The sequence below is a fragment of the Aeromonas sp. MdU4 genome (assembly GCF_041929505.1).
GTDB lineage: Bacteria > Pseudomonadota > Gammaproteobacteria > Enterobacterales > Aeromonadaceae > Aeromonas.
On sequence record NZ_JBHFMW010000030.1, the window covers coordinates 1 to 104,353 of the forward strand.

The window sequence follows — 104,353 nt, forward strand, 5'->3', positions numbered from 1 at the left end:
GTTGACAAGTTGAATCTACAACTGCTCTCTTGATGGTGGACGAGTTCACACGTACGCGCTGATAGACCGATTAAGGGAGCAAGCCCCCATCACCCTGGTCTGCTGCGCTTTCGATGTTCCAACATCCTGTTTTTACGACTATCTGGCTCGTAAGCGGACGATTAACCGTGAGCGGATACAGCAACGCAGCGAGTTGCGCCGGTTGTTCAAAGAGAGCAAGAACTCGGCAGGCAGCCGCGCCTTGATGTCGATGATGCGGGAGTTGGGGTATCAAATTGGCCGGTTCAAAATACGTAACCTGATGAAGGAAGCCGGGCTGGCATCCAAACAGCCGGGCGCACACCGTTATAAGGTGGCACAGTCTGAACAACCGGACATTCCCAATCTGCTGGCCCGCGAATTTGATGTCCAGCAACCCAATCAGGTGTGGTGTGGCGATATCACCTACGTCTGGGCAGGTGGCCGTTGGCATTACCTGGCAGCGGTTCTTGACCTGCATACCCGGCGGGTTGTGGGGTGGGCGATGTCAGATAAACCAGATGCCAAGCTGGCCATCAAAGCACTTGAGATGGCGCATCAGCAACGAGGTTGTCCGTCAGGCGTGCTGTTTCACTCTGACCAGGGCTGCCAATATGACAGCCTGGCATTTCGGCAACGACTGTGGCGCTATCGCATGACCCAGAGCATGAGTCGTCGTGGTAACTGCTGGGATAACGCCCCGATGGAGCGACTGTTCAGGAGCTTGAAATCAGAGTGGCTCCCGGTAACGGGATATATGAGCCTGCGGGAAGCAAAGCGAGATATCAGTTGTTACCTGATGGATCACTACAACTGGCGGCGTCCACATCAATACAATGACGGGATACCGCCAGCAAAAGCCGAGGCTCGGCCTAACCCAGTGTCCGGATTTAGTTGACCACTACACTCAGTGCTTAGTCAGAGTTGCTGCAAGCGCTAGAATCGACTCTCTTTAGCTCGGAGAAGACCCACTTATTGCCATCTTCATCGACCCACTGCGTCCCACCGTCGCTATAGACCGTCTCTTGGCTGTTCCAATACAAGTCTGTCGAGCCTTCATAAACTGGCGTACCGTCTTCGCTGATCTCAGTGACCACCGCAACGCCATAAACGCGCTCGTAGGTGCCGACAATAGGGGAGTTGTTGGGGGATACATAACCGGACATATGGACTCCTTGATTCAGGCAGGGAAAACCCCGTGTGATCCGGGCTATCGGCCACTCTCTGAACAGACTTTAGTGAATCTGTATACTTTTACATCTATCAACAACAGAAGCCGCTATCCGTGTGAGCAAGATCGCTATTCCATGCTACTGACCATAGCAACAACAAAGCAGCAGGCCGCCCGAAGGCGGCCTGTCACTTACCCCTGATATGCACCGGCGGAGTAGGTCAGCTCATAGCTGTGGCTGTAGATCTCGATAATATTGCCGAAGGGATCTTCCATGTAGACCATGCGGTAGGGCTTCTCACCCGGATAGTACTCGCGCACCGGCATCCGCTGCTTGCCACCCGCCGCGACGATGCGCGCCGCCAGCCCCTCGACATCCGGATCCTGCACGCTGAAGTGGAACACCCCGCTCTTCCAGAATTCGAAGTTGTTTTCGCGCTGCTCGCTGTTGGGAAACTCGAACAGCTCGATGCCGATCTTGTCGCCAGTGGAGAGGTGGGCGATGCGGAAGGAGCCCCAGCCCGGGCCAAACACGTCGTTGCACATCACGCCGATGGCGGAATCATCCTCGCTGATGGTGGTCGCCGGCATGATGAGATACCAGCCCATCACCTTGGTATAGAACTCGACCGCCTTGTCGAGGTCCGTCACCGTGATACCGATGTGGGAGAAGTTGCGCGGGTAAGTCATAAATCACCTGGAAATTGTGTGTGGGAAACAGGTGACATGATAGGAAGGGCCGCCATAATGAAAAATAAGGTCAAACTGATAGAAGGCATAAATTAAATTTATGATTAACCCACTTTGGCTCCATACCCTGATACAGGTACATGAAACCGGCAGTTTTACCCGTGCCGCCGATCGGCTGGATCTCACTCAGGCGGCCGTCAGTCAGCATATCTCGCGCCTCGAGGCCGAATTCGGCCCCCTGCTGCTGCGCAAGCCCCGTCTACTGGAACTCACCCCACGCGGACTGCTGCTACTGGACTTCGCCCGTCAACAACAGCAGGCCGACGAACAGCTGCGGGCCCGTCTCTCTGATGACGATCCTCACCGCGGCGCCATCACCCTGACCACGCCCGGCAGCATCGGCCTGCTGCTCTATCCCCTGCTGCTCGACCAGCAACAGGAGCACCCCGGACTCACCATCCAGCACCGCTTCGCTCCCACCCCCGACATAGTGCAGGCGGTACTGGCTGGGCGCAGCGATCTGGGGCTGGTGGATCAACCGCCGGAGCACCCCAGCATCGCCGCCGAGCCGTTCGCTCGCGAACCCCTCTGTCTGGTGGTGCCCAATGATGGCGAGGAGCAGAGCTGGCAGCACCTCTGCCAACTCGGCTTTATCGATCACCCGGATGGCCGCAGCATGGCGCAGCGCCTGCTGGGACGGCGCTACCCCGGCCAGCGCTTTGACGAGATCCCGCTGCGCGGCTTTACCAACCAGATCGGCCTGATCCTGGAGCCGGTCGCCCGCGGCCTTGGCTTTACCGTGCTGCCCCGCTTCGCCGTCACCGCCTTTGCCCAACAGGAGAAGATCCGGGTACTCCAGAGCAGAATCGAGGTGATCGACACCCTCTGGCTGATCTACCGCGCCGAGTGGCCTCTGCCCGCCCGTTACCAACGGTTGATCGAAACCCTTAAGAGCAGAGTGGAAAAAGAGTAGATAGAGACGAAGGCCTGCACGTAAAGGACAGCAAACAGCGCGCAGAAACAGGGGAATAACAGGGGGATAGGGAGGAAAATCGAAACGTCAGAAATGCGAAAGGCCAGCTCAATGAGCTGGCCTTTCTGAAAATGGCAGGGGCGGCAGGACTCGAACCCGCAACCATCGGTTTTGGAGACCGCTGTTCTACCAATTGGAACTACGCCCCTGCAACAAACGAGGCGTAGTATACAAAGTGGAGATCAAAGGTAAAGGCTTTTTTTACTCTTTCGGTGCGATTGCACAAATCCCGAACAAGTCGCGGTTATTTGTGCAGCGAAGCGGGATAACTTGCTGTATTTGCAGCCCTGCCGGGGTAGGAATGGGACATAAATGGGGGTAGGGTAAAATCAGCTACCGGGAGGCCACTTATGCTCAATTACCGACTGCTCCAACAACTGGCGCCCCTCAACTTCAGGGATGAACGCAAAACAGAGTCCCTGCCCGCCTATCTTGAACGGGTCGCACCACTGGTGCCTTTTATTCCTGAAAATGTGCTCTCCCAGTGGATTTACCGCCATTGGCGCGGTTTTGAGTCCAACTGGAGCTTTATCGATCTCGCCAGCCATCAGTTCGCCTGCGAAAGCTGGCCCACCGTGCAACTACTGGATCAGATCGGCTCCCGCCATATGGAAGTGATCGAGCGCTGGGGTGAGATGCTGCGCAGCAACCGCTATGTGCGCCGCTCCTGGCTCGGCGAGAGGATGCTGAGCGAAGGGAGCTGGCCAGAACCCATCATAGTGCTGGCGCCGGCCGAGGGGAGCAGTTACCCGAACGGGCAGCCGCTGCCGCAACCCTACTGCCTGCTGGAAGGACACCATCGGCTCGGTTATTTACGCGCCATGGCCCGCGATGGGGAATCGCTGCAGGAGAGACATCAAGTGTGGATTTGCCGCCCTGTTCGCAACACTTAAACGTTTTTCATGCTGTAATTGGCATTGGAAATAAAATTTTGACAATAAAAAAACCAGCCCTATAATCTGTCCGGTTTTGAAAAAGGTCGGGACGAAACGATGCAGTTTTTGATTCAGAAAACAGCCTTGCAGACGGGTGGAGCGCACCAGAGCGGCCCCGTTGTTTCCGGTTCCCATCCCAAAGACCCCCAGTTATTTTTAAAAAAAGCCCCTGTTTCAGGGGCTTTTTTTTGTGCCCGAAAAACCTCCAATGATGTCAAAGGGAATGCAGACGATGACCAATCCACTCTATAAGAAACATGTCATCTCCATTTCGGACCTGACCCGGTCAGAAATGGAACTGGTAGTCTCAACCGCACAACGGTTGAAGGCTGAACCTGACACCAGCCTGTTGAAAGACAAGCTGGTTGCCAGCTGCTTCTTCGAAGCCTCCACCCGCACCCGCCTCTCGTTCGAGACCGCGGTACAGCGCCTCGGCGGCAACATCATCGGCTTCGCCGACGGTGGCAACACCAGCGCCAAGAAGGGCGAAACGCTGGCTGACTCCATCAAGATCATCGGCTCCTACTCGGATGCGGTAGTGATGCGTCACCCGAAAGAGGGGGCAGCCCGTCTGGCTGCCGAGTTCTCCCGCGTGCCGGTCATCAACGGCGGCGACGGCTCCAACCAGCATCCGAGCCAGACCCTGCTCGACCTGTTCACCATCCATGAGACCCAGGGTCGTCTGGACAACCTCAACGTCGCCTTCGTCGGTGACCTGAAATATGGCCGCACCGTCCACTCGCTGGCCCAGGCCCTCAGTCTGTTCAACTGCCGCTTCTTCTTCATCTCCCCGGAAGCACTGGCAATGCCGGACTACATCTGCGAAGAGCTGGAAGAGAAAGGCATCCAGTTCAGCGTCCACCAGACCATGGAAGAGGTGATGCCGGAGCTGGACATCCTCTACATGACCCGGGTCCAGAAAGAGCGCTTCGACGAGACCGAATACAAGCACATGGCTGCCAAGTTCATTCTGGAGCTGGCAACCCTGGAAGGGGCCAAGCCCACCATGAAGATCCTGCATCCCCTGCCCCGCGTCGACGAGATCGATGTCGCGGTCGACAAGACCCCCCACGCTTGCTACTTCCAGCAAGCGGAGAACGGGGTCTATGCACGCCAGGCGCTGCTGGCACTGGTACTGAACGAAACTGTCTGAGCTTAGGGGAATATCATGTCTGACAAGAACCAACTGCAAGTCGAAGCCATCCGTCACGGCTCCGTCATCGATCACATCCCCGCTGGCCAGGGCATCAAGATCCTCAAGCTGTTCCAGCTGGTTGAAACCCAGGAGCGGATCACCGTCGGCTTCAACCTGAAATCCGGCGCGCTGGGCAAGAAGGATCTCATCAAGATCGAGAACACCCGCCTGACCGAGCAACAGGCCAACCAGCTGGCACTGTTCGCTCCGAAAGCAACCGTCAACATCATTGAAGACTTCAATGTGGTGAAGAAGCATCAGCTGGAGCTGCCGGAGTTCATCACCGGCGTGTTCCACTGCCCCAACTCCAACTGCATCTCCCACAACGAGCCGGTAGACAGCTACTTCCGGGTACGCGAGGTGAAAGGCGTGGTGCGGATGAAGTGCAAATATTGCGAGAAATCCTTCACTCAGGACATCGTCAGCGAACGTTACTGATAGATGTATGGGCCCTGCGGGGCCCATTTTTGAACCCTGTCACATCACCGAATTGCCAGTCAGCTATAATTTGCCATCCCAAGATGGTAATGCCCGTTCATTCCCTGCATATAGATTGATTATCAGTGTTTTTTGCTGATAAATCGTAGGTATGGCAGATATCACGCGCTTACCTCCGGTCATCGTCAAAGGAATTCGCCGTGGTCAAAACCCTCAGTCGTCCCGTTGCCCAAGAGCCCGATCTGGCCCAGCTGGATGCCTGTCGCCAGATCATCGGTCAGCACCGCTATAGCACTCAGGAAGAGATCCGCCGTGAACTGTCAGAGCGCGGCTTTGCCGACATCAGTCAGTCCACCATCTCCCGCCTGCTGCGCCGCCTCGGTGTGGTCAAAGCACAAAATGCCAACGGCAAGAAGGTCTACACCCTGGTCGATGAGCAATTGGAGCCAGCTGGCAGTACCCGCTCCATCCACGACATGGTGCGCGAAGTGGTGCACAACCAGCAGATGGTGCTGATCCACACCACCCCGGGGGCCGCCACCGTGGTGGCCCGCCTGCTGGATCGCAACGCCAATCCCGAGATCATGGGCGCCGTGGCGGGCAACGACGTAGTGCTGGTCGCGCCGCGCCACATCAGCCGTACCCGTCAGGCTCATGCCGCTGTGGTGCGCACCCTGGCGCAAGCCCGCTAAGCCCTCTCCCACGAATAGATCGAGGCGACCCGTGGGTCGCCTTTTTGTTGCCGCTGATCTTCGCCAAGGCGGCTCATCCTCATCCGTTCTCCCCTCCCCACGGCTTGAATCGCCATGCACCAGCCATAAAAAACGGGAGCCACCGGCTCCCGTTTTCAGCTTTCTCTTCGTTGTGGATCAGAGCACTGCACCCAGGCTCAGGCAGACCACGATCAGCACGGTCAGCAAGCCAAGCAGCGGGGCCACCCACTTCAACCAGCGCACATAGGGCACCTTGGCAATCGCCAGGCCACCCATGACCACGGCAGAGGTCGGGGTCACCAGATTCACCAGACCAGAAGCTGACTGATAAGCGGTGACCACCAGCTCGCGACCCACGTTGGCGAAGTCGGCCAGCGGCGCCATAATCGGCATGGTCAGCACGGCCAGACCGGAGGAGGATGGCACCAAGAAGGAGAGCACCACTTCCAGCACGAACATCACGTTGATAAAGACGATGGTGGAAAGCCCAGTCACGATCCCTTCTGCGCTGTGCAGGATGGTGTGAGTGATCATGCCGTTGTCCATTACCACCACGATACCGCGAGCGATACCGATGATCAGCGCCACACCCAGCAGGTCGCGGGCACCATCGATAAAGTTGGAGGTCAGCTCCTCTTCGCTCATGCGGGAGATGAGACCAACGATGATGGCGGCAGCCAGGAATACACCGGAGATCTGCGCCATCCACCAGCCCAACACAGCCACACCGTAGATCATCACAGCAAAAGCTGCGACGAAGATACCCAGCACGATTTTACGGGTCAGGGTGAACTCCAGCATCTGGTCGCTCTTGTTGCCGAGGAAATGGGCACGGTTCTCTTCCCACTTGTCAGCCACCAGCGATTTGCTCGGATCGCTGCGCACCATTTTGGCGTAACGCATGACGTAAGCGACACAGAGCAGCCAACCGGCGACCAGCATGGCGACACGCAACCAGATACCGTCGGTGAAGGAGATACCGGCCGCGTTGGCGGCTATCACGGTGGCGAACGGGTTGATGGTAGAGCCCAAGGTACCGATACCGGCCCCCAGCAATACGGTTGCGGCAGCCACTACCGGGTCAAAGCGAGCGGCCATCATCACCGGCACCAGCAGGGTGTAGAACGGCAGCGACTCTTCGGCCATGCCGTAGATGGTACCGCCCGCGGCGAACAACGCCATCAGGATCGGGATCATCCACTCTTCACGGCCACGCAGGCGATCGGTTACACGCTCAATACCGGCATCGATGGCACCGGTCTTGGTCACAATGCCAAGAAAACCACCGATGATCAGGATGAACAGGGAGACGTCGATGGCGCCCGCCTGATAGGTGTCATGGTTATAAAGACCATCGATTGGCGCCAGCAGCACGTCGACGATCCCTTGGGGATTGCCCTCTACCAGCTTGTAGGTACCCGCCACCGGCACTTCTTTGCCGAGGGCTTCGTTCATGGTCATTTCATATTTGCCGGCTGGCACTATCCAGCTCAGGGCGGCCACCAGGGCGATCAGCACAAACAGTATCGTGTAGGCTGACGGGAACTTGAATTTGGTCATGGTCCAGCTTCCTTCTGTGGGTGTGGTATCCATGCAGGCTGCGGGTCGTAGGGTTAGAGGTATTATGCCGCTGTCACATGGTCGAAAAGCCGGGGGTCGCCCCCCGGCACCACTACTGCGACCTTAGTCGCCCAGCGTAGCAACCATCACTGCCTTGATGGTGTGCATCCGGTTTTCGGCCTCGTCGAACACGATGCTGTGCTCGGATTCGAACACGTCCTCGGTCACTTCCAGGCCTTTCATGCCATATTTGTCAGCCACTTCCTTGCCCATGGTGGTCTCGTCGTTGTGGAACGCCGGTAGGCAGTGCATGAACTTCACATCAGGATTCTTGGTGGCGTTGATGACATCCATGTTGACCTGATACGGGGTCATCAGTTTGACGCGCTGATCCCAGGCTTCTTTCGCTTCACCCATGGAAACCCAGACGTCGGTGTAGAGGAAGTCGGTACCCAGCACACCCTCTTTCACATCTTCGGTCAGGGTGATGCGTGCGCCGGTCTCTTCGGCGATCAGGCGGCACTTGGCAACCAGTTCTTCTTCCGGCCAGAAGGCTTTCGGCGCAACCAGGCGGATGTCCATGCCCATTTTGGCGGCGCCGACCATCAGGGAGTTACCCATGTTGTTACGGGCATCACCCAGGTAGGCGAACTTGATTTGATCCAGACGCTTGCCCTTGCCGTGCTCCAGCATGGTCATGAAGTCGGCCAGGATCTGGGTCGGGTGGAATTCGTTGGTCAGGCCGTTCCAGACCGGGACACCGGCGTAGGCGCCCAGCTCTTCCACGATCTCCTGACCATAGCCGCGGTATTCGATACCGTCATACATGCGGCCCAGTACACGGGCGGTGTCCTTCATGGACTCCTTATGACCGATCTGGGAACCGCTTGGGCCAAGGTAGGAGACTTGCGCGCCCTGGTCGAAGGCCGCCACTTCAAACGCACAACGGGTACGAGTGGAGGTCTTCTCGAAAATCAGGGCGATGTTCTTGCCGACCAGATGCTTGCGCTCGTAGCCACCGTATTTGGCTTTCTTCAGGTCGATGGCCAGATCGATCATGTATTGGATTTCGCGCGGGGTGAAGTCCAGCAGTTTCAGGAAGTTACGGTTACGCAGATTAAAAGCCATGATGAGTTCTCTCTATATTTGTTCAGACCAATTTAGGCAGTAGTGTTGACTACGCATTCTTCAGTACAGATTTGTAACTACGCATTCACGGTACGGGTGGCGACGATATTGGTACCGGCTTCACCCTTGAGAATGGCGAGGCCATCTTCCAGCGAACCGATGCCAACCATGCCGCCAGTCGCTTTGACAAATTCACAGGAGGCTTCGACTTTCGGTCCCATGGAACCTGCGTCGAACTTGACCCCGGCCAGCTCGTCCGGGCTGGTGACTCGCAGCGGACGCTGGGTCGGTTTGCCCCAATCCAGGTAGACGGCATCGGCGTCGGTCAGGATCAGCAGGGCGTCGGCCTTGATCTGCTTGGCCAAGTAGGCGGCAGACATATCCTTGTCGATGACGGCTTCGATGCCGGTCAGGCTCTGGCCATCCCAGGTCACCGGGATACCACCACCACCGGTACAGATGATCAGGTGGCCTTGGGCGATCAGGGTTTCGATGGCGTCGCCTTCGACGATGCGCTGGGGCAGCGGGGACGGCACCACACGGCGGAAGAACTTGCCGTCAGCCTTAACCACCCAGTGCTTCTCTTCTGCCAGGGTGCGGGCTTCAGCCTCTTCGTAGACGGGGCCGATAAATTTGGTCGGGTTGGCGAATGCCGGATCCTTGGGATCAACCTGCACCTGAGTCAGCAGCGCGGTGACGTTGCGACTCGGCATCAGGTTTTTCAGCTCCTGAATCAGCATGTAGCCGATCATGCCCTGGGACTCGGCACCCAGCACATCCAGCGGATAGGGGGAGACCTTGGTGTAGGCACTGTTTTGCAGGGCCAGCAAGCCGACTTGCGGGCCGTTGCCATGCACCAGCACCACGTTGTACTCCTGAGCGATCAGGGCGATGGTTTTGGCGGCAGTTGCGATGTTCTTGCGCTGGATATCCGCTTCAAGGGGCTCACCACGACGGAGCAGAGCATTGCCACCCAGAGCGACGACGACAGTTGGTTTTTTCATAGTGGTTAATCTCGAGTTTGGTTCTGTGTGGCGCCAGCTTCTGCCGGCGCCACGCCGTCTCATCAGATGCTGTCGCGTTCCATCGGGCAGCTCATGCAGCGGGCACCGCCGCGGCCACGGCCCAGTTCATCACCCGGGATGGAGAGAACTGTGATACCGGCCTTGTCGTATTTCTCGTTGGTGTAGGTATTGCGCTCGTAACCCACCACCACGCCGGGGCGTACGGTCAGCACGTTGTTGGCGTCGTTCCACTGCTCGCGTTCGGCTTCGAAGCTGTCACCGCCAGTGGTGATGATCTTCAGCTGATCCACACCCAGCGCTTTCTCGATTGCGGTGACGAAGTAACCCTCTTCCTTGATGTTCATGCCGGTGGCGCCGCCCGGAGTCAGGCTCCAGCACTGCACGTCCTTGCGGATGACTTCCGGATAGACAGAGAAGGTGTCGACGTCCATGTGGGTCATGACGGTATCCAGGTGCATGCAACTGCGGTGTTTCGGCAGCTCCATGGCGATGACCTGCTTGGCCTGACCATGTTTGAACAGGCTGCGAGCCAAGTGCTCGACCCCTTGTGGCGTGGTGCGCTCGGACATGCCGATCAGCACAGCGCCGCGGCCGATAACCAGTACGTCGCCACCCTCGATGGTGGAGTTGTCGTAGTCGCGCTCCTCGTCACCGAAGTACTTGATGAAGTCCTGACCGGCAAACATCGGGTGCCAGCGGTAGATGGCCTTCACATGGTTGGTTTCACGGCGACGGGCCTGTTTAGCCATCGGGTTGATGGAGACGCCACCGTAAACCCAGCAGGATGTGTCACGGGTAAAGAGATGGTTGGGCAGCGGCTCGATGATGAAATCGGTCGGTGCGTGCATGCCTACTACCATGTTGACGCCGCTGTAGGGCATCTCGGAGTAGGTCAGGCCGCCGGAGAGAATGCGGGCCAGTTCGCGATGCGGCATGTCAGCCAGGAAGCAGCGCACGTCGTTGGCAAAAGAAGAACCGAGGCGGTAGTCGGAGACCTGATGTTGCAGCAGCCAGGTTTTGGCTTCCGGCACGTCCAGGGTCTCAGCCAGCAGATTGGTCAGCAGGAAGACTTCGACATTCTGATCGCGCAGCACCTGAGCGAATTTGTCATGCTCCTGACCGGCACGTTCAACAGACAGGACATCATCGAACAGCAAATCCTGGCAGTTGGAAGGAGTCAGACGCTTCAGACTGAGGTTGGGGCGGTGCAACATGACACGGCGCAATTGGCCAACTTCAGAACCTACATAAAATTTGCTCATGATTATATTCCGTCTAGCAGTGGTCCCTGCGAGTGATTGAATAGATTCCTTCTATTCATGCTCGTGGCTAAGGCGGGATATTCTTTATGTAGGGTAATCAGCTTGTGTTCTATCCTGCCCTTGCCTTTCGAGACCGAGGTTAGACCTGCCAATCGCTGCAAACTTAGACATTGATCACATTCACTCAGAACTGAATATATTCACCACTCAATCTATGACCCCAGTAGCAAATTGCGCATTTTCCACACAACACATACTGAATAACCACGCAACATAACCCTGTTATATTTCAAGTTGATTCGTTTTTTATTCATGCCACGTCACTGTGACAATTAACCAATAAAAACAAAAATACCTTTAAAACAACAAGTTAAGCGCACTTCAGAATATTCACTGAATATTGCTATATGTGTATTGAATACATCCGCGTGACAAGCGGAACGAAGGAGAAATAAATACTCACATTGACCATGTTCACTGCATAAATCTTTTCTTGTCCCAGATCATGGCATTGATGCCAACCCTATTCGGCCATGCCTTCTGCGCAAACCCCCTCCTACCCAATTCAACTTAATATGCACACAGTCCGCATCGAGAAGGTCAACTCTCCCCACGACTCACCACAACGCCTTTTGATACTTTTTTCATTAACTGAATTTATTCACCTCTCCTTGCACTGGAGCCAACCTCGACTTAACTCAGAAAGTGATCCAGATCACACAGAAATGGCACGACCAAGGAGTTGTTATGAAGATGAAACCCATGCTGTTGCTCACGACTTTGCTGCTATCTGCGCTCCCCACCCTCAGTCAGGCTGAAGGAGCCCCAGCCATGCCGATGGTGGTATGCCATGTCGACAAGGCACCCCAAATGCTGGTGCCTGCTTATGTCTGTCGCTGGCATGGAGGAAGCGTTCATTACTAGTAGAAACAACGGGAGGAGCATCACTCCTCTCGCCTTGTGATGAGGCAAGCCCCTCCTATACTGAAATCAGCAGTTTTCTCATGGATAGGGGAACGTCATGATCTTGTTGGTCGGTGGAGAAAAGGGGGGGAGTGGCAAGAGCTGCCTGGCACAGAATCTGGCGGTCTACCTCAGATCCCAATTTCAGGGAGAGGTGTTACTGGTTGATTGCGACCCGCAACGTACCACCTCGGACTGGATTCAGGAGCGCAATGACAACCCGGATTTGCCACAGATCAACTGCGTTCAGCTCTACGGCAATATTCGCAACGATCTACTCAGCCTGAAAAACCGCTACGACTACGTCATCGTCGACTGTGGCGGGCAAGATAACCGGGCCCTGCGCTCCACCATGGCTGTCGCCACCCACGCCCTGATCCCGCTGCGCCCCAAGCGCCGCGACCTCAAGACCCTGCCGCATATGGAAGATCTCATCACCACCTGCAAGATGGTAAATCCAACTCTCAATGCTGCCGTGGTACTGACTCAGTGTCCCTCTCTGCCCAACCAGGTGAAACGCATTCTGGAGGCGAAAGAGGTCTGCTCATCGTTTGGTGTCGACGTACTCAACGCCATCACCTATGGCCGTAATGTTTACGATGACAGTGAAGAGAAGGGGCTGTCGGTAATGGAGATCGAACCGGATGGCAAATCCGCTGAAGAGATCCGTGCCATCGCCAAAGAGTTCCTGCAAGTGGGGGTGTGAGATGGGTCTGGCCGATCTGAAGAAAAAGCACCAGCTGCACCACCAGAAGAGCTTCACTGTCGACGAGTTTATCGAAGATGCTGAGTTCTATGCCAAGGGCAAACCAAAGGTCGTTAGCCTGGAGCTGAGCTTGCACAGAGATGAGGCTCTGTCAGCACTGGCCTTTATCGAGAGTGGCGAGCACCTGAAACCTAGCTATAAGAAAGCTACTTTCTCCATGAGTACAATGGCCATCGATGAGTTGGGTAATCTGACCCAGCAGGACGGCATGAACAAATCCCTGCTGCTGCGCCTCTTTACCCACTACTTCTCTTCGCTCACTCCGGAAGAGCGTCAGACCATCTATGAGCGGCTCAACCAGCGCTTATAATTTCACTATTCTATGTCCTGTTTATATACCTTTCCTGTCAGCCCTCATTGATCTTCAGCTGGGAGCAAAACTTGTTTCCAAAGTAACCAAAATGGCGCGTGAGAGATCAGCCATTCACCATGTAAGCAAACAACCTGAAAAATCCTCAAAATAATCGGAAGATGCCATCTTATAATCTGAATCTAAAACTCATAACCAAATGATTAAACTCAAATAATTCGAAATTAAATGCTTTCGGAACCTCTAAGCGTAAAAACGTTTTCCACCCTGCTGTTGTACACCATCGGAAAATCCTTATAGTTACTCATGCAGGGACGCAATGAAGTCGGTCAGGAAGACTGGCTGCCAGGGTTGGGCAAATGGACTAACCACAGGATGTGGTAAAGGACACCTCCCAGGACGGAGAAAGTGCGACGGGACAGGATGACTCGTCAGGCCAAGATGGCTAAAGGACACCCCAAAGGATTGGGAAGGGGAAACCTAAAGGAAGAGGTAAAAAGTCAGGGATTGCAGGGAGCAACTTCGTTCAGGGATATGAGCGATACGACTACCGGGGGCGACGCAAGTCGCCCCCATCTTTTTATCTGCATTTTACCGCCCCACTGCTTGCCTGATTGCAGCTCCTTCTTACTAAATCTTTCCATGTCAGTTGGTTAGACAAGCACATATACATATGAGAAGGGCGCCACCATGGCGCCCTTCTCTAATCGGCAGACAATATTCATATCACCCGAGAAAACTGCTGCTGACGCGCCTTGTTGCGCAAATACCCGTCGAAGCACATGCAGATATTGCGGATCAGCAGGTGCCCCGTAGAAGAGACTTCCAGACCATCCTCCGTCATGCGCACCAGTCCATCGTTGATAAAGGTCTGTAACAGCTTGAGATCATCGGCAAAATACTCTCTGAAATTGAGCCCGTGAGCCTGCTCGACAGCAGCAAAGTTCAGGCGAAAATCACAGATAAGCCGCTTGATCACCTCTCGGCGGATCAGATCGTCCTGATTGAGCGAGCAACCTTTCCATTGGGCATGGCCCTGCTCTTCCACCTGTGCGTAATAAGCCTTGAGCTCTTTCTGATTCTGGGAATAGGCATCACCGATCATGCTGATGGAGGAGACCCCCAGTCCCAACAGATCACAATCACCCTGGGTGGTATAGCCCTGAAAGTTGCGGTGCAGCTTGCCCTCACGCTGTGCCACCGCCAGCTCGTCATCGGGTTTGGCAAAATGATCCATACCAATAAATTGGTAACCCTGACCAGTGAGAAAGGCGATGGTATCCTGCAACATGGCCAGCTTCTCCTGCGGGGCTGGCATATCAACCTCTTTCAACTTGCGCTGGGCGGCAAAGCGACTCGGCAGATGGGCATAGTTGAAGATGGAAAGCCGCGCCGGATCCGTCTTGAGCACCTCTTCCAGCGTATGGTGAAAGCTGGCACGATCCTGATGCGGCAGGCCATAGATAAGGTCGAGGTTGGTCGAGCGGAAACCAAGTTCACGGGCCCGCTCCAGCATGGCTTTAATAAAGTCATTGTCCTGCTCACGGTTGACCGCAACCTGCACATCCTTGTTGAAGTCCTGCACCCCAAGGCTGATGCGGTTGAAACCGACCTCTCGCAGCACATCCAGCATGGTGATGGCGATCTCGCGCGGATCGACCTCAATGCTGAACTCCCCTTCCTCAGCGAAATGGAAGTGCTCGCGCAGCATAGTCATCAGACGGCGCGTCTGCGCTTCATCCAGATAGGTCGGCGTACCACCGCCCCAGTGCAGCTGGGTGACCAGACGGTGTTGGAAGAGAGGAGCCTGCGCCTTGATCTCCTGCTCTAGGTAGTCGAGATACTCGTCAGCCTTGTGCTGATGGCGGGTAATGACCTTGTTGCAGCCGCAGTAGTAGCAGAGCTTGTGACAGAAAGGGATATGCACGTAGAGCGACAGATTGCGCTCGGGATACTGGCTGGCAGCGTGGACAAAATCCGGATAACCGAAGCTCTCATTGAATTCCAGCGCGGTGGGGTAGGAGGTGTATCGCGGGCCACTGTAGTTATATTTTTCGATCAGGCCCTGATCCCACACAATCTGTTCTGCTTGCACGCTCGCTTCCTCTGTTTTTGTTATTGTTGGCTCATCGACCTAACTGAAAGTCCTTCAGTTGGGCCACATCCTTGAGGATCTGCGCCTCCAGCTCGGCCTCGTAGCCGCTGCGTTCGAGATCCATCTTCATCACTTCATTGCGCTTGAGGGCACGTCTGGCATCATGAGTCGGCATATCTTTCACCTTCTCATACAGTCCGTACAGACCCGGGAACTCGGCGGCGAAGGCGCGTCCACCCTTGATCTGCAGCGCATCCAGCAGGTTGGTCAGCCGAATGGCACCTTCGGAGTAGTCGCACTGCCCCTCTTGCACCGCATGGGCAATGACCCGCACGCTATCCAGAATTCGCTCATTGCGGGCTGCTATCGCCTGCCATTGCATCGTTTGTTGTCGTCTCAGCTTGGCCAGCAACATGCCTGCGTAGATGGCCAACCCGGACAAAATCAGGCCGCCCAACAGGGCGGCCAGCATCCATCCACTCATCACTTCTTCTTCGGCTCTGGCTTGGGTTCAGGCTTGAAATCGACCTGATTGAAACGATCCCACAACTCCTCTTCGGAAGCCGGTTTTTGCTCGTCGAACTCGGCGTCGTTGCCATCATCAAACGGCATCTCGTCATCGTCATCTTCTTCATCTTCGTTGTCGATGATGCCCAGCTCATCCATCAGCTCCTGATAACGGTCGACACGCTGATCAACCCAGGCCTGTTCGGCCGCTTCCAGGGTTTCACCGGCATCGAGACGATCCAGCAGATCATTCAAACGGTCATCGTTTTCGATGGAGGCCAGCTCCTGCTCGGGAGTCATTACCAGCTTCTTCTCTTTCACTGCCTTGGGAGCAGTCGGCTTTTTCTGCTGATCATCCACTACCAGTACCACTGGCTTGCGGGAACCGATACGGGGATCTTTGGACTGGCCATTGCCAGACTTGTTCTTCTGTTGTTCGACTTGCTGACGAGAACCAGCCTTCAGGCCCTTGCGCTTGGCAGCCCGTTTACGCTCACGACCTTCCTGAGCACTGACGTCAGATTCTTTGCGCTTGCCAGTAGGCTTGCGAGTAGGTTGTTTGGCAGACATGAATGGCTAACTCCGAAAAATAACTGGATTGACCCGTACCCGGGATGATCTCACCCGGTGGGATACTATGCGAGGAACAGTAAGGCTGGAACAAGAGCAGGATCCCGCACCAATCAGACCCAATAAGGCCACTGAACACCGCAGGATCGGTATCCTCTGGGCATATTGCTGGTATTTTGACACAGAATGGCTAACCGGGTTAATGACCCAAAAGAAAAAAGGCAGCCGAAGCTGCCTTGATATGTGCATGCAAGTGCCATCATGCAGAGTAAAACAAGCTGTTTCATTCTCTACGTGACAACTTCTCATCGCGCCATATCGGGGTATGGTCATCCTGACCTTGTATTGGTCGTTCCTGAGTATGCGTGTGCCTGTTTGACCCGTCTCGACTGCATCCAGCCATCGCGCCGGGGAGTCTGCATCCCGCAACCCCATCCCATTCCGGAGATGGTCACCATCCTGATCCTTCAATCCCTTGCCAGCTCATATGAGCCCATAGCATCCCGCCATGCCTGCCATCCTTTGCCCACAACACGCTGTCTGTTGTGAAACCGCCACCCAATCCGTGGATGCATCCCTTGAACCTACTGTATCAACTCCATAAAGCGGCTCAATCTACTCAAAATTTTCTCAATATGCCTAAAAACATCAAATAGACAGTAAGATGCTGATAAATAATGAATATTTAATATTAAATGTAATTTTATGAGCTCTGACCTGCCTCGCGAATGGAAGATCTCTTACAGAATGGAGGGATTAAACCGAGAATTATCTAAAAACTACAAAAACAATGGGGAGCCGAAGCTCCCCATGACAAACAAATCCAACCGTATCGACTATATCAGTGCAACCCTGCCACATATTTGGACAGAACATCGATATCCTGATCAGTCAGTTTCTTGGCAACATCACGCATCATGCCATTCGGATCATTGTCACGCGTCGCTGCACGGAAGCTGGTTAACTGAGCCTTGATATACGCAGGATGCTGGCCAGAAAGGCTTGGATACTTAGCCTGTTCGACCCCGGAACCTCGCGGCCCATGACACGCCGTGCAGGCTGGCAAACCACGACTCATATCGCCACCCATATACAGCGCCTTACCAGCAGCGATCACATCGTCAGGCACCGAGACAGGAGTCACCTTCTGGCTAGAAAAGTGCGCTGCCAGGTCATCCATGTCCTGTTCCGACAAAGGTAACGCCATCGGCCCCATCACTGGCGCAACCCGGCCAATTTGGCCAGAAGCGGCAGCCTTGAGTTCCACCAACTGCTTTTTGATATATGATGCGTGCTGACCAGCAATTTTGGGGTACATATCAATCAGGCTGTTTCCGTCCGGTCCATGACACGCCGCACAAACGGCAGCCTTGGTTTGTCCCGCAGCGGCATCGCCCTTAGCTTGTGCCATCCCCGTTACGCCAACCATCAGAGCAAGAGTAATGACTAGGTTCTTCATGGCGTTCCAACTTTTCGTTATTAGGCTTCCAGATCCCATGCCGCTGAAGGCATGTTAAAATAAACGCGTTTAAGCGACGCTATTTTACACCATTTTACAAAAAAGTAACTCTATAACCCTCTATCTCCATGGGGAATTTACGTTGGATACACAAACTCTGAATTTCAATAAGGTGCATTTTGTGACCAGCGCACCCGACATCCGTCACCTGCCAAATGATGGGGGTGTCGAGATCGCGTTCGCCGGCCGTTCCAACGCCGGTAAGTCATCTGCATTGAACACCTTAACTAAACACAAGAACCTGGCTCGCACCAGTAAAACACCCGGTCGCACCCAGCTGATCAACCTGTTTGAGCTGGAGCCAGGCAAACGTCTGGTCGACCTGCCGGGTTATGGTTATGCGCAAGTGCCGCTGGAAATGAAACTCAAGTGGCAAAAGTCACTGGCAGAGTACCTGCAGCGCCGTGAATCATTGAAAGGTCTGGTGATCCTGATGGATATTCGCCATCCGCTCAAAGATACCGATATGAACATGCTGGAGTGGAGTTCGCACCGCCAGTTGCCAGTCATGCTGCTGCTGACCAAAGCCGATAAACTGAGCCCTGGCCCGCGCAACAATCAGGTCATCAAGGTACGCCAGGCCGTAGCCAATCTGGGTTCTCAGATCCAGGTAGAAGCATTCTCCTCCCTCACCAATATCGGTGTGGAGAAGCTGGCACAAACCCTGACCGAATGGTACGTCAGTGGTGACGATACCGATCTGCTGGGCGCTGACGAACAGCAACCTGTCGAGGAGTAATCCACTCCTCGCTTTCCTTGCAATTGGCGGAGCACTCCTCCGCTGATTGAAAGGGTTTCAGATTTCTGCTTTCATCTCCATTGCCACCCACTTCCGATTACCAAAACCCACCCATCAATAAATTATTGGTTACAGTTCATGTAGATAGCCAATTAATTCTCCATGAGAATTAACTTTTCATGGCTCTGATAGCGTTTTCATTTTTGTCTTTCCAAGATCTGAAAAAATCACAAAAATCGACAGGAATGAAATTTAATTACGAAAACTGGCAGGAGGGGATAAAAATGAGGCCGGACGACAGTTCTGCCATCCAGCCTGAAAACAATAAGTTCAAAAAATTGGGAAGAAGCTGAATCTTGAGCACCAGACGACAGGTGTACCTCAAGAAACCCCCTCATTCTATCAAATGCATCGCCAAATTAAAGCATTTACTCTAAATCGCACACATAAAAAAACACCCCGACGAGAATCTCATCGGGGCCGCTATTCAGCCACATTCAATTACGTGAAATAAAAGGTCTGAAAGATAGAACATCTTACCTCTGTACCCTACGCAGACAACTGTACAGCAAAGCAGCAGAAAGTGAAAGTAATTTATGTAATTTAGTTTCACGATCAATGACTAAAGAAAAAATCTTTTATTTTCATAAAGATAAAAAAATCCCCAGTACAAGTACCGGGGAGTTATAAAGGTGACTAGCTAGCACTTCCTCAACTATCTAGTTAGTCAGCAGCATTTCCAAGTAGTTCCGCTACAAAACAAAAAAACTTTAAAAAATCAGAGATAGATAGCACCATCCTCGGCAAACGCTTGTTCTTCAATGAGTTTTTCAGCCAACTCTTCAATATCAAAACGTACGCTTTCGAAGGCTCTGACGATGTCATCCTCCCTCGTCAGCACCAGGCCGGTCATTCTCTCCAGTCGCCGTTGGCTGATGTAACAATCTATCAGCGCCCCCATTTGCTGGGCGGGAAAGCGAACCCGCTGTTCACCAGCCTGCCACTCCATCAGATCGGGAAACAGAATACCCTGATTCATATCACCCCCAAGTTACGCTTCAACTCTCTCAATACCTGTTTAGTCCCGGGACGAATTCCGCGCCACACGGTAAAGGCTTCAGCGGCCTGCTCCACCAGCATGCCGAGCCCATCCATGGTTTGACGGGCCCCCTGCTGCTTGGCCCAACCGATAAACGCCGTATCCGAGGCACCATACATCATGTCGTAGATGGCAATATCGGCGTGGATCAGGGCAGGCGCCAACGGCGGCAGCTCCCCTTGCAGGCTGGCAGAGGTGGAGTTGATGATGAGATCAAACCGCCCTGCCAGCTGCTCATAGGTCTGTGCGGTCACTGGCCCCAGATCGTGGAATTCGACAGCCAACTGCTGCGCTTTTGCATGTGTGCGATTGGCGATCACCAGCTCGCTCGGCAGTTCGGCCAGCAGCGGCGCCAATGCGCCACGAGCCGCCCCGCCTGCGCCCAGCAGCAAGATCCGGCTATCCGCCAGCGTCACACCGTGGGACTTGAGGTCGGCAACCAACCCGGCGCCATCGGTGTTGTCTCCCAGCAGCACGCCATCATCGGTCAGCTTGATGGTATTGACCGCGCCCGCCCGCTTGGCCCTCGGGCTCAATTGATCGACCAGGGTAAATGCCTGCTCCTTGAAGGGGACGGTGACATTGCACCCCTTACCCCCTTGGGCAAAAAAGGCTCGCAGGGTCTGGGCAAACGCGTCGACAGCGGGCTCAGCCAACCCATACTCCAGCTCTTGCTGGGTTTGTCTGGCAAACAGGGTGTGAATGAAGGGGGACTTGCTGTGGCGCACCGGGTGGCCAAAAACCAGATAACGATCCATCAAAGAGTTCCATCAGAGGGCAATATTCCGATTTAACGGGTTTTCGCACTCAGGAACAAGCCGAATATCGGCCAGCAAAAAGGGGCCATCATGGCCCCTCTGGTCACAGCCACTCTCGCGGCGTGAGGTAATCAGTATAGAGCAATGCTTCTGGGCTGCCCGCTTCCGGCTGCCAGTCATACTCCCAGCGGGCCAATGGTGGCATCGACATCAGGATCGACTCGGTACGTCCGCCGCTCTGCAACCCGAACAGGGTGCCCCGGTCATACACCAGATTGAACTCCACATAACGCCCGCGACGATAGAGCTGGAACTCCCGCTCTCGCTCGCCATAGAGCTGCGCCTTGCGTCGCTCGATGATCGGCAGGTAGGCATCGAGATAACCCCGACCTACCGCCTGCATAAAGGCGAAGCAGTCAGCAAAAGGCCAGCGATTCAGATCGTCGAAGAAGAGGCCGCCCACCCCCCGTGTCTCATTGCGGTGTTTGAGGAAGAAATAGCGATCACACCAGGATTTGAACTCGGGGTAGATCTCATCACCAAAGGGCTGGCAGAGATCACGGGAGACCTGATGCCAGTGCTGCACATCCTCGGCAAACGGGTAGAAGGGCGTCAAATCGAAGCCACCGCCAAACCACCAGATCGGCTCTTCGCCTTCCTTCTCGGCGATGAAGAAACGGACGTTGGCATGGCTGGTCGGCACATAGGGGTTGTGCGGATGGATCACCAGCGACACGCCCATGGCCTCAAACTTGCGACCGGCCAGTTCGGGCCGATGGGCCGTCGCAGAGGCAGGCATGGCATCGCCATAGACATGAGAGAAGTTGACCCCGCCCTGCTCGATCACTGCGCCGTGGCGCAACACGCGGGTGCGACCGCCGCCACCGCCTTCACGGCTCCAGGCATCTTCCACAAAGTGTCCACTACCGTCGGCCTGCTCCAGACCACGACAGATCTCGTCCTGCAACTGCAACAGGAAGGCCTTGACCTGGGCCACATCCGGTTTGCTCATCTTGTCTCCAGTCAGGCAGGGTCGTGAACGCCCTGTCCATTTTTATAGTTAAATCAATCTGGAGAGCTCACCGCTCAGCGGATTGATGGCAAATCATAGCGTATCCGCCCGCTCAGGAGGGGCGAATAATGGTGCCGGTACGGGCGTCCTTGATCTCGGATGGGTTGGCTTGACCACCCACTTCACCGGGCAGGATATAGGCCAGCTTGCTTGCCAGCCGCTCACCGATATCGGCCACCCGACGGGCAGGCTCCTCACCGGTCAGGTTGGCGCTGGTAGAGACCAGCGGCTTGCCAAAGGTGCGGCACAAAGCCTGCACCTGAGGATGGGCCGTCACGCGTACCGCCAGGGTCTCGAACTGCCCGGTCAGCCAGACTGGCGTCGTCGCGCGGGCAGGCATGATCCAGGTAAAGGGGCCGGGCCAGCTGTCTTCAACCCGAGCCAGTTGCTCACCACTAAGCTGACTCAGATCGATGTAATCCTGCAATTGCGCCATGTCGGCAGCAATCAGGATCAACCCCTTCTCCACCGGGCGCTGCTTGATGGCCAGCAGTCGCTGTACCGCAACTTCAGAGTCGGGATCACAACCCAGACCAAACACGGCCTCGGTCGCATAAGCAATCACCCCTTCCTGCTGGAGGGCAGCAACCGCTTGTTCAAATTCATTTGGCATAGGGAAATGCGGCAGCCACGCTGCCGCCTCGTCACGTGGAAGCAAGTTGAACCCGTATGGCGGCGATCATGGCGAAGCGACGTTTTTGCTGTAGCACAGGAAAAATACGACACTTCCGGATCGACACCCGTTCACTTACTTGAGTTGAGCCTGCAGGGCGGCATCCTTGGCCATCACCTCTTCGGCATTCTTCTGGCGTTCGGCCCGAACCTTGGCCGCCAGTTCATCATCGGCTACTGCCAGCATCTGGGCTGCCAGATAACCTGCATTCTTGGCACCAGCTTTGCCGATCGCCACGGTCGCCACCGGTACGCCACCCGGCATCTGCACGGTAGAGAGCAGTGCATCCAGCCCCTTGAGCGGGCCACCATCAATAGGCACCCCGATCACGGGACGAGTCGTGATGCCAGCTACGGCACCCGCTAGATGCGCCGCCAGACCGGCAGCACAGATAAAGACCTTGCAGCCACGGGCCTCGGCATCGGTCACATACTGATGGGTCGCAGCCGGCGTGCGGTGCGCGGAGGTGACTTTGACTTCCACAGCGATATCGAATGACTTGAGCACCTCAAGGGTGGTTTGCATCACGGGGAAATCAGAATCAGAGCCCATCAATACGGCAACAAAGGGTTTATTCATGGTGGGAATTTCCTTACTCCAAGTGGGGGGTTGAAGTTCGCCGAAAACGTTTCAATCGGGTTGCGGCGGCGGGATTATACCTGCTCACTTTGGTGGCCGCATTTCTTTTGCGGACAGACCCAACGCAGAGTTCCCCTCACTTTTTTCTCGACCATGATGCCCCAGCCACACTCGGGACAAGGCATGGGGATCGGCTTGTCGTTCACCACATATTTGCAATGGGGATAGCCATCACAGGAGTAAAACTGCTTGCCGTAGCGGGAGGTCCGGCTCACCAGATGACCCTTGCCGCACTCTGGGCAGAGGATCTGGGTATCGTCGCGCTCCTGCAGGGATTCGATGTGCTGGCAGGCCGGATACTGGGTACAGCCGACAAACAGACCGTAACGCCCCTTCTTGATCGCCAGCGGTTGTCCGCAATTGGGACAGGCAGAGCCTTCGAGCACCTTTTCGATGTCGCGACCGGATGGTGTCAGGGAGCGGATGTAATCACAGGCAGGATAGGCAGAACAGCCGAGAAAGGGGCCATGTTTGCCCTGGCGGATCACCAGCTCGGCCCCGCACTGCGGGCACGGCTCGCGCTCGAAGGCATGTTCGTGGGCTGAAAAGAGGTGATGATCGATTTTTGACATGGGCCGCGCCTTGAAATCCAGATGGTCTGAATTCTACCAGCGCGGCACCGGACTGTCAGTGAATGACGCCGTCTGACTCATCAAACACCAGCTCTTCCATCTGCTGGTAGGCATTTTCACTGCCCGGTACGTTAAACAGCACCATCATGACGACCCACTTCAGGTCATCCAGCTCGATATCCGGCTTGTCCAGCTCGAGCAGGCGCTCGATACAGATCTCGCGGGTTTCGGCGTTCAGCACCTGGGCCTGTTCCAGAAAGAGCAGGAAGCCGCGGCACTCGGTGCTGAGACGAGCCAGCTCTTGTGGGGCATAGATACGCATCGAGCCTTGCGCGCTGGCGGAGACATAGATCTCCCGCTCGCTATCGTGCAGATTGGCCAGCCGCTCCAGCCAGTCGAGTGCCTTGTCGATTTCGGCTTTATCGAAACCGGCCCGGCTCAACTCGTCGGTGAGCTCATCCTGCTCGACCATCACATCTGCATCGCTGTGGATGTAGGTCTCGAAAAGGTACATCAATACATCAAACATGATTCGCCCTCCTCGCTCTGACGTATCCACCGGCTACCGCCATCACTGCACCGGCCAGCTCCAGCTCTACCAACCTGCCCAATACCACTTCGACAGGAAGCTGGGTCCGCTCGGCAACGGTATCCACGCTCGTGGTCTCATAATCTACGTTATCCAACAAATCGGCATAAGGCAATTCGCTATTATGCGGTTGCTCAGATGGTGTGACCGACGGATGTGGCCGTGCGACCCACTCTGGCAGCTCTTCCACTATATCGGCCGCACTCAGCACAAGTTTGGCCCCCTGCTGAATTAATCTGTTGCACCCTATCGCCTGGGCATTTTGCGGGGCGCCAGGAACCGCGAACACTTCACGCCCCTGCTCCAGCGCATAGCGGGCGGTGATCAGCGAACCGCTCTGCTCGGTCGCCTCCACCACCAGAGTTCCCAGCGACAGACCACTGATAATACGGTTGCGACGAGGAAAATGTTCAGCCAGTGGCCCTTTATCCGGCGCCAACTCGGAGATGAGTAAACCACCCTTTTCCAGAATCTGGCCTGCCAGCCCCTGATGGCGCTTGGGATAGAGGCTGTCGAGACCTGATCCCAATACAGCAAGAGTTATGCCGCCACAAGCCAGAGCCTGCTGATGGCAGATACCATCGATACCAAGCGCTAGCCCAGAGGTAATGGCCAGTCCACATTCAACCAACTCACCACAGAGGCGGGACGCATTGTCTTTGCCTGCGTAGGTGGGATGGCGCGTCCCCACCATCGCCAGCTGGGGTAGCGACAGCGCTGCAAGATCGCCTCGGCAATAAAGCAGCAAGGGCGCGGCGGGGATTTCCCGCAACAAGGGGGGGTAAACAGGGTGATCTTGCGGAATAAGGACGTTGTCAGGCAAAGCGGCCCAAGACAGGCTCTGCTCAACAGTTGGCGAGGGCCAGCGCAGCTGCTTGATCTGCTCTGACGACAACCCCATGGCATGCAGTTGTGTTTCATCGCACAAAAACAACGCAGCAATCTCACCGCCAACCCGAGCCAACAGACGGGCTGCGGTCACCGGACCGATACCGGTGACCGCATCGAGAGTTAGCCAGAGCGCCAGACGCGCGTCGGGGTAGCTCACGTCAGAAGTGGGTGACCTGATAACCCGAACTCACCATATCCTTGCTCTGCATGATGAGACCATAACTCAGTTTGTCATACACCTTGAACAACATGACGCGGGCAATCGCTTCGGAAGGCAGCGGAGGCTTGTTATTGCTGCTGTAAAACACCTTGTTATAAACCGACGAGAGCTCCTTGTACTGCACGGAACCATTCTTGGTCACCAGCGCTGCGCCGGGCCGCCGCACATCCAGCACATCCCCCGCAGAGAGTTGATCCCGGGCTCCCTTGTTAATCAACACCACATCAAACTTGCCACCACCACGCGCCTTGCTCGGCAAATCGATGATATAGCCGGGTGTAATCGCGGGAGCAGCCTTGGGCATGAATACGGCAGGCATGCTCTCCTGGTCTGGCAATGCCATCACCTTGTCACCCTGCAAGACTTCACGCTGGTTGTGAGTCAAAGTGACTTCGGTGCGATCATCATCGAGGCGGGCAACCGCACGCACAATGCCAGCCAATACGGCTTCTTGGCCAAGCATCTCACCGGTATCACGATCCTTGTAGATTGCACCGGGGTGGTAAACGCCGTACATCTGACCGGGTGTCAATGCCCCCTGTACATAGAGGGTATCCCCCTCCAGCATGCCGATATGTTTCTCGTCGGAGCCCAACAGGTAGGGCAGGGTTTTCTGCTGCTGGCTATCGGCCAGAATATGGTCAGTTTGCAAAAAGGGGCCGATCTCGCTGATAGGCAGCGTCGGGATAGGATTGGCTTTGTTCTCGTAACGGGTTTTCGGGCTTAGGCGAATAACCTGCTTGCCCCCCTGCATCGCCTTGCCAAGGCGGGGTTCGCCATTGACCCAGCTCAGTTGCAGCACGTCGCCCGGGTAGATCCAGTGCGGGTTGGCAATCTGCGGATTGATATTCCAGAGGCGGGGCCAGAGCCAGGGTTCAGCCAGATACTTGCCCGAGATATCCCACAGCGTGTCGCCTTTTTGCACCACATAGCTCTCGGGATAACCCGTTTTCAGCTTCAGCTGATCGGCAAGCGCTGCCTGGCTCACGGTTGCCAGCAGGCAGGCGAGGATGGTTTGCTTCAGATACATAACACTCCCTGTTACTTCTGCGCGCAAAGTGTTGCTGTTTTTTATCGGCGTAAATGACTAGAATTACGCCAATATTGACTGCATTTATACGAAACTAAAGAAAAAACTATGGCCATTCTAGATGTATTGCGTTTTCCCGATGAACGCCTGCGTACCATCGCAGCCCCTGTCGAGACCTTTACACCCGAGTTACAACAAATTGTAGATGATATGTTCGAAACCATGTACGCGGAGGAAGGCATTGGCCTGGCCGCGACTCAGGTCGACATTCATCAGCGCATCATAGTGATCGATGTCTCTGAAAACCGTGAAGATCCTCTGGTATTGATTAACCCGGAAATCCTCGAGCAAAGTGGTAGCACCGGCATCGAAGAGGGTTGCCTCTCCGTTCCCGAGCACCGCGCACTGGTGCCGCGAGCCGAACAGCTCAAGGTTCGGGCGCTGGATCGTAATGGCAAGCCATTCGAGTTGGAAGCGGATGATCTGCTCGCTATCTGCATCCAGCATGAGATGGATCATCTGGTGGGCAAGCTGTTTGTGGATTACTTGTCTCCGCTCAAGCGCCAGCGTATTCGCCAGAAGCTGGAGAAAATGGCCCGTGAAGATCGCAAAGCCCTCTGAGGATCTGCCCCATTGAATAAGCTGAAACTGATTTTTGCCGGTACTCCCGACTTCGCCGCCCGTCACCTGGCGGCGTTGTTGTCTTCCGACCACGAGGTCGTCGCCGTTTATACCCAGCCGGACAAGCCCGCCGGTCGCGGCCAGAAGCTCACCGCCAGCCCTGTCAAAGAGCTGGCGCTGGCCCATAATCTGCCGGTCTATCAACCGGCTAGCCTGCGCAAAGAAGAGGCGCAAGCAGAACTGGCCGCCCTTGGCGCCGACCTGATGGTGGTGGTCGCCTATGGCCTGATCCTGCCCAAGGTGGTGCTCGATACCCCGCGTCTGGGTTGTATCAATGTTCATGGTTCCCTGCTGCCGCGCTGGCGCGGTGCCGCGCCGATCCAGCGATCCATCTGGGCGGGCGATGCCGAGACTGGCGTCACCATCATGCAGATGGATGTGGGGCTGGATACCGGCGCCATGATCCGCAAGGTGAGCTGCCCCATCGCCACCGACGAAACCTCAGCCAGCCTCTATGACAAGTTGGCCGAGCTGGGCCCGCAGGCACTGGTCGACACCATCAATGCCATGGCCGCCGGTGAAACCGCTGCCGAGGCGCAAGATGATGCGCTGGCCAACTACGCCGAGAAGCTCTCCAAGGAAGAGGCCCGCATCGACTGGTCGATGGAGGCCGTTGCTATCGAACGCTGTATCCGCTCGTTCAACCCCTGGCCCATCAGCTGGTTTGAAGTGGCAGGCCAGACGATCAAGGTGTGGCAAGCCGCAGTGGTGGACAGTGACCACGGCCAACCCGCCGGCACCCTGCTCAAGGCCGACAAGCAGGGGATCGATATCGCCACCGGCAAAGGGGTACTGCGCCTGCTGACCCTGCAACCGCCGGGCAAAAAGGCGATGTCCGTTTCGGATCTGCTCAACTCTCGCCGCGACTGGTTTGAACCCGGCACGCAATTGAATTGAACTGGATTGAATTGACACAAGCGGGGCCCAGGCCCCGACTTGCGCATCTAAGGTAACTCTATGAAAACACGTGCACAGGCCGCTCTCGTTATTCAACAGGTGCTGGATCAGGGTCAATCCCTCTCCGCTGTTCTGCCTGCTGCCCAGGAGAAGGTTGCGCCACGCGATCGCGCTCTCCTGCAAGAACTCTGCTACGGCACCCTGCGCTGGCTGCCCCGCCTCGATGCGGCAGTCAACGAGATGATGGACAAGCCGCTCAAGAACAAGAGCCGCATCTTCCACTACCTGATTCTGGTCGGTCTCTATCAGCTCATCTACACCCGCATTCCGGCTCACGCCGCGGTGGCCGAGACCGTCAACGCCGTCAAACTGCTCAAGGGTACCTCCCTGCGTGGCCTCATCAACGGCGTACTGCGCAACTTCCAGCGCAGCGCCGAAGTCATTCTGCTGCGCATTGACCGCGTTCCCAGCATTCGCCTCGGTCACCCCGAGTGGCTCACCAAGCGCCTGCGTCAGGCCTATCCGGATGAGTGGGAATTCATCATGGAGGCGAACAACCAGCGCCCCCCCATGTGGATCCGCAACAACAGCCAGCGCCAGAGCCGCGATGCCATGCTGGCTCGCATGGCCGAAGTCGGCATCAATGCGGTGGCTGGTGAAGAAGGCGAAGATTGCATCCTGCTGGAGCGTCCTTGCGATGTGACCAAGTTGCCCGGCTTCGAGGTCGGTGACTGCTCGGTACAGGATGGCGCAGCACAACAGGCTGCCGCCCTGCTCGACCCGCAACCGGGCGAGTGGGTGCTGGATGCCTGCGCAGCCCCCGGCGGCAAGACCGCTCACCTGCTGGAGCGTCAGCCCAAGCTGGCTGGCGTGGTCGCCGTCGATGCCGACGAGAACCGCCTCAAGCGAGTGCAGGAGAACCTGAACCGCATCGGCCTGACCGCCAAGGTTATCCACGGTGATGCCGCGGCACCGGAACAGTGGTGGCCAGAGGGTCAGTTCGACCGCATCCTGCTGGATGCCCCCTGCTCCGCCACTGGCGTGATCCGCCGCCATCCCGACATCAAGTGGCTGCGCCGTGATCAGGACATTCGCGAGCTGGCCGAACTGCAGCGCCGCATTCTCAATGCCCTCTGGGGCAAGCTGAAGAGCGGCGGCACCCTGCTTTACGCCACCTGCTCCGTCCTGCCGGAAGAGAACCGCGAACAGATCCGCGCCTTCCTTGCCGCGACCAAAAATGCCAAATTGGTACCATTGCACGAACAGGACACGCCGGACTGCCCGGGTCGCCAGTTCCTGCCGGGTGAAGCCGAGATGGATGGCTTCTACTACGCCAAGCTGGTCAAGCTGTGACTCTGACAAGCTTCTCCCGGGGCAATCGCCATGCTGGCGGCATGCCCCTTTACTGCCTCAACGTGAGTAGACGTTCCCTATGAAAATCATCATTTTGGGAGCCGGCCAGGTCGGCGGCACTCTGGCCGAGAACCTGGCCGGAGAGAACAACGACATCACCATCGTCGACACCGACAGCGAGCGCTTGCGCGAACTGCAGGACAAGTTTGACCTGCGGGTGGTCAACGGCCATGGCGCTCACCCCAAGGTACTGCGCGAAGCGGGGGCGCAGGATGCCGACATGCTGGTTGCCGTCACCAACAGTGACGAGACCAATATGATCGCCTGTCAGGTGGCCTACTCCCTGTTCAACACTCCGAACAAGGTGGCGCGGATCCGCTCGCCAGCCTATCTGACCGAGCGGGATCGTCTGTTCCTGCCGGAATCGGTGCCGGTGGATCACCTGATCGCACCGGAGCAGCTGGTGACCGACTATGTGCGTCGCTTGATCGAGTATCCGGGTGCCCTGCAAGTGGTTGATTTCGCAGGTGGCCGCGTCGGGCTGGTGGCGGTCAAGGCCTACTACGGCGGCCCGCTGGTCGGCAATGCGCTCTCCACCCTGCGCGAGCACATGCCCAATATCGAAACCCGGGTGGCAGCCATCTTCCGCCAGGGTCGCCCGATCCGCCCGCAAGGGACCACCATCATCGAAGCGGATGACGAAGTCTTCTTCGTAGCGGCGGCAGGTCATATCCGCGCCGTGATGTCGGAGCTGCAGCGCCTCGAGAGCCCCTACCGCCGCATCATGATCGTCGGTGGCGGCAATATCGGCGCCGGCCTCGCCCGCCAGCTGGAGAAGCGCTACAGCGTCAAGCTGATCGAGCGCAACCAGAAGCGGGCGGAGCAGCTCTCCGAACTGCTGGAAAACACCATCGTCTTCTGCGGCGATGCGGCGGATCAGGAGCTGCTGGCCGAGGAGCACATCGACCAGATCGACGTCTTTATCGCCGTGACCAACGAGGATGAGGCCAACATCATGTCGGCCCTGCTCGCCAAGAAGATGGGCGCCAAGAAGACTCTGGTGCTGATCCAGCGCGGTGCCTATGTGGATCTGGTGCAGGGTGGTTCCATCGATATCGCCATCTCGCCGCAGCAGGCCACCATCTCGGCCCTGCTGACCCACGTGCGCCGGGCCGACATCGCCAACGTCTACAGCCTGCGCCGCGGCGCTGCAGAGGCGATCGAGGCGATCGCTCACGGCGACGAGAACACCTCCAAGGTGGTCGGCAAGACGGTGGGTGAGCTCAAGCTGCCACCCGGTACCACCATTGGTGCTGTTGTCCGTGGTGATGAGGTACTGATCGCTCACGATCGCACCAAGATCCAGCAGGATGACCACGTAGTCATGTTCCTGGTGGACAAGAAGTACATCCCGGAAGTGGAGCGGCTGTTCCAGCCCAGCCCCTTCTTCCTGTAACGTCTTCATGCGCACAGGCTGTCAAACCAGACCCGGTTCAACTCCCCAAAGGGGACGGTCCGGGTCTTTTTTTAATCAACGACCAGGTTATCGGACATGATCAAGCTGCGTCCCATTATCTTCACCCTCGGGCTGGTGCTCTCCAAGCTGGCACTCTTCATGTGGTTGCCAACCCTGCTGGCCCTGCTGACCGGCTCAGAAGGGTTCGTCGAGTTTCTCAAGTCGGTGCTGATCACTCACGGTGCGGCCCTGCTCTGCCTCCACTACGGACGCAAGGCGGAGTTCCATCTGGGGGTACGGGAGATGTTCCTGCTCACCACCTCGGTCTGGGTGGTGGCCTGTATCTTCGGCGCCCTGCCCTTTGTCTTCATCACCCACATCAACTTCACCGACGCCTATTTCGAGACCATGTCCGGGGTGACCACCACGGGCTCTACCGTACTCTCCGGCCTCGACAACATGGCCCACAGCATCCTGTTGTGGCGCTCCATCCTGCAGTGGCTGGGCGGGGTTGGCTTTATCGTGATGGCGGTGGCGGTGCTGCCCTACCTCAACGTCGGCGGCATGAAGCTGTTCCAGACCGAGAGCTCTGACTGGTCAGATAAAAGTGCACCGCGGGCCAAGACGGTGGCCAACAACATAGTGCTGGTCTATCTGGTGCTCTCCATGCTCTGCTTCATGGCCTACTGGGCCAGTGGCATGAACATGTTCGAGGCGATCAACCATTCGATGACCACCCTCAGTACCGGCGGCTACTCCACCTCCGATCAATCCATGTCCCACTTCTCCAACTCGGCGCACTGGATTGGCACCCTGTTCATGTTCCTCGGCGGCCTGCCCTTCCTGCTCTATGTGCAGAGCCTCAACCACCGGGACTACAGCCTGTTCAAGGATGCCCAGGTACGCGGTTTCTTCTGGCTGGTGGTGTGGGTCACCGCCATCATGACCTTCTACCTGTGGCAACGGGATGTGTTCGGCTTTTGGGATGCCCTGCGCATCAGCTGCTTCAATATCGTCTCGGTGCTCACTACCACAGGCTTCGGGCTGGGTGACTTCGGCACCTGGGGACCGCTCGCCAGCATCACCTTCATCGTGCTGCTGGCGCTTGGTGCCTGCTCCGGCTCTACCGCTGGCGGGCTCAAGATTTTCCGGGTACAGGTGGCCTTTGCTCTGTTCAGAAAGCAGATGCGCCAACTGATGCACCCCTCTGCCGTCTTCCCCCAGAAGTACAACGGCCGCACGGTCAATGACGCCATCATCCGCTCGATGATCTCCTTCGTGCTGGCCTACTTCGCTATCATTCTGGTGATCGCGGCACTGCTGGCCGCCATCGGGCTCGACCCTCTCACTTCCATCTCCAGCTCCATCACCGCGGTTGCCAACGTCGGTCCGGGCATGGGGCCGGTGGTGGGCCCCAGCACCAACTTCGCCAGCCTGCCCGACTCGGCCAAGTGGCTGTTGTCATTTGGCATGCTGCTGGGACGGCTGGAGATCCTGACCGTCGCCGTGCTGTTCTTCCCCTCGTTCTGGCGCCAGTAACGCGCAAGTAGCGACGCCCTCCACCGGTTGATAACAACCGGTGGAGGGCGTCGCTCTTTATATCCCCGGATCGGGCACAGCACTGTAACGGCTTGGCATGAGCCGCAGAGTGCGTCAGGCAGCCCAATTCGCTCACATAAGTTAAAGTTGGGCCATTAAGGCAAAATCCATAAATTAAATTTATAGCGATGGATTTGGCTTACCCATAAGACCCCGCCCCTGCCAGCAGGCCCGGTAAGACCATCTTCCGAACTGCAGAGCACTGCCTTCTGACCTCCTGGCGTCTGGCCATAGCAAGCCAGATACAGCACCAAAACGAACGCCCATTGATAGCCTGTCACGCTCAGCAGCAGCGTTTATCCGCAAAGCAAGGTGCAACCGATCCGCCCTGCCCGGCGCAAATAAAAAAGGCCCAAACCGGAGGTTTGGGCCTTTCTATCAGCGAATCGTCAGCAACCGGGAGGGTTGCCGAGACTCAGCTCATGGGATTAACCACGACCAGAGCGCTTACGATCCATCTCGGTCAGCAATTTCTTGCGGATACGGATGTTCTTCGGAGTGACTTCTACCAGTTCGTCGTTGTCGATGAACTCGAGAGCCTGTTCCAGAGTCATGCGGATCGGCGGAGTCAGCACTTGAGCTTCGTCGGTACCGGAGGCACGCATGTTGGTCAGCTGTTTGCCCTTCAGGCAGTTAACAGTCAGGTCGTTGGAACGGGAGTGAATACCGATCACCTGGCCTTCGTACACTTCGGTCGCGTGACCGATGAACAGACGACCGCGGTCTTGCAGACCGAACAGGGCGTAGGTCAGGGCCTTACCGGTTGCGTTGGAGATCAGCACGCCGTTCTGACGCTCGCCGATGCTGCCACCCTTGTGCGGACCGTAATGGTCGAAGGTGTGGTAGAGCAGACCGGTACCGGAGGTCATGGTCATGAACTCGGTCTGGAAGCCGATCAGGCCACGGCTCGGGATCATGAAGTCAAGACGGACACGACCCTTGCCATCCGGCGTCATGTTGGTCATTTCGCCTTTACGCAGACCCAGTTGCTCCATCACGGAACCCTGGTGCGCTTCTTCAACGTCCACAGTCACGGTTTCGAACGGTTCTTGCAGAACGCCGTCAACGGTACGCAGGATTACTTCCGGACGGGATACAGCCAGTTCGTAACCTTCGCGACGCATGTTTTCGATCAGGATGGAGAGGTGCAGCTCACCACGACCGGATACACGGAACTTGTCCGGATCATCAGTCTCTTCCACGCGCAGGGCCACGTTGTGGACCAGCTCCTGATTCAGACGCTCCAGAATGTTACGGGAGGTCACGAACTTGCCTTCTTTACCGGCGAACGGTGAGGTGTTGACCTGGAAGGTCATGTTCACAGTCGGCTCGTCAACGGAGAGCGGCGGCAGGGCTTCAACAGCACCGTTGTCACAGATGGTGTCGGAGATTTTCAGCTCGCCCAGACCGGTGATAGCGATGATGTCACCCGCTTGCGCGTCGGCAACTTCAGTACGGGACAGACCCAGGTAACCCAGCACTTGGCCAACTTTACCATTACGGGTTTTGCCATCAGCACCAACGATGGTGACCTGCTGGTTGGTCTTGACGCGACCACGAGTGATACGGCCGATACCGATAACACCTACGTAGGAGTTGTAGTCCAGCTGGGAGATCTGCATCTGGAAACCACCGTCGGCATCAGCCTTCGGCGCTTCAACGTTGTCAACGATAGCCTGGAACAGCGGCTCCATGTTCTCGGACTCGACGTCCTGATCCATAGAGGCCCAACCGTTCAGTGCAGAGGCGTAAACAACTTTGAAATCCAGCTGTTCGTCGGTGGCACCCAGGTTGTCAAACAGGTCGAATACCTGATCCATTACCCAGTCAGGACGAGCACCCGGACGGTCAACCTTGTTGATGACCACGATCGGCTTCAGACCCTGGGCGAATGCTTTCTGGGTCACAAAACGGGTTTGCGGCATCGGGCCGTCTACGGCGTCAACCAGCAGCAGCACGGAGTCAACCATGGACAGTACGCGCTCAACTTCACCACCGAAGTCGGCGTGACCCGGGGTATCAACGATGTTGATGCGGTAGTCATTCCAGCGGATCGCAGTGTTCTTGGCGAGAATGGTGATGCCACGTTCCCGTTCCAGATCATTGGAGTCCATGATCCGTTCCTGGCCTTCCGTGGAGCGGTCCAGGGTGCCGGACTGCTGCAGCAGCTTATCAACCAGAGTCGTTTTGCCGTGGTCAACGTGCGCAATAATCGCAATATTGCGTAAATTCTCTAACATTCTCGCCTCAATCACCGGGTAAAATTGGGCGCTAATTGTACTCTTGCCTTTGTGATCTGCCTAGCAGAATTGCAGTACATTCGCGCTTAACAACAGATCTGGATCATAGACCTCTCCGACAAACCCTGCTTAGATGGGCGGTGACCGTATTTCGCGCACCATTACAGTGCACCAAAACGATCCAGCATCGCACTAAATTGATGCAACGCGAGTCGAGATCGCCTGATTGTGGGGAGCCGCTTCAGCGGGATTGCCCTGAAATCAAGCTGTCACAAACTTGGCACGATACTGGCTTATGTGAATACGATGACGCATTCACCCAGAGAGTTTTAACACCGGAGGTTACTTAGCATGTCAGCCCAGAACGTTTTGGCCCTGATCCAGGAACACGAAGTCAAGTTTGTTGATCTGCGCTTTACCGACACCAAGGGTAAAGAGCAGCATGTATCCATCCCTGCTCACCAGGTTGATGAAGATTTCTTCGAAGACGGCAAGATGTTCGATGGTTCCTCCATCGGCGGCTGGAAAGGCATCAACGAATCCGACATGGTACTGATGCCGGACGCAGCCTCCGCCAAGCTGGACCCGTTCACCGAAGAGACCACTCTGAACATCGTTTGTGACGTGCTGGAACCTGCCACCATGCAGGGTTACGACCGCGATCCGCGCTCCATCGCCAAGCGTGCAGAAGATTTCCTGAAGTCCAGCGGCATCGCTGACACCGTGCTGTTCGGGCCGGAGCCGGAATTCTTCATGTTCGACAACATCACTTTCTCCAACACCATGGGCCACAGCTTCGTGAAAATCGAATCTGAAGAAGCCGCATGGAACTCCGGCACTGCCTATGAGCATGGCAACAAGGGTCACCGTCCGTTCGTGAAAGGCGGTTACTTCCCGGTTGCGCCGGTTGACTCCTCCCAGGACATCCGTGCCGCCATGTGTCTGGTGCTGGAAGAGATGGGCCAGGTTGTTGAAGCTCACCACCACGAAGTGGCCACTGCCGGTCAGAACGAGATCGCTACCCGCTTCAATACCCTGACCCTGAAGGCTGACGAAGTACAAGTGCTGAAGTACGTGATCCACAACGTGGCCCACGCCTACAACAAGACCGTCACCTTCATGCCGAAACCCATGTTTGGTGACAACGGCTCCGGCATGCACTGCCACCAGTCTCTGGCCAAGAACGGCGTCAACCTGTTCGCTGGCGACCTGTATGGCGGCCTGTCCGAGATGGCTCTGCACTACATCGGCGGTATCATCAAGCACGCCAAGGCCATCAACGCCTTCGCCAACCCGACTACCAACTCCTACAAGCGTCTGGTTCCGGGTTATGAAGCACCGGTCATGCTGGCCTACTCTGCCCGCAACCGCTCTGCCTCCATCCGTATCCCGGTGGTACCAAGCCCGAAAGCTCGTCGTATCGAAGTACGTTTCCCGGATCCGGCAGCCAACCCGTACCTGGCCTTCGCTGCTCAGCTGATGGCCGGTCTGGACGGTATCATCAACAAGATCCATCCGGGCGATGCCATGGACAAGAACTTGTATGACCTGCCGCCGGAAGAAGCCGCAGAAGTGCCGACCGTAGCCGGTTCTCTGGACGAAGCCCTGGCCGCTCTGGATAGCGATCGCGAGTTCCTGACCCGTGGCGGCGTGTTCAGCGATGACTTCATCAACTCCTATCTGGAACTGAAACAGCAGGATGTTGACCGTGTGCGCATGACCCCGCACCCGCTGGAGTTTGAACTGTACTACTCCGTCTAAGTCGGAACAGACTGCCCGTTTAAATCCGGTCAGCTTGCTTAATCGTGACAAAACCCGCCATCTGGCGGGTTTTTTCTCTGATAGGATTAAGCAATATACCGTCAAGGAGAGATGGATGAACAACAAGCATGGCATAGGGGTGCTCACCCTCCTGTTGCTGACCTCATTCGGGGCAGATGCGGCCAAGGTCTACTCCTGGGTCGATGGCAATGGCGTCACCCACTACACGGATGCACCGCCACCAGGCACCAAAGCCAAGGTAGTCGACCTGCGAGTTGCCCCCCTTATCGGCGGCTCACCCAGCTCGGTACAGGTAGACAACTTCAACAGCCTGACCGGCGCCGATGCCAGCAAGAAGAAAGAAGCGGCCAAACTGGTGATCGAACTGCTCTCGCCAGAACAAGGCAGCACCCTGCGCGACAACACCGGCAACATCGTCTTTCAGGGCCAGATAAGTCCGAAGCCACCGACTCAGTATGATGTACGCCTGACTCTGGATGGCAAGGCTGCCCCCATCGTCAGCAACAGCCTCTCAATCCGGATCGAAAATGTCGATCGCGGCGCCCACGAAGCCCAGCTCGAACTGCTCACCAAAGACGGTACGATCCTTGCTAAATCCACTCCAGTCACCTTTTACCTGCATAGAGCGAGCGTGGATCCGGCTCCCAAACCCACCCCCAAAGCCGATCAGGGGTGATAAAGCGCACCGATGCGGGTAAACTCAATGCACCATATCGGTGCATTGCAGGTGCACAGCACCGTTTTAGGGAGAAACCTGTGCCAACCCGCTCGGACAACGCCAAAACACTGTTGGATAACTTGCTGACCGCCGTGATCCTGATGGATGAGCGGCTCTGCATCCAGTTCGTCAATCCCGCAGCCGAACAGCTGCTCTCCCTTAGTGAACGGCGGCTGATTGGCATCGAACTGCCCCATCTGCTGGAACATATCTCCCTCGACCTGCAACGGCTGAAACATTGCCTCATTTCAGGGCAGGGCTTTACCGACAGCGAAGTGACCCTGGTGGTAGAGGGAGAACCGCGGTTGGTGGAGCTGAGCGCCACCCCGATGGCCGACCACGAACAGCGTCTGCTGGTCGTGGAGCTGCGCAAGATCGACCAGCAGAAGAAGATCAGCCAGGAGCAGCAGCAACATGCCCAGCAGCTGGCAGCCAAGGAGCTGGTACGTGGGCTGGCCCACGAAATCAAGAATCCCCTCGGTGGCCTGCGCGGCGCAGCCCAGCTGCTGCAAAAGGAGCTGCCGGATCCGGCCCTGCGCGAATACACCGGCATCATCATCGAACAGGCTGACCGACTGCGGGTTCTGGTCGATCGACTGCTCGGCCCCCAACGCCCCGGCCGCCACCAGATGCACAATGTCCATTCGGTGCTGGAGCAGGTTCGCCGACTGGTGGAGCTGGAGCTGCCTTCCTCGGTCCGCATCGAGCGGGATTATGACCCCAGCATCCCCGAATTCGAAATGGAGCCGGATCAGCTGCAGCAGGCGTTTCTCAACATAGTGGGCAACGCCGCCGAAGCGCTTGGCAATCAGACTGGCCTTATCCGCATCAAGACCCGCACCGCATTCCAGATCACCATCCACGGCCAGCGCTACCGGCTGGCGGCGGAGATCAAGATCATCGACAACGGCCCCGGCATTCCCGATGCCATCCGCGACACCCTGTTCTATCCGATGATCACTGGCAAGGAGGGGGGCACCGGGCTTGGCCTCTCCATCGCCCAGAACCTGATCGACCAGCACAAGGGCAAGATCGACTGCATCAGCTGGCCGGGCCACACCGAATTCACCATTTTTCTACCGCTTCGCAAGTAAGGGAACCCCATGACCGCCAAAGTGTGGATCGTCGATGACGACAGCTCTATCCGCTGGGTGCTGGAGCGCACCCTCGGCAGCGAAGGCTTCAACTGCGAAAGCTTTGCCGATGGCGAAGCGCTGCTGCACGCTCTTGAGATGCGCTCGCCCGATGTGATCCTCTCCGATATCCGGATGCCCGGCATCGATGGCCTGAGCCTGCTGGAGCAGATCCACCGCCGTCAGGCCGATCTGCCCATCATCATCATGACCGCCCACTCGGACCTCGACAGCGCGGTCAACGCCTACCAGCGCGGCGCCTTCGAGTACCTGCCCAAGCCGTTCGACATCGATGAAGCGGTGACCCTGGTGCGCCGCGCCGAGAACCACCTCAAGGAGCAGCGCACCAAACGCAAGTCTCGCCAGCAAGAAGCCACCGCCACTCCCGAGATCATCGGCGAGGCCCCGGCGATGCAGGAGGTGTTCCGCGCCATCGGTCGCCTGTCGCGCTCCAGCATCTCGGTGCTGATCAACGGCCAGAGCGGTACCGGCAAGGAGCTGGTTGCCCATGCGCTGCACAAGCACAGCCCGCGCGCCCACAAGAACTTCATCGCCCTCAACATGGCGGCCATTCCGAAAGATCTCATCGAATCTGAGCTGTTCGGTCACGAGAAGGGAGCCTTTACCGGCGCCAACAACATCCGTCACGGCCGCTTCGAGCAGGCAGATGGCGGCACTCTGTTTCTCGACGAGATCGGCGATATGCCGCTGGATGTGCAGACCCGGCTGCTGCGGGTCTTGGCCGATGGCCAGTTCTACCGGGTCGGTGGCCACCAGCCGGTGCAGGTGGATGTGCGGATCATCGCCGCCACCCACCAGAATCTGGAGAAACGGGTCGCCGACGGCGAGTTTCGCGAGGATCTATTCCACCGCCTCAACGTCATCCGCATTCACATTCCTGCCCTCAGGGAGCGGCGCGAGGATATCCCCCAGCTGGCTCGCCACTTCCTGCTGCGTGCCGCCAAGGAGCTGAACGTCGAGGCCAAGAGCCTGCACCCTGACACCCAGGCCTATATCAGCCGCCTGCCCTGGCCGGGTAACGTGCGCCAGCTGGAGAACGTCTGCCGCTGGCTCACCGTGATGGCCTCCGGGCAGGAGGTGCTGGTGAGCGATCTGCCTCCCGAGCTGCTTACCCCCATCACCCACAACGCCGAGCCGGGTCAACCAGCGTTGCCCGGCTGCTGGCAGCAGCAGTTGCAGGAGTGGGTGGCCAGCAAGCTGGCGCTGGGAGAGACAGACATCCTGGCCGATGCCATGCCCCAGTTTGAGCGGATCATGCTGGAGACGGCGCTGGAACATACCCATGGCCACAAACAGGAGGCGGCCCGCCTGCTCGGTTGGGGTCGCAACACCCTGACCCGCAAGCTGAAAGAACTCGATATCTCATGAGTCCCAGGGAAAACGATTCCCATCACGCCTTGATAAATCACTGACCAATAAGACCCCGTTTACCTGTGAACGGGGTATCTTTTTTGAAAGCCCCGCCTAGAATGGCAGGCTTTCAAAACTGACTCGACGAGGGCGCCCCCATGATTGACAGATCTCTCCCCCTGACCGACCTGCACCGCCATCTGGACGGCAACATCCGCCCACAAACCATCCTCGAGCTGGGCCGCCAACACAATATCCAGCTGCCAGCCTTCGAGCTGGAGGCGCTGCGCCCCCACGTGCAGATCGTCGAGAACGAGCCGAGTCTGGTCGCCTTCCTGAAGAAGCTGGACTGGGGTGTAGCTGTGCTGGCCGATTACGACGCCTGCCGCCGGGTCGCTTACGAAAACGTGGAAGATCTGCTGCGTGCAGGTATCGACTATGCCGAGCTGCGCTTCAGCCCGGCCTACATGGCGATGGCCCACAAGCTGCACCCGCAGGGCGTGGTGGAAGCTATCATCGATGGCGTGACTGCGGGCAGCCGTGACTTCGGCATCAAGGCCAACCTGATCGGCATCATGAGCCGTACCTTCGGCACCGAGCAGTGCAATCAGGAGCTGGCCGCCTGTCTGGCCCACCGCGACAAGCTGGTCGCCATCGATCTGGCCGGTGACGAGCTGGGCTTCCCGGGCGAACTCTTTGTCGACCACTTCCGCAAGGTGCGCGATGCAGGCATGCGCGTCACCGTACACGCCGGTGAAGCCGCCGGCCCCGAAAGCATGTGGCAGGCCATTCGCGAGCTGGGTGCCGAACGTATTGGCCACGGCGTCAAGGCAATTGCTGATCCGGCCCTGATGGCTTATCTGGCCGAGCACCGCATCGGCATCGAATCCTGCCTCACCTCCAACGTCCAGACCACCACGGTAGCGAGCCTGACCGACCACCCGATCCGCCAGTTCCTGGCTGCCGGGGTACTGGCCTGCCTCAACACCGACGATCCTGCGGTGGAAGGTATCGACCTGCCCCACGAATATGAAGTGGCCGCCCCGGCCGCAGGCATGACCGCGAGCGAAATCCGCACCGCCCAGCAGAACGGCCTGACCCTGGCCTTCCTGAGCGATAGCGAGAAAGCCGAGCTGAGCGCCCGCGCTGCCAACCGCTGATTAACACCGGCAGTACAAATAAAAACGGCCCACTTCGGTGGGCCGTTTTTATTTGTGGCGGAGATCCCGCAACTTCAAGCCTGCGGTTCGATTAACAGATTTCATATCGTATACATGAAAATATTCCTGCCGATTACAGCATTATGGGGAGATGGTCATGTTGAAAAGTCTGGATCTATTTGGCAAGGCGCTGAAAGAGCACTATCAGAACAGAGGTGATGAAACCTTGCAGATCAATATCAGCGGGCAAGAACCATATTGTCTCCCACTCGCTATCTTTTTTCGACCAGCCGACTACTACCAGCTTGATCGCCGGGCTTTATCTTTGTGCAGGGGAAAGACGCTGGATATAGGAGCTGGAACGGGTGAACACTCGCTCTTTTTACAACAGCAGCTTTTTGATGTGACCGCCCTCGATATCTCACCCTTGGCCTGTGAGGTGATGCAAGCCAGAGGCGTCAGCAGAGTCATCAATGCCGATATCTTTTCGGCCAGTTTTGACACCCCGTTTGATACCTGGTTGCTACTCGGTCGCAGTATCGGAGCCGTGGGCAACATTGAAATGTTGGGTAAATTTTTCGAACTTGCTCGCCAATATATTTCGCCAAACGGTCAAATCATTTTGAACTCAACGAACGGGAGTTCTAACCAGACCGTTATACGAGAGCTCTCTTTTACCTATAAAGGAGAGACCGAGGCGCCCATCAATTGGCTGGATATCGCTCAGGATCAGCTGAGCAGGGAGGCGGCTAAATATGGCTTTTCTACTGAAATAATCGATATAGAAACTGATGGTAATTATCTGGCGGTGTTAAAGAAATAACCATGCTTATCGTTCTCTTCTTAAAAACAGAGCCCAAATCGGCAAAAGGCCCAAACCGGGTTTGGGCCTTTTGCAGACAAGCAGGATCAGGCTAACTACTCCCGCTCCTTGTCGCGCTCCAGCGCTCGCTCCACCAGCGGCTCGGGCAGGCTCTTGGTCACTTCCACCCCCAGCTCGCGGAAACGCTCGACCTGCGCAATCAGGTTGCCACGGCCGTTGACCAGCCGCCCCATCGCCTTGTCGTAACTCTCCTGCGCCTTGTGCAGGCTGCCGCCCATCTGCTGCATCTCCTCGACAAACAGCCGCAGCTTCTCGTAGAGGCGGCCAGCCCGCTCGGCAATTTGGCGGGCATTCTGGTTCTGCCGCTCGTAGCGCCACAGGTTCTCGATAGTGCGCAGCGCCACCATCAGATTGGTAGGACTCACCAGCAGGATGTTGTTGTCGAGGCCATAACGCACCAGCGAGGGATCGGCCTCCATCGCGGTGAGGAAGGCGGGCTCCACCGCCACAAACATCAACACATAGTCGAGAGTGCGCACCCCCGGCAGCTGCTGGTAATCCTTGCGGCCCAGTTCGCGGATATGGTTGCGCACCGAGGCGACGTGCTCCTTGAGCGCCACCGCCTTCTCCAGCTCATCCCCGGCGTTGTACCAGCGCTCGTAGGCAGTCAGCGACACCTTGGCGTCGATGATGATGTCCTTGTCCTGCGGCAGGTGGACGATCACGTCGGGCTGGTAGCGCTTGCCCTTCTCCACCTCGATATTGACCTGGGTGTGGTACTCGTGACCCTCGCGCAGACCGCACTCACTGAGGATCCGCGCCAGCACCACCTCACCCCAGTTGCCCTGCTGCTTGCTGTCGCCCTTGAGGGCGCGGGTCAGGGCCGCCGCCTCTTCGGTCATGCGGGCGTTGAGCTCGGCGAGGCGCTCCAGTTCGAACTTGAGGCTGTGACGCTGGGCTGTCTCCTGAGCGTGGGTCTCCCCCACCTGACGGCGAAAACCCTCCAGCTGCTCTTTGAGCGGACTCAGCAGCAGATCGAGACTGTTCTGGTTCAATTCACGGAAGTTACCGGAGTTTTGCTCGAAGATCCGGTTGGCGAGATTTTCAAACTGCTGGCTGAGGCGCTGCTCCGCCTCCTGCTGCAGTTGCAGCTTCTCGGCGGCGGCCAGCCGCTCGCTGCGCAAGGTTGCTTCGGCATCCTTGAGGCGAGCGGTCAGCTTGATGAGCAAGGTTTGTTGCTGATCCAGCTTCTGCTGGCCCTGTACCCGCTCGTCATGAAGTGCGTCAAAGCGCTCCTGCAATGCTTGATGGCGCTCCTGTGCCAACAGCAACTCCTGCGCCTGCGCCGTGGTGGCCCGCCGCCCGATCAACCAGCCGATCCCGAGCGCCAGCAGGGCAGCTGGCAGCAGGATTCCCCAGAGCCCCGGCTCGATCATCTACGACCCCGTTGACGCAAGAAGAGTTCGAGATAGCGGTTTATCAGCAACCAGATCACCACGTAAATGAGGTAAGCAGCCAGCACCACCCACTTGTGGGTGTTAACGCCGGTATCGAGCTCGGCGAACTCGATACCCTTGATGCGGCAGTAAGCCCACATCAGCAGGGGAAAGATGTAGAGCAGGGAAGCACGCCAGAGAAATAGCCACATATGTTTTCATTCAACCACACAAAAAGACTCGCCTAGCTTACACAAGGGCAACTGCGCTTGCGATCCTGGCGGCAGCTATTCTCTGGCCTGCTTCCCGAAACTTCGATAAAATTAACCCCTAATAGGTATCAGGGGCGAGCATGACTCACTATTTCCTCCGTTGGCTGACACAAGGTTGGCAAGCTTCCCGCAAGCCCACCGTGGTCTGCCATGAAGCGCGCCCGCCATGGGCCATCGAGGAGTCCCAATACCTCTCTCTCTGCACCCGCTGTGGCGAGTGCTTCAAAGCCTGCCCACGCGGCCTGCTCAAACCGGCTACTCAGGAAGAGTACCAGGGGAGCCCCATCGCAGGCACACCGGTACTGGATCTCGCCTGCGGTCAGTGCAGCTATTGCGGCAGCTGCGCCAGAGCCTGTCCCACCGGCGCCCTCGACCTGCAACTGGGCCGTCAGGTGCAAACCCGGGTTCAGATCGAGGAGAGCTGTCAGGCACGGCAGGGGTTCTACTGTCTGCTCTGTGAAGATGCCTGCCCCCAACAGGCGATCAAGGCCAGCACCGATGGCATCAACGTCAACATGGATGCCTGCAATGGCTGCGGTGCCTGTGGCCTCGCCTGTCTGCACGGCGCCATTACCCTGATCCGTCAACCCGGCAATCGCTGAAAAGCAAAAGGGGCCCTCAGGCCCCTTTCACATCTTGTTCGTTATTCCACGCCTGTCAGGCCATGGTCACAATCGTCTCTTGCTCGATGCCCAACAGGTGGCAGAGACGAGTCGGGTCGCGCACCGCATCGGCCAGCGTGAACTCCCCCAGCACTTCGAGGAAGGCGTTCATGGCACGGCGCAGAATACCCTGAATGCGGCAACCACCGGAGAGACGGCAGTTCTCGCGCTTGCAGTCGACCGGACAGAGCACATGCTCCATGTCCATCACCACATCACGCAGGTTGATGGAGACCGCTGAACGACCGAGGCGGATGCCGCCGTGCTTGCCACGTACCGTCTCGATATAACCCTTGATACCAAGTTGGTGCACTATCTTGACCACGTGGTTGCGAGAGATGCCGAAGGTATCGGCCACTTCGGTGATGGTCGACAGGCGATCCCCCGGTTGAACCGCCAGGAAGGTCAGGGTACGCAGGGCGTAGTCGGTAAATCGTGTCAGTTGCATGGTCGCACTTGCCTCTTACTACAAGCCAGGAATCAGGACGACAACATTGAGCTAAGAGGCAGGAGACAACCGATTCGCCTCTGCCCGGCAGAGGGGCCTGTCTCTTAATCTGAGTTGCGGAGTGACAGGTTAAGAGCAGCACAACCGGGTGTCGATGAAGATGCACATAAATCGACACTTTCTTTGATTGATCGCAAACTTGCCGGGTTAGCCCGGTGTTTGCCCGCTTTATTGCGAGTAAATCTCGCGAAAAGCATCCCTGATCAACCTCTTTCGCTGACCAGAAATACGACCCGACATCCTGCCCTTAAAAGCTCGTCAAAGCGGTGGATCAGTGAGGTTGCTTCAGCCAGTTTTTCAGGGCAACCGAGGGAATGGAGCTCTCGGAGGCAACAGCAAATGCGCCCCAATCCACCGCACACTGCAAGGCATCCCTGATTGCCATGCCCCGCGCCAAGCCGTGAATCAAACCACCGGCAAAGGCATCCCCCGCCCCGGTGGTATCGACCACCGAGACAGGCCGGGCAGCGACCCGGATCTGCTCGTCGCCATGGATAGCCACGGCCCCCTCCTTGCCCTCGGTCAACACCAGCCACTCGAGCTGCTCACCTGCCAGCTGACGGGCATGTTGCCAGGGGTCGCTCACCTCGCCGAGATCGGAACGGGAGGCCACCAGCACGTGGCAGGGACGACGCGCCTGCCCCCCCTTGGGATACTGGGCCACCACGAAGCTCTTGCCGAGCATCTGACGCATGTAGCTGATGATGGCAGTGCCCGGATAGTTCACATAGAGGCAGTCCACCCCCTCCTGCGGCAGATCGCCGGGCTGATCGGGACGCCGCGGGCGGCGCAGTATGGTGCGCTCGCCGGTGGAGTCCACCAGGATCAGCAGCTCGCCGGTCTCGCCGCCAAAGCGCTCCACATGGCTGCAATCCAGCCCGTAACCGGCCGCCTGCTCCAACAGCCAGTCGCCAGTCTCATCCAGCCCGATGCGGGAGGCGATGATCACCTCGTGGCCCGCCCACACCAACCCTATGCCGGTGTTGGCCGCGCCACCTCCCAGCCTGCGCCCCTGATCCACATATTGCAGCCGAGCCCCCGCCACCAGCGGTTCGGAGAGGGATAGCACATGATCACAGTTGAGATTGGCAAGCAGCAGAATGCGGGACATAGAGACCTCGAACGATGGAGATAGCCCAAAAGAGACAGGCTGAACCCCGAGTAGAGCCCAGCCTGACAGAAGAGACAACCGGCAGCGATCGGGAATCCGATCGGGATCAATAGATGGGTAGATCCACCCCGGCCAGCAGCTCGTCGATGCGCGCCTGACTCGGCTGCTGCATCACACTCTGGATCACCTCCTTGGTAAGGTGGGGCGAGAAGGAGCTGATGAAGTCATACATGTAGTTCTGCAGCAGGATGCTCTTGCTGAAACAGATCTGTGCCGGGCAGGGTTTGAACAGGTGCTCCAGATTGATGGAGACCAGCCCCGGAGCATCAGTGTCATTGGCTACCAGCGAGGAGATGATGCCGATGCCAAAGCCCAGCTCCACGTAGCGCTTGATCACCCCGGCGTCCATCACCGTCATGTAGTAGCTCGGAGTGAGACCAGCCGCTTGGAACACTTCGTCCTGCGCCTGTCGACCGGTGGCTCCGCTCTCGTAACTGAGGATCGGGTAGTGGCAGAGCTGCTCCAGGGTCGGCTTCTTCACCTTGGCCAGCGGGTGATCCTGCGGCACCACCAGCGAGAGGGTCCAGAGGTAAGCGGGCAGCGCGATCAACTCCTTGTCGAAGCCAATCTCGTGGGCAACGATGGAGAAATCGGAGTAACCCTTACTGATCTGCTCCTTGCTCGCCGACATCACCGGATGGAGGTGGAACGAGATCTTGGGGTACTTCTTGGTGAAGTAGGTGACCGACTTGGGCAGCAGATAGCGGGCGATAGTGTGGGTGGTGTGAATATTGAGGGTGCCCACGGTCGGGTCCAGATATTCGCGGGAGATCGCCTTGATCTTGCTCTCGATGTTGAGCATCGCCTCGGCACACTTGATGATCTCTTCCCCCACCGGCGTGATGCGGTGCAGGTGCTTGCCACGGCGCTCGAAAATCCGCACCCCCAGCTCGCTCTCCAGCAGGCCAATCTGTTTGCTGACCCCCGGCTGACTGGTGAAAAGCGCATCGGAAGCCACGGACACATTGAGGTTGTGGTCCCGGATCGCGATCAAATACTTCAATTGCTGTAGTTTCAAGGCGTCACACTCTCAGACTGGTTTGGCTCAGGCAGGGACGGCGATCAAGCCAGACAAACAGGCCGCCACATGGGCGGCCAGTGTACCATCCGATCCCGACATCTCAGCGCTTGATCCTTCATTTTGCTACAAAATCTAGCATCCGAAGGGGTTGCTGACAAACCGGGCTCAGGCCGCGCCTGCTCGTAGCGGCAGGATCCCCAAAAACTGCAGCAGCCACTGCATCATGGTGGTCGAATCCACCTCCCCCTCCAGCGAGGAGAGGCTGCTCTGGTAACGCTCGTCGGGCAACAAACCACGGCGCCGTTCGATCAGCGCCCGGTTGTACTCCACCGAAAACTCCGGATGCCCCTGAATGGCGACGATGTGATCACCCTGCAAAAACATGAAGTTGGGACAAAAATCGTTGCCCGCCAACCGGGTTGCCCCCGGCGGCAGCAGCGCCACCTGATCCTGATGGCTGGCCAGAATGCGGATCTGATCCCGCGCTGGCGCCATCCAGGGGGCATCCGCCAGCATGGGATGAACCGCTACCCCCAGCCCCCACCCCTTGGTGGACTTCACCACCTCGCCACCCAGCGCCTGGGCGATCACCTGATGGCCGAAGCAGATGCCAGCCAGCTTGACGTCAGCATCGTGCGCCTGGCGGATCCACGCCCGCAGCGCCTGAACCCAGGGAATGTCGCTGTAGGCATCGTGACGCGAACCGGTGATAAGCCAGGCATCGCATTCATGCAGATCCTCCGGCAGTTCGCCATCGATGGCTGACCAGACCCGAAACTCCAGCTCCGGCGCCAGCGGCCGAAACCCCTTAATAAACATCTCGGAGTAGACGGGGCCAAAACGATCCGCCAGATCGGGATCCAGCCGGTCACAATCGAGAATTCCCAATCGCATCTGTTGCTCCTTTACAGAAGTGCCCCCGCAGACCAGCGATCTGCGGGGGCAAGAGAATCAAGTCATGGTAGTGAGCGTTGGGCTCACTTCATGGTTGGCATGGAGAACTCGGCCCCGCTGCGCAGACTCTGGGGCCAGCGCGCCGTGACCGTCTTCATCCGGGTATAGAAGCGTACCCCGTCCGGCCCGTGCATGTTGAGCGGCCCGAAGATGGAACGCTTCCAGCCGCCAAAACTGTGAAACGCCATCGGCACCGGAATGGGGACGTTCACCCCTACCATACCGACCTGAACCCGCGCCGTGAAGTCCCGCGCAGTGTCGCCGTCACAGGTAAAGATGGCGGTGCCGTTGCCGTACTCGTGCTCGTTGATGAGGCGCAGTGCCATCTCGTAGTCCGGCACCCGCACAATGGAGAGCACCGGGCCGAAGATCTCCTCCCGGTAGATGCGCATCTCGGGGGTCACCTCGTCAAACAGGCAGCCACCGATGAAGTAGCCCCCCTCGTGAGCCAGCTGACGGCCATCGACCCGCAGTGTGGCCCCTTCGGCCACCCCCTGATCCACATAACCACGCACCTTGGCCAGATGCTCCCGGCTGATCAGCGGCCCCATCTCGTTCTCCGGGCTCTGGCCCAGCCCCGGGCCCACCCGTAGTTTTTCCACCAGCGGCTTCAGTTTGGCCACCAGCGCATCAGCGGTCTCGTCTCCCACCACCACGGCCACCGAAATAGCCATGCAGCGCTCACCCGCCGCCCCATAAGCAGCCCCCATCAGGGCGGAGACCGTCTGATCGAGGTCCGCATCCGGCATCACCACCATGTGGTTCTTGGCGCCGCCCAACGCCTGCACCCGCTTGCCGTGGGCAGAGGCGGTGGCATAGATGTACTGGGCGATGGGGGTAGAGCCGACAAACGACACGGCACCAACCCGCGGATCGGTCAGCAACACATCCACCACCTCCTTGTCACCGTTCACCACGTTGAGCACGCCGTCAGGCAGACCGGCCTCCTTGAGCAGCTCGGCCATCCGCAGCGAGAGGGAGGGATCCTTCTCGGAGGGTTTGAGGATAAAGGTGTTGCCGCAGGCGATGGCGACTGGGAACATCCAGAGCGGCACCATGGCCGGGAAGTTGAACGGCGTGATACCAGCGCAAACCCCGACCGGCTGCATCATGGAGTAGCTGTCTACCCCGCGGCCGACGTTGAGGGAGTGCTCCCCCTTGAGCAGATGGGGAATGCCGCAGGCAAACTCCACCACCTCCAACCCACGGGTCAGCTCACCCTGCGCATCGGAGAAGACCTTGCCGTGCTCGCGGCTGATGAGCTGGGCCAGCTCGTCCCTGTGCTGCTCCATCAACTCCTTGAAGCGGAAAAAGACCCGGGCCCGCACCAGCGGCGGGGTTTGCGACCAGTCGGCGAAGGCGCGTTCGGCGATGGCGATCGCCTCCTGACACTCGACGGCGCTGGAAAGCCCCACGCTCCCCTGCTGCTTGCCACAGGCGGGATTGAAGATGGCCCCTTGCCGCTCGCTACGACTCTCCTGCGGCTGGCCGTTGATGAAGTTGCTGACCCTGTATGTCATGTATCCTCCGTGATGACTGATGTCGTGGTGGCGCAGCGCTCGTCAACACGAGGCAACGCAAGGCCCCGCCAGAGCGGGGCCACCAAATGGGTTAGGGTTGGGCCTGCAGGGCATCCTGCAGCAGGGTGAAGAGATCGTCGATCTGGCTGCGCTCGATGATGAGAGGTGGCGACAGGGCGATGATGTCGCCGGTCACCCGGATCAGCGCCCCTTTCTCGAAGCAGCGCACGAACACCTCGTAGGCGCGCTTGCCCGGCGCATCCGGCATGGATTCCAGCTCGATGCCCGCCACCAGCCCGTAGTTGCGCACATCCTTCACATGCTTGCAGCCCTTCAGCGAATGGGCCGCCTCCTCCCAGTAGCCCGCCAGATCGGCGGCGCGGCTGAGCAGGTTCTCGTTGCGATAGATCTCGAGGGTCGCCAGCCCGGCTGCGGCGGCCACCGGGTGACCGGAGTAGGTGTAGCCGTGGAACAGCTCGATGGCCCCTTTGCCTGCCGCCATCATGTCGTCATAGATGTGGTTCTGCACCAGCACCGCCCCCATCGGGATGGCACCGTTGGTGAGCCCCTTGGCACAGGTGATCATATCGGGGATGACATCGAACTCTTGTGCTGCAAAGGGAGATCCGAGACGGCCGAAACCGGTGATCACCTCGTCAAAAATCAGCAGGATGCCGTGTTTGGTACAGATCTCTCGCAACCGCTTGAGGTAACCCTTGGGCGGCATCAGCACGCCGGTACTGCCGGCGATGGGCTCGACGATCACCGCCGCGATATTGCTGGCATCGTGCAGGAAGACGATCTTCTCCAGCTCGTCGGCCAGCGCCACATCCTCCGCAGGCAGACCTTTGGTGAAGGCGTTCTTGGCGATATTGAGGGTATGGGGCAGATGATCCACCCCGGTCAACAGGGAGCCGAACCACTTGCGGTTGCCGGGAATGCCACCCACCGAGATACCGCCAAAACCGACGCCATGGTAGCCACGCTCTCGGCCAATCAGCCGGGTACGAGTGCCCTGACCGCGCGCCCGCTGCCAGGCCAGCGCGATTTTGAGCGCGGTATCGACCGACTCTGAGCCGGAGTTGGTATAGAAGACATGGCCGAATCCCTTGGGTGCAATCTCTACCAGCCGGTTGGCCAGCTCGAACGGCAGCGGGTGGCCCATCTGGAAAGTGGGAGCGAAATCGAGGTGGGAAATCTGCTGGGAGACCGCCTCGGCAATCTCGCGCCGACCATGGCCCGCGTTGCAACACCAGAGTCCGGCGGTGCCATCCAGTATCTTGCGGCCATCCTCTGAGTGATAATACATCCCCTCCGCCGACTTCAGAATGCGCGGCGCCGCCTTGAATTGCTGGTTGGCGGTGAACGGCATCCAGAAGGCGGACATGTCGGAGGGGGTATTGATGTCGCTGATCGGTTTCATGGTCACCTCATCCTGAAGGTGTTTAGCAACTATTGGCTAATGCCTATTAAATTAAACACCTGAATCCATAAAAAAGGGCACTTATCGCCCTGTCTGGTGTCACCCCTAGCTAGATGTATCAGCAGGGTGGTATAAGATATTTAACACAATTTTAATAATAGTAAACAGTCAAGGAGTGTCTATCGATGGATATCGGTCACCGCCTCAAGGCGGTTCGCACCAATGCAGCCCTCTCCCAGCGCGAGCTGGCCAAGCGCTCCGGTGTGACCAATGGATTTATCTCCCAGATTGAGAAAAATCAGGTAAGCCCCTCGGTCGCTTCCCTGCGCAAGGTGCTGGAAGGCATCCCCATGTCACTGGCCAGCTTCTTTACCGAAGAGACTGAAATGAGTACCGAGGTAATCTTCCGCGCCGCTGACATGCCGGATCTCGGCACCCACCCCATCAGCTACCGGTTGGTGGGCCACAGCCGCGCCAACCGTGCCATCGGCATGTTGCAGGAGGTGCTGCCACCGGGGGCCGACACCGGCGACGACATGCTGAGCCATGAAGGGGAAGAGTGCGGCATCGTCATCAAAGGCGAAGTTGAAGTGACCGTGGGCGAGCAAATCTACCGGCTGGGGGCCGGGGATGGCTACTACTTCGACAGCCGCACCCCCCACCGTTTTCGCAACGTCGGCGAGCAGGAGTGCGTGCTGATTTCGGCCAATACGCCCGCCAGTTTCTAACTGGCCGACCTCGGTTAAAAACAGCTCAATGTTTAATGAATTGTTACAGGATGGATTTACAAGCGGCAGGATGTTTAGCATATTGATACGCGGATAGTGACTTTTGCCGGTTCAAGGAGTGAACATGAGTGACCTGACCCTGGCCCAGTGGCAACACAAGGCCGCCCATCTGACCCTGCCCTCGCAAGCCTTTATCAACGGCAGCTACAGCGACGCCGTCAACGGCGCCACCTTCGACTGCATCAACCCGGCCAACGGCAAACTGCTGACCAAGGTGGCGTCTTGTGACGCCGCAGATGCCGAGCTGGCGGTACAGGCGGCTCGTGCCGCTTTCGAGGACAAACGCTGGAGTGGGCTGCCGCCAAAGCAGCGCAAACTGATCATGCAGCGTTTTGCCGAACTGATGCGCCTCAACAAGCTGGAGCTGGCGCTGCTGGAGTCGCTGGATATGGGCAAACCCATCGGTGATGCCATGGGCTACGATGCCCCGGCCGCTGCCAACTGCATCGCCTGGAACGCCGAAGCGATCGACAAGATCTACGATCAGGTCGCGCCGGTCGAGGAGTCGGCACTGGCACTGGTGACCCGTGAAGCGCTCGGGGTGGTTGCCGCCATTGTGCCGTGGAACTTCCCGCTGGTGATGGCCTGCTGGAAGCTGGGCCCGGCGCTCGCCACCGGCAACTCGGTAATCCTCAAGCCTTCCGAAAAATCCCCCCTCACGGCCCTGCGCATTGCGGGTCTGGCCAGGGAGGCAGGCATTCCGGACGGCGTCTTCAACGTGCTGCCGGGCTTCGGCCATACCGTCGGCGAGGCGCTGGCCATGCACATGGATGTGGACTGCATCACCTTCACCGGCTCCACCAAGATCGGCAAGCATCTGGTGCAGTGCTCCGGCAAGTCCAACCTCAAGCGCGCCTTTATGGAGTGCGGCGGCAAGAGCCCCAACATCATACTGGCGGATGCGCCAGATCTGGACGCCGCCGCCAAGAGCGCCGCTGGTGCCATCTTTTACAACCAGGGCGAGGTGTGTACTGCAGCCTCCCGCCTGCTGGTGCAAAACAGCATCAAACCGCAATTTATGGAACGACTGCTGGCCCACGCCCGCGAGTGGATCGCGGCCAACCCGCTCGATCCCGCCACCCGCATCGGCGCCATGGTGGATCACATCCAGATGGAGCAGGTGTTGCGCTATATCGAGATTGGCAAACAGGAGGGAGCCAAACTGCTGCTGGGGGGCAACCGCACCAACACCGAGAGCGGCGGCTTCTATATCGAACCCACCATCTTCGACAACGTAACCCCGCAAATGCGCATCTTCCGCGAGGAGATCTTCGGCCCGGTGCTGGCGGTGAGCGGTTTCGACACGCTGGAGGAGGCAATCGCTCTCGGCAACGACACCGACTACGGCCTGGCTGCGGCGATCTGGACGGCAGACCTCAACAAGGCGGTGAAAGGCTCCCGCGCCCTGCGTGCCGGTACCGTGTTCGTCAACAACTGGGATGGCGGCGACATGACCATGCCGTTTGGCGGCTTCAAACAGTCCGGCAATGGCCGCGACAAGTCGCTCCATGCGCTGGAGAAGTACACCGAGCTGAAAAGCACCTGGATTCAACTGGAATAACGCAACAATGCCGCAGTAAAAGCCGCGTGAGCGGATCAAAAAGGGGGAGAGATCCCCCTTTTGCATTTTTGGTCTTCCATCACCGGCCTCAATCCTTATAATGACAAAAAAGCCAACATGTTAAATATAAAGACAAAAATGCTATTTTTTCTGGGAAGCGTACTTTTTCTGGTGATCGGTTTGCCCCTGCTGTTCTTCGTGCTGGGGCACGGCGAGGCCTACGTGACCTGGGGCCCCTGGATATCTGGCATTACCCTGATGCTATGGCTGTTAAGGGATGTAGACAGGATCCGCCGCGGCAAAGGCTGACCGGGCCAGTTCCTCTTCTCCCATGCCCAACCTGCGTTTATTCGCTTCTTTCCCCGTAAAAGGATCGCTACACTGATTTTTTGCGATGTTTCCCCGCATCCAACACTTCAGTAAAGGTCATCGGCATGTCACAACAGATCCAGCGCCAGGGTGTTATCTACGCCCTGTGCGCCTATATCCTTTGGGGGATCGCCCCCATCTACTTCAAAACCATCGCCGCTGTGCCAGCGACAGAGATCCTCACCCATCGCATGATTTGGTCATGTCTTCTGCTGCTGGTACTCACCCTGGCAAGCCGCCAGTGGCACAAGGTGCAGGCCATTTTGCGTCAACCCAAAGTGCTGCTCACCCTGGCACTGACCTCAGTCACTATCGGCAGTAACTGGCTGCTCTTTATCTGGGCGACCAACAATGGCCACATGCTGGATGCCAGCCTCGGCTATTACATCAACCCGCTGTTTAACGTATTGCTTGGCATGCTGTTTTTGAACGAAAAACTGCGCCGCTTGCAGTGGTGGGCGGTGATACTGGCCTTCGTCGGCGTTGCGATTCAACTGATTGCCTTTGGCTCTCTGCCCTGGATTTCGCTGGTCCTGGCCTCCAGCTTTGCCCTGTACGGCCTCATGCGCAAAAAGCTGGCCCTCGATGCCCTCACCGGCCTGCTGATCGAGACCATGATCATGCTGCCACCTGCCGCCATCTATTTATGGGGCATTGCTGACAGCCCCACCAGCCACCTCACCCAGAACGACTGGCACCTGAACCTGCTGCTGATCGCAGCCGGCGCCGTCACGACCATCCCCCTGCTCTGCTTTACCGCTGCGGCGACCCGGCTCAAGCTCTCCACTCTGGGTTTCTTCCAGTACATAGGCCCCAGCATGATGTTCATTCTGGCCGTCACCCTCTACGGCGAGGCACTGGCGATGGACAAGCTCATCACCTTCGCCTGCATCTGGAGCGCGCTGCTGATCTTCACGCTGGATGGAGTGCGTAATAGCAAGGCAAAATCAGTGCCAGCCAAAGCGTAAACTACTGTCATACCGCCCCGGCCAATCATGCCGGGGCAAACCTCAGAGCAGACTTTCTCGCGTTATATCCCGACACCACGCCAGCCACAATTGAATCGCCACTCCAATAATGGGGCTATGCTATCCATGGACAACACCGCATGGAGGCATCATGTTCAGGCAAATTCACGACCGATCACTGCTCTTTAGCCAGCTCCTTGGTGTACTGGTTATTATCGTACTGATATCAATCGGCTTTTTTGGCCTCTATTCAGTCAGAAGTGCCGCTGACCAGATGGGGCAAGGCAAGGACGTGGTCGCCGATATCCTGCCGCCCCCACTCTATCTCATCGAATCCCAACTACAGGTCTACACCTTGCTCCATGCCAAACCGGAGGAACAGGAAGGGGGGCTACAAGCGCTCGAACGTCTGCAAAATGAGTTCGAAGAGCGCAACCGCTTCTGGCAGGAGAGCAACCTGAATGCGCCACTCAAACAACTGTTACTGGGGGAGCAACGCCTGCAGGGGGAACGATTCTGGCAACTGCTCAATACCCAATTTGTTCCCGCCATCAAAGCGGGTGATATTGCCACGGCCACCCGCATTGCTACGAACCTTCATGCCATCTACAGCGCTCACCGCCTCGGGGTGGATGCTACTGTCACCAGCGGTAACCAATATGCCGCCGATCAGATGACCCATCTCATCGATACCACCCGCCTCTGCTACAGCTTGCTGCTCTGTGCCGCGCTGGTTGGCATAGTCCTCATCTTCTGGCTCGGTCTGCCAACCCAGCAACGGTTGCTGGCAGCGGGCAAGGCAACAGCCGCCATCGCCGAAGGAGAGTTAACCGTGACGATGCCGGAGCCAGGGCGAGATGCAATCGGTGACCTTATTCGCCAAATAGGCGCAATGCGAGGTCAACTGACCACCCTGGTCTCCTCACTGCAACGCAGTGCTACTACGCTGGACGAGCGGGCCGCAATACTGACCACCACCGCACAGCGTCATTCCGATGACAGCCTGACTCAGGTCGATGTCGCCAGACAAATAGAACAGGCTATCGATCAGCTCACACATTCAATGGGACAAGCGGATGAACAACTACATCATGTCAGCGAACTGACCCTGCAATCAGCTTCCCGAGCTGCCGAAACAGCGCAGGTCATCCACGCCGTCGAGCAGGTCATAGACGAACAGGCTGCAGGTGTAAAGCGGGTCTCAGGTACCATTTCGGATCTGGCCAGTCTCTCGCAACAAATATCAGGGCTGGCTGGTGCTATCCAGTCAATTGCGGAACAGACCAATTTGCTGGCTCTTAATGCAGCGATTGAAGCTGCACGGGCGGGAGAACAGGGGCGCGGCTTTGCCGTGGTGGCCGATGAGGTGCGCTCGCTGGCCACCCGTACCGGCAGTGCAACGACCGAGATCAATACCATCATCGACCGCATCCAGAGTGTCAGCCTGCGGGCCGTTAATGAAATGGATACCGAGCTGGGCAGGGTTGGCGAAGCGATTGAGCACGCAGGTATGGCGCGCCAGAGCGTGGCTGGCATTGAACAGAGCTGCGGTGACGTGGGTCACCGCATCACCCAGGTCGAACACCTGATGAGCGAGGAACGTCAGCTGATCCGGGAGATCACCGAAAAGGTTGGCGAGATGTCCCACCTGGCGACCGAAGTCAATCAAAGTGCCAGCCGTGCCGCCGAGGAGGCCGAGCAGGTCGCTCAGCACGCACACATCCTCACCAAACAGACCCGCCATTTCCATCTCGATACCCTGCCACACTGACACCGCAGACCAGACATCACCGACAGCGCCACCCATTTTTTCCATCACAGGCAAAATGGGTGGCGTTGGACTCAATGAGGGAATAGGATCCGCCCTTCCAATAATTAACTAAAAGGATCTACTGGCATGAATCGAAAATGGTCGCTCCCCATCGTGATACTCGCGGGGGGAGCGTTACTCTGGCTTGGCAACACCTTTGGTATGAAATGGGCTCTGATGGCCCTGATCGGATTCGGCTTCGGCTTCACCCTCTCCTTCAGTCGCTTCGGCATCGTCTTTGGTTGGCGCGAGATGTTGACCAAGCGCAACAGCTACTACGTGCGGGTTCACCTGCTCACCATCGCCATCGAAATTCTGCTGTTCACCTGCTTCCTCTCCTTTAGCCACGCCCTGTTTGGCGATCCCATGGTGGGCAACGTGATGGCTATCGGCATTCCTTTTATCGTCGGTGCCTTTATGTTTGGCATCGGCATGCAACTGGCTGGCGTCTGCGCCACCGGCACCCTCTACTGCTGTGGCGAAGGGCAACCCCGCTTCTGGCTGGTGCTGGTTTTCTACTGCATCGGCACCCTGATCAGCAACCAGTTCCGCCCCGAGCTGGAAGCCACCTTCTCCAGCCATGTGGTACTGGCCCGGGATCTGACCGGCAGTCTCTGGAGCGGCATGCTGCTCAATCTGGCACTGGTTGCCGTGCTGTTCCTGCTGTTTCGCAAGAGCGAACTCAAGCGTACCGGCGAGATCAAACCGATCTTCAGCGGCGGCAACCTGTTCTGGCGTGATGGCCGTTTCACCGTACTGACCGGTGGCATCATCATCGCCGTTCTCAACTCCTGCGTGGTGGCGCTACACGGCTCGGCCTGGACCATCACCGGCGCCGCCTATCACATGGGGCTGCATGGCGCCTCCCTGTTCGGCCTGTTCGAGGGGAACCCTGAACTGGCCAATCCGCTCTTCCGCGATCCCATGGTCGGCATGTTCTGGCTCGGCATTCTGGGGGCCATGCTGGCGCGCTGCATCAGCGGTGGCGGTCAATTCGCCCCGATGCGACTCGGCAACAGTCTGGCATCCATCATCGGCGGCCTGCTGATGGGAATGGGCGCCATGTACAGCGCCTGCAACCTCGGCGGCTTCTTCGACGGCACCGCCTCCGGCAGCCTGCACGGCTGGGTCTGGATGCTGATGGCTCTCGCTGGCAGCCTGATCGGCATCCGCCTGCGTCCGCTGTTCAAGCTCTGAGCCACAGACCTGTACTCGCCAGCAAGGGAGTCGGGTCACACCGAATAGAGAGAGCCAGTCCGCTTGCGCGGGCTGGCTCTCTTTTTTCTGTCACGCCGGGATCACCCCGGCCTTTTTGCTAGCTCTTCATCAAAACCACTGACCGTGGCGCTTGATGTAGATGCTCTTGACGGTCTGGGTCAGCCCCATGTAGGCCAGCATGGTAATCACCAGCCACATGAAGTACTTGGGCCCATCCAGAGTGATGAAGCCGAAGTGCTCGGCCAGCGGCGAGAACGGCAGGTAGCAGCCGATGGCGATAGCGATCGAAGTGGAGAGCAGCACCGGCAGGGTAGCTGTACTCTGCAGGAACGGGATCTTGCGGGTACGCAGCATATGCACCACCAGCGTCTGCGACACCAGCCCCTCGATAAACCAGCCGGAGTTCATGATGGCCTGACCGTTGACCAGCGGATCCATACTGCCGTTGGCGGTGGCATAGAGGGCACCGGCACCGAACACGAACCACATCAGGCAGTAGGTGCTGATATCGAACACCGACGAGGTCGGGCCGAGCCACAGCATGAAGCGCTTGATGTTGCTCGCCTCCCACTTGCGCGGTCGCTTGAGGAACTCGGGATCCATCTTGTCCCACGGCAGCAGCATCTGGGAGACATCGTAAACCAGATTCTGGATCAGCATCTGCATCGCCAGCATGGGCGCCCAGGGCAACCAAGCGGAAGCGACCAGCACCGAGAAGACGTTGCCAAAGTTGGAACTGGCGGTCATGTTGAGGTACTTGAGGATGTTGCCAAAGGTCTCGCGCCCCTTGATCACCCCCTCCTCCAGCACCATCAGGCTCTTCTCCAGCAGGATGATGTCGGCGGTCTCCTTGGCGATGTCGGCACCGCTGTCCACCGAAATGCCGACATCCGCATCCCGCAGCGCCGGTGCATCGTTGATGCCGTCGCCGAGGAAGCCGACGGTATTGCCGTTGGCCTGCAGCGCCTTCACCACTCGCGACTTCTGCAGCGGGGTGAGCTTGGCAAAGATGGTGGTGTGCTTGACCACAGTGCACAACGCCACATCGTCCATCACCTCGATATCCTTGCCGAGCAGCGGCACACCGGGATTCAAGCCCACATCGCGGCACACCTTGCTGGTGATGATGGGGTTGTCGCCGGTCAGCACCTTGACCGCCACGCCGTAGTCGTTAAGAGCGCGGATGGCCGGGGCGGCCGAGTCCTTGGGCGGATCGAAGAAGGTGAGGAAGCCGCGCACCACCAGCTTGACCTCGTCACTGGTGCGATAGCTCTGCTTGCACTCGCCTGCCGGGATCTCGCGGGTCGCCACGATCAGCACCCGATAGCCCTCGGCGTTGAACTCCTCGCTCTGGCGCAGCAGGGCGCGGCGATCGGCGTCGGTCAGGTCGCGGATCTCCTTGCCATCGGCGATCTGGCTGGAGACGGCCAGCATCTCCTCCACCGCGCCTTTGGAGACCATCAGCTGCTGGCCCAGATCATCCTGCACGATCACCGACAGGCGACGGCGTACAAAGTCGAACGGCAACTCGTCCACCTTGCGGTAGTTGGCAGGCTTGCAGCTATCACCCAGGGCATCAGCGTGCTCGACCACCGCGATATCCATCAGATTCTTCATGCCGCTCTGGTGAAAGCTGTTGAGCCAGGCCAACTGCAGGATCCGGTCATCCCGGTTGCCACGCACATCGTAGTGGTGCTCGAGGATGATCTTGTCCTGGGTCAGGGTGCCGGTCTTGTCGGTGCAGAGCACGTCCATAGCACCGAAGTTCTGCACCGAATTGAGTCGCTTCACCACCACCTTGCGCTTGGCCATCGCCACTGCGCCACGTGCCAGGTTGGCGGAGACGATCATCGGCAGCATCTCGGGGGTGAGCCCCACCGCCACCGCCAGCGCGAAGGTGAGTGCCGACATCCAGTCACCACTGCTGATGCCGTTGAGCATAAAGACGATGGGCACCATCACCAGCATGAAGCGGATCAGCAGCTTGGTGACGCTGTTTACGCCGCGATCGAAGCTGGTCTCGATGCGCTTGTGGCTCACCACATTGCGGGCCAGCGAACCGAAGTAGGTGTCGCTGCCGGTCGCCACCACCACGGCCCGGGCAGTACCGCTCACCACGTTGGTGCCCATAAAGCAGATGTTGGGCAGATCGAGCATGCCCCCCTCACCGGCACTGGCACCCTCCGCCGACTTGCCGGCTACCGCGCCCAGAGTGTCGTACTTCTCCACCGGCAGCGCTTCGCCAGTCAGCACCGCCTGACTGATGAAAAGATCGCGCGAGTCGATCAGCTTGATATCGGCCGGGATCATATCCCCCGCCTGCAGGTGCACTATGTCACCGGCCACCAATTCGGTCATCGCCACCTCCTTGCGCAGGGGGGCGGCCCCCGGCGAGGGACGACGCTGCACGGTGGCGGTATTGCGTACCAGCGACTTGAGCGCCTCGGCCGCCTTGGCGGAGCGGTACTCCTGCCAGAAGCGGAGCAGACCACTCAGACCCACCATAATGCCGAGGATGATCACCTTGACCCAATCCTCATCACCCGGCTCGGCCATCAGCACGTCCATCACGTAGCTGACCAGACCCAGGGCGATCAGCACCAGCACGAAGGGGTTCTTGAACGCCTGCAGCAGCTGGACAAACGCATGGGGCGGCTTGTCGTGGGTCACCTCGTTGGGACCGAACTCGGCCAGTCGGTTGGCAGCCTCAGTCGCAGTCAGACCATCGATGTTGCCGCGCACGGCGGTGAAAGTGTACTCGAGAGACTTGTCGGCCTCGTCGAGCACTCTGGAGGAGATCTTCTCCTTCTGCGTGCCCGGCGCAACAAAGCCCTGCTGCTTATGCCGGCTGGCAGTATGTTGTTGTTTCATAATTCTTTATCCTGATTTTTACGCAAAACAGGGCCCTGTCGCGGGCCAAGCCTGGCGTCAGTACTGATATCGAAGGCTGTGAACCCAACATGCTGCCGATGCGGTCAATTGCCGCGCACGGGGCGGCCCGTCAGACAAATGTCTGCCGTCGCGCTAACCAGCATGGTTGGATCAGATCAGGGGTCAGGACACCGCATCCCGTCCCCCCGCAGGGGGGATCAGGAGTGGGGAGACGTGGACCCCGAGGGTCTAGGTTTGGGCTCTTCGGTCATTGGTTTTCCTCCGAGTTTGCCAAGGCACATGGCCGGATACGGGTATCCGCCAGCAGCGCCAGTAAGTGATAGCGAAAATCAGGATAACAATTGCGAACCACAAGATAATGACGCGTGGAAAATAATATCAGGCATGTTTGACCTGGCCGACCACAGAAAAATGGTTAGCCATGAAATATATTTCAGCGGAAAATTAAAACTGCCAAATATATATTCAATACACTTACAAGATATATTCGTTCGCAACCACACCTATCGAAAACAGAGCCGTTTTCAATATGGTGCAATTCATCTTGTTATTCGACGCCTGCTCGCGCTCCTGCTGCACAGCTGCCAGCCAGATGCTGCTCGGTAGCAGCACGGACTCGCGGCGCAACAAGGGCGACGATGAAGCGTGCGATTACATGATTCGCGAGGCGGTGCGGCTCGCAGGTGAGCGGAACAATCCGGTTTGCAACGACCATCCCTGTTAAAACCGGGCTTGGGCTGTTGCGGGAGTCAGAGGTGACTCATTGAGATGCTGCACTCTATGCTACGTTCGAGCAATCAGAGTGAGGGGGAAAAGAGAATATTCGGCCTCAGCTCTGGTAAACCCGCATCGCGATTTGCAATCGGCTACAACTGTCGCAGTCCATAATATTCATCCATTTATTGATAACACGCAGGGATTCTAACCAAAAGGTTCTGCTGGCGCAAAGTTTAAATCGATATTTTTTCAGCTAATTATTCTGGCTCTATTTAATCGCTATTTATTTTATCGGAAATATTTGCTGACTTATTGCCTTGGCCCCACTCACACCTATCGCCATTACAGGCGCCATGCACCATAACAAACGGGAGGCCAGGCCTCCCGTTTGTTCACACCATCTTATTGCGCCGGATGGGAAACCCCTTCCAGATGGATTTCGACCCGGCGATCCGGTGCCAGGCAGGCAATGAGCTCCTGTTTGGAACGGCTGGCGCAGTTGTTGCCAGTCACAGGATTGGCCTTGCCACGCCCCTCGACCCGCACCTTGTCGGCATAGAGTCCCTTGGCAACCAGATAGCTGGCCACACTCTGGGCCCGCTTCTCGGAGAGGGCGAGGTTGTAGTTGTCGGAGCCGATGCGGTCGGTATAACCGATCACGGTTGCCACCCCGTCTTTCGGGTTGGCCGCCACGATCTGACTAAACAGCGCATCAAGCGCCTGATTCGCGGCTGGCTTGAGAGTCGCCTTGTTGAACTCGAACAGCACATCGGAGCTCAGGCTGAACTCCTTGGGAGCCACTACCACAGCAGGAGCTGGCTCGGCGATCACCGGAGCCGGAGCCGCTACCGGGGCTCCCACCTGACCGAAGCGGTAGAGCATGCCAAACGCCAGCAAGCCGTTATCCAGTTCAATACCAGAGCGGTCGATGGATGTATCGCCTAGCGGCGTGGTGTATTGATACTCCAGACGAGCAGCCCAGTTCTGGTCGATGGTGTACTCGGCACCCAGCGCCCCGACAAAGGCGGCACCCCGTTTCTTGCCGGTGAAACTGCTTGCTGTATCGCTGATCTTGCTGTCGGTCCAGGCATAGCCGCCACCCAGACGACCATAGAGATCGAGCACGTTAGTGGCCGGGAAGCTGATCTTCATGGTGGCCTGCACCAACTGACTCTTCGCCTCACCGTTCAGAGCATCCACACCGCTGCCGCCGCTCATCTTGTACTTGCCGAGCCAGTCGTAGCCCAGTTCAAAACCGAGGTTGGGATTGAGCTGGTAACCGGCAAATGCACCCAGACCCAGATCGCTCTTGCTCTCGCTGTTATTGCCAACCGCGGCAAAGTCACTGGCGATATCCTGGTTTTTATCTACACCGTAGTAGTTGGACCAACCGGCCTTGCCACCGGCATACCAGGTATTGTCCTGAGCAGCCGCCTGTACGGCGCCCGCAGCCAGCAATCCGCCGACCAACACGGCAAGCATCGATTTATTCATGTTTAGCCTCTGCAATAAGTCGTTATTGGCGCCTGAGCGCGCACTATCCCTGTGTGAAGCCGTCAGGCGGCCTCTCCGCTACTCAGGGTATCCCATGATGTCACAGCCTCAAATGACCAAGCCATCAGGAGTGTGAGCTTGTCGGCATTCTCTGCACTAAAAACAGCCAGTTAGATATTGTTGCTGGCTAAAAAACAGAGGGAGGCCAACGCCTCCCTCCTTCTTCATCGAGCCATCAACTGGCAAGGAACAGCCGATATGCGGGGTCGTCGCTCACCTCTTTCCAGCCGTACCCAATCTCGTGCAGGTAGTCGTGAAAAGCCGCCACATCTTCGTCCGGCAGTTCGAAGGCGCAGAGCACCCGGCCATAGTCAGCGCCGTGGTTACGGTAGTGGAACAGGCTGATGTTCCAGCGGCAACCCAAGGTCTCGAGGAAGCGCATCAGGGCGCCCGGTTGCTCCGGAAACTTGAAGCTGTAGAGCCGTTCACCGAGGGGCCGGGCCGGGCGGCCGCCAATCATGTAACGCACGTGATTCTTGGCCAGCTCGCTCTCGGTCATGTTGACCACCGGATAGCCGTTGCCACCGAGCTGATCGATGATCTGGCCCAGCTCCTCGTCGCCGCCGGTGAGGCGCACCGAGACGAACAGCGACGCCTGCTCGGCATCCGCATAGCGATAGTTGAACTCGGTCACCATGCGGGGGCCAAGCTGACGGCAGAAGTCGAGGAAAGCACCCTTGCGCTCGGGGATGGTCACCGCCAGCATGCCCTCACGCTTCTCGCCGATCTCGCAGCGCTCCGACACGTAACGCAGGCTGTGGAAGTTGACGTTGGCGCCGGAGAGAATGGCCGCCATCCGCCCCCCTTTAACCTGCTCCCGCTCGCTGTAGGCCTTGAGGCCCGCCAGCGACAGGGCGCCCGACGGCTCTGCAATGGCACGGCAGTCGTCGAAGATATCTTTCAGTGCGGCGCAGATCTGATCGTTGGAGACGGTCACCACCTCGTCCAGATACTGGTTGCACAGGCGGAAGGTCTCCTCGCCGATGCGCCTGACCGCCACCCCGTCGGCAAACAGCGAGACCCGCTCCAGATTGACCGGCTCGCCCGCCACCATGGCCGCCTTGAGGCAGGCAGACCCTTCAGCTTCCACCCCGATCACCTTCACATCCGGCAACAGCTGCTTGATGTAAACCGCCACCCCGGCGGCCAGACCGCCGCCCCCCACCGGCACGAAAACATGGGTGAGGTGGATATCCTGATCCAGCAGCTCCTTGCCGATGGTACCCTGCCCCGCGATCACCTCGACGTCGTCAAATGGCGGGATAAGGGTGTAGCCCTCCAGCTCGGCGAGACGGCGGCTTTCGGCATAGGCCTCGTCGAAGCTGTTGCCAAACAGCATGACGTTGCCGCCCTGACGGCGTACTGCATCGATCTTGATGTCCGGCGTGGTCTTGGGCATCACGATGATCGCCTTGATGCCGAGCTTGGCCGCCGACAGGGCGACCCCCTGCGCATGGTTGCCAGCAGAGGCGGCGATGACGCCGTGATCCTTCTGCTCTTGGGTCAGAGTGGCGATCTTGTGATAAGCGCCGCGCAGCTTGAAGGAGTGGACCGGTTGCAGATCCTCCCGCTTCAGGCTGACGTGGTTGCCGAGCCGCTCGGAGAGTTTTTTCAACGTTTGCAACGGGGTTACTCGCGCCGCCTCATAGACGGGAGAGAGCAGCACCTTGCGTAGATAATCAGCCGCAGAGACCATGACTTACTCCCCCAGCATCGAACGATCACGCACCGCACCCTTGTCGGCGCTGGTGGCGAACATGGCATAAGCGCGCAGGGCAAAGGAGACCTGACGCTGACGATCGAGCGGCTTCCAGCCACGAGCTTCCACGGCGACGCGGCGGGCAGCCAGCACGCTGTCGGCCACCTCCAGCACCATGCTGCGAGCCGGGATGTTGATGCTGATGATGTCGCCATCCTCCACCAAACCGATGGTGCCGCCGGAGGCAGCCTCCGGCGAGACGTGGCCAATGGAGAGGCCCGAAGTACCGCCGGAGAAGCGGCCATCGGTGATGAGGGCGCACGCCTTGCCCAATCCCATGGATTTCAGATAGGTAGTCGGGTAGAGCATCTCCTGCATACCCGGGCCCCCTTTCGGCCCTTCGTAGCGGATCACCACCACTTCGCCCGCTTTCACGGTGCCGTCGAGAATACCGTTCACCGCACTCTCCTGACTCTCGAATACCCGGGCCGGGCCGCGGAAGGTGAGGTTCTCCTCATCCACCCCGGCGGTCTTGACGATGGCGCCATTGACTGCGAGGTTGCCGGAGAGCACAGCGAGGCCACCCTCCTGGCTGTAGGCATTTTCCAGCGAGCGGATGCACCCTTCGGCGCGATCCAGATCCAGCTCGGCCCAGCGGCAATCCTGACTGAAGGCCTTGGTGGTGCGGATGCCAGCTGGCCCGGCGCGGTAGAAGTCCACCACCTCCTGACTCGGCTGGCGGCTGACGTCATATTCATTGAGCTGTTCGACAAGAGAGCAACCCAGCACAGTACGGGTATCGCCATGCACCAGACCCGCTTTTTCCAGCTGGCCCAGAATCGCTACCACACCACCGGCGCGATGCACGTCTTCCATATGGTACTTCTGGGTAGAGGGCGCCACCTTGCACAGTTGCGGCACCTTGCGCGACATGCGGTCGATATCGGCCATGGTGAAGTCGACGCCCGCCTCCTGCGCCGCCGCCAGCAGGTGCAGCACAGTATTGGTGGAACCACCCATGGCGATATCCAGTGCCATGGCGTTCTCGAACGCCGCCTTGGTAGCGATATTGCGCGGCAGCGCCGACGCATCGTCTTGCTCATACCAACGCTTGGCCAGCGTCACGATGCGTTGACCCGCCAGCTTGAACAGCTGCTCGCGATCACTGTGGGTCGCCAACATGGAGCCGTTACCCGGTTGGGAGAGGCCGAGCGCTTCGGTCAGACAGTTCATGGAGTTGGCGGTAAACATGCCGGAGCAGGAGCCGCAGGTGGGGCAGGCGCTGCGCTCCACCTGTTCGCTCTGGGAGTCAGACACCTTGGGGTCGGCGCCCTGGATCATGGCATCCACCAGATCCAGCTTGATGATCTGGTCGGAGAGCTTGGTCTTGCCCGCTTCCATCGGGCCACCGGAGACGAAAATGACCGGAATGTTGATGCGCAGAGCGGCCATCAGCATCCCCGGGGTGATCTTGTCGCAGTTGGAGATGCAAACCATGGCGTCGGCGCAGTGGGCGTTGACCATGTACTCCACCGAGTCGGCGATCAGCTCGCGCGATGGCAGGGAGTAGAGCATGCCGCCGTGGCCCATGGCGATGCCGTCATCCACGGCGATGGTGTTGAACTCTTTGGCAACGCCGCCCGCGGCTTCGATCTCGCGGGCCACCAGTTGGCCCAGATCCTTGAGGTGGACATGGCCCGGCACGAACTGGGTGAAGGAGTTGACCACGGCGATGATGGGTTTGCCGAAATCCTGATCGGTCATTCCGGTAGCACGCCACAGGGCGCGCGCCCCGGCCATGTTACGTCCGTGGGTAGTGGTGGCGGATCTCAACTTCGGCATTGTCTCTACTCCCTGATTGCCCATATGGGCTCGCTGCATTATTCGGTGATGATAAAAGTGGATCGGGAATCGATCCTGGTGAAGGCACCGCCAGGCACCTTCACCGGAAGCGACTCGGGGAGGCTTGTTGGCCTCCCCTCTGCTATCAGTCGTTAACCGGTGTGAGCCAGCCCCACTTGTCCTCGGTCTGGCCGTTGAACAGGCCGAAGAAGGCGTTTTGCAACTGCTCTGTCACCGGGCCACGGCTGCCAGCGCCCACCTTCATTCGATCGACGGAACGCACCGGCGTCACTTCGGCGGCGGTGCCGGTCATGAAGATTTCGTCTGCGACATAGAGCGCCTCACGGGGCAGCGCCTGCTCGCGCACCTCATAGCCCAGATCGCGGGCCAGCGTCATGATGGTGTCACGGGTGATGCCCGGCAGGATGGCGGCAGTGGCAGGCGGGGTAAACAGCACGCCATTCTTCACCAGAAACAGGTTCTCCCCCGCCCCTTCGCTCAGGTAGCCGTTCACGTCCAGCGCCAGCCCCTCGGCGAAGCCGTTGCGCTTGGCCTCGCGGCTGATCAGCTGAGAGGACAAATAGTTGCCGCCCGCCTTGGCACCGGTGGGAATAGTGTTGGGAGCGAGCCGGTTCCAGGAGGTGACGCACACATCCACCCCGTTTTTCAGCCCCTCTTCCCCCAGATAGGCGCCCCATGGCAGGGCTGCGACAATCAGATCGGCCTTGGCATCCAGCGGCGGATGCAGCCCCAGCCCCACGTTGCCGACAAAGGCCAGCGGGCGCAAATAGCCGCTCTTCAGGCCGTTCTCGCGCACCACGGTGCGGCAGGCTTCATTCACGTCGGCCTCGCTGTAGGGAACGTCCATCCAGTAGATCTTGGCGGAGTCGAACAGGCGGCGGGTGTGCTCCTGCAGACGGAAGATGCAGGTGCCCTTGGGGGTATCGTAGGCGCGTACACCTTCGAACACCGAGGAACCGTAGTGCAGGGCGTGGCTCATCACGTGCACCTGGGCGTCTTGCCAGGGCACCAGTGTGCCGTTGAACCAGATGTATTGCGGGTGAGTGGCGGATTGGGAAGGTTGTGACATTGGTTTTGCTCCTTAAGCTCTGATCCGGGGTTGCTGTTCCAGTGCATCGACCCGGGAGACGTCCACCAGCTTTACCAGCTGGCTCCACAACTGCTGGATGGGACGCACCGACTCGACAGTAACCGTGATCCGCAGCTGTTGGCAATCCTGCTCCATGTTGAGGGCGCAGAGAGCAAAGCCGCGGTGGCGCACCACCCGTAGCACCCGCTCCATCACTTCGGGTCTGGGCTGGGCGTGGATATGCAGGGTGTGCTGTGCAAATGCTGGCTGGGCAAGGGTGTGCGGGTTCATGGGCGTTGCTCCATCATCTGGTGGTTGGCGACTCCCGGCGGAACCAGGGGCCAGACGTTTTCTTCCTCTGAAATAGCCACATGCAGCAGGTAGGCACTCTCGCTCTTAAGCAGGCGATCGAGGGCACCGGCTATCTGATCCTTGCATGTGATGGTTTCGCCGGGGATGCCGAAGGCGGCAGCCAGGGCGACGAAATCGGGGTTGTCGGAGAGGATGGTCTCGCTATAACGGCCGTCGAAGAACAGCTCCTGCCACTGGCGCACCATGCCGAGGCGCTGGTTATCCAGCAGTACCATCTTCACCTTGAGCTGGGCGCGGCGGATGGTGCCAAGCTCCTGCACGTTCATCATGAAGGAGCCATCGCCACTCACCAGCACCACTTCATCCTGCGGGCGCGACATCTTGGCGCCGATGGCAGCGGGCAGACCGAACCCCATGGTGCCTAGACCAGCGCTGGAGAGGTGGTTGCGCGGGCTGGTGAAGCGCATGTGCTGGGCCACCCACATCTGATGCTGACCCACGTCGCAGGCCACCACGCTGCTCTCTGGCAACCGGGCGGAGAGCTGTTTGAGCAGGGCCGGGGCGTAGATGGCCTGACCCGGATGGTCATAGCGAAACGCGTACTCGCGGGCCATGGCGGCGCAGTGTTCACGCCAGGGGTCGATGGCGAGAGTCATGGCAAGGGCGGGCAACACCCGCTTGAGATCCTGGGTGATGCCCACCTCGGCAGCGCGGCGCTTGCCGAACTCGGCGGCGTCCACATCCAGATGGATCACCTTGGCTTCGGGGGCAAACTCCTCCAGCTTGCCGGTCACCCGATCATCGAAACGGGCGCCCACAACCAGCAGCAGATCGCACTGCTGCACCGCATAGTTGGCAGCCTTGGTACCGTGCATGCCGAGCATGCCCAGATAAACGGGGCTATCGGGATCGAGCGCACCAATCCCCTTGAGGGTGGTGACCGCAGGCATGCCGGTAACGGCGGCAAAGTCGCGCAACTGCTGCTCGGCATTGGCCATACCCACCCCGCCGCCGACGTAGAGCACCGGGCGCTCGGCGGCGGCCAGCAGAGTGCGGGCCAGGGTCAACTCTGCGGGATTGATAGCCTCCTGCTCTGCCACCGCAAACAGCGGGCTCTGGGTAGGAACGGCGGCCAACTGCACATCCTTGGGCAGATCGATCAGCACCGGGCCCGGGCGCCCTTCACTGGCGATGACAAAAGCTTCAGCGATTACCTGAGGCAGATCGGCCACGTCGGTCACCATAAAGGAGTGCTTGGTGCAGGAGAGGGACATGCCGAGCACATCGACCTCCTGAAACGCATCGGTACCGATGGCGGAACAGGGCACCTGACCACTGATAGCCACCAGCGGCACCGAGTCGAGCAGCGCCTCCGCAAGGCCGGTGACCAGATTGGTGGCGCCGGGGCCGGAAGTGGCGATGCAGACCCCCACCTGACCGGAGGCGCGGGCATAACCGACCGCAGCCATCGCCGCGCCCTGCTCGTGGCGGCAGAGTTGATGGGCCAGACCGCCGTCATACAGGGCATCGTAGACCGGCATGATGGCCCCACCCGGGTAACCGAACACCTGGGTCACACCCTGTTTCTTGAGAGCCTGTACCAAAAACTGCGCGCCGTTCATCTGGAAAATCCTGTCCTGTGGTCGAAAAAAAACCCCCGAGCTGTGAGGCTCGGGGGTCGCTTGTTTCGTTCTGTCCGGTGGTGGGTCTATCCCTTGTTCCGTGCAGCTAAACGAGCCCCGAGCGGTGAGATAATAATCACCACTAGGACCACAATAATGCTGACGAAACGGGAGGCCATGTTCATAGTTACAACCGGAAATCCTGTGAAGTTGGGGCGGTTTCTACCGCGAATGGCTATTAGAACTAGCACGGTGGTTTTTATTGGGCAAGTCTTTTTTCTGTGACAACCCACTGATTTTGGCTGTCACTCAACCCAAACTGTGGAATAAAAAACCAGTAACAAGCAGTTAGTCAGAACATATTTCAACTCAAGGACGGGATTTATGTCATTAGCTGTGGTTTATAGCCGTGCCAGCCTCGGGATCGCGGCTCCGCAAGTGACGGTGGAAGTCCACCTCTCCAACGGCCTGCCCGCCTTCAACATGGTGGGCCTGCCGGAAACCTCGGTGAAGGAGTCGCGGGATCGGGTGCGCAGCGCCCTGCTCAACGGCAATTTCGAGTTCCCGAGCAAGCACATCACAGTCAATCTGGCCCCCGCCGATCTGCCCAAGGAGGGCGGTCGTTTCGATCTGGCCATCGCCATCGGCATCCTCGCAGCTTCAAAGCAGATACCGGCAAAATACCTGCTCAATCACGAATTTTTAGGCGAACTGGCCCTGACCGGCGAGATCCGTCCCGTGCTCGGGGTGCTGCCCGCAGTGCTCGCCTGCCGCGATGCGGGGCGTACCCTGCTGGTACCCCGCGAGAACGGCCCGGAAGCTTCGCTCATTCAGGATGCCGAGGTGCGCACCGCCCACCAACTGCTGGCCGTCACCGCCTGGCTGGCGGGTCAGTACGAACTGCCGCTGCCGGATCCCCAGAGCACGGAGAGCCTGCCCGATGTGCCGGATCTGCAGGATGTGATCGGCCAGTCCCAAGCCAAACGGGCGCTGGAGATCGCCGCCGCTGGTAGCCACAACCTGCTGTTCATCGGCCCGCCTGGCACCGGCAAGAGCATGTTGGCCAGCCGCCTGCCCGGCATTCTGCCGCCGCTGAGCGAACAGGAGGCACAGCAGACCGCAGCCATTCACTCCATCGGCGGCCTCACCCCGCGCGCCGGTCACTGGCACCACAGGCCCTATCGCACACCGCACCACAGCGCCTCGGCGGTGGCGCTCGTTGGCGGCGGCAGCCACCCGCGGCCCGGTGAAATATCCCTAGCCCACAACGGGGTGCTGTTTCTGGATGAACTGCCCGAGTTCGAGCGCAAGGTGCTCGACTCCCTGCGCGAGCCGCTGGAGACTGGCCACATCACCATCAGTCGGGCCGCCCGTCAGGTCGATTTTCCCGCCCGCTTCCAGCTGGTCGGCGCCATGAACCCCAGCCCCTGCGGCCACTATGGCGATGGCCAGACCCGCTCCAGCCCGGATCAGATCCTGCGCTACCTCGGCAAGCTCTCCGGCCCCTTTCTCGACCGGTTCGATCTGACGGTAGAGGTGCCACTGCTGCCCAAAGGGAGTCTGACCGGCAAAGCGGAGCGGGGGGAGTCGAGCCAGCAGATCCGCGATCGGGTGCTGGCAGCGCGGGAGCGCATGCTCAGTCGCAATGGCAAGCTCAACAACCTGCTGGATAGCCGCGAGATAGAGGATATTTGCCGACTATCGCAACAAGATGCCGAGTTTTTGGAAAATGCCATCCAGAAGCTGGGGCTCAGCATCCGGGCCTGGCACCGCATCCTGCGGGTGTCGCGCACCATCGCCGATCTGGCCGGACAGCCCGCCATCGGCAAGGAACATCTCATCGAGGCGCTCGGCTATCGCGCCATGGATCGGCTGCTGTCACGGCTGCGCAGCAGCTGATAGAGGGGAAAGGGTGAGTCCGGCCTGTGACGGCTCTTAATAGTCTCACAGGCCAGCGGCTGATATTATGGCCACAGATCTGACCACTTGATGGCCTTTTATCGACAGCAAGACGGACCCGAACCCATGCCCAACAAGCTGACAGAGCGACTGCGCGGCAGCCTCTCCACCCTGCTCTATTTTTTCAATACCCTCTTCTGGTTTATCCCCATCTTCTTGCTGGGTCTGCTCAAGCTGCCGCTGCCACTCAAGGGGTGGCACACCCTCTGCAACTGGCTGCTGGATGGCTGTGCCAGCTGCTGGATCGGTTTCAACAATCTGATCCAGAAAACCATCATCAAAACCCCTTTCGAGGTGGTCGGAGTGGACAAAGGGCACCGGAATGAGTGGTATATGGTGATTGCCAACCATCAATCCTGGGTCGACATACTGGTACTGCAGCGGGTTTTTAACCAAAAAATCCCCTTTCTGAAGTTTTTCCTCAAGAAAGAGCTGATTTGGGTACCTTTTCTCGGTCTAGCCTGGTGGGCGCTCGACTTCCCCTTCATGCGGCGATATTCCAAGAAATTTCTGGAAAAACACCCCCATTTGAAGGGAAAAGATATAGAAACAACCCGTAAAGCCTGTGCCAAGTTTCGCCACATTCCGGTGAGTGTGATGAACTTCGTCGAAGGCACCCGCTTCACCAACACCAAACATCAGAAGCAGGGATCGCCCTATCGTCACCTGCTCCACCCGAAAGCAGGAGGCATCGCCTTTACCCTGGCAGCCATGGGTGACCAGTTGCATCAACTGGTGGATGTCACCATCGCCTATCCGGACGGCATACCCAGCTACTGGGACTTCATGTGCGGCCGGGTCGGGCAAATCAAGGTTCAGGTCCGCTATTTGCCGATCGACCGCAAGCTGGTGGGGGATTACTTCAATGACCCCGAGTTCCAACAAGAGTTTCAACAGTGGTTGAACGGGATCTGGCACGAGAAGGACCAGACCCTGAGCCAACTGCTGGCAACCAAGGCGCAGTAGACATCCATGCTATCCCTGCTTCCCGGCCCGCTGGTGCTGATCATCAGCGCAGGCCTGACCATTCTGTTCACCGCCTTGTGCGCCAGCCTGATCCTGCTGGTTTCGCTGGCCAAACTGCTGCTGCCAGTTCCGGCTTTTGGCCGCGCCTGCAGTCTCCTCAACAACCGCTTCATGCGCCTGTGGCTCGCCTGCAATGCGCTGGTGATCCGCCTCACGATGCGCATCGACTGGCAAATCGAAGATGAGACCCGACTACGCAAAGATGGCTGGTATCTCATCATCAGCAACCACATGAGCTGGACCGATATCGTGGTGCTAGGTCACCTGTTCCGGGACCGGCTGCCGGTGCCCAAGTTCTTCATGAAGCACGAGCTGATCTACATCCCGCTGCTGGGGCTCGCCTGCTGGGGGCTCGACATGCCCTTTATGCGCCGCTATTCACGGGAGTTTTTGCTGAAGAACCCGCACCTGCGCGGCAAGGATATCGAGACCACCCGCAACGCTTGCGAGAAGTTTCGCCACATCCCCACCACCGTTATCAACTTTGTAGAAGGGACCCGCTTCACCGAGCAGAAACGGGATGCGGCCCGCTCCCGCTACCGCCATCTGATGCCGCCCAAAGCGGCGGGTCTGGCCTTTACGCTGGCGGCCATGGGGGAGCAGTTTGACAGCCTGATCAACGTCACCATCCGCTACCCGGACAATGCCGAGACCCCGTTCAAAGACTTTCTGATGGGACGGATGAAGCGGATTCAGGTACGAATCGAGGAGCTGCCAGTAGATGAGACGCTGGTCGGCGACTACTTCAATGACAAGCAGTTCAAACGGGGTTTTCAGGAGTGGCTAAACCAGCGCTGGCAGGAGAAGGACGAGGTGCTGGAGGGGTGGCAGAGTGGTCAGGCGCCGCTGCCGGTAGCCGCCAAAGAGGAGTCCAAAGAGAGCGCCGAGGCCAACTCGACCAACTGATCTTCGGAGAACACCGCAATGCCGTGGCGGCGCAGCAGGGCGGTGGTCTTGCCCTCGCCCGCCACAGAAACCCCTTCAAAGCGGCCGTTATAGATACGGCCGCTGCCACATGAGGGACTCCCCTCTTTCAGCAGGGCGAAACGAATGCCCTGCGCCTGACAGATCTCCAGCGCCAGCTGGGCGCCGCGCTCAAACTCGGCGGTCACATCCAACCCGTTCGCCGTCACCACCCGCTCGCCCTGCCGCTCGGCAGGAGGACGCGGGGTCGGCAAACCGCCCGCCACTTCGGGGCAGAAGGCCAGCACTCGCCCCTCGGCACCCAGCTCGCTCAGCCAATCGCTGACGATCCCCTTGCTCTGGCCATCGTAACGCACCGGCTGACCCAGCAGGCAGGCGCTCACCAGCACACGGACAGGGGACTCACTCACGCTTCCGCTCCATGCATCATCTGATCGAACATCACGCAGCAAGGGCTCTCCAACCGATAGAGGATGGCGGGGCGTTGCTTGCCGGTACGCTTGCGACCAGTGTCGACCAGAATGCCGGCACGATGGATCCGCTTGCGAAAGGCGGCCGTATTCATCGGAGTTTGCAGGATGATCTCGAAGGCACGCTGCACTTCAGAAAGGGTGAACTCGGGCCCCAGCAGTTGCAGTGGCAAGGTGCTGTAGCGGCTCTTGATCCGCAGCCGCTCCATCCCCTTGGCGATGAGCTGGAGGTGGTCGAAGGCAAGACTCAGCCCCGGCAGGTTGGAGATCGGATGCCAGCAACCGCGTACGGCTTCGACTTGTGGATCGACCAGGCAGAGATAGACCAGGGTGGTGGACCAGCCGCGGGGATCCCGCTCCAGACTGCCGAGAGTGCAGACCTGCTCGCTATAGCAGTCACCCAGCCCCCACTCCGCCAGCAGGCGGCGTTGGGCGGCATCCAGGTCCCGATCTCGAGTCTCATCGATGCGCAGCGCTGGCAGTTGCCAGCAGTGGGCAAAGGGGGGGCGATCACGGGTCTCGAGCAACAGCTCGAGCCGTTCGTCATGCAACCGCAGCACCACCATATCCAGACTCATTCTCAGCATGCCGATCGCCCTGCTCGCCTTCCATTAATGTTTGGTAGATAATATCACATGAATAGTATGTGCAGGAGCCAATCATGGGAACCGTCGCCAGCCTGGATATTGATGCGCAGAAGGGCTTTACCCCCCTCTGCCCAACCGAACTGCCCGTCGTGGGCGGTGATGATATTGTGGCTGCGCTCAACGCTCAGGCCACCCTCGCCACGCTGCGGATCGGCAGTAAAGATGCTCACCCGGCCAATACCGACTGGGCCATCTCTGACCCCGCAGGCATGCTGCTGCCACTGGATCTGCCCAATGCCGATCTCACCTGGCCAGTGCACTGCGTACCCGGCAGCAAAGGCTTCGAGCTGCTCGACGGTCTGCCTGCCCCCATCGACTATGACTTCTTCGTCTGGAAGGGGGTCGAGCCGGATCTGCATCCCTACGGCACCTGCTTCCACGACCTGGCCGAACAGCGCAGCACCGGTCTCATCGAATTTCTGCAAGCGCGCAAGGTCGACACCGTGCTGGTCGGCGGTCTCGCCACCGACTACTGCGTCAAAACCAGCGTACTGCAACTGCGACGCGCCGGTTTCCGGGTGATCGTCCATCTCGATGCTTGCCGTGGCATCGCCCCTGCGACGGTTGCCAGCGCCCACACCCAGATGATCGAGGCTGGTGCCGAACTGGCCCAGACCCTGATCGATGTACAACACCTGCTGGACGCCTGATATGCCACCCATCCTCACCAGCCTGCTCGATACCGGCGCCTGCAATTTACATATGCAACTGGCGTTCGCCCGCCTGCGGGGAGCCTGATATGCCACCGATTCTCACCAGTCTGCTCGACACCGACGCCTACAAACTGCACATGCAGCAGGCGGTGTTCCACCGTTATCCGGATGCCGAAGTGGTGGCCGAATTCCATAGCCGCAACGAGGAAGACTTGCTGCCCATGATGGGGCAGATCGAGGAGCAGCTGCACCTCGCCGGATCCCTGCGACTGACCAGACCCGAACTCAATTTTCTCGCCGAGCGCCCCTTCTTCACCCCGGACTACCTCGACCATCTGCGCCGCAAGCCGCTCGATGCCTCTCTGCTCAAGGTGTTCGAGAAGGATGGCCGTATCAATGTGCGGGTCGAAGGGGCCTGGCAGGATGTGATCCTGTGGGAAATCCCGGTGCTCGCCATCATCAGCGAGATGCGCAACCGCTTCCGCTACCCCCAGTTCGGCGTCAGCCACGCCCTGGAGCTGCTCGATCAGAAGATCGACAAGCTGGAACGGGAGCTGAGCCGCGAAGAGATGGCCGAATTCAACCTCATCGACTTCGGCACCCGCCGTCGCTTCTCCCACGCGGTGCAGGATGCTGTGGTGGGTCGCCTCAAAGAGCGGCTACCGGCATTTCGCGGCACCAGCAACTACCTGCTGGCCCAGAAGTACAAACTGCCCGCAGTGGGCACCCAGGCCCACGAGTGGTTCCAGGCGCACCAGCAGCTCGGCTTCCCGCTTGAGCACAGCCAGCGCGCCGCCCTCACCAGCTGGCTCGATGAATTCACCGACCATCTGGGCATCGCCCTGACTGACTGCATCACCATGGATGCTTTCCTGCGCGACTTCGACTTCGAGCTGGCCAGCAGCTATCAGGGTCTGCGCCACGACTCCGGCGATCCCGTGGTGTGGGGTGAAAAGGCGATCAGCCACTACCAGCGCCTCGGTATCGACCCCACCGACAAGACCCTGGTGTTCTCTGATGGGCTCAACCTCGACAAGGCAGTGCAGCTGCTGCGCCACTTCCGTGGCCGCATCAATACCAGCTTCGGCATCGGCACCAAGCTCACCTGCGATCTGCCCGGCGTCAGCCCGATGAACATCGTCTTCAAGCTGATGGAGTGCAACGGCGGCCCGGTCGCCAAGATCTCCGACAGCCCGGGCAAGACCCTCTGCCGGGATGCGGAGTTTATCCGCAACCTCAAGCAGGCGTTCCACGTCGGGGTCTGATCTTCGAGATCGCCAGAAAACAAAAAGCCCGCCGATTCGCATCGGCGGGCTTTTTTATCGACTTATGAGCGGTCAGTCTTTCTTGGTCAGCAGGAACTGCACCAGCTGGTTGAACTGCTCCTGGGAGGTGATGGATTCAATCTTCACCAGATACTTACCGTTCACCAGGAAGGCCGGCACACCGCGAATGTTGTAGCTCTCGGTGTTGCGATCGAACTGGGAGACCATGCCGGAGACGGCGAAGCTGTCGACAGCGCCGACGAACTCTTCAGCCGGTACACCGTTATCCACGAAGATCTGCTTCACGTCATCGCGGCTCATCGGCGGCTGACGCTGGGTGTGGATCTTGTTGAAAATGGCCGGGGTCAGCTTGGCTTCGGCATTGAGCAGGCTGGCAACGGCGTAGGCACGCTGCATCTCGGGGCCCATTTCGCGGCCGAGGAAGGCAACCGGGTTTTTCTTCAGGGTGACGCCTTTCGGCAGACCGGCCTGCAGTTGCTCAACGATCGGTTCGAAGGTGGCACAGTGCGGGCAGTAGTAGGAGAAGAACTCCATAACTTCCGGCTGGGCGGTACCAGTCTGTTTGACCACATCGTAGTTGACGCCTTCCTTGAACTGGGGGGCGGCGTGAACCATGGGGATCATCAGCATGGCAGCAAGGAAAAATAGGATTTTTTTCATGATGTTTCCTGTTAAGGGATCACTGTGAGGCACGCCCGGCGAACCGAAGCAGTGCCAAGCCTATTGTTTCGCCATCCCGCCGTCAATGCCCAATGAGGTCCATTCCCCTGGGCAGGCTGGCCACCACCCCGTCACCTTACCATCCCGGCATCAGGCTCAGCGGCGGTGCTTTGAGCGCCTCCAGCTGATCGTGCAGGGTGGCGATCTGCTGGCGCCAGTAGTGATCGGTATTGAACCAGGGGAAGTGACGGGGGAAGGCAGGATCTTCCCAACGCCGCGCCAACCAGGCCATGTAGTGGACTATGCGCATCGCCCGCAGCGGCTCGATCAGCGCCAGCTCGCGCGAGTCGAACTCAATGAACTCCTCGTAGCCCGCCAACAGGGTATCGAGCTGGATCTGCTGCTCGTGGCGCTCGCCGCTCAGCATCATCCAGAGATCCTGAATCGCAGGGCCGCTGCGGCAATCATCGAGATCGACAAACATGGGGCCGTCGCGCCACAAGATGTTGCCCGGATGGCAGTCGCCATGCAATGAGATCTGCGCCACATCCAGTGTCATCGCATCGCTGACATGTTTGATCAGCTCGTCGAGCACGCCGAAAAACTGCTTGGCCAGCCCGCTCGGCAGCCACTCGCCGGACGCCAGCAGCTGACGCGGTTCGTGCAGCATGCTCTCCACATCGAGTCGCACCCGATGGTGAAACGGCTTGCTGGCACCGATCTGATGGATACGGCCGAGAAAACGTCCCACCCACTCCAGCTGATCGAGGTTGTCTACCTCGAACTGGCGGCCACCGACGCTCTGCCAGATGGCAAAGGGATAGCCTTGGTGATCCAGCAGGGTCTCACCGGCGAAGGCGAGCGGCGCGGCGACCGGGATCTCCGCCTCGGCAAGACGGGTGGCAAACTCGTGTTCCTCGAGGATCTGGGCCCGGCTCCAGCGGCCGGGACGATAGAACTTCACCACATAGCGGCGACGATCCTCATCCTGAAACTGGTAGACCCGGTTTTCGTAGCTGTTGAGCTCGATAAGGCCGGAATCGAGCCGCAGGCCACTGAGATCGAGCGCATCCATGATGAGGTCGGGTGTGAGGTCGGAATAGTTGAAACGCATGTCATCCACCATAAGAAAGGGGCGCCGTTGCGCCCCATTCTATCACTACTGCCCGGCATTGCCGTGCTCGCTGGTGACCGGACTGGTGTAACGCCCGGCTCACCGCCGCCGCAAGCGGTTACAACCGGCTGATAAACTTGCTGCCCTGGCGCAGGTTGCCCTTGCTGTCATCCGGCGCCGCCCCCTCCCGTTTCAGCACGAACTGGATATCCAGGGTCGGCCGCTTCAGGTTGTAGGGATCGACCGCCAGACTGACCGGCAGGGTGAAGATCTCGCCCGCTTTCAGGGTCACTTCGCGGGGGCCGAACCACTGATACTCGGGCAGCCCCTCCACATCCAGTTGATAAGTTTGCGGCTGCAGAGTCTTGTTGAGGATCTTGAGAGTGTAGGTGTTCTCGATAAGCCCCTCGCTGTTCTCGCGGAACAGCTGGTTGCGATCCCGCAGGATATCGAGCCCCATCGGCATGATGGACATGGCGTTGTAGACAAATACCCCCAGCATCGTCGCCATCACCAGCCCGTAACCAATCAGCTTGGGCCGCGCCACATGGGTGGAGTCGTTGGCCAGCTTGTGCTCGGTGGTGTAGCTGATGAGCCCCTTCGCATAACCCATCCGATCCATGGTCTGGTCGCAGGCATCGACGCAGGCGCCACAGTTGATGCACTCGTACTGCAGGCCGTCGCGGATATCAATGCCGGTCGGGCAGACCTGCACGCAGAGATCGCAATCGATGCAATCCCCCAGACCCAGCGCCTTGGGATCCGCCTTGCGGGAGCGAGCACCACGGGTCTCGCCGCGCTTGGTGTCATAGCCGACGATGAAGGTGTCCCTGTCGAACATCGCAGACTGGAAGCGGGCGTAGGGGCACATGTGGATGCACATGATGGCACGCATCCAGCCCGCGTTACCGTAGGTGATGATGGTAAAAAAACTGACCCAGAAGAATACCCAACCACCCGCCTGCAGGGTAAAGAAGTCCGGCACCAGTTTCGTCACATCCTGAAAGTAGGCAACGAACGTCAGGCCGGTGACCAGCGAGATGAGCAGCCAGGCCAGATGCTTGGCCCCCTTGCGAGCCAGCTTCTCGCCGCTCCAGGGGGCCTGATCCAGCTTGCGCCGCTTGTTGGCAGGCCCCTCCAGCTTCTCTTCAAACCAGATGAACATGAAGGTCCACACCGTCTGCGGGCAGAGATAGCCGCACCAGACCCGACCGAGGAAGGTCGTCACAAAAAAGAGGGCGAAGGCGGCGATCATGAAGATCCAGGCGAGCAGGGTCAGATCCTGCGGCCAGATGGTGGCACCAAAGACATGGAACTGCTGATGACCAAGGTCAAACAGCACCGCCTGCCGTCCCTCGTAGCGCAGCCAGGGCAGCAACACGAAGAGGGCGACAAAGAACCAGCCCATCCCCTTGCGCACCCGCTGCCAGTAACCGGTCTGGGCCCGCACATAGATGCGGTTGCCGGGGTTGAATCTGTCATCGCTGGCTTTGAACGTATTGGGGTTGAAAGTCCCGGTTACATCCTGGTCGGTGACATCCTTGATATCGATTTTATCGTGGTCGGCCATTGCAAGACATCGCTCCCTGATTTGTTATGGGGCGGATTATATCTTAAACAACATGCTAATTGCGTGAATTAGATGTATCTAATATTGGTGTTCGATCGCAATTTCAGGCAACAAAAAAGCGCATCACCCTGCGGTGATGCGCTTCTGCTCAATAGTTACTTGATTCCGCGTGCCTTGAGCAGTGCCTCTTTGAAATCGGGCACATGATCCTTGGCCAGACCGGGGATCATCGCCTGCTTGTCTGACTCACGCATTTTGAGGTGATAGATCAGCATGTCGTCGGTCAGCTCGGACAGAGGCCCCTCAAATCCCGCTTCTTGGGACAGTTTGGCAACAAACTGCACCAGGCTGAGATCCTGTTCCTTGATCCAGGCAGGCTGCAACAACTCCAGCAGCTCTTCGATACGATGACATTGCATAGACAACCTCTTTAATCTGTCACGTTAAACTCAGGCAACCTTACCCATCAAGGCTACTTCGATTCGATCCCGCCCATTATGCTTGGCCTGATAGAGGGCCGCATCCGCTTTTTGGATCAAATCGGCGATTTTCATGCTGTTATCCGGTATCAGAGTCGCAACACCGAAACTACATGTGACCCGACTGGATACCAGTGATTTCTGGTGCGGAATGGCCAGCGCATTGAGCGCCTGCCGCACATTGTCAGCCACCTGCAGCGCCCCCTGCATGCCGGTACAGGGCAGCAGCAGGGCAAACTCTTCACCGCCATAGCGGGCCGCCAGATCATCCTCGCGCCGCTCCACCTCCGCCAGCAAAGCCGCGACCTGCTGCAGACAGTCATCCCCCAGCTGATGGCCGTAGAGATCGTTGAACTGCTTGAAGTAATCCACATCCACCAGCACCAGCGACAGCGGTGCACGGGCCCGATGACAGCGGCGCCAGGCCCGCTCCAGAGAGTCGTCGAGATAAGCGCGATTGGCGATGCCGGTCAGGCCATCGAGACGGGAGGTGAGGCGCAGATGCTCGGAGACCGCCTTCAGCTCGGCCACCAGCTCGGCGTTGGAGAAACGGTGATGCAGGGAGGCGATCTGATCCCGCCGCAGGCGGCGCAGCAGAGTCGGCAGAAAGACAAAGAGATAACCCGCCAGCATGCAGGAGACAATCCGCTCCTGCTCGTTACCCGCCCCCAGCTCGAACAGCATGGCCGCCCCGAGCGGCAGTACCGAGCCATAGAGCGAACGGCGACTGCCAAACAGCATGATGGCACTGCCGGTGAGAATGAGGCTGGCCAGCATCATCATGGCGGCCCGGTAGGTATCGGGCAGCCTGTCCATGTAGAGCAGCACCCCCAGCGCCCAGATGATGGAGGTAATGGTCACCCCGATGAAGAACTCGCGCTCCAGTATGGCAAGCGGCGTCTGATCCAATCTGGACTGGCGCCAGCGCAGATGCCAGCCCCTCAAGAACAACAGCAGCAACACGCCAGCCAACCAGCCGAGCGCTTCGCTGGCGGGCAGATAGTCGTGAAAAAACAGACTCCAGCCAAACGCCAGCAAACCCAGACAGGGGAGACTGAATAAAGCGTGGGTATAGAGCTGGACCATGATGGCCTGCTTCACCTGGCGTGTCACACTCTGGGTCAACTGAGTACTCCTGTACAAGAGCCGAGCAGTCTATCACTCCCCCCTGACGGGCAACAATAATGCACCTTTTATTAAGCTGTTACTCAACCACGTTCCAGCTCGTCGAGGATCGGGCACTCGGGATTGTCATCCCCGTGGCAACAGCAGACCAGCCCTTCCAGCGAGCTGAGCATAGCCTGCAGTCCGGCGATGCGCGCGCGCAGATCGACGATCTTCTCCTGCGCCAGCTTCTTCACCTGGGCACTGGTTCTGTGCTCGTCACGGTAGAGCGCCAGCAGTTCCTGACACTCCTCCAGATTGAAGCCGGTCTCCCGCGCCCGCTTGACGAAGCGCAGCTCCCGCAGCGCCCCCTCGGTGTAGCTGCGATAGCCGTTATCGCTGCGCACCGGAGCGGTGATGAGGCCGATGCTCTCGTAGTAACGGATGGTTTTGGCGGTCAGTCCCGTGGCCTTGGCAACCTTGCTGATGTTCATTTATGCCTCCTTACTGATCGGGTTGGATGCTGGCCCGTGCGCCGCTTTGGGCTGCCAGCGTTTCAATAACAGGGAATTGCTCAAAACGGTGATGCTGCTCAGGGCCATGGCCGCCCCCGCCAGCTCGGGGCTGAGGTAGCCCAGCGCCGCCAACGGAATGCCGATGATATTGAACACGAAGGCCCAGAACAGATTCTGCTGAATGGTGCGCCAGGTGGCCGCCGAGATGTCGATGGCATCGGCCACCAGCCGCGGGTCAGATCGCATCAGGGTGATGGAGGCGGTCTCCATCGCCACATCGGAGCCGGAGCCCATGGCGATGCCGACATCCGCCGCCGCCAGCGCCGGGGCGTCGTTCACACCGTCCCCTACCATGGCTACCAGCCCGCGGGTTTGCCCCCGCAGCGCCTCGACCTTCTCCACCTTGCCCGCTGGCAGCACGGAGTCAAAGGCTCCGTCCAGCCCCAGCTTGGCGGCGATATGGGCCACCGGTGCTGGCGCATCGCCGCTCACCAGCCAGCTGGCAATGCCACGCTGGCGCAGGGTGGCGATGGCCTCCGGACTCTCGGGGCGCAGGGTATCGGCCAGTGCCGCGATGCCCGCTACCGCGCCGTCGATGGCCACCCAGACCCGGGTCGCGCCATCGGCGGGCTGTTCATCCTGTTGTGGCGGTTCAATCCCGAGCTGGGCCAGCAGGGCTCCATTGCCGATGGCGACCGCGTGACCCGCCACCTGACCGACAATACCGGCCCCGACCCGCACCTCCACGGCTTCTGGCTGGGGCAGCGTAGCCTCCTTGCCGACGGCCTCGCGCATGGCCAGCGCCAGCGGGTGTTCGCTCGCCTGTTGCAGGGCGGCGGCGAGGCGCAGTTGCTCGTCGTTGCCGCTCCAGCTGGCCAGCACAGGCTTGCCCTGAGTCAAGGTGCCGGTCTTGTCGAAGATGAGCGCCTTGATGGCGTGGGCCTTCTGCAAGGTATCGACATCCTTGATCAGAATGCCATGGCGAGCCGCTACGCCGGTGCCGGTGACAATGGCGGCAGGGGTCGCCAACCCGAGGGCGCAAGGGCAGGCGATCACCAGCACCGCCACCGCCGCCAGCAGCGCCTGCGCGAAATCGTTGCTGATGGCGTACCACACCAGCAGGGTAAAGAGGGCGATGGCCATCACCACCGGCACAAACACGGCGGAGACCTTGTCCACCAGCTGTTGCAACGGGGCCTTACCCATCTGGGCGCTCTCCACCAGCGCAATGATCTTGCTGAGGCTGGACTCCTCCCCCACCGTAGTGGCTTCAATCTCCAGCACACCGGAGCGGTTGATGGCACCGCCCAGCACCTTGTCGCCCGCGCCGCGTGGCACCGGTAGGCTCTCGCCAGTGAGGATCGACTCGTCCAGTTCGCTGGCACCGCTCACGATTCTGCCATCCACCGGCACCCGCTCACCCACCAGCACCCGCAGTCGATCGCCGCGCAGCACTTCGTCGATGGCGACGCTCTGCCAGCTCTCGCCACGCCAGACGGTGGCAGTTTCCGGCCGCAGCGCCATCAGTTCGCGAATGGCGGACTGAGTGCTGCGTCTGGCCCGTGCCTCCAGCAGTTTTCCCAACGAAATCAGGGTAATGATGATGGCGCTCGCCTCGAAATAGAGCTGACCGCTGGCGGCCATCCCCAGATTAAGCAGTAGATAGAGGCTGTAGAAGTAGGCCGCGCTGGTGCCGGTCGCCACCAGCACATCCATGTTGGCTGCGCGGTTCTTGATGGCGAGCCAGGCGCCGCGATAGAAACGGGCCCCGATCCAGAACTGCACCGGGGTGGCGAGTACCAACTCGAGCCAGGCGGGCAGATGCCAGGGGAACAGTCCAGCCATAGCCAGCATCCCCACCAGCAGCGGCAGGGTCAGCAGCGCCGAGACGATGACCCGGGTTTGCGCCTGACGGGCAGTGGCGGCCTCCTGTGCTTCCCGCTCCAGCAACTGCTGGCGGCGGCCGCTGGCCGAACCCTGTGCCAGTTTGGCGCCAAAGCCGAGCGCTTCTATATGTTCACGCAGGGCGGCGGGGCTCTGGGCGCCCGGCACCAGCACGATACGGGCCTGTTCGATGGAAAAATTGACCTCGGCGGAGATAACACCGGGCAGCACCGCCAGCATTTTGTTCAGCCGAGCCGAACAACCAGCGCAACTCATACCGGTAATTTGAAACAAAAAGGTCTCGCTGCCGTAGTCATAACCCTGACTTTTGATGCTTTCGAGCACCACAGGCAGACGGTCCGGGCTGGCCAGCTCGATGGCCGCCTGCTCCAGCGCGAAGTTGACGGTGGCCGATACCCCGTCGAGTTTGTTGAGGCTGGCCGCGATGCGGCTGGCACAGTTGGCGCAGCTCATGCCACTGAGTGGCAATTGCAGATGAATGGGGTGTTGCTGTTGGGTCGTCATGCTGCTCCTCCCGGGAACCCGTCGGCACCACATAACGCCGACTGGCAAACCCTAACCTTTACTGTAAGGGCAAGCTCAAGCAGTTCACACCCGCTTTTTAAAACAGTGTTGGCAAAACGCGGATAAAAAATGGCGCCACCCTCGACGAGGGTGGCGCCATGATTCATCTCGTTCAGATGCCGTACTGGGCGCGGTAAGCCTTCATTGCAACAAGCTGTGCCGCCAGCTCCGGCTGCTCGGCCTGCTTCTCTTCCAGATACTGGATCAGGTCGCTCATCTGGATGATGGCGATGATGTGGGCGCCGTAGTCACGCTCCACCTCCTGAATGGCAGAAAGCTCGCCCTTGCCCTTCTCCTGACGGTCCAGCGCGATCAGCACGCCCGCCAGCGAGGCGCCGTTGGCCTGGATCAGATCCATGGATTCGCGGATGGCGGTACCGGCGGTGATGACATCGTCCACCAGCATGATGCGCCCCTTGAGCGGGCTGCCCACCAGATTGCCGCCCTCGCCGTGGTCCTTGGCCTCCTTGCGGTTGAAGCACCAGGGCACATCCACATCGTGCTGCTCCACCAGCTGCACCGCGGTGGCAGAGGCGATGGGGATCCCCTTGTAGGCCGGGCCAAACAGCACATCGAACTCGATGCCGGCATCCATCAGGGCGGCGGCATAGAAGCGGCCGAGGCGGGCCAGATCGCGGCCGCTGTTGAACAGTCCGGCGTTGAAGAAGTAGGGGCTTTTACGACCGGATTTCAGGGTAAATTCACCGAATTTGAGGACCTGTTTCTCCAGGGCGAACTCGATAAATTGACGCTGGTAGGCTTTCATTCTGGCTCCTTGCTTGGCTTGTCGTTGTCTTGTGTGGGGGTATAAAAAAACGCGGCCAATGCCGCGTTTTTAAAATCAGGAGAGTGACTGCTTCTGCAGCGCAATGATCTCTTCAATGCCGCCCTTGGCGAGCCCCAGCATCGCCAGCAGCTCCTCATGGGTGAAGGGCTCGGCCTCCGCAGTGCCCTGCACCTCGATGATCCGACCATCTTCGGTCATCACCACGTTCATGTCGGTCTCGGCGGCGGAGTCTTCGATGTACTCCAGATCGCAGATGGCTTCGCCCTGATACATGCCGACGGAGACGGCAGCGATCATCTGCTTGAGCGGGCTCTGCTTGATCATGCCCTTCTCGACCATCCAGTTCAGCGCATCCACCAGCGCCACGCAGGCACCGGTAATGGAGGCGGTACGGGTGCCGCCATCGGCTTGCAGCACATCACAGTCAACTGTGATGGAGTGCTCGCCCAGCGCAGTCAGGTCTACCGCAGCGCGCAGGGAGCGGGCGATCAGACGGGAGATCTCCAGGGTACGGCCACTCTGCTTGCCGGAGGCCGCTTCGCGGTTCATTCGGGAGTGGGTGGAGCGCGGCAGCATGCCGTACTCGGCAGTGACCCAACCCTGATTCTTCCCTTTCAGGAAGCGCGGAACGCTGGTGTCGACGCTGGCGGTGCAGAGCACGCGAGTGTTACCGAACTCCACCAGCACTGAGCCTTCTGCATGTTTGGTGAAATTGCGGGTAATGGTAACCGGGCGAAGTTGCGCGGCACTGCGATCGCTGGGACGTGACATGGAACGGACCTCTGGGCTGGCTCAAATTGGCGAAGGAGTATAAGCGATTGCTACTCAAATATCAGCCGCTAAAACCACGGCATCGGCTGACGAGCAGGGCCGGGCTGAGTATACTGGCCGCACACTTCATCAAGCCCGGAACAATCAATGATTCACAGCATGACCGCCTACGCCCGCAAGGAATTCAAGGGCGACTGGGGCACAGCCGTTTGGGAAATTCGTTCGGTAAACCAGCGCTATCTGGAAACCTACATTCGCCTGCCGGAGCAACTGCGCAGCCTGGAGCCGGTACTGCGTGAGCGTTTCCGCGCCAAGCTGCAGCGTGGCAAGGTGGAGTGCAACCTGCGTTTTGAAGCCGCTCAAGCCGATGCAAAGCAGCTGCACATTAATGAAGAGCTGGCCAAGCTGATCATCGACAGCGCCAACTGGGTAATGAAAGAAGCGGGCCAGGGCCAGCTCAACCCGGTCGACGTGCTGCGCTGGCCGGGTGTCATGGCCGCCGCCGAACAGGACATGGACGCGGTCGCCACCGAGCTGCTCGGCGGTTTTGACCAGACCATGGAAGATTTCCTCGCCTCCCGCGCCAGCGAAGGGGCCAACCTCAAGGCGCTGATCGAGCAGCGTCTGGCCGGTATTCAGGTGGAAGTGAAGAAGGTGCGCGTCCACCTGCCGCAGATCATCGAGTGGCAGCGCCAGAAACTCACCGACCGCCTGGCCGAAGCCAAAGTGGAGCTGGATCCGGCCCGCATCGAGCAGGAGATCGTGCTGCTGGCCCAGAAGATCGACGTGGCCGAAGAGCTGGATCGTCTGGAGATGCACATCAGCGAAACCAACAAGATCATGAAAAAGGGTGGCGCCTGTGGCCGCCGCCTCGACTTCATGATGCAGGAGTTCAACCGCGAGTCGAACACCCTCGGCTCCAAGTCCATCAACGCCGAAGTGACCCAGTCCGCCGTCGAGCTGAAGGTCCTCATCGAGCAGATGCGCGAGCAGATCCAGAATATAGAATGATGTTTTTGGCTGCTCCAGATGACTCACAAACCCCTGATTTTCAGGGGTTTATTTTTATTTGCTGCCGAATAGTTTGCCCAACTATTTTGCAAACAACTTTTGCTGACAGAGAGTACACCTAGCGCAGTGTTACAACCCCCCCTCCCTGTTACCAGGGATAAGTCCTCCCTTAGAGAAAGGGCAACACTACGCAGCATCCGCCAGCTCAAACATGCCATAAGGGTGAATTTCCAGATAATAGTGCTCACCGACATCGGGCTGCAGGCGCGTGGCGTTCACCTGTAAAAGGATTTGCTGCCCATGCCAATCGACAATCACCTCGTATTGCGGGCCCATATAGGCGACGTGACAAATGGTACAGCGCTGGCTCACTTCTCCCTTTTGACCGAGGGTGATCGCCTCCGGACGAACACCTATGGTACCTCCACCTTTGACCACAAAATGCGGTGGGCGCGGCAGGCGATAACCGTGGATCTCGACATAGTCTTGACTCACGTTCGCGGGGAACAGGTTGGCATCCCCCATAAAACTCGCCATAAAACGTGAGGCAGGCTGACGATATAGCGCCTGCGGAGAACCAATCTGCATGATGTGACCTTTGTTCATCACCAGCACCGTATCCGACACCGCAAACGCCTCGCTCTGATCGTGTGTCACGTAAAGAGAGGTTATGTTGAACTGCTTCTGCAGCTCGCGAATTTTATCGCGCATGCTGCGGCGCAGGTTGGCATCGAGATTGCTCAATGGTTCGTCAAACAACAACACCTTGGGCTTGAGGATCAATGCACGGGCCAGTGCCACGCGCTGCTGCTGTCCACCGGAAATTTGATCGACATAGCGATCTTCAAAGCCTTCAAGATCCACCATCGACAGCGCCTCTTTGACGCGGGATTTGATCTCGCTACGCGACACGCCGAGCATCTTCAGGCCATAGCCGACGTTCTCACCAAGTGACATATGTGGAAACAACGCGTAAGACTGAAACACCATGCAGATATCGCGCTGCTGGATGGAGCAGCTGGTAACGTCTTCACCATCGATAAAAATCTGTCCCTCCGTTGGCTTTTCCAACCCTGCTACCAGACGCAGCACTGTCGTTTTTCCGCAGCCTGACGGCCCCAGTAACGTGACCATCTGACCCTGAGGGATAGCAAGGTTGATATTGTCGATCACCGTGTTATTGCCAAAGCGCTTGGTGATATTGCGCAGCTCAACAAAATGTTTTCGAGTCATAGTGTTACGCCTGGTTATTGGCTTTTGAACGAGAGATTCGCGCCTCGCCGATCAGCCAGTCAAAAAGAAAAATAATCGCCAGCATGACCACGATCAGGATCGAGCCATAGGCAATGGCCACACCATATTCGCCATCTTCAACGCGGTTAAGGATGTAAGCTGTGGCTACGCGAGTATCTGGCGTGACCAGAAATACGATGGCGCTGACAGTCGTGATGGCACGCACAAAGCTGTAAATCAGCGCAGACAGGATCGCCGGGCGCAATAATGGCAACAAAATGTGGGTGATGGTGCGCAGCGACCCGGCTCGCAAGCTGAGTGATGCCTCATCCAGCGATTTGTCGATCTGGCCCAGACCGGCGATCCCGGCACGTATACCGACCGGTACGTTGCGCATCACCATCGAGATGATCACGATCGCTGCCGTACCAGTGAGGTAAACCGGTGCACTGTTAAAGGCAAGAATGTAGGAGACGCCTGCCACTGTTCCTGGCACGGCAAAACACAGCATGGTGGTGAATTCGATGACTTTTTTGCCTTTGAACTGCTGGCGAACCACTACCCACGCAATCAACAGACCAAAAGCAGCGGTAATAGGTGCGGCAATCCCGGCGTAAAGAAGGGTATCCAACAGCGAAGGCCACGCACCGTCACTCATCCCTTGGCCAAAGAGCTTGCTAAAGTTACCCAGCGTCAGGGTGTAATCCACCCCCCAGTTGACGGTAAAACTACCGTAGAAAATGCTGCCGTAAAGCAAGGCATTAAAGGCGATCCATACAGCCAGCAATGCCACGACACTCCACACCAGCGTTACTGGCAGTGGCTGCACATCTCCACGATAGGATTTACCTGAAACGGTGACGTAAGAGCGCTTGCCGATCCACATGTACTGGATGCAGAACACCAGCAACGAGAAGAGCAGCAGGAACGCCCCCAACGTGCTGGCCGCCTGATAATCCAGCTGTGATCCCGTGATATAGAAGTAGATTTGCGTAGCCAATACATCAAAGTTGCCTCCCAGTACCAGGGGATTACTGAAGTCGGCCAGTGACTGCACAATAACTATCAAGAAAGCGTTGGCCAATGCCGGTTTTAGCAGCGGCACGAAGACACCGTTAAAGGTCTGCCAGCGGCTGGCGCGCAAGGTGTAGGAGGCCTCTTCCAAAGAGGGATGGATGGTTTTGATCGCCCCGTCGAGGATCATGAAGGCCATCGGTGTAAACGCCAGCACCTGTGCCAACCAGATACCGGTGAATCCGTACAACCAGTTGGTATTGGTCAGGCCAAACCACTCCACCATCAACTCGGTAATATAGCCAGAGCGCCCCATCATCAGTGTGACCCCCAGCCCCACAACGAAGGGTGGTGTCACAATGGGCAGAATTGAGAAAATACGACCAATAATGGCACTGCGTTGCGCAATACGGGTGGTATAGATCGCCAGCACCAACCCGAAAAAGGTACATCCCACCCCAACAGCAACTGACAACAGTACCGAGTTGATGATGACCTGAATAATATGGGCCTGCGCCAACACATTCATAAACGCCAGCGGTGCGAACTCCCCCGTGTCGCTGGTAAACATCGGCAAAAAGATGGCAATACTGGGCCACACGATAAAAATGGCGATCAACGCGACAATGGTGATGAGTGAACCGATCACAAAGCGGTCACCACCCAACCATTCGAGCCGAGTCAGCGCGAGAGTAATAATGGCCCCCAACGCCAAAAACAACGGGATGACGGCATAACCCAGACCATGCCCTTCGACAGCTGCGCTAATAACCACAAACGCTACGCACAGAATGGCCCACCCCGCATCGAGATAGTGGCGTCGGCGCTGTTCGCGCCCGGCATGGTGAAACGGACGCACAATCAGCAAACTCGGCAGCAAAAACCACAGCCAGCTGATATTGAAATGTGACCAGCCATAAGCATCAAGGATTTCTACGCCGGTGGACTCCAGCAAGCCGTAATCCAGACTCCAGCTTGGCAGCAAGGCAAATGCCAGCCAGCCCACCAAAATCCAAAGGAATACCGCATCCCGCTTTTTGACGGGATGGAAAACGAGTGTCTGTAACATAGGGGTTCCGATGTTGTAGGCCGGGTGGTGACAGTGACTGCCTCCACCCGGAAAAGACTCACGACCGGGTCTCTTATTTACCCATCTTGACGTCGCTGACCCACTTGTTGATCAACGCCTTGCGCACATCCGTCGAACCGAATTTATCCATGTCGTAGCTGATGAGTTTCAGATCGTCGAGCTTCAGCGAATTCGGTGAGGTTTCTGCCGTCGTATTGGTCAGGATCTGATAAGACTTGCCCTTCTGCCACGCCAGCTCCTGGGCCTCTTTTGACAACACCCAGTCGACAAACAGCTTGGCATTATCTGCATTTCTTGCCCCTTTCAGGATGCTTACACCACCGATCTCATAGCCGGTACCTTCACACGGAGAGATCAACTCCAGCGGTGCTCCTTGCTCTTTTTCCAGCGAATAGTCGTGTAAAAAGCCAATGCCGATAGCCGTTTCCCCGCGAGCAGCGTTACGAGCCGGGGCGATACCGGATTTGGTGTACTGAGAGATGTTGCCATTCAGCTGCTTGAGGTAATCAAATGCCTGATCTTCCCCCCACAGCTGCACAAAGGTGGCCAACGCGGTATAGGCGGTCCCGGAGCTTTGTGGGTCAGCAATCTGGATCTCCCCCTGATATTCTGGCTTGACCAGATCTTTCCAACACTTCGGCACCGGCATATTTTTCTCTTTCAGCCGCTGGGTATTGACACCAAAACCCAAAATCCCCACGTAGACTGCCGATGACAGATTGCCCTTCACCTTGGCCGGATCGCGGAATTTCTCCATGATCTGCTCAAGATTGGGCGATTTGTACGGCTGCAACAGTCCCATTTCCCCAGCCTGCGACTGAGGATCCAGCGTACCGCCATACCAGACATCAGCCTGCGGGTTTTTCTTTTCTGCATCGACTTTAGCCAACGTACTACCGGAGCCATTGCGGATAAACGAGGTTTTGACGTCGTACTTGTCACCGAACGCTCTGGTTTCGGCTTCGCACATTTCGTTGGTAGCGCTGCAGTACACCACCAGGCGTCCCTTGGCTTGTGCAGCTCCGCTTAACGTAGCCAGCGCCAGCCCGGAAACAATGATGGAGGAGAGAAGTGTTGTCTTCATTATTCAGCCCTTTTATGACGTTATGTATCTGCGAGAAGTGGTGATGCCCGCCATCAGCAATGGCATCAGTAACAACCCCATCAGCACAGCGGCAATCGAGAGCAAACTGAACATCCCCGACCAGCCGTAGTGTTCAATCACCTGTGACAGCGGCCAGCCAGCCAGCGAGGCCCCCAGATAGGCAAACATGCCGAGAAAACCGGTGATCGAGCCCGCCGCCTGCTTGTGCCCACACTCAACGGCAGCAAGGCCAATCAGCATCTGCGGACCAAAAACAAAAAAACCAACAGAAAAGAAGCACATAGCCAGCAGGGCATAGTGATGGACCGGAGCCAGCCACAGAGCTGCGACCGATACCATCAACCCCAGCGTGAACAGCAAAATCATCGGCGCACGCTGTCCGCTGAACAGCAGGTCAGAGCCCCACCCAGCAAACAGGGCTCCCAACAGTCCACCCGCCTCAAACAACATGACAGTGGCATTGGCGCTCAACAGGTTGATGCCATGACTCTCCGCCAGCCAGATGTTGCCCCAATCGTTTAGCGCGATGCGGATCAGATAGACCAGCACATACGATGCACCAAGCAACCAGATCAGCGGATTTTGCAGTATGGTGGTCCGCAACATCTGCCACAGCCCCATTGATGGGCTCTGCTGCTCCTGACGTAACTCCAGCGGATCATTTCGCCACTCGCCGACCGTCGGTAACCCCTCCTCCTGGGGTGTGCCTCGCAGTTGTACCATCAGCCAGAAACCGAGCACCATGCTGATGATCCCTGGGGTCAGCATGGCTGCCTGCCAGCCCCACCAGTGAGCGGCGACAGCACACATCAGCGGAATCGTTGCACCGCCAATATTGATTGAGGTATTCCAGCAACCCCACCAGAAGCCTCGTTCATTGCGCGAATACCAGTGGGTCAGCAATCTGGCACAGGGTGGCCACCCCCAGCCTTGAAAAAAGCCGTTCAAGGTCCAGATACAGAGCAGCAGCGGAAACGCATCGCAAAAAGTGAACAGCACGTTCAATACACCGGTTGCCAACAATCCGAGGCCCATCAACGCGCGATGTCCATGACGGTCATGCCACAACCCTGCGGCAAATTTCGACAACCCGTAGCTGAGGTAAAACAACGAGCCGATTAACCCGATATCGCTCTTGCTCAGACCCAAATCCATTTGCAGGGTCGGTAACACGTAATTGAGGCTTTTGCGCGTCAGGTAAAAGGCGGCATAGCCAATCACCATATACAGCAGCAGTTGCGGACGCCGCGCTCTATAACGTTGTGAAACCTGTTCGGCTGACAATGCGTGCATCGCGTTCTCCATGTGAGCTGACTTTATGCAAACGCGGATAAAAGGGGATGAGAGAAAGTCTGGAGTGACCAAGATTTTTTCTTGGTTAATGATGAGTCTGTTGTAAATCTGTGGGCAGGTTAACAATTACGCGAGTGCCCACCTGTGACTCCAGAGTTAACTCGCCTCCCAGCGCAGAGACCCGCTCACGCATCCCCTGAATCCCGAAACCCTGAATCTGCTGAGAACTGATACCCCGGCCATTATCGCGGACTTCAAGGTGCAGCCGGTTGTTCCGCTGGCACAACAGGATACCGACCTCACTGGCACCGGCATGCTTGCTGACGTTATTGAGCAGCTCCTGTAACAGACGATACAGGGTGAAGATCAGCGTCTCGCTGCCAGGCTGCGCTTGCAACTGATAGTCAAAACGGCAAGCAATGCCGCGCTCAGCAAAGGCGAACTCGTTCACCAGATGGCGCAATGCCTCTTGTAACGACAGTTCATCCAGTACGGGAGGGCGAAGCTGACGCAGCAACTGGCGGGTTGAGTGGTGAATGCGACGAGCCAATTCGTTGATCTGTCCGGCAGCCTCAACCGCCAGCGGCGTATCACCAGCCCGCTTGACGAGCTGGGACTGGATTTGAATTGCAGTAATGTTCTGGCCGATTTCGTCGTGCAGTTCACGGGCCAGCTTTTTGCGGGTATTTTCCTCGGTATGGATCAGTTTTTCCGTCAGCTCTCGCCGCGCCTGCAGTTCCATCTCCAACCGATGTCGATAGCGCTCAAGATTCATCGCCAGATGCTGCTGACGGCTGATGGCAATCCCGAGTCCGATCCCCAGCAGGGATTGGGTAGCGAGGAAGATTTCCATCTCCATCAAATCGTTAAAGCCCCCCCCGACCTGGCGGGCAATGGTGATCATCATGCTGCCCAGTAATCCTGACAGCACCCCACCCCGCCAGCCAAATTTCCACGCCATCACCACATTGGGTAAAAAAACCAGGATCAGCAACAATCGTTCAAGCGCTGGTGAGAGCACCATCTGGATGCTTATGGCGATGATAAAAAACAGACTGCACCAGATGACTTGCGGAGTACGCAGCGGCGGATTGCTGATCTCCAACCCCAAGAGGTGGGAACGATGTTGTTGGCGCAAAAACTCAAATACCAGATAGACAAATGGCGCAAGCAACACCCCTCCGGTAAAAGAGGCCAACAGCAACAATATGGCGGGACTGGCCAGAAATGGCGACAGGAGCAGGGTTTGCAACAACGCGTTGACCGTCACCGCAACAATCAGCATCGACAAACGTTGCCAATAGAGTGGAAAGCGATGCCAGTAACACTGCGTCAACCAGGCACTGCACACCCCGATCAACGGCACCGCCAGCATCGCATAGCGGGTAAGCAGTTGTTCGCTGTGAAGCCATAGAATCGCGGCCAGTACGGAAAAAATAAGCGCAGGCCAGTAGCGACGAGCCAATAAAATCAACAGCGCCAGATAGACGCCCTGCGGCAAAAACAGCACCGCCTGCTGACCATTGTGAGTGAGATAAAAACTGAGCGTCCACAACATCAGCCAACCAGAACCCCAGGCCAGCATAATAAACAGCGAGAGAACCCGTTGCCGAACGCTGCGACGCATCAATGGCCCGCTAACAGTTGATTATCAAGGGCAAAATGGACCAGCTCGATAGTGCTGCCGCACTGCAGTTTTCCCAGCACGTTAGCGCGATGGCCATGAACCGTTTTATGGCTGACATCGAGCTTGAAGGCGATCTCTTTTACGCTGTCACCCTTGACCAACAGCTCAAACACCTCGCGCTCACGCGGGGTGAGCTCACTGAGAACGGTTGGACCCGGTTCACCACCACGCAGTGCTTTTACCGCGTCGGCGCAAAGATAGTGCCCCCCCGTACCGACAGAACGCACCGCCTGCACCAGCTCTTCCGGGCCACATCGCTTAGTCAGATAACCACTGGCTCCGGCATCAAGGGCACTTTGTACAAATGCTGGCGTGTCGTAAATGCTCAAGACAATGGCACGAAATCCCGGACGCTGCTGCCGCAGACGCTTTAGCAGACTCAGCCCACTTTCATCTGGCATCGCGATGTCCAGCACCGCCACATCGACATCCTCGCCCAATAACGTCTGCCACGCTTGCCCGGCACTACTGAACTGGCCAGTGACACGAAGATCCTCCTCCAGCCCCAGAAGCTGGGCGAATCCCGAACGCACGACAACGTGATCATCCACTAACACGACGCGAATCATCGTGTATCACTCCGCTAGAAACATCTCGTCATGATGCCACCCTTGCCATATCTGACAATCGCCATGTGGGCAATCTGGAACCTACGAAACAAAAATACCCAGATATATTGCCCATAGCGCTGAAACGAGCAGGTCAGAACTGACTCACCCCTGCCGCTCGTGGTAGCGGCGGGCCAGCACGGCGCAGACCATCAGCTGGATCTGGTGGAAGATCATCAGCGGCAGCACCATGACGCCGACGCTGGCGGCGGGGAACATGACGTTGGCCATCGGCACTCCGTTGGCGAGGCTCTTCTTGGAGCCGCAGAAGACGATGGTGATCTCGTCCGCCTTGTCGAAGCCGAGCCGACGGCTGATCAGGGTGTTCCAGCAAAGCACCAGCGCCAGCAAGACGCAGCTCAACAGCACAATACTGGCCAGATCGTACCAACCTACTTGATGCCAAATCCCCTGCACCACCGCCTCGCTGAAGGCGACATAGACCACCAGCAGGATGGAGCTCTGATCCAGCTTGCCGATCATCGGGCGATGGCTATCGACCCAGCGACCGATCAGCGGACGCGACAGGTGGCCGACCACGAACGGCAGCATCAGCTGCATCATGATGGACTGGATAGATTGCCAGGTGTCGATCCCCTCCCCCTGCACGTGGATCATCATCCCCACCAGCACCGGCGAGAGGAAGATGCCGAGGATGCTGGAGGCCGAGGCGCTGCACACCGCCGCCGACACATTGCCCCCCGCCATGGAGGTGAAGGCGATGGCCGACTGCACGGTGGCCGGCAGAGCGCAGAGATAGAGGAAGCCGAGGTAGATGGCCGGGCTCAGCCAGCCCGGTACCAGCGGGGTGAGCAGTAGCCCGAGCAGCGGAAAGAGCACGAAAGTGCTGAGCATCACCACCAGATGAAGCCGCCAGTGGCCGAGGCCCGCCAGCAGGTTCTGGCGCGACAGCTTGGCGCCATGCATGAAGAAGAGCAGTGCCACCGCCAGCTTGGTCAGCAGACCAAACCAGACGGCCACCTGCCCCTCGCAGGGAAAGAAGGAGGCCAACGCGACCACCGCGATCAGCACAGAAGTAAAGGGATCCAGACGCACGGGCAATCTCCATCAGACGAACATCCTGTCTCCGTGGCGGAAGTCAGGATCGGGGAAGGCAAGAAATACAGCAGGAGGTGTCTGGCACCGCCTGTTGAGACGAACCTCCAGCTTACCCCGATAACGGAGAGGCGCAAAGTTGAGCAGTGATGAATTGTTCATCAATGCTTAACGCTTGCGGCAAGTCGATTAACAGAAGTTGACACCAAAACAGGTCATCTGACGTCAACAAGGCAAAAAAACGGGCGACCCAGGCCGCCCGTCTCGCGTTGATGGTCAGCCGATCAGCTCTGGCTGGCCAGTTTGCCGTTGCCGGTTTTCTTGTCACTGCCACCGGCTTTGCGGGCCTGGCGCTTCTCGAAGCGGGAGATCCACCAGTAGGCCAGCGCCGAGAAAACCGCGGTCATAAAGACGTTGATGAAAAAGGCGCGCACCAGATCCACCCCGCTCGGGAAGGCGGAGGCGCTCATGCTCACCACGAAGATGGTGATCAGCACCGATACCACTGCCATGCCGAATTTGCGCGATCCCATGCGGAAGTCGCGGGGGGTGTCGTCATGTTTCCAGCGGAACACGAAGTAGGCCACCATGATGAAGATCGGCGGCAGCATGGCGGTACCAGCGGTGAGGTTGATGGCGGTGTTCATCATCTGCTGCACCGACTCGGAACCAAACCCGTTGACCACCAGCATCACGAACACGAAGACAAACTGCCACCAGGCGGCGCGCACCGGCACCCCGTGCTTGTTGAGACGGGTGGTTTTCTCGCCGTAGACACCCTGCGGGATCTCGGAGAAGTGGATCTTCACCGGCGCCGAGGTCCACATCATCATGGAGCCGAACATGGCGATGAACAGCACGATACCGACCGCGCGACCCACCAGGGTCTCGGAAAGCCCGAAGTACTGGGCCATGCCGGTGAAGATCTCTACCATGCCACCGGCATAGGTGAGGCTCTCGCGCGGTACGAACACGTTCACCAGCAGGGAACCCAGCGCATACATGGCACCGATGACGATACCGGCGGTGATGATCACCTTGATAAAGGACTTCTGACCGCCCTTCACATCATTGAGATAAGCCGCAGCGGTTTCGGCACCGCCCGCGGCCTGGAAGATCCAGCACATGATGCCGAGGGTCGCCCAGTTGACGGTGGGGGTCATCGCCTCCAGCGTGATGGGCTGGGCCGCCACATGGTCACCGCCGAGGGCCATCAGGGCACCCAGCACGTAGATGGCGAACAGGGCAAACACGCCGTAGGCCACCAGCTCGGCAATCTTGCCAAGCCAGGTCGCCCCCTTGGTGGAGATATGGGTTGCCGCAGCAAACAGCACGATGGAGATGATCGAGGTGACGGTCGGCGAGAAGCTGTACTCATAGCCCAGCATGGCGTAGGAGGCGTAGGCGATGACGTTGGGCAGCAGGGAGACGAACCAGAACAGGTTCACAAACCAGTAGAGGAAAGAGCCCAGATAGGCCATCCGGGTGCCGAGCGGCTTTTTCAGCCAGTCGTACATCCCCGACTCGGAATCTTTGTTGGCCGAAACGAACTCGGCAATGATGAAGACGAATGGCACAAAGTAGACGAGCGTAGCCAGCAGGAAGATGGGGGCGGAACTGAGCCCCAGCTCGATGTTGTTATTGACGATATTGCGCACGTTGAACACGGCGGCAAAGGTCATCGACAACAAGGCAAATTTGCCGATGGTGCCGCGTACTGATTCAGACATGATGTCCTCCGGTGGATTCACGCCCCTTCGCACGGGGACGCTATGACTCTGAATGTGTTCGGCGCCAGCCTGCTGGCCGCGCCATTTACTCTCTTGTTATGGTCAAACTGGCCGCTCGTGGCGGCCTTTCAGGCAAACCGGCGCACACTGGCTGCGCCAGTCTTCAATTCGTGATTCAGACGATCGGAGTACCCGGCGCCATCGGCACCCGGGGCTGCAGCAGCACGCTCTGGCTCTCGTCCGGGGTCTCGGCGCAGAGCAACATGCATTCGGATCGCTCGCCGCGCATCTTGGTCGGCTTGAGGTTGGTCAGCACCACCACCTCGCTGCCCATCAGCTCCTCTTCGCTGTAGTAGGGCACCAGACTGGTGACGGTCTGCAGTGGCCGCTCGCCACCCACATCGATCTGGACGATATAGAGTTTGTCGGCCCCGGGGTGACGCACCACCTCCAGCACCTTGCCCACCTTCATCTCGACCCGTTTGAATTCGGCAAACTCGATCGTCTCGCTCATTCCTTTCTCCTTGTGTTCGGTTCTGGTGCTCAATGGAGCAACGGGTAACGGGTGGCCGCAGCCACCCGGTTGATCTCTCTTGGCCACGCGGGCCGGTTTCGTCAGGATGCCCGGACGGAAATCTGGCTGGTCGGCTGGGCCTCTTTCACCCGCGCGTCAGCACTCAGGGAGGCTTCGTAGCGGTTGTACTTCCACCAGGCGAAGCCGAGGAAAATCACGATCCCGCCGACGTTGTAGAAGACGATGGTCATGATGTCGGCGCCGGTCGGGAAGGTGGAGGCGAGGAAGCCCACCGAGAAGATGGCGATCAGCACCGAGACCACGGCGATGCCGGTGGTGCGCGAACCCATCTTGAACTCCCGCGGCAGGTGGTCGAGCTTCAGGCGCAGATTGAGGTAGGCCAGCATGATGAACAGCGGTGGCAGCATGGAGGCGGCAGCGGTCATGTTGATGACGGTGTTCATCAGATCCTGCGCGGTGTTGGAACCCAGAGTCGGGATCACCATCAGCGGCAGTACGATGAGGTACTGGATCCAGGCTGCGCGGGCGGGCACGCCGTTCTCGTTCAGCTCGACCGTCTTCTTGCCGAAGATGCCAGCCGGGATCTCGGAGAAGAAGATCTTCACCGGGGTGGCGGTCCACATCAGCAGGGAGCCGAACATGGCGGTGAAGGAGACCAGCCCCACGAAGCGGTTCATCAGGATCTCCGGCAAGCCGAAGTAGGCCGCCAGCCCTTCAAACACCTGCACCGAGCCGCCAGTATATTTCAGGGTGCCGCTTGGCACGAATACGTTGATCAAAAGCGACGCGATGGAGTAGAGCACGCCGATAAAGATCCCGGCGATGATGATCACCTTGACGAAGGATTTGGAGCCCCCCTTCACGTCATTGACGTAGACCGCCACCGACTCGGCGCCACCGGCCGCCATAAAGATCCAGGTGGTGATGCCCAAGAAGGCCCAGCTGAAATCGGGGATCATCGCCTCTACCGTGATGGGGTCGGCTGGCTGTACGCCGCCCACCAGTGCCGCACCTGCCAGCAGGATGTAGGAGAGGGTCAGCAGCAGCATCAGGGACGAGGTCACCGAGGTGATGGGGCCCAGCAGCTTGGCACCGTTGGTGGAGACATAGGTGGCAAAGGCAAACAGCACCATGCTCAAGGCCGTGGTCGCCACCGGGGTGAGAATGTACTCGTAGCCGAGGAAGGCATAGGAGGCGTAGGCGATGACCCGCGGCAGCAGCGAGGTGAAGAAGAAGAGGTTCACGAACCAGTAGGTGTAGGCGGAGATAAAGGCCCAACGACCGCCGAGGGAGCTCTTCACCCAGGCATAGACACCCGCTTCGGAGTTTTTGTTCAGTGACACAAATTCCGCAATGATCAGACAGAACGGAATGAAGTAAAAAATGGTGGCCAGAAAGAACATCGGGGCTGAGGCCAGACCGATCTCGATGTTGTTGTTGATGACGTTGTTGAAGCTGAATACCGCCGCGAAGGTGAGCGACAGCAGACCAAACTTGCCTATCGTATTGCGTTTGGAATCAGACATGGTGCATCTCCAGACCTGTAGTTATTTCAGCGAAAGAGCGGGGCATGGTTTGTAGGGTGTGCCCCGCCCTTCCGGCTTTTATCAGTGCAGAACCAGCGGCTTATTATTTGTTCTTGAAGTAGCCGCCTTCGACGGTGACCTTGATGATCAGCTTGCGCACCGGCCCGTCGCCAACGAACCGGTAAGCCTCGTCGTTCTCGAAGATCACCACCTGACCGTTGCCGACTTTCTGGCGCTCGCGCACCTCACCAGCCAGCCACTCGCGGTCGGTGGTGTCGTCATAGGCCTGCTCGACTCCCAGTTCTCTCTTGGCAGCCCACTCCACCGTCTCTGTCCCTTCCAGGTAGTAGTGAACGTCGAAGTAGCGGCGCTGCCCCTCGAACAGGGAGGTGGCCGGGCTGGCCCCCTCCTGCAAGCGGTAGGTGAGGGAGTCACCGATGGAGTGGCAGATGCCGGGCTTGAGGTTGACCAGGTTGTTGATGGCCTCCACGCAGCGGCCCCACTTCTTGCCCTCCCGGTAGATGTTTTTGAACAGGGTCAGGTTGTCCAGGGTGATCATGCGAGGTTCCTCCCGCCGTTGATGGTGAGATCGAGCCCGGCCAGCGCAGCCGGATTGAGGTTGCCGCGAGCGATGGGCAGCAGGGTCAGGCCGAAGCTGAACGGCTCGAAGCGCACCCGCCAGGAGTCCAGCACCTCGGAGCCCCAGGAGTTGGAGCCGAGCCCCAGCACCTTGTGATCCAGATTGAGGGTGAGATAACCGCTCGGCTGCAGCTCGTTGATGTGCTGCGCCGCGTGGATATGCTCCCAGCTGTAGGGCCAGACGCTCAGGTTGATGGGGGTATCGGGCCGCACGTAGAGACCGGCGCCGTGACGGTTGGTCAGGGTCGCCCATCGCACCTGCTGGCGGTTGCCGTTGTCCTGCGGGAAGGGGTAGTGCTCCCACATCTCGCCGACTGTGCTCTGGAAGCTGTCGATCCAGTTGCTCTGGCGGCTGTCCTGATAGTTCTCGCCCGGGCCCATGCCGTAGTAGTGCACCCGGTCGAGATCCTGACGAATGCCCAGCTCGAAGCCGATCTTGGGGATGATGTCGTCATAACCGCCGTAGGGTTGACCGGACAGTGCCACATGCAGCTGGCCGTTCGGGCTCAGGGTGTAGACGTAGCGACAGCGCATGCCGAAGTCGAACACCGGCGGCGCGATCAGACTCTCGACCGTCACCTCGACCGCCTCGCCCAGCTGACGCCAGCTCAGGGTGCGGAAGTGCTCCTGCATGATCTGCAGGTGGTTCGGGTGCCACAGGCTCTCGTACTCCTGCTTGTGGTTGTCGATCATCGGCTTGAAGAAGGTGAGGCGCGGCGAGCGCTCGATGAGCTCGATACCGTCCTGCTGCCAGCTCACCAGCTTGCCGTCGAGGCGCGAGAAGCGCAGGGCAAAGCCGCTGCCGCTCAAGGTCAGCGCGAGCCGCTCATCGGCAATCTGCAACGCAGTGGCGTTGGGATTGGCAAAGGGCTGCAGCTGGCGAGTCGATGCCTTCAGCTGGAACTGGTACTGGCCCAGCTCGTGCTCCGCCGCGCTGTAGCGGGTGGCGGTGGCCTTGATGACCCGCAGCTGGACGAAGGTTTCCCGCCCATCTAAAGAGGGCAGCTCGAGTTGCAGCTCTGTGGTGGCACCGGGAGCAACCCCTTCCAGCCGGATTTGCTGGCTGGCCAGCAGCTCGCCCTCGGCCTTCACTTCGACCAGCAGGCGGATGTCGTTGAGATTGGAGAACCAGTAGCGGTTTTCCAGCTCAAGCCGACCGCTCGCCAGATCCAGCGCGCACACCTTGACCGGGCAGATCACCTGCTTGTATTCACGCAGGCCCGGCCCAGGGGTTTGATCCGGATAGATGAGGCCATCCATGCAGAAGTTGTAGTTGTTGGGGTAGTCGCCGTAGTCGCCGCCGTATTTGTAAACGGCGCGCCCCTGCTCGTCCTGATCCAGAATGCCGTGATCGCACCACTCCCAGATGTAGTGGCCCTGAATGTGGGGATGGCGGTCGAACACCTGCTGGTATTCGCTCAGGCCACCCGGGCCGTTGCCCATGGCGTGGGCGTATTCGCAGATAATGCGCGGCTTCTCCATCGGGAACTCGCCGAAGCAGTTCATCTGGGAGACGCGGGAATACATGGTGCTCACCACATCCACCACCTCGGCGTCGCGATCCTCTTCGTAGTGCACCAGCCGGGTCGGGTCGATCGCCTTGCAGCGCTGGTACATGGCTCTGATGTTGCAGCCGTAGCCGGACTCGTTGCCGAGCGACCAGATGATGATGGAGGGGTGGTTCTTCTGGGCGTGCACGTGGCGCTCGATGCGATCCACGAACACCGGCTCCCAGCAGGGGTCGTCAGTGATGCGGCTGAGATCGCCTACGTTGGCAAAACCGTGGGTCTCCACGTCGGTCTCAGCCATCACGAACAGACCGTACTGGTCGCACAGCTCGTAGAAGCGCGGATCGTTCGGGTAGTGGGCGGTGCGTACCGAGTTGAGGTTGTGCTGCTTCATCAGCACGATATCGCGTTCAACACGGTCCATACCGACCGCGCGGCTCTTGAGGTGATCATTGTCGTGACGGTTCACCCCGTGCAACTTGAGGTAGTGGCCGTTGACGTAGAAGAGACCATCCTTGACCTTGATTTCACGCACCCCGACCCGCTGCGGGATCACTTCCAGCAGCTCGCCCTGACCGTTGTAGAGGGAGAGTTGCAGCTGATAGAGGTAAGGGTCTTCGGCGCTCCACAGATGGGGGTTGGCCAGATCCAGCGTGAAGCGGCAATCACACTTGCCGTCGATGGCGAGATGGTCGAGCGAGCCGCTGGCGATCTCGCTGCCCTGATCCAGCAGCGACCAGACCAGACGGTGATCACGGGCGGGCGCCCCCAGATTTTCCAGCTGGATATCGCAGCTCAGGGTAGCGCTTTGATTGTCATCGGCCAGCGCGGTGCGGATGAAGAAGTCCTGCACATGGGCGGCCGGTTTGCCCACCAGATAGACGTCGCGGAAGATCCCCGCCATCCACCACATATCCTGATCTTCGATGTAAGTGGAGTCCGCCCACTGCATCACTCGCACTGACAGCAGGTTCTCGCCAACCTTGGCGTAGGCGCTGATATCGAACTCGGCGGTGAGGCGGCTGCCCTTGCTGAAGCCGACATAGTGGCCGTTCACATAGACCTCGAAGTAGGTCTCCACTCCGTCAAACTTGATGATCACCTGCTCGCCGTCCCAGGCCGGGCTCAGCGTGAAGCTGCGCTGATAGGCGCCGGTGGGGTTGTTGGTCGGCACGAAGGGCACGTCGATGGGGAAGGGAAAACCTTCGTCGGTGTACTGCAGCTGGCCATGCCCTTCCATCTGCCACATGTTGGGCACAGTGATCTGGCCCCAGTCGCTCATGGGGCTGTGATAGAAGGCCTCCGGCACCTGCAGGGGGTGGTCGAAGTAGTGGAACTGCCACTCACCGCTAAGGCCCAGAAAACGGCGGCTCAGCTCGCGCTGCATGGTGGCCGCCAGCGCGTGGTCGGCATAAGAGAAGAAGTAGGCACGCGGAGCCAGCCTGTTTTCACCAACGAATTGGACGTTTTCCCAGTTATTCACATGTCCTCCCGGAACAAGGCAACTTTGACTGGGTAAACTTTAGATAAACATTTACTAAATATCAGCGAATGATCGGTAAAGTTTTAACCGGATCACATCCAGCAACTCACTTTGTGAGCCACCTCATATTGCTGGCTTAAATCACACCAATAAGCACAAACATGGCACAACTATTGATAACAAAACCAATAGCCAACTTGTAATCCGTTGATTTTTAATACATTTATTTAATTGGCAGAGGGGGATATAGGTGGGATAGGCCACATCATGAGTGTACGCTGTAGCCTATGTGATGGAGATTTTTAGTAAAACTAACGGGTGGTGCCACGCAGAGTCAGGCGACTCGGCACCAGTACCCGCAACGGAATATCGCGCTCGTCACGCAGCCGTTCGACCAGCAAATTGACCCCTTGGGAGCCCATCAACTCGGAGTGGATCCGCACCGTGGAGAGCGGCGGGAAGGTGAACTTGGCGGTCGGAATATCGTTAACGCTGATCAGCTCAATCTGCTGGGGAATCGCCAAACCCTTCTCGTGAATAGCCCGCAGCACGCCAATGGCGATGGAGTCGGAGGCGACGAACAGCGCCCTGGGCCAGTCTCCCGCCAGCATCTCTTTGGCCAAGCGGTAGCCGGAGGCGCTGGAGAAATCCCCGCGATAGAGGTCACTCTCCTGCACGACACCGAGTCGCTGGCCATAATCTTTGAAGGCCAGCTCACGCAGATCCGGATTCTCATCCTGGCCGCCGATATAGCCGATGCGCTGGTGCCCCTGAGCGATAAAGTAATCCACCACTTGCTGGCTGATCAGGGCGAGATCCACGTCGACCGAATCAAACTCCTCCATGGCCCGGGAATCGACAAAGACCAGCATGCTGGAGCAGGTTCGCAGCTGTGCCAGACGCTCAGCCGAGAGACTTCCCACCACCAGGATACCGTCCACGGCACTCAGCTCACGCCCTTCACCACAGTTGTAGAGGTGGGTCAGTTCGATATTGAGGCGAGCGCTCTGGGTCTCGATGCCATAACGGATGGCGAGATAGTAAGGGTCGTTGACCTCGGTACTCTGCGGGTAGGAGTAGACCACCAGAAAGTGCAGCTTGCTCTTGTGAACCCCCTTGCGGGCGCTGCTGGTCTTGTACTCCAGCCGTTCGGCAATCTCGAAGATCCGCTGCTTGGTCTCTTCCTTGACGCTCAGGCTGGGATCCTCGTTAAGCACCCGGGATACCGTGGCGAGCGAAACCCCCGCCTCCTGTGCAATTTCCTTCAACGTAGCCATCAATACCTCTCTGGCAGCATCACGTGTTAATCGGTAACGGCTAAAGAGTAACGGGCAATCCCTTGATAGCCCAGCACTTTTACTAAAATGCCGGCGGCATGGCAGATTTTTGGAACGCAGAAATGCAAAAAGGCCTCCCGAATGGGAGGCCTCTTCTAAATAGGTGCCTGACAGTGTCCTACTCTCGCATGGCGAATGCCACACTACCATCGGCGCTACCGCGTTTCACTTCTGAGTTCGGCATGGGATCAGGTGGTTCCACGGCGCTATTGCCGTCAGGCAAAAGCTTTACTACTTCAATAATGGTGCTGATACCCAGAGT

At 58.4% G+C, this 104,353-nt stretch carries 94 protein-coding genes, 1 tRNA gene, 1 rRNA gene and 1 pseudogene; 36 read left to right on the top strand and 61 right to left on the bottom strand.

Annotation, left to right across the window (positions count from 1 at the left end; translation table 11 throughout):
* Positions 1-22: 22 nt before the first annotated feature.
* A pseudogene (locus tag ACE1BR_RS18000) lies at positions 23-916 on the top strand (IS3 family transposase); the annotation flags it as partial.
* 16 nt (positions 917-932) lie between these two features.
* Here the strand turns inward: ACE1BR_RS18000 and ACE1BR_RS18005 are convergent.
* On the bottom strand, positions 933-1,184 hold the full coding sequence (locus ACE1BR_RS18005) for a hypothetical protein (protein ID WP_374872692.1): 252 nt from the start codon (positions 1,182-1,184) through the stop codon (positions 933-935).
* A 197-nt stretch (positions 1,185-1,381) separates the two neighbouring features.
* Entirely contained in the window at positions 1,382-1,879 is a 498-nt protein-coding gene (locus ACE1BR_RS18010; RefSeq protein ID WP_374872695.1) for a lactoylglutathione lyase family protein, read from the bottom strand.
* 100 nt (positions 1,880-1,979) lie between these two features.
* Between ACE1BR_RS18010 and ACE1BR_RS18015 the strand changes: the two genes are divergently transcribed.
* On the top strand, positions 1,980-2,852 hold the full coding sequence (locus ACE1BR_RS18015; RefSeq protein WP_374872698.1) for a LysR family transcriptional regulator: 873 nt from the start codon (positions 1,980-1,982) through the stop codon (positions 2,850-2,852).
* 132 nt (positions 2,853-2,984) lie between these two features.
* Here the strand turns inward: ACE1BR_RS18015 and ACE1BR_RS18020 are convergent.
* A tRNA-Trp gene (locus ACE1BR_RS18020) sits at positions 2,985-3,061 on the bottom strand.
* 201 nt (positions 3,062-3,262) lie between these two features.
* Here ACE1BR_RS18020 and ACE1BR_RS18025 point away from each other — a divergent pair.
* The 5 genes from ACE1BR_RS18025 (at position 3,263) to ACE1BR_RS18045 (ending at position 6,172) form a co-directional block, all read left to right on the top strand.
* A complete protein-coding gene (locus ACE1BR_RS18025) occupies positions 3,263-3,805 on the top strand; it encodes a hypothetical protein (RefSeq protein WP_374872701.1) in 543 nt (180 codons plus the stop codon).
* Positions 3,806-3,904: 99 nt separating this feature from the next.
* Positions 3,905-4,099 carry a hypothetical protein gene (locus ACE1BR_RS18030; RefSeq protein ID WP_133249581.1) on the top strand — a complete coding sequence of 65 codons (195 nt, stop codon included), beginning with the start codon at positions 3,905-3,907 and terminating at the stop codon, positions 4,097-4,099.
* Entirely contained in the window at positions 4,080-5,000 is a 921-nt protein-coding gene (gene pyrB, locus ACE1BR_RS18035) for an aspartate carbamoyltransferase (protein ID WP_374872704.1), read from the top strand. The genes ACE1BR_RS18030 and pyrB overlap by 20 nt, the downstream gene beginning before the upstream one ends.
* Positions 5,001-5,015: 15 nt before the next feature.
* Positions 5,016-5,480 carry an aspartate carbamoyltransferase regulatory subunit gene (gene pyrI / locus ACE1BR_RS18040; protein WP_374872706.1) on the top strand — a complete coding sequence of 155 codons (465 nt, stop codon included), beginning with the start codon at positions 5,016-5,018 and terminating at the stop codon, positions 5,478-5,480.
* Positions 5,481-5,680: 200 nt separating this feature from the next.
* Positions 5,681-6,172 (top strand): arginine repressor, encoded by a 492-nt coding sequence (locus ACE1BR_RS18045; RefSeq protein ID WP_374872708.1) that lies wholly within the window; start codon positions 5,681-5,683, stop codon positions 6,170-6,172.
* Between the two features lie 177 nt (positions 6,173-6,349).
* On the opposite strand, the gene ACE1BR_RS18050 is transcribed toward ACE1BR_RS18045, so the two are convergent.
* The 4 genes from ACE1BR_RS18050 to arcA all read right to left on the bottom strand — a co-directional run bounded on the left by ACE1BR_RS18050 (position 6,350) and on the right by arcA (position 11,168).
* On the bottom strand, positions 6,350-7,753 hold the full coding sequence (locus ACE1BR_RS18050) for a YfcC family protein (RefSeq protein WP_374872709.1): 1,404 nt from the start codon (positions 7,751-7,753) through the stop codon (positions 6,350-6,352).
* Between the two features lie 123 nt (positions 7,754-7,876).
* Positions 7,877-8,881, bottom strand: coding sequence for an ornithine carbamoyltransferase (argF, locus tag ACE1BR_RS18055; protein ID WP_033114793.1), 1,005 nt, complete (start codon positions 8,879-8,881; stop codon positions 7,877-7,879).
* Between the two features lie 77 nt (positions 8,882-8,958).
* The gene (gene arcC, locus ACE1BR_RS18060; RefSeq protein ID WP_005356275.1) at positions 8,959-9,885 is read right to left on the bottom strand and encodes a carbamate kinase; all 927 of its coding nucleotides are present in this window, start codon (positions 9,883-9,885) and stop codon (positions 8,959-8,961) included.
* Between the two features lie 62 nt (positions 9,886-9,947).
* A complete protein-coding gene (gene arcA, locus ACE1BR_RS18065; protein WP_033114792.1) occupies positions 9,948-11,168 on the bottom strand; it encodes an arginine deiminase in 1,221 nt (406 codons plus the stop codon).
* Between the two features lie 747 nt (positions 11,169-11,915).
* On the opposite strand from arcA, the gene ACE1BR_RS18070 reads away from it, so the two are divergent.
* The 3 genes from ACE1BR_RS18070 (at position 11,916) to ACE1BR_RS18080 (ending at position 13,207) form a co-directional block, all read left to right on the top strand.
* Positions 11,916-12,092: a hypothetical protein gene (locus ACE1BR_RS18070; RefSeq protein ID WP_374872712.1), complete on the top strand. Its 177-nt coding sequence runs from the start codon at positions 11,916-11,918 to the stop codon at positions 12,090-12,092.
* A 97-nt stretch (positions 12,093-12,189) separates the two neighbouring features.
* A complete protein-coding gene (locus tag ACE1BR_RS18075) occupies positions 12,190-12,837 on the top strand; it encodes an AAA family ATPase (protein ID WP_374872714.1) in 648 nt (215 codons plus the stop codon).
* Between the two features lies 1 nt (position 12,838).
* Positions 12,839-13,207 (top strand): CopG family transcriptional regulator, encoded by a 369-nt coding sequence (locus ACE1BR_RS18080; protein ID WP_374872716.1) that lies wholly within the window; start codon positions 12,839-12,841, stop codon positions 13,205-13,207.
* A 721-nt stretch (positions 13,208-13,928) separates the two neighbouring features.
* Here the strand turns inward: ACE1BR_RS18080 and hemN are convergent.
* The 4 genes from hemN to ACE1BR_RS18100 form a co-directional block, all read right to left on the bottom strand.
* Entirely contained in the window at positions 13,929-15,302 is a 1,374-nt protein-coding gene (gene hemN, locus ACE1BR_RS18085; RefSeq protein ID WP_374872718.1) for an oxygen-independent coproporphyrinogen III oxidase, read from the bottom strand.
* Between the two features lie 31 nt (positions 15,303-15,333).
* Entirely contained in the window at positions 15,334-15,774 is a 441-nt protein-coding gene (locus ACE1BR_RS18090; protein ID WP_374872868.1) for a DUF2489 domain-containing protein, read from the bottom strand.
* Positions 15,775-15,785: 11 nt separating this feature from the next.
* Positions 15,786-16,379: a Der GTPase-activating protein YihI gene (yihI, locus tag ACE1BR_RS18095; protein ID WP_374872720.1), complete on the bottom strand. Its 594-nt coding sequence runs from the start codon at positions 16,377-16,379 to the stop codon at positions 15,786-15,788.
* A gap of 841 nt (positions 16,380-17,220) precedes the next feature.
* The gene (locus tag ACE1BR_RS18100) at positions 17,221-17,838 is read right to left on the bottom strand and encodes a c-type cytochrome (protein ID WP_374872722.1); all 618 of its coding nucleotides are present in this window, start codon (positions 17,836-17,838) and stop codon (positions 17,221-17,223) included.
* A 142-nt stretch (positions 17,839-17,980) separates the two neighbouring features.
* On the opposite strand from ACE1BR_RS18100, the gene yihA reads away from it, so the two are divergent.
* On the top strand, positions 17,981-18,637 hold the full coding sequence (gene yihA, locus ACE1BR_RS18105) for a ribosome biogenesis GTP-binding protein YihA/YsxC (RefSeq protein ID WP_374872724.1): 657 nt from the start codon (positions 17,981-17,983) through the stop codon (positions 18,635-18,637).
* Between the two features lie 778 nt (positions 18,638-19,415).
* On the opposite strand, the gene ACE1BR_RS18110 is transcribed toward yihA, so the two are convergent.
* The 9 genes from ACE1BR_RS18110 to ACE1BR_RS18150 form a co-directional block, all read right to left on the bottom strand.
* On the bottom strand, positions 19,416-19,676 hold the full coding sequence (locus ACE1BR_RS18110) for a DUF1488 domain-containing protein (protein ID WP_374872726.1): 261 nt from the start codon (positions 19,674-19,676) through the stop codon (positions 19,416-19,418).
* Positions 19,673-20,494 (bottom strand): shikimate dehydrogenase, encoded by an 822-nt coding sequence (gene aroE / locus ACE1BR_RS18115; RefSeq protein ID WP_374872728.1) that lies wholly within the window; start codon positions 20,492-20,494, stop codon positions 19,673-19,675. Before aroE ends, ACE1BR_RS18110 begins: the two co-directional genes overlap by 4 nt.
* Before the next feature lie 103 nt (positions 20,495-20,597).
* The gene (gene hemF / locus ACE1BR_RS18120) at positions 20,598-21,506 is read right to left on the bottom strand and encodes an oxygen-dependent coproporphyrinogen oxidase (RefSeq protein WP_374872731.1); all 909 of its coding nucleotides are present in this window, start codon (positions 21,504-21,506) and stop codon (positions 20,598-20,600) included.
* A 112-nt stretch (positions 21,507-21,618) separates the two neighbouring features.
* The gene (locus tag ACE1BR_RS18125) at positions 21,619-22,179 is read right to left on the bottom strand and encodes a Sua5/YciO/YrdC/YwlC family protein (protein WP_374872733.1); all 561 of its coding nucleotides are present in this window, start codon (positions 22,177-22,179) and stop codon (positions 21,619-21,621) included.
* Positions 22,180-22,314: 135 nt separating this feature from the next.
* Complete coding sequence (gene purE, locus ACE1BR_RS18130; protein ID WP_005339704.1) at positions 22,315-22,818, bottom strand: 5-(carboxyamino)imidazole ribonucleotide mutase; 504 nt, start codon at positions 22,816-22,818, stop codon at positions 22,315-22,317.
* Positions 22,819-22,892: 74 nt separating this feature from the next.
* The gene (locus ACE1BR_RS18135) at positions 22,893-23,450 is read right to left on the bottom strand and encodes a topoisomerase DNA-binding C4 zinc finger domain-containing protein (RefSeq protein WP_374872735.1); all 558 of its coding nucleotides are present in this window, start codon (positions 23,448-23,450) and stop codon (positions 22,893-22,895) included.
* Positions 23,451-23,505: 55 nt separating this feature from the next.
* Positions 23,506-23,979: a DUF494 family protein gene (locus ACE1BR_RS18140; RefSeq protein WP_374872737.1), complete on the bottom strand. Its 474-nt coding sequence runs from the start codon at positions 23,977-23,979 to the stop codon at positions 23,506-23,508.
* Positions 23,972-25,087: a DNA-processing protein DprA gene (dprA, locus tag ACE1BR_RS18145; protein ID WP_374872739.1), complete on the bottom strand. Its 1,116-nt coding sequence runs from the start codon at positions 25,085-25,087 to the stop codon at positions 23,972-23,974. Before dprA ends, ACE1BR_RS18140 begins: the two co-directional genes overlap by 8 nt.
* A 1-nt stretch (position 25,088) precedes the next feature.
* Complete coding sequence (locus ACE1BR_RS18150; RefSeq protein WP_374872742.1) at positions 25,089-26,180, bottom strand: LysM peptidoglycan-binding domain-containing protein; 1,092 nt, start codon at positions 26,178-26,180, stop codon at positions 25,089-25,091.
* Between the two features lie 108 nt (positions 26,181-26,288).
* Here ACE1BR_RS18150 and def point away from each other — a divergent pair, with 108 nt between their 5' ends.
* The 5 genes from def to ACE1BR_RS18175 all read left to right on the top strand — a co-directional run bounded on the left by def (position 26,289) and on the right by ACE1BR_RS18175 (position 32,106).
* A complete protein-coding gene (gene def / locus ACE1BR_RS18155) occupies positions 26,289-26,801 on the top strand; it encodes a peptide deformylase (protein ID WP_374872745.1) in 513 nt (170 codons plus the stop codon).
* A gap of 12 nt (positions 26,802-26,813) precedes the next feature.
* The gene (gene fmt / locus ACE1BR_RS18160) at positions 26,814-27,758 is read left to right on the top strand and encodes a methionyl-tRNA formyltransferase (RefSeq protein ID WP_374872747.1); all 945 of its coding nucleotides are present in this window, start codon (positions 26,814-26,816) and stop codon (positions 27,756-27,758) included.
* A gap of 60 nt (positions 27,759-27,818) precedes the next feature.
* Positions 27,819-29,111, top strand: coding sequence for a 16S rRNA (cytosine(967)-C(5))-methyltransferase RsmB (gene rsmB, locus ACE1BR_RS18165; protein WP_374872749.1), 1,293 nt, complete (start codon positions 27,819-27,821; stop codon positions 29,109-29,111).
* A 79-nt stretch (positions 29,112-29,190) separates the two neighbouring features.
* The gene (gene trkA / locus ACE1BR_RS18170) at positions 29,191-30,567 is read left to right on the top strand and encodes a Trk system potassium transporter TrkA (protein WP_374872751.1); all 1,377 of its coding nucleotides are present in this window, start codon (positions 29,191-29,193) and stop codon (positions 30,565-30,567) included.
* A gap of 96 nt (positions 30,568-30,663) precedes the next feature.
* Positions 30,664-32,106: a TrkH family potassium uptake protein gene (locus ACE1BR_RS18175; RefSeq protein ID WP_374872753.1), complete on the top strand. Its 1,443-nt coding sequence runs from the start codon at positions 30,664-30,666 to the stop codon at positions 32,104-32,106.
* 488 nt (positions 32,107-32,594) lie between these two features.
* On the opposite strand, the gene typA is transcribed toward ACE1BR_RS18175, so the two are convergent.
* The gene (gene typA / locus ACE1BR_RS18180) at positions 32,595-34,406 is read right to left on the bottom strand and encodes a translational GTPase TypA (protein ID WP_374872755.1); all 1,812 of its coding nucleotides are present in this window, start codon (positions 34,404-34,406) and stop codon (positions 32,595-32,597) included.
* 351 nt (positions 34,407-34,757) lie between these two features.
* Between typA and glnA the strand changes: the two genes are divergently transcribed.
* The 6 genes from glnA (at position 34,758) to ACE1BR_RS18210 (ending at position 41,393) form a co-directional block, all read left to right on the top strand.
* Positions 34,758-36,167, top strand: coding sequence for a glutamate--ammonia ligase (gene glnA, locus ACE1BR_RS18185; RefSeq protein WP_042062421.1), 1,410 nt, complete (start codon positions 34,758-34,760; stop codon positions 36,165-36,167).
* A 115-nt stretch (positions 36,168-36,282) separates the two neighbouring features.
* Positions 36,283-36,864: a DUF4124 domain-containing protein gene (locus ACE1BR_RS18190; RefSeq protein ID WP_374872757.1), complete on the top strand. Its 582-nt coding sequence runs from the start codon at positions 36,283-36,285 to the stop codon at positions 36,862-36,864.
* A gap of 80 nt (positions 36,865-36,944) precedes the next feature.
* On the top strand, positions 36,945-38,000 hold the full coding sequence (glnL, locus tag ACE1BR_RS18195) for a nitrogen regulation protein NR(II) (protein WP_374872759.1): 1,056 nt from the start codon (positions 36,945-36,947) through the stop codon (positions 37,998-38,000).
* Between the two features lie 9 nt (positions 38,001-38,009).
* Entirely contained in the window at positions 38,010-39,428 is a 1,419-nt protein-coding gene (glnG, locus tag ACE1BR_RS18200; protein WP_374872762.1) for a nitrogen regulation protein NR(I), read from the top strand.
* 140 nt (positions 39,429-39,568) lie between these two features.
* Entirely contained in the window at positions 39,569-40,570 is a 1,002-nt protein-coding gene (add, locus tag ACE1BR_RS18205) for an adenosine deaminase (RefSeq protein WP_374872764.1), read from the top strand.
* Positions 40,571-40,727: 157 nt separating this feature from the next.
* Positions 40,728-41,393, top strand: a complete 666-nt coding sequence (locus tag ACE1BR_RS18210; protein ID WP_374872766.1) for a class I SAM-dependent methyltransferase — start codon at positions 40,728-40,730, stop codon at positions 41,391-41,393.
* Between the two features lie 95 nt (positions 41,394-41,488).
* Here ACE1BR_RS18210 and rmuC read toward each other — a convergent pair whose 3' ends face one another.
* Both rmuC and ACE1BR_RS18220 read right to left on the bottom strand, forming a co-directional pair.
* Positions 41,489-42,829 (bottom strand): DNA recombination protein RmuC, encoded by a 1,341-nt coding sequence (rmuC, locus tag ACE1BR_RS18215; protein ID WP_374872768.1) that lies wholly within the window; start codon positions 42,827-42,829, stop codon positions 41,489-41,491.
* Positions 42,826-43,041 (bottom strand): hypothetical protein, encoded by a 216-nt coding sequence (locus tag ACE1BR_RS18220; protein WP_374872770.1) that lies wholly within the window; start codon positions 43,039-43,041, stop codon positions 42,826-42,828. Before ACE1BR_RS18220 ends, rmuC begins: the two co-directional genes overlap by 4 nt.
* A gap of 140 nt (positions 43,042-43,181) precedes the next feature.
* Between ACE1BR_RS18220 and ACE1BR_RS18225 the strand changes: the two genes are divergently transcribed.
* Positions 43,182-43,703 carry a ferredoxin-type protein NapF gene (locus ACE1BR_RS18225; protein WP_374872772.1) on the top strand — a complete coding sequence of 174 codons (522 nt, stop codon included), beginning with the start codon at positions 43,182-43,184 and terminating at the stop codon, positions 43,701-43,703.
* A gap of 55 nt (positions 43,704-43,758) precedes the next feature.
* On the opposite strand, the gene ACE1BR_RS18230 is transcribed toward ACE1BR_RS18225, so the two are convergent.
* The 6 genes from ACE1BR_RS18230 to ACE1BR_RS18255 all read right to left on the bottom strand — a co-directional run bounded on the left by ACE1BR_RS18230 (position 43,759) and on the right by ACE1BR_RS18255 (position 50,360).
* Positions 43,759-44,211, bottom strand: a complete 453-nt coding sequence (locus ACE1BR_RS18230) for an Rrf2 family transcriptional regulator (RefSeq protein WP_374872775.1) — start codon at positions 44,209-44,211, stop codon at positions 43,759-43,761.
* Positions 44,212-44,542: 331 nt separating this feature from the next.
* Positions 44,543-45,382: a PfkB family carbohydrate kinase gene (locus ACE1BR_RS18235; RefSeq protein ID WP_374872777.1), complete on the bottom strand. Its 840-nt coding sequence runs from the start codon at positions 45,380-45,382 to the stop codon at positions 44,543-44,545.
* A 106-nt stretch (positions 45,383-45,488) separates the two neighbouring features.
* Positions 45,489-46,460 carry a LysR substrate-binding domain-containing protein gene (locus tag ACE1BR_RS18240; RefSeq protein WP_374872779.1) on the bottom strand — a complete coding sequence of 324 codons (972 nt, stop codon included), beginning with the start codon at positions 46,458-46,460 and terminating at the stop codon, positions 45,489-45,491.
* 168 nt (positions 46,461-46,628) lie between these two features.
* Entirely contained in the window at positions 46,629-47,357 is a 729-nt protein-coding gene (locus tag ACE1BR_RS18245) for a glutamine amidotransferase (RefSeq protein ID WP_374872781.1), read from the bottom strand.
* 83 nt (positions 47,358-47,440) lie between these two features.
* A complete protein-coding gene (locus tag ACE1BR_RS18250) occupies positions 47,441-48,937 on the bottom strand; it encodes a CoA-acylating methylmalonate-semialdehyde dehydrogenase (protein WP_374872783.1) in 1,497 nt (498 codons plus the stop codon).
* A gap of 91 nt (positions 48,938-49,028) precedes the next feature.
* Positions 49,029-50,360: an aspartate aminotransferase family protein gene (locus ACE1BR_RS18255; RefSeq protein WP_374872786.1), complete on the bottom strand. Its 1,332-nt coding sequence runs from the start codon at positions 50,358-50,360 to the stop codon at positions 49,029-49,031.
* Positions 50,361-50,545: 185 nt separating this feature from the next.
* Here ACE1BR_RS18255 and ACE1BR_RS18260 point away from each other — a divergent pair, with 185 nt between their 5' ends.
* The 6 genes from ACE1BR_RS18260 to ACE1BR_RS18285 all read left to right on the top strand — a co-directional run bounded on the left by ACE1BR_RS18260 (position 50,546) and on the right by ACE1BR_RS18285 (position 57,053).
* Positions 50,546-51,088, top strand: a complete 543-nt coding sequence (locus ACE1BR_RS18260) for a cupin domain-containing protein (protein ID WP_374872788.1) — start codon at positions 50,546-50,548, stop codon at positions 51,086-51,088.
* Between the two features lie 124 nt (positions 51,089-51,212).
* A complete protein-coding gene (locus ACE1BR_RS18265) occupies positions 51,213-52,709 on the top strand; it encodes an aldehyde dehydrogenase (RefSeq protein ID WP_374872789.1) in 1,497 nt (498 codons plus the stop codon).
* Positions 52,710-52,769: 60 nt separating this feature from the next.
* Positions 52,770-53,018 carry a hypothetical protein gene (locus ACE1BR_RS18270; RefSeq protein WP_374872870.1) on the top strand — a complete coding sequence of 83 codons (249 nt, stop codon included), beginning with the start codon at positions 52,770-52,772 and terminating at the stop codon, positions 53,016-53,018.
* 125 nt (positions 53,019-53,143) lie between these two features.
* A complete protein-coding gene (rarD, locus tag ACE1BR_RS18275; RefSeq protein WP_374872791.1) occupies positions 53,144-54,046 on the top strand; it encodes an EamA family transporter RarD in 903 nt (300 codons plus the stop codon).
* Between the two features lie 151 nt (positions 54,047-54,197).
* On the top strand, positions 54,198-55,817 hold the full coding sequence (locus ACE1BR_RS18280; RefSeq protein WP_374872794.1) for a methyl-accepting chemotaxis protein: 1,620 nt from the start codon (positions 54,198-54,200) through the stop codon (positions 55,815-55,817).
* A 126-nt stretch (positions 55,818-55,943) separates the two neighbouring features.
* Entirely contained in the window at positions 55,944-57,053 is a 1,110-nt protein-coding gene (locus tag ACE1BR_RS18285; RefSeq protein WP_374872796.1) for a YeeE/YedE thiosulfate transporter family protein, read from the top strand.
* Positions 57,054-57,182: 129 nt separating this feature from the next.
* Here ACE1BR_RS18285 and mgtA read toward each other — a convergent pair whose 3' ends face one another.
* Positions 57,183-59,945, bottom strand: coding sequence for a magnesium-translocating P-type ATPase (gene mgtA, locus ACE1BR_RS18290; protein ID WP_374872799.1), 2,763 nt, complete (start codon positions 59,943-59,945; stop codon positions 57,183-57,185).
* 234 nt (positions 59,946-60,179) lie between these two features.
* On the opposite strand from mgtA, the gene ACE1BR_RS18295 reads away from it, so the two are divergent.
* The gene (locus ACE1BR_RS18295) at positions 60,180-60,572 is read left to right on the top strand and encodes a hypothetical protein (RefSeq protein ID WP_374872801.1); all 393 of its coding nucleotides are present in this window, start codon (positions 60,180-60,182) and stop codon (positions 60,570-60,572) included.
* A 513-nt stretch (positions 60,573-61,085) separates the two neighbouring features.
* On the opposite strand, the gene ompA is transcribed toward ACE1BR_RS18295, so the two are convergent.
* The 6 genes from ompA to ilvG form a co-directional block, all read right to left on the bottom strand.
* The gene (gene ompA, locus ACE1BR_RS18300; protein ID WP_374872804.1) at positions 61,086-62,177 is read right to left on the bottom strand and encodes a porin OmpA; all 1,092 of its coding nucleotides are present in this window, start codon (positions 62,175-62,177) and stop codon (positions 61,086-61,088) included.
* 235 nt (positions 62,178-62,412) lie between these two features.
* The gene (gene ilvA, locus ACE1BR_RS18305) at positions 62,413-63,933 is read right to left on the bottom strand and encodes a threonine ammonia-lyase, biosynthetic (RefSeq protein ID WP_374872807.1); all 1,521 of its coding nucleotides are present in this window, start codon (positions 63,931-63,933) and stop codon (positions 62,413-62,415) included.
* A gap of 3 nt (positions 63,934-63,936) precedes the next feature.
* Complete coding sequence (gene ilvD, locus ACE1BR_RS18310; protein WP_374872810.1) at positions 63,937-65,778, bottom strand: dihydroxy-acid dehydratase; 1,842 nt, start codon at positions 65,776-65,778, stop codon at positions 63,937-63,939.
* A 145-nt stretch (positions 65,779-65,923) separates the two neighbouring features.
* Positions 65,924-66,868, bottom strand: a complete 945-nt coding sequence (locus tag ACE1BR_RS18315; RefSeq protein WP_374872813.1) for a branched-chain amino acid transaminase — start codon at positions 66,866-66,868, stop codon at positions 65,924-65,926.
* Positions 66,869-66,880: 12 nt separating this feature from the next.
* Positions 66,881-67,159, bottom strand: a complete 279-nt coding sequence (gene ilvM / locus ACE1BR_RS18320; protein ID WP_005339613.1) for an acetolactate synthase 2 small subunit — start codon at positions 67,157-67,159, stop codon at positions 66,881-66,883.
* Positions 67,156-68,802: an acetolactate synthase 2 catalytic subunit gene (gene ilvG, locus ACE1BR_RS18325; protein ID WP_374872815.1), complete on the bottom strand. Its 1,647-nt coding sequence runs from the start codon at positions 68,800-68,802 to the stop codon at positions 67,156-67,158. Before ilvG ends, ilvM begins: the two co-directional genes overlap by 4 nt.
* Before the next feature lie 384 nt (positions 68,803-69,186).
* Between ilvG and ACE1BR_RS18330 the strand changes: the two genes are divergently transcribed.
* From ACE1BR_RS18330 to ACE1BR_RS18340, 3 genes are all read left to right on the top strand, one after another.
* The gene (locus ACE1BR_RS18330) at positions 69,187-70,701 is read left to right on the top strand and encodes a YifB family Mg chelatase-like AAA ATPase (protein ID WP_374872817.1); all 1,515 of its coding nucleotides are present in this window, start codon (positions 69,187-69,189) and stop codon (positions 70,699-70,701) included.
* A gap of 126 nt (positions 70,702-70,827) precedes the next feature.
* The gene (locus ACE1BR_RS18335; RefSeq protein ID WP_374872819.1) at positions 70,828-71,727 is read left to right on the top strand and encodes an acyltransferase; all 900 of its coding nucleotides are present in this window, start codon (positions 70,828-70,830) and stop codon (positions 71,725-71,727) included.
* Positions 71,728-71,733: 6 nt separating this feature from the next.
* Positions 71,734-72,693 (top strand): acyltransferase, encoded by a 960-nt coding sequence (locus tag ACE1BR_RS18340; protein ID WP_374872821.1) that lies wholly within the window; start codon positions 71,734-71,736, stop codon positions 72,691-72,693.
* On the opposite strand, the gene ACE1BR_RS18345 is transcribed toward ACE1BR_RS18340, so the two are convergent.
* A complete protein-coding gene (locus ACE1BR_RS18345) occupies positions 72,624-73,121 on the bottom strand; it encodes a DUF523 domain-containing protein (protein WP_374872823.1) in 498 nt (165 codons plus the stop codon). The genes ACE1BR_RS18340 and ACE1BR_RS18345 overlap by 70 nt on opposite strands.
* Positions 73,118-73,768 (bottom strand): DNA mismatch repair protein MutT, encoded by a 651-nt coding sequence (locus tag ACE1BR_RS18350; protein WP_374872825.1) that lies wholly within the window; start codon positions 73,766-73,768, stop codon positions 73,118-73,120. Before ACE1BR_RS18350 ends, ACE1BR_RS18345 begins: the two co-directional genes overlap by 4 nt.
* 74 nt (positions 73,769-73,842) lie before the next feature.
* On the opposite strand from ACE1BR_RS18350, the gene ACE1BR_RS18355 reads away from it, so the two are divergent.
* Entirely contained in the window at positions 73,843-74,478 is a 636-nt protein-coding gene (locus tag ACE1BR_RS18355) for a nicotinamidase (RefSeq protein ID WP_374872827.1), read from the top strand.
* A gap of 89 nt (positions 74,479-74,567) precedes the next feature.
* Complete coding sequence (gene pncB, locus ACE1BR_RS18360; RefSeq protein ID WP_374872829.1) at positions 74,568-75,746, top strand: nicotinate phosphoribosyltransferase; 1,179 nt, start codon at positions 74,568-74,570, stop codon at positions 75,744-75,746.
* 72 nt (positions 75,747-75,818) lie between these two features.
* Here the strand turns inward: pncB and ACE1BR_RS18365 are convergent, their stop codons facing one another.
* The 9 genes from ACE1BR_RS18365 to rph all read right to left on the bottom strand — a co-directional run bounded on the left by ACE1BR_RS18365 (position 75,819) and on the right by rph (position 85,236).
* Positions 75,819-76,427, bottom strand: a complete 609-nt coding sequence (locus tag ACE1BR_RS18365) for a thiol:disulfide interchange protein DsbA/DsbL (protein ID WP_374872831.1) — start codon at positions 76,425-76,427, stop codon at positions 75,819-75,821.
* Between the two features lie 136 nt (positions 76,428-76,563).
* Positions 76,564-77,553, bottom strand: a complete 990-nt coding sequence (locus tag ACE1BR_RS18370) for a serine/threonine protein kinase (RefSeq protein WP_374872833.1) — start codon at positions 77,551-77,553, stop codon at positions 76,564-76,566.
* Positions 77,554-77,659: 106 nt separating this feature from the next.
* A complete protein-coding gene (gene ccoG, locus ACE1BR_RS18375; protein ID WP_374872835.1) occupies positions 77,660-79,111 on the bottom strand; it encodes a cytochrome c oxidase accessory protein CcoG in 1,452 nt (483 codons plus the stop codon).
* Between the two features lie 155 nt (positions 79,112-79,266).
* Entirely contained in the window at positions 79,267-79,530 is a 264-nt protein-coding gene (locus ACE1BR_RS18380; protein ID WP_033114734.1) for a YihD family protein, read from the bottom strand.
* 30 nt (positions 79,531-79,560) lie between these two features.
* A complete protein-coding gene (locus tag ACE1BR_RS18385; protein ID WP_374872837.1) occupies positions 79,561-80,715 on the bottom strand; it encodes a GGDEF domain-containing protein in 1,155 nt (384 codons plus the stop codon).
* Between the two features lie 83 nt (positions 80,716-80,798).
* Positions 80,799-81,188 (bottom strand): Cu(I)-responsive transcriptional regulator, encoded by a 390-nt coding sequence (gene cueR, locus ACE1BR_RS18390; RefSeq protein WP_374872839.1) that lies wholly within the window; start codon positions 81,186-81,188, stop codon positions 80,799-80,801.
* On the bottom strand, positions 81,189-83,618 hold the full coding sequence (locus tag ACE1BR_RS18395) for a heavy metal translocating P-type ATPase (protein ID WP_374872841.1): 2,430 nt from the start codon (positions 83,616-83,618) through the stop codon (positions 81,189-81,191). It lies immediately after the preceding gene.
* Between the two features lie 172 nt (positions 83,619-83,790).
* Positions 83,791-84,444 carry an orotate phosphoribosyltransferase gene (gene pyrE, locus ACE1BR_RS18400; RefSeq protein WP_042018051.1) on the bottom strand — a complete coding sequence of 218 codons (654 nt, stop codon included), beginning with the start codon at positions 84,442-84,444 and terminating at the stop codon, positions 83,791-83,793.
* Positions 84,445-84,519: 75 nt separating this feature from the next.
* Positions 84,520-85,236, bottom strand: a complete 717-nt coding sequence (rph, locus tag ACE1BR_RS18405) for a ribonuclease PH (RefSeq protein ID WP_033135405.1) — start codon at positions 85,234-85,236, stop codon at positions 84,520-84,522.
* A gap of 147 nt (positions 85,237-85,383) precedes the next feature.
* On the opposite strand from rph, the gene ACE1BR_RS18410 reads away from it, so the two are divergent.
* Entirely contained in the window at positions 85,384-86,247 is an 864-nt protein-coding gene (locus ACE1BR_RS18410; RefSeq protein WP_042655877.1) for a YicC/YloC family endoribonuclease, read from the top strand.
* A gap of 186 nt (positions 86,248-86,433) precedes the next feature.
* Here ACE1BR_RS18410 and fbpC read toward each other — a convergent pair whose 3' ends face one another.
* From fbpC to rrf, 14 genes are all read right to left on the bottom strand, one after another.
* Positions 86,434-87,480 carry a ferric ABC transporter ATP-binding protein gene (gene fbpC, locus ACE1BR_RS18415; RefSeq protein WP_374872844.1) on the bottom strand — a complete coding sequence of 349 codons (1,047 nt, stop codon included), beginning with the start codon at positions 87,478-87,480 and terminating at the stop codon, positions 86,434-86,436.
* A gap of 4 nt (positions 87,481-87,484) precedes the next feature.
* Positions 87,485-89,563 (bottom strand): ABC transporter permease, encoded by a 2,079-nt coding sequence (locus ACE1BR_RS18420; RefSeq protein ID WP_374872846.1) that lies wholly within the window; start codon positions 89,561-89,563, stop codon positions 87,485-87,487.
* A gap of 73 nt (positions 89,564-89,636) precedes the next feature.
* Entirely contained in the window at positions 89,637-90,668 is a 1,032-nt protein-coding gene (locus ACE1BR_RS18425) for an ABC transporter substrate-binding protein (protein ID WP_374872848.1), read from the bottom strand.
* Between the two features lie 12 nt (positions 90,669-90,680).
* Positions 90,681-91,982, bottom strand: coding sequence for an MFS transporter family glucose-6-phosphate receptor UhpC (gene uhpC / locus ACE1BR_RS18430; RefSeq protein WP_374872850.1), 1,302 nt, complete (start codon positions 91,980-91,982; stop codon positions 90,681-90,683).
* Between the two features lie 85 nt (positions 91,983-92,067).
* On the bottom strand, positions 92,068-93,609 hold the full coding sequence (locus ACE1BR_RS18435; RefSeq protein ID WP_374872852.1) for an MASE1 domain-containing protein: 1,542 nt from the start codon (positions 93,607-93,609) through the stop codon (positions 92,068-92,070).
* Positions 93,609-94,238: a response regulator gene (locus ACE1BR_RS18440; RefSeq protein WP_374872854.1), complete on the bottom strand. Its 630-nt coding sequence runs from the start codon at positions 94,236-94,238 to the stop codon at positions 93,609-93,611. Before ACE1BR_RS18440 ends, ACE1BR_RS18435 begins: the two co-directional genes overlap by 1 nt.
* 144 nt (positions 94,239-94,382) lie before the next feature.
* Complete coding sequence (locus tag ACE1BR_RS18445) at positions 94,383-95,333, bottom strand: bile acid:sodium symporter family protein (protein ID WP_374872856.1); 951 nt, start codon at positions 95,331-95,333, stop codon at positions 94,383-94,385.
* 284 nt (positions 95,334-95,617) lie between these two features.
* The gene (locus ACE1BR_RS18450; protein WP_374872858.1) at positions 95,618-97,063 is read right to left on the bottom strand and encodes an amino acid permease; all 1,446 of its coding nucleotides are present in this window, start codon (positions 97,061-97,063) and stop codon (positions 95,618-95,620) included.
* A 175-nt stretch (positions 97,064-97,238) separates the two neighbouring features.
* The gene (locus ACE1BR_RS18455) at positions 97,239-97,577 is read right to left on the bottom strand and encodes a tRNA-binding protein (protein WP_005342042.1); all 339 of its coding nucleotides are present in this window, start codon (positions 97,575-97,577) and stop codon (positions 97,239-97,241) included.
* Between the two features lie 101 nt (positions 97,578-97,678).
* Positions 97,679-99,124 carry an amino acid permease gene (locus ACE1BR_RS18460; RefSeq protein ID WP_374872860.1) on the bottom strand — a complete coding sequence of 482 codons (1,446 nt, stop codon included), beginning with the start codon at positions 99,122-99,124 and terminating at the stop codon, positions 97,679-97,681.
* Positions 99,125-99,227: 103 nt separating this feature from the next.
* Positions 99,228-99,683 (bottom strand): beta-galactosidase subunit beta, encoded by a 456-nt coding sequence (locus tag ACE1BR_RS18465; protein WP_374872862.1) that lies wholly within the window; start codon positions 99,681-99,683, stop codon positions 99,228-99,230.
* Positions 99,680-102,754, bottom strand: a complete 3,075-nt coding sequence (ebgA, locus tag ACE1BR_RS18470) for a beta-galactosidase subunit alpha (protein ID WP_374872864.1) — start codon at positions 102,752-102,754, stop codon at positions 99,680-99,682. Before ebgA ends, ACE1BR_RS18465 begins: the two co-directional genes overlap by 4 nt.
* Before the next feature lie 311 nt (positions 102,755-103,065).
* Entirely contained in the window at positions 103,066-104,031 is a 966-nt protein-coding gene (gene ebgR, locus ACE1BR_RS18475; protein ID WP_374872866.1) for a transcriptional regulator EbgR, read from the bottom strand.
* A 165-nt stretch (positions 104,032-104,196) separates the two neighbouring features.
* A 5S ribosomal RNA gene (rrf, locus tag ACE1BR_RS18480) occupies positions 104,197-104,311 on the bottom strand.
* Positions 104,312-104,353: the final 42 nt, after the last annotated feature.

Coding starts and splice junctions, on each gene's coding strand:
- rsmB (WP_374872749.1), top strand. CDS start 27,819: ATGAAAACACGTGCACAGGCCGCTCTCGTTATTCAACAGGTGCTGGAT.
- ACE1BR_RS18455 (WP_005342042.1), bottom strand. CDS start 97,577: ATGAGCGAGACGATCGAGTTTGCCGAATTCAAACGGGTCGAGATGAAG.
- ACE1BR_RS18245 (WP_374872781.1), bottom strand. CDS start 47,357: ATGCGATTGGGAATTCTCGATTGTGACCGGCTGGATCCCGATCTGGCG.
- pyrB (WP_374872704.1), top strand. CDS start 4,080: ATGACCAATCCACTCTATAAGAAACATGTCATCTCCATTTCGGACCTG.
- ACE1BR_RS18010 (WP_374872695.1), bottom strand. CDS start 1,879: ATGACTTACCCGCGCAACTTCTCCCACATCGGTATCACGGTGACGGAC.
- ACE1BR_RS18135 (WP_374872735.1), bottom strand. CDS start 23,450: ATGTCAAAAATCGATCATCACCTCTTTTCAGCCCACGAACATGCCTTC.
- purE (WP_005339704.1), bottom strand. CDS start 22,818: ATGAATAAACCCTTTGTTGCCGTATTGATGGGCTCTGATTCTGATTTC.
- ACE1BR_RS18235 (WP_374872777.1), bottom strand. CDS start 45,382: ATGTCCCGCATTCTGCTGCTTGCCAATCTCAACTGTGATCATGTGCTA.
- ACE1BR_RS18050 (WP_374872709.1), bottom strand. CDS start 7,753: ATGACCAAATTCAAGTTCCCGTCAGCCTACACGATACTGTTTGTGCTG.
- ilvG (WP_374872815.1), bottom strand. CDS start 68,802: ATGAACGGCGCGCAGTTTTTGGTACAGGCTCTCAAGAAACAGGGTGTG.
- ACE1BR_RS18260 (WP_374872788.1), top strand. CDS start 50,546: ATGGATATCGGTCACCGCCTCAAGGCGGTTCGCACCAATGCAGCCCTC.
- uhpC (WP_374872850.1), bottom strand. CDS start 91,982: ATGCACGCATTGTCAGCCGAACAGGTTTCACAACGTTATAGAGCGCGG.
- ACE1BR_RS18025 (WP_374872701.1), top strand. CDS start 3,263: ATGCTCAATTACCGACTGCTCCAACAACTGGCGCCCCTCAACTTCAGG.
- ACE1BR_RS18280 (WP_374872794.1), top strand. CDS start 54,198: ATGTTCAGGCAAATTCACGACCGATCACTGCTCTTTAGCCAGCTCCTT.
- ilvA (WP_374872807.1), bottom strand. CDS start 63,933: ATGGTCTCTGCGGCTGATTATCTACGCAAGGTGCTGCTCTCTCCCGTC.
- ACE1BR_RS18425 (WP_374872848.1), bottom strand. CDS start 90,668: ATGAAGACAACACTTCTCTCCTCCATCATTGTTTCCGGGCTGGCGCTG.
- ACE1BR_RS18090 (WP_374872868.1), bottom strand. CDS start 15,774: ATGCTGGCCGCCCTGTTGGGCGGCCTGATTTTGTCCGGGTTGGCCATC.
- ACE1BR_RS18265 (WP_374872789.1), top strand. CDS start 51,213: ATGAGTGACCTGACCCTGGCCCAGTGGCAACACAAGGCCGCCCATCTG.
- ACE1BR_RS18395 (WP_374872841.1), bottom strand. CDS start 83,618: ATGACGACCCAACAGCAACACCCCATTCATCTGCAATTGCCACTCAGT.
- ACE1BR_RS18330 (WP_374872817.1), top strand. CDS start 69,187: ATGTCATTAGCTGTGGTTTATAGCCGTGCCAGCCTCGGGATCGCGGCT.
- ACE1BR_RS18255 (WP_374872786.1), bottom strand. CDS start 50,360: ATGAAACCGATCAGCGACATCAATACCCCCTCCGACATGTCCGCCTTC.
- ilvM (WP_005339613.1), bottom strand. CDS start 67,159: ATGAACCCGCACACCCTTGCCCAGCCAGCATTTGCACAGCACACCCTG.
- hemF (WP_374872731.1), bottom strand. CDS start 21,506: ATGAGCAAACCGGATGTGGCCCAGGTCAAGGCCTTCCTGTTGCAGTTG.
- ACE1BR_RS18110 (WP_374872726.1), bottom strand. CDS start 19,676: ATGAATCAGGGTATTCTGTTTCCCGATCTGATGGAGTGGCAGGCTGGT.
- trkA (WP_374872751.1), top strand. CDS start 29,191: ATGAAAATCATCATTTTGGGAGCCGGCCAGGTCGGCGGCACTCTGGCC.
- mgtA (WP_374872799.1), bottom strand. CDS start 59,945: ATGAAACAACAACATACTGCCAGCCGGCATAAGCAGCAGGGCTTTGTT.
- ACE1BR_RS18140 (WP_374872737.1), bottom strand. CDS start 23,979: ATGTTTGATGTATTGATGTACCTTTTCGAGACCTACATCCACAGCGAT.
- cueR (WP_374872839.1), bottom strand. CDS start 81,188: ATGAACATCAGCAAGGTTGCCAAGGCCACGGGACTGACCGCCAAAACC.
- ilvD (WP_374872810.1), bottom strand. CDS start 65,778: ATGCCGAAGTTGAGATCCGCCACCACTACCCACGGACGTAACATGGCC.
- ACE1BR_RS18370 (WP_374872833.1), bottom strand. CDS start 77,553: ATGGTGGATGACATGCGTTTCAACTATTCCGACCTCACACCCGACCTC.
- ACE1BR_RS18225 (WP_374872772.1), top strand. CDS start 43,182: ATGACTCACTATTTCCTCCGTTGGCTGACACAAGGTTGGCAAGCTTCC.
- ACE1BR_RS18335 (WP_374872819.1), top strand. CDS start 70,828: ATGCCCAACAAGCTGACAGAGCGACTGCGCGGCAGCCTCTCCACCCTG.
- rph (WP_033135405.1), bottom strand. CDS start 85,236: ATGTCACGTCCCAGCGATCGCAGTGCCGCGCAACTTCGCCCGGTTACC.
- def (WP_374872745.1), top strand. CDS start 26,289: ATGGCCATTCTAGATGTATTGCGTTTTCCCGATGAACGCCTGCGTACC.
- ACE1BR_RS18420 (WP_374872846.1), bottom strand. CDS start 89,563: ATGTTACAGACACTCGTTTTCCATCCCGTCAAAAAGCGGGATGCGGTA.
- ACE1BR_RS18380 (WP_033114734.1), bottom strand. CDS start 79,530: ATGCAATGTCATCGTATCGAAGAGCTGCTGGAGTTGTTGCAGCCTGCC.
- arcA (WP_033114792.1), bottom strand. CDS start 11,168: ATGAGCAAATTTTATGTAGGTTCTGAAGTTGGCCAATTGCGCCGTGTC.
- arcC (WP_005356275.1), bottom strand. CDS start 9,885: ATGAAAAAACCAACTGTCGTCGTCGCTCTGGGTGGCAATGCTCTGCTC.
- ACE1BR_RS18080 (WP_374872716.1), top strand. CDS start 12,839: ATGGGTCTGGCCGATCTGAAGAAAAAGCACCAGCTGCACCACCAGAAG.
- ACE1BR_RS18230 (WP_374872775.1), bottom strand. CDS start 44,211: ATGCAACTGACACGATTTACCGACTACGCCCTGCGTACCCTGACCTTC.
- argF (WP_033114793.1), bottom strand. CDS start 8,881: ATGGCTTTTAATCTGCGTAACCGTAACTTCCTGAAACTGCTGGACTTC.
- ACE1BR_RS18410 (WP_042655877.1), top strand. CDS start 85,384: ATGATTCACAGCATGACCGCCTACGCCCGCAAGGAATTCAAGGGCGAC.
- ompA (WP_374872804.1), bottom strand. CDS start 62,177: ATGAATAAATCGATGCTTGCCGTGTTGGTCGGCGGATTGCTGGCTGCG.
- glnG (WP_374872762.1), top strand. CDS start 38,010: ATGACCGCCAAAGTGTGGATCGTCGATGACGACAGCTCTATCCGCTGG.
- pyrE (WP_042018051.1), bottom strand. CDS start 84,444: ATGAAAGCCTACCAGCGTCAATTTATCGAGTTCGCCCTGGAGAAACAG.
- ACE1BR_RS18005 (WP_374872692.1), bottom strand. CDS start 1,184: ATGTCCGGTTATGTATCCCCCAACAACTCCCCTATTGTCGGCACCTAC.
- ACE1BR_RS18125 (WP_374872733.1), bottom strand. CDS start 22,179: ATGCCAAATGAATTTGAACAAGCGGTTGCTGCCCTCCAGCAGGAAGGG.
- ACE1BR_RS18150 (WP_374872742.1), bottom strand. CDS start 26,180: ATGTATCTGAAGCAAACCATCCTCGCCTGCCTGCTGGCAACCGTGAGC.
- yihI (WP_374872720.1), bottom strand. CDS start 16,379: ATGTCTGCCAAACAACCTACTCGCAAGCCTACTGGCAAGCGCAAAGAA.
- glnA (WP_042062421.1), top strand. CDS start 34,758: ATGTCAGCCCAGAACGTTTTGGCCCTGATCCAGGAACACGAAGTCAAG.
- fbpC (WP_374872844.1), bottom strand. CDS start 87,480: ATGACTCGAAAACATTTTGTTGAGCTGCGCAATATCACCAAGCGCTTT.
- ccoG (WP_374872835.1), bottom strand. CDS start 79,111: ATGGCCGACCACGATAAAATCGATATCAAGGATGTCACCGACCAGGAT.
- ACE1BR_RS18075 (WP_374872714.1), top strand. CDS start 12,190: ATGATCTTGTTGGTCGGTGGAGAAAAGGGGGGGAGTGGCAAGAGCTGC.
- ACE1BR_RS18175 (WP_374872753.1), top strand. CDS start 30,664: ATGATCAAGCTGCGTCCCATTATCTTCACCCTCGGGCTGGTGCTCTCC.
- typA (WP_374872755.1), bottom strand. CDS start 34,406: ATGTTAGAGAATTTACGCAATATTGCGATTATTGCGCACGTTGACCAC.
- ebgR (WP_374872866.1), bottom strand. CDS start 104,031: ATGGCTACGTTGAAGGAAATTGCACAGGAGGCGGGGGTTTCGCTCGCC.
- ACE1BR_RS18465 (WP_374872862.1), bottom strand. CDS start 99,683: ATGATCACCCTGGACAACCTGACCCTGTTCAAAAACATCTACCGGGAG.
- ACE1BR_RS18070 (WP_374872712.1), top strand. CDS start 11,916: ATGAAGATGAAACCCATGCTGTTGCTCACGACTTTGCTGCTATCTGCG.
- add (WP_374872764.1), top strand. CDS start 39,569: ATGATTGACAGATCTCTCCCCCTGACCGACCTGCACCGCCATCTGGAC.
- ACE1BR_RS18285 (WP_374872796.1), top strand. CDS start 55,944: ATGAATCGAAAATGGTCGCTCCCCATCGTGATACTCGCGGGGGGAGCG.
- pncB (WP_374872829.1), top strand. CDS start 74,568: ATGCCACCGATTCTCACCAGTCTGCTCGACACCGACGCCTACAAACTG.
- ACE1BR_RS18365 (WP_374872831.1), bottom strand. CDS start 76,427: ATGAAAAAAATCCTATTTTTCCTTGCTGCCATGCTGATGATCCCCATG.
- pyrI (WP_374872706.1), top strand. CDS start 5,016: ATGTCTGACAAGAACCAACTGCAAGTCGAAGCCATCCGTCACGGCTCC.
- ACE1BR_RS18355 (WP_374872827.1), top strand. CDS start 73,843: ATGGGAACCGTCGCCAGCCTGGATATTGATGCGCAGAAGGGCTTTACC.
- rarD (WP_374872791.1), top strand. CDS start 53,144: ATGTCACAACAGATCCAGCGCCAGGGTGTTATCTACGCCCTGTGCGCC.
- ACE1BR_RS18435 (WP_374872852.1), bottom strand. CDS start 93,609: ATGCGTCGCAGCGTTCGGCAACGGGTTCTCTCGCTGTTTATTATGCTG.
- ACE1BR_RS18315 (WP_374872813.1), bottom strand. CDS start 66,868: ATGTCACAACCTTCCCAATCCGCCACTCACCCGCAATACATCTGGTTC.
- ACE1BR_RS18015 (WP_374872698.1), top strand. CDS start 1,980: ATGATTAACCCACTTTGGCTCCATACCCTGATACAGGTACATGAAACC.
- ACE1BR_RS18450 (WP_374872858.1), bottom strand. CDS start 97,063: ATGTCTGAATCAGTACGCGGCACCATCGGCAAATTTGCCTTGTTGTCG.
- ACE1BR_RS18210 (WP_374872766.1), top strand. CDS start 40,728: ATGTTGAAAAGTCTGGATCTATTTGGCAAGGCGCTGAAAGAGCACTAT.
- rmuC (WP_374872768.1), bottom strand. CDS start 42,829: ATGATCGAGCCGGGGCTCTGGGGAATCCTGCTGCCAGCTGCCCTGCTG.
- ACE1BR_RS18440 (WP_374872854.1), bottom strand. CDS start 94,238: ATGATTCGCGTCGTGTTAGTGGATGATCACGTTGTCGTGCGTTCGGGA.
- ACE1BR_RS18250 (WP_374872783.1), bottom strand. CDS start 48,937: ATGACATACAGGGTCAGCAACTTCATCAACGGCCAGCCGCAGGAGAGT.
- ACE1BR_RS18100 (WP_374872722.1), bottom strand. CDS start 17,838: ATGAAGAACCTAGTCATTACTCTTGCTCTGATGGTTGGCGTAACGGGG.
- ACE1BR_RS18350 (WP_374872825.1), bottom strand. CDS start 73,768: ATGCTGAGAATGAGTCTGGATATGGTGGTGCTGCGGTTGCATGACGAA.
- ACE1BR_RS18030 (WP_133249581.1), top strand. CDS start 3,905: ATGCAGTTTTTGATTCAGAAAACAGCCTTGCAGACGGGTGGAGCGCAC.
- ACE1BR_RS18190 (WP_374872757.1), top strand. CDS start 36,283: ATGAACAACAAGCATGGCATAGGGGTGCTCACCCTCCTGTTGCTGACC.
- ACE1BR_RS18340 (WP_374872821.1), top strand. CDS start 71,734: ATGCTATCCCTGCTTCCCGGCCCGCTGGTGCTGATCATCAGCGCAGGC.
- ACE1BR_RS18460 (WP_374872860.1), bottom strand. CDS start 99,124: ATGTCTGATTCCAAACGCAATACGATAGGCAAGTTTGGTCTGCTGTCG.
- aroE (WP_374872728.1), bottom strand. CDS start 20,494: ATGGATCGTTATCTGGTTTTTGGCCACCCGGTGCGCCACAGCAAGTCC.
- ACE1BR_RS18220 (WP_374872770.1), bottom strand. CDS start 43,041: ATGTGGCTATTTCTCTGGCGTGCTTCCCTGCTCTACATCTTTCCCCTG.